The organism is Anaerostipes amylophilus (assembly GCF_025567365.1).
GTDB lineage: Bacteria > Bacillota > Clostridia > Lachnospirales > Lachnospiraceae > Anaerostipes > Anaerostipes amylophilus.
Window position 1 is genome coordinate 346,030 of record NZ_JAOQJG010000001.1, and the last position, 115,343, is coordinate 461,372.

Genomic DNA, 115,343 nt, shown 5'->3' on the forward strand with positions numbered 1-115,343 from the left:
CAGTCGCTCATTGTATACAGAGATATATGCTCGCTCTTCTGCCTGAAGCAGCATATCGATGATCTTATCGCAAATATGTTCTTCGCCTTTGATCGTCAGATAACCGCCTTCGTTCTTTCGTTTGCCTGGAAGTTCTTCCTTCAGCTCTGTCTTCTTCTGTTCCAGATGTCTAATCTTATTGCTGCAGAATTCTTCGATCGCAACCGGTGTATAACGAACTGTATCTTCTTCTTGTATATAGGCTGCACCTTTGTCTACCAGACCTGCCAGTGCATTGTATGCGTTAGATCTTGAAATCCCGCTTTGCTTGGCTGCCTCATATCCATTAAGGCTTCCTTCCAGTGTCAGTAAAATGTAAAGACTGGCTTCATGTCTTGTGAGTCCAAACTCCATCAGACGCTCTACATTATCCATCACTTTCACCTCGTGTTCCTATCTAGGACTACTATAGTTGAATTAAAAAAGAATGTCAAGCTTTCCTTGACATTCTGAGAATTTTTCTTACCACTCTTCTTCTTTTCCCACATACTCTTTTCCACCAACTGTCATGATGTCAAAATCAACATAGGCTACTTTGTCTTTGCTGTCTCCACTAATGTTATATTTCTGTTTTACATTTTTTGCTTCTTTTTTGATCTGCTGCAATTTTGCATATCTCATTGCTTCTTTTGAAGAGATTTTTCTCTCTTTATTTGTTTTAGAATCTGTAAGTGTAAAATCATAATTATTAAAATCTGTATAATATTTGGTAATCTTTATTCTGTCTTTGACCTTCCAGAATACGATCTGCATCATATCATGATCCGGATCGATAAATACCATTTTGCAGCCGCTTTTTATCCCATTGATAATATCCGATTTCTTCTTTGCTTTTTGGTCCTTGTGCAATCTCATTCATATGATTCCACCCAATCAAAAGCGCTGCTATCATTGTACATATCGTTAAAAGATATCCTATCAGCGTTGTTGCTTTTTTATTTTGTTTCATTCGCATCTTCTCCTTATAATTTATTATATTTTATTCTTTATTGTAAAGCCGTACAAAGAACAAACAATATAAGCATCCAGGAACTGCTTTTGTAGATTTTCATGCGATATTCTTCTTTCTCGATCAGTACATATGTCATGATCATTCTCAAAATAAGATTGATAATCTGTAGTATTCCAAAGATGATCTTAACCTTATCAAAGGATAAAGATCCATGATCCATTTGTACAATGACCGCATAAAAAAATGATATTACACACATGACAACACACTGCACATAAAAATAAAATTTGCTTTCCAAATCAATATTGAAAAAGACATTTGTCTCATCTTGTGAAAAGAAAAGTAAAAATATAAGTATCATTTGCCTCATTAAACCACCTGCCGGATTTATGACAATCCAGAAGTCGAAATCTTTAATTCAAATTGCTGACGAACTGGAAGAAGAACCTACCGACATTCAATCACTTTACGAATGTGTTACACAAAATATCAATCTAACTGTCGAAGAAATTTATAAAATCTACATTTCAACTAATAAAACTAACAACTAACAAAGAACTCCACAGCCTACGCTGTGGAGTTCTTACTTTATCGATATTTACATCATCAATATTCAATTTCGTCAAAAAATGGAAAATCTTATTCGTCAGCTTTTCCTTCAGATCCGAATAATTTAATCTTTGTAATTACCATATCTTTAATAGCTTCAGCACCTGGTGCTAATAATTTACGAGGGTCGAAACCTTTTCCTTCAAGGTCTTTTCCATCTTCGATATATTTACGTGTAGCTTCAGCAAATGCAATCTGGCATTCTGTGTTAACGTTGATCTTAGCTACTCCAAGAGAGATTGCTTTTTTGATCATATCATCAGGGATTCCTGTACCACCATGTAATACTAATGGCATATCTCCTGTTAACTGCTGAATTGCATCTAATGTTTCGAAGCTTAATCCTTCCCAGTTTTCTGGGTATTTTCCGTGGATGTTTCCGATTCCTGCTGCAAGCATTGTTACTCCAAGATCTGCAACTGATTTACATTCTTTAGGATCTGCGCATTCACCTCTACCGATAACTCCATCTTCTTCTCCACCGATAGATCCAACTTCAGCTTCGATAGACATTCCTTTTCCTTTTGCAACTTTTACTAGTTCTTTTGTTTTTTCAATGTTTTCTTCGATTGGATAGTGAGATCCATCAAACATGATAGAAGAGAATCCAGCTTCGATACATTTGTAGCATCCTTCATAAGAACCGTGGTCTAAGTGAAGAGCTACTGGTACGGAAATGTTTAATTCTTCTAACATTCCGTTAACCATTCCTACAACAGTTTTGTATCCTGTCATATATTTTCCTGCTCCTTCAGAAACACCAAGGATCACTGGAGATCTTGTCTCTTCTGCTGCTAATAAAATAGATTTTGTCCATTCTAAGTTGTTGATGTTGAACTGTCCAACTGCGTAATGTCCGGCTTTCGCCTTGTTTAACATTTCTTTTGCTGATACTAACATAGTTTGTCCTCCATATAATTCGTTAACTTTTTCACATCTAGTTCATTATACTCTATTTATACGTGGGTTGCAAGTTCTGAGTTGCAACCCACGCATATATTATTTCTGATTTTTCTGCACAATCTCTTCATATAAATCATCGATGTTCTGATCTTTTAAAAAGTTTTGAATTGTTACAATACGAATTCCCAGATTTGCTCCCTGTGCTCTTTCTAACAGATTCTCATATGTGACGATGACATCTGCATCTTCTGGCACTTTTTCAATCACATAATTTTTTACATCCATTTTTTTCTCCAACTTTCACTATATATCCGCCAAATTCATGTCCTGTGATAACTGGATGTTCTTTGCTTACATCATCCGGAACTCGTTTATGATCTCCTCCTCGGATCGCTGGAAGATCTACTTCTTTTATGTAAACTTGATTTTTCCTGATAGTACTGCTGCTGTTGCTTTCATGATCAATCATACCTCCTACATTTTGATATAATCATTATCTTCTTCTACTTTTAATAACAGATCTCCTTGTAAGGAATCTCTTAAAACTCTTGTTACATTTTTACTGTCACTATTGTGATACCATGCTTCGGCTTCTTCTCTTGAAGAACCACCTTTTTCTTTTCTTGAAACTAAACGTTCTTTTAACATCTCTTCTTCTGCAAGAATCAAAATCTTATAATCTGCATATTGCTGCATAGATCTCCAAGGTTCCTGTTTTAACAATAACCAGTTTCCTTCGATTAAAATGATATCTTTTGTGACTTTAATTTGATCTTCTACTACATCATGAAGATTCCTGTCATAAATCGGCCATAAAATATCTTCTGTTTTGATCTTTTCCAGTTTCTTCCTTACCTTTGCCGTGTCATATGTTTCTGGACATCCTTTAACCTGTTTCATTGGTACTGTCTCTCCGAATACTACCACGTCGTGTGAATTAATATAATCAGAATGATAATGGAATCCATCAAGTCCCAATGCCTGAATCTCTGTCAGTTCTTGTTCTTCTTTGGATAAATATTCTAAGAACTGGCTTAATGTCGTCTTCCCAACCGCTGGTGGTGCTGCCATAAATACTATAAGTCTTTCATTTTTTTGTTTCTGCAGTTCATGTAAATGTTTTAATAATGGAAGAAACACTTCTCGAATCGTTTCTTCATTGTAAACTGCTTTCATTTCAAAACCATTGACTTTAATTAAATATTCTTTCCATTCTTTCATATGCCACCTCTTTCTTTATACTTATTATACGATATGTTCTTTTGCAGATACAAGGAATAGACTTTTTAGTTTGGCAGCATTAAAAAGTGCCATCTTTTTATGTTATAAAAAAGATGGCACTTCTGATCCCTGACAAATATTTAGTTAAATTTTGTGTAATCAATGAGATCTCCCAGATAATCATATCCGAACTGATATACCATGATATTTCTGATCACTGCAAATCCAAAGAAGATACATATTCCTAAGATCAACATCCAAAGTCTTGGCTTCATGATCCCAATCTCTCTGCCTGTCAGCTTCTTTATCATCCATCCTATCATGCACCATAGAAACATAATCCCGGTATATACAACCGTTGGATTACAGAAAAATGCTCTCTCAATATCCAAATGAAGTAGCGCGATCACACTTCTTGTTCCGCCACATGCCGGACAGTAAAAATGTGTAACTTCTTTGAAAAAGCAGGGCATACTTCTTATGATCTTATATAGAATCATCATTTTCATCGATATATGTATCATAATGTGTATTAAACTCTTTCATTTCATTTTGGAAATCTGCACTGAGCAGAATATTCACAACAAAAACTGTGATCAAGATGATAGAACCTATGATCCCTATGATTCCACAGATCAGTCCTGCTTTCGCTTTCTTTCCTCTTGTCTCATTGACTTTTGGAGTCACTGCAAAACAAATGATCGCTGCGATTCCAGTGATGATCGCAATCGGTGTGCAACAACAGCTGACCATACATACAACAGAAATGATTCCTAAGATCATTGCTGCAAGGGCAATTCCACTTGTTTGTGCCTGTTGATCAACATTTGCTTCCTGTTGTGTGTTGTAATGATTGTATCTCATGTTTTCGTTTTCATATCTTGACTGATCTTCTTGTCTCTGATCCTCATCTTTGATCTCGTATCCAGTATATGGATCGTATCTTTTATCTTCCATTCTTTTCTCCTCTACTTTCTAATGTAGCGAATCATTCCTGGTCCTAATTTATCTGTCGGACGCGAAATAAATTCATGCTTATGATAAAACGGCTCTCGTCCAACTGCACACATCAGATCAAGCATGATCTCTGTTCCCTCTTCACAAAGATCCTCTACATACTTGATCAGATCTTCAATGATCGCACTTCCAATTCCATAATGCTGGTAGTCTGGATGGATCATCAGATCCTGAATATAGCAAATGACAGCCCCGTCACCGACGAGTCGTCCCATTCCTACAATCTTTGCATCAATGTATGCACAGACAATATACAAACTGTTATCTAATGCTTTCTTCGCCTGTGTTCTTGATAATGGTTTGAAGTTGACTGCTTTTCTTAATTCAAGATATGTATCAACTCCTACATTATTTGATACTAGTGTTACTAATTTCATTCTTTCTTTTTCTTCTTTCTTCCATAATAATAGTGGTTTCCTTATAAAATAAAATATTTCTTTAATTGGCTATCATCTTATCACGAATTTTATCAGAATACAAGAAATGAGTATCTTGTGCTAAAATTTATGATCTTATACACAAAAAAACAGATGATTTTTATTTTTTCCCACAAAAATCACCTGTTTCTTCTATATGATAGTAGATATTTTAAGACCTAATCCTGTAGTGCATCTACATCACGTTCCCCAGTACGGATCTTCACTACATTTCTTACTTCGTAACTAAAGATCTTTCCGTCACCGACTTCTCCTGTAAATGCAGCTTTCTGAATGGCTTCAATTGTTTTTCTCTCCCATTCTTCAGAGGATACCACAATCTCAAATTTAATTTTTGGTCTCATCAACATATCAACTTTGGTACCACGGACAACTTCCGTAAACCCTTTCTGAGCTCCACATCCCATGACCTGTGATACTGTGATTCCGTTAACTCCGATTTTATTCAAAGCTTCTTTGACGTCTTCGAATTTTTCTTCGCGGACGATCGCATTAATTTTGATCAGCATATATTTTCACCTCTTTTTAATCTAAACCGTTAAAGCTTGGATAAGCATTTTCTCCATGTTCTGATACATCCAATCCGATTTTCTCGGCTCTTTCTTCCACTCGAAGTGGAGTAAAGATACGAACGATCGCAATGCAGATCAAACTTCCTACAACTGCAACTGCGATAGATACAAAAATTCCTATGATCTGTGCCACAAATAATCTTGTCTCTCCAAAGACAAGTCCATTCCATTTGGCAACTCCGTTGATGGATGTCATTCCGAATAATCCTGTTGCGATACCTCCCCAGATACCACCGATTCCATGGCAGCCAAAGGCATCTAATGCATCATCGATCTTTAATTTTCCTTTGATCAGTTTAACTCCAAAGTAGCAGATTGGACTGACTAATAATCCGCAGATGACTGCTGCCCACATTGGGACAAATCCAGCTCCTGGTGTGATCGCTACTAATCCGATCACTAATCCTGTGGAAGCTCCAACTAAAGTTGTTTTTCCTTCTGAAAATACTTCGATCAGCATCCATGATACAAGTCCTGCGGCTGCTGAAACTGAAGTTGTCATAAATGCATGTGCTGCAAGTCCATTTGCTGCAAGAGCACTTCCTGCATTAAATCCATACCATCCAAACCATAACAGTGCAGCTCCTAAAAATACAAACGGTGTATTATGTACGTGGTAAACTCCCTGGTCATATCCACGACGTTTTCCAAGTGTTAAAGCTAATACCAGTCCACTCACACCTGATGTGATATGAACAACATTTCCTCCTGCGAAATCAACTGATCCGATCTTGGCTAAGAATCCTCCTTCACCCCATACCATATGTGCCATTGGATAGTAAACGATCAATGACCATAAGATAATAAAAAGAACTAATGCCTTAAATTTCATTCTTCCTGCGACAGATCCTGTGATCAACGCTGGTGTGATCATTGCAAACATCATCTGAAATGCTGCAAATGCAAGGTTTGGAATCGTAGATGCGTAAGGTCCCGGTTTCATTCCGACTCCGTTAAAACCAAACCATTTTGCTCCTCCAATGATCCCTGCGTGGTTTCCTCCGAAAGATAATGCATATCCAACAAGTACCCACATGATCACGGAAACTCCCATGATGAATACACACTGCATCATCGTGTTTCCAACGTTTTTCCTTCGTACCATTCCTCCATAGAAAAATGCAAGGCCTGGTGTCATAATAAATACAAATGCTGCACATAGCAGTATAAATGCTGTATCTCCTGCGTTCATAATATATTCCTCCATTCTCATTTTCAAATATGCTTCTATGCTCGTCAGAGTAGCTAGTTCTGACATCTTTGAAAATCTCTCGAGAGAATGTTTTCTTTTATAGTCTTTTCTATAAAAGAAAAAGGAGCCAAAGCACACTTTAACTTATGCTTTGACTCCTTTGTCACGTTTATAGTAACAAAAGGTGTTTTAAAATGCAAGATTTATTTATGTATTTTTATCAAGACAATTGTGATTTGAATGACGGAAATTATTGGTGGAATATTATAAAAAGAGATCATGTGTCTGCAACCCACTTGCGTTCGGACTCCCACGTAGCTGTACTAAGCTCCTGAATGGTCTAACGACCATCCACTCGCTAAGTGCAGACGTGTCCGTACGGTTGCCGACACATGATCTCTTTTTATAATATTCAAATAATTTACGTGATTCAAACCACTATACAGTGTGTATGTTGTATGGTATTGATTGATAATTTTTGTATTCGTTAACAGAAGTTTAGCTAAAATCTACAAGCACCTTCTGTCTGAAAATTTCCTATTTTACAATCAATGCTGTTCTCCATACACCCCCACTTGAATTTTTCAATCTTGTAATTGTCCACACTTTAGACTTCTGGTATATGATAAAAAATAAATAAACGATCGGAAGCGCAGCATTAGAATTTTGCCATGTTTTTTACGGATTCGCAGCCGGCTTGGTGCGTTGTTTGAGCCTCAAAGAGTTCTGTTTTCAATACTTTTGAAGGCGAGTTACGCAAGGAAAGCCGGCGGATGAGCGATCTGTAAAAAACGTGAGTAAAATTCTCTAGCTACGCTTCCAATCGTTTATTTATTTTTTATCATATACTCGAAATCTACAGTTGACCAACTTACAAAAATTTAAATTTATTTCTTATTCAACATCTGCTAATGCTGCAAGATTTTCTTCTCCTGTACGGATTTTGATAACTTTGTCTACGTTGTATACAAAGATCTTACCATCTCCGATATGTCCTGTGTAAAGGGCTTTCTTCGCAGCTTCGATGATGTTGTCAACTGGGATATTTCCGACGATGACTTCAACTTTAACTTTTGGAAGTAATGTTGCATCGACTTCAGCACCTCTGTATCGTTCTCCAGCACCTTTCTGGATACCACAACCCATGACCTGAGTAACCGTCATACCAGTAACTCCAACATCGTTCATTGCTTTTCTTAACTTGTCATATCTTGTTAATTTTGCAATAATAACAACTTTATACATTCCTGTTACAAGATCTGGAGCTTTGCTAACCTGTACAGCTGCTGCTTTCTGAACTTCAGAAGCTTTGTCGTAATCTTCCTGTCCAAGAACAGTGTTTGCATTTTCTTCCATGATCATTGTGTTAGAAATATCCATCATACTGAATCCAGCATATGCTGATGTTAAGCCATGTTCTGGTCCATCCAGACCGATGATTTCTTCTTCTTCTGTTACACGAAGACCAATCGTTGCTTTGATGATCGTAAATGTCAAACTGATCGTTACGGCTGTCCAAGCACAGACACATACGATACCGATGATCTGAATCTTTAATAATCCAAATCCACCACCATAGAAGAGTCCGTTTAATTCACTTCCTGGTGCAGTTTTTGTTGCAAATAATCCTGTTGCTAATGTTCCCCATAAACCATTCATGAAATGTACTGCTACAGCTCCAACTGGGTCATCAATTCTTAATTTATAGTCTAAAAACCATACTCCAAAACAAACAAGTAATCCAGAAACAGCTCCAATAACGATCGCTCCAAATGCATCTGTAACATCACATGGTGCTGTGATTGCTACAAGTCCTGCAAGAGATGCGTTTAATGACATTGATACATCAGGTTTTCCATATTTTACCCATGTAAAGATCATACATACAACAGTTGCAACTGCTGGTGAGATTGTTGTTGTTACGAAAATAGATCCTAACTGTTCAATAGATGTTGCTGCTGCACCATTGAATCCATACCATCCAAGCCAAAGGATAAATACTCCTAATGCTCCAAGTGGAATATTATGTCCTGGAAATGCATTTACTTTTGTAATATTTCCATCTTTGTCTTTTGTGAATTTACCAATACGTGGTCCTAAGAATTTTGCTCCGATCAGTGCGGATAATCCACCAACCATATGAATTGCACAAGATCCAGCGAAATCATGGAATCCCATCTGAGATAACCATCCTCCACCCCAGATCCAATGTGCTTCGATCGGATAGATCAATGCGGAGATAACTGCGGAATAAATACAGTATGATAAGAATTTTGTTCTTTCTGCCATGGCTCCGGATACGATCGTTGCTGTTGTTGCACAGAATACTAAGTTAAATACGAAACTAGACCAGTCAAAATTTGCATAAGATGTAAAAATATCAAATCCAGGTTTTCCGATCAATCCGATCATATCTTCCCCGAGTAATAAACTGAAACCGATCAGAATAAATACACAAGTACCAATACAGAAGTCCATCAGGTTTTTCATGATAATATTTCCGGCATTCTTAGCTCTTGTAAATCCGGCTTCAACCATAGCGAATCCGGCCTGCATCCAGAATACCAATGCGGCTCCGATAAGGAACCAGACCCCAAAAATCTGGGTGTTCATTGCGTTCATAATTTCTTTTGTCATATCTTTGTCCTCCCATTTCGAAAGTTTCATCTTTTCATTCAGGAAGAAACGCGCGTGTCTGTACTCAATGAATTGATTGAAGGATTTTAGAAATCCTTCTTGATAAAAAGAAAAGGCGTTATGAAGAATGATCTGTGTCATTTCATAACGCCTTTGTTATGGTTGGAATTATAAACGTCTCATTTTTATTTGTCAATAAGTTTTTTAACATTTTTTGTGCAGAAAATGTATCTTTTTTAGTACAATTTTAACTGTTTAATTCGTTCTCAAGCATGCGGTATCCGACTCCGACTTCTGTAAAAACATACTTTGGAACCGCTGGATTTTCCTCAATCTTTCGGCGGATATTTGCCATATTTACACGAAGAATTCTATTATTTGTATCTGCATGAGGTCCCCATATATCCTTGATGATAGATTCATATGTAATAACCTTTCCTGCATTCTCTGCAAGAAGAGATACCAGCTTATATTCAATCTGTGTAAGTCTGACTTCTTCCTCTCCAAGGAATACCCTTCTCTTGTCAAAATCAATTTTTAGCTGATCTGCATGATACATCGGTGTTTTCGTCTCTGTTTCCATTGGCTGCCTTCTATGTCTTAATGCAGTACGGATCCTTGCGAGCAGTTCCTGATTGCCAAATGGCTTGGTTATATAATCATCTGCCCCTGCATCCAGGGCTTTTACTTTCTCAGATTCACTGTTTCTTGCTGAGATTACGATGATCGGAGTAACAGCCCATTTTCTGATCTCAGAAATCACATCAATTCCATCCATATCTGGTAGTCCAAGGTCTAATAAAATAATATCTGGGCAGTATGATTCTGCGCACTGAATTGCCTGAGTTCCTGTGGTTGCTATAATTGGTTTGTAGCCATTTGTCTTTAAGATCGTTGATATGAAATTGCCGATGTTTTCTTCATCTTCGACGATCAAAACAGTAAATTTAATCTCTGTCATAGTTTTTCTTCCTCCGTCAATTCTTCCTCATCCATTGGCAGACTAAAACTAAACTCTGCTCCATCCTCATAGTTTCTTGCATAGACATCACCTTGATGTGCCATAACAATGGATTTGCAGATACTTAATCCAATACCCATTCCCTTGCGGCTTTCATGATCAATTGCTCCTGCACATCCATCAAAAATCTGAGCAATACGTTCAGGTTCAATTCCAACTCCATGATCCCTAACATAAAATACAACATTCTTTTCTTCTTCTTTGATGTCCAGTTCAATCGGTCCACGAGTTCCTGCATGTACCCATGCATTTTCAAGAAGGTTCATAATGACCTGCTCAATCAACGTTGGATCCATTGGTACCATAAGAAAATCTTCTGGAATCTTCACCTTTAATTCGCTGTCTGGATAACGCTTATGGTAACGCTGAATTGCTTCTGACACCACTTCTTCGAGAGGCTCTGGCACCTTTTTTACATGCGGTTGTGTATCACTTCCATTGCTCTGAATCCTTGTAATACTAAGAAGATTTTCCACCATGTTTAACAGCCAGTTTGCATCTTCTTTAATTCCCACGACAAGCTGGTCTTTTGCCTCTTCATCAAGCTGATCTTTTGCCTCCAGATAGGTTGAACTTGCCCCGATCATTCCGGTCAGCGGTGTTCTTAGATCATGGGAGATCGCTCTTAATAAATTCGAGCGCATCTTCTCCTTCTCTTTCTCGATCTGAAGCTCATTGATCTGCTTGTTATATTCATTTAATTTCGCAAGTTCTTTCTCTCTCTTAACAGCCGCTTCTTTCTCTCGGTTTAAGCTTGTTGTCGTCATATTGGTTATGATCGCGATCACTAAAATTCCAAGGAATGTCATTGGATATCCATCGATCATAAAATTAATCTTAAAGTATGGAAATGTAAATCTCCAGTTAATAAAAATAACGCTTAAAAGTGAGGAAACAATCCCCCATCCATACCCTTTTGTATATCTTGAGATAAAAAAAGTTGCCAATGTATAAATCATTGGCACATTAATATTGTGAGCTGTCTGATAGAAAAAAATATGCGCAATGATAGTCGCAATGATCAGGATCGTAACCGAAATCAAAAAATCCTTCTCCCACTGCATCAGCCCTTTTTCATTCTGCTTCATGTTTATTCTCCATTTGGTCGAATGTTCACATCAATCTTACATTTTGAAACGTGGTCAGAATTGACACTTAGGTCATAATCTACCTGCAAACGCATCTGTTCCTCTTCTTCCATCCAGTCAATATTGCTTGTATTGACTCCCATCAAAAGACTTCCAAATGGTGTATCATAGTAAGAGAGATTTTCTTTTCCCTCCTCAAAGATCATATGAGATCCCTGTGGACCTTTTCTTGTAAGTTCTACACTGTTTGGCCCGATCTTTAAGACATTCTTTGTAATTTCATTATCTTCTGAAAGCTCATCATATAAAATATAATGCTTGCCATTTTTTAAATAATAAGCTCCTGTTGTTACCATCTCGATCGGATTTTCTGGATCAACATCCATCTGAAGCCCTGAAATGTTAATTAATACTTCTTTCGTCATTTATCTTTCACTTCCTAATAATTCTCAATATCTACCGGCTGTACATAATCCACATGGCATGGCAGTACTTTGTCGGCAAATGATAAAAACTGGTCTGCCATATCACTGACATAGTACTCATACTGTGCTACATGATCCTCGGAAGCTGCCATATCTCTCTGTGCAAGCATCTGTTTTAAAGTCTTTGCAACTTCGTAAGCAGGGTTCACTAAAGTAACCTTGTCACCCACAAATCTCTGGATTGGATTAATAAGCAATGGATAATGCGTACATCCAAGGATCAGAGAATCGATGTCATACTGCTTAAATTCTCTTAAATATCGTGATACCATATCCTCTGTGATACGGTCATCAATCAGTCCTTCTTCTACCAATGGTACAAATAATGGACATGCTTTTGTGACTACCGTCACAGACGGATCTAATTTTCTTAAATACTGTCCATACTGTCCACTCTTGATCGTAGCATTCGTCCCAATGATTCCAATATTCTTATTCTTTGTCGCATTCATCGCTGCAACAGCACCTGGCTGTACCATACCGATGATCGGCACATTATATAAATCCTGTAAATCAGCTAAAGCGAGGGCACTCGCCGTATTACAGGCGATGACCACTGCTTTGACACCTTTACTTAACAGAAAATTGACGATCTGTCTGGAATAACGCACGATCGTATCTTTGGATTTGGTTCCATAAGGCACACGTGCAGTATCTCCAAAATATATCATACTTTCTTCCGGAAGCTGACGCATGATCTCTCTTGCGACAGTCAATCCACCAACTCCGGAATCAAACACCCCAATTGGTGCATTCATAGCTATTTCCTCCTAACGATATCTTGTCATTGCCTGATCAATTAATATATCAATTAATTCAGGAATATCAAGTCCGCATGCTTTCCATAACATTGGATACATACTGATACTTGTGAATCCTGGCAATGTATTGATCTCGTTAAATACAACTCTTCCTGATTCTTCTAAGAAGAAATCAACTCTTGATAATCCAAATCCGTCAACGGCTTTAAAGATTGCTTCAGCATCTTCTCTGATCTTCTGCTTAGATTCTTCTGGCATGTCTGGATCTACAACCGTCTTAGATTCTGCGTTGTTATATTTTGCATCGAAATCATAGAATGCTGCTTCTTGGGCTGCGAGGATTTCTCCAACACAGGTACTCTTTACTTGTGTTCTATCACCTAACACGGCACATTCTACTTCTCTTCCGACAATTGTCTCCTCACAAAGAATATTGCGGTCGTGTTTCACCGCTTCGTATAATGCTGCTTCTAATTCTTTTCTGTTCTCTGCTTTGGAAACTCCCTTGGAAGATCCTGCACAAGAAGGTTTTACGAAGATTGGATATGGGATTTCTTTTTCCACACGATCCATTGCTTCATCTAAATGTTCAAAATCACTTTCTCTAACATGAACAAACTTCGCCTGATCGATACCAATATGGTCTACAATGATCTTCGTGTATACTTTATCCATAGAAACTGCAGATGCTAAAACTCCACATCCAACATATGGGATCTTGGACAGTTCAAATAATCCCTGAACTGTTCCGTCTTCACCATTCATACCATGAAGAACTGGGAAGATCACATCCACTTTCTGAAGTTTGTATGTACCTTCTGCAAGGATGACTAAAGAACGAGTTGTTGTATCTGGAGAAATAAATGCTTTGACTTCTCCTTCTCTCCAGCTTCCGTCTTCAATATCCTTTACACTGTCTACTAATAACCATTTTCCTTCTTTTGTGATTCCAACTAAAATCACGTTATATTTTTCAGTGTCCATGTTCTTGATGACTGTCGTTGCTGACAGACATGAAACATCATGTTCAGAGGAATCTCCTCCAAAGATCACTACTACATTCTTCTTCATTGATCTAAACTCCTTTATCATAATAAAAGTATAAAAATTTAAAATAAATTATTTTATTATCACTTGATTATATCACAAATTTCTCAAAAATAAATCCTTCAAAGTAAGGTTCATTCTCTTTATATGCTTTTTGATCACGAAATGTCCATCCATAGATTGGAATCTTATAAAATTTCCTGCAGATTTTTAATGGAAGGCAGTCTTTATATTTATAACGATAAGCTATAAAATCTGGTTTTGTAATAAAATTTGTTAATAGATTCTTCATAATGAAATAAGCAATCTTACGTGAAAATGATCCTGCTTCTTTCTCTTTGAAGAACTGCTCACTTAACTGCCCGCGGATCACTTCTGGACGATTCTTCTTAAACCAATATAAAGCATAAGGATGAAAACATTCGATACAATATAATCCCCTGTATCTGTCCAATGTCTTTGCTACTTTCTTACACAACTTGCGGTTACATGTTTCCATTTTAAGTTCTATAAGTAATGGGACTTTTCCATCAATCTCTCTCAAGACTTCTATAAACCTTGGAATTCTCTCTTTTGTTCCCATCAGCCGGTATCTGCACAGCTCACGGTAAGTAAGATCCTGAATCTTCTTATTCACACCACATGTTCTCTTAAGATCGTAATCATGATGGATTACCATAACACCATCTTTTGTAAGCTGCACATCCAGTTCCATACCATAACCTAATTCCTTGGCTTTCTTAAAAGCAGCCATGGAATTTTCTGGAATGCCTTCTTCCCCATGAAATCCACGATGTGCATAGTATTTCACATTCAGCACTGGATGTTCACGCTTTTTTCCCGGATCAATCATCTTGATGTATACAAAAATTAAAATTGGAATCCATAATAAGATCATTGCTCATCCCTCTTTTCCTTGACCATCGCAGTTAATGTTTCACGTTCATTTAATACAGGCTGTTCTAATACCTGATCTAGCAGCCATGACAAAATTTCTCCTATTTCTTTTCCCTGTGGAACTCCCATATCCATCAGGTCTTTTCCATTGATCTTTAATTCTTTGATAGAAAGGCAATTTTTCTCTTCAATGATTTCTTCAAACAGTCTCTTGGTTTCATTTAAAACCTGTTCTTTTTGTTCTTTGTGATAATCGCTCTGTGCATTAATATCTGCCCTCTGGACCACCATTAATCTTGCAAATAATTCTGGTGTAAGTTTGCTGACCCATCGTCTTATCGTTTTTTTATTTACTTCTTCAAACGATGCAAATCTGCGATCATGCCATCTAACAAGAGTTGTGACCTGTTTGATCGTCTGATTATCAAATTTTAATCTGCGAAGGATCTTTCTTGCTATTTCTTCTCCGATCACTGGATGCATTTTAAAATGATCTTTATCCGGTCCTTCCACTCTTGCTTCTGGTTTTCCAATATCATGCAGCAACATTGTCCAGCGGTAAATATGTTCTGCCTCGATATTTTTCATAGCTTCAATCGTATGAATTCCGACACTATATTTATGATGTGGATTATTCTGTGGTGTCTCCATCATAATATCAAATTCAGGAAAAATAATCTTTGTAACACCTAATTTATATGCATTTACCAAAACCTCTGGATATGCGGATGTGATCAGTTTTTCTAATTCTACCTGAATTCGTTCTGCACTGATGTCTTTTAGGAATCTTGCCTGATTCCTGATCGCTTCTTCGGTTTTTTCTTCAATCTCAAATCCTAACTGTGCCTGAAATCTTAAGGCTCTTAGAATTCTTAAAGCATCTTCATCAAATCGCTTCGTTGCCTCTCCAACGCAACGGATCATTTTGTTCTTAAGATCTGTCATTCCATCGTACATATCAATGATGCCTTCTCTGTCATTGTATGCCATGGCATTGATCGTAAAATCTCTTCTTAATAAATCCTCTTTTAAGGATTTTGTGAAATGTACTTCATTCGGTCTTCTATGGTCTTCGTATTTTCCATCGACACGATAGGTCGTCACCTCATATGGCTCATGATTCATCAATACTGTAACTGTTCCATGTTCGATTCCTGTATCTACTGTATGTTCAAATATTTCTTTGACTTCCTGAGGTGAAGCTGATGTTGTAATATCCCAGTCACCCGGAGTTCTTCCTAATATCGAATCTCTGACACACCCACCTACTATATAGGCTTCAAATCCATGTTCTTCTAATGTCTTAATTACTTTTGCTGCCTGTGCTGGCATGTTGATCTTCATCTTCTCACCTCATCTTTTCTGTTTATCATAAACGGAAGAATTGCCGGAAATGTATCTTCATAATTCCCGGCAATTGTATTCATTATACTCTTAGTAAGCTTTTCCAAAGTAAACCATCTTCTTCGCAGGTTTTCCACAGTGAACGCATACGTCACTTAAATGTTCCTGTTCAAATGGCATACATCTTGTTGTAGCTGTTGTCTCGTCTTTGATCGCTTCTTCACATTCTGTTTCTCCACACCACATTGCTTTTACGAAACCATCCTGTTTCTCAATGTGAGCTTTGAATTCATCCCAATTCCTAGCTTCTACGGTATGTTCAGCTAAATGTTTCTTCGCTCTCTCAAGCATATCGCTCTGCATCTGTTCTAATACTTCACCAAGTTTTGTCTCGATCTCATCTAAAGATACGATGATCTTCTCTCTTGTATCACGGCGAACGATCACTGCCTGATTCTTCTCAATATCTTTTGGTCCGATCTCAATTCTTGTAGGAATTCCGCGTACTTCCTGTTCACTGAATTTCCATCCTGGGCTCTTATCAGAATCATCGACTTTCACTTTGTAAGAAGAAGCAAGTTTCTTTCTGATCTCTTCTGCTTTCTCAAGCACTCCTTCTTTCTTCTGCATGATCGGTACGATCATTGTCTGTACTGGTGCGATTCTTGGTGGTAATACAAGACCTGAATCATCTCCATGAACCATGATGATCGCTCCGATGATACGTGTAGACATTCCCCATGATGTCTGGTGTACATACTGGAGTTTATTGTCTTTATCTGTATATTGGATACCAAATGCTTTCGCAAATCCATCACCGAAATTATGGCTTGTTCCAGACTGTAATGCTTTTCCATCGTGCATTAATGCTTCAATTGTATATGTGGCATGTGCCCCTGCGAATTTTTCTTTCTCTGTCTTCTGTCCCTTAACAACTGGAATTGCAAGGTACTGTTCGCAGAAATCTGCATACATATTTAACATCTGTACAGTTCTTGCTTCCGCTTCTTCTGCTGTTGCATGTGCTGTATGTCCTTCCTGCCAGAAAAACTCAGAAGTTCTTAAAAATGGTCTTGTTGTCTTTTCCCAACGTACGACAGAAACCCACTGATTATATAATTTAGGCAGATCTCTGTGAGACTGGATGATCTTTGAATAGAAATCACAGAATAATGTCTCTGATGTAGGTCTTACGCAAAGACGTTCTTGCAATTCTTTCTGTCCACCATGAGTTACCCATGCAACTTCTGGTGCAAATCCCTCTACATGATCTTTTTCTTTGTTTAAAAGGCTTTCTGGGATGAACATTGGCATTGCAACATTTTCCACACCTGTTTCTTTAAATTTGGCATCTAAAACTTTCTGGATATTCTCCCAGATCGCATATCCGTTTGGACGTAAGATCATACATCCACGAACGCTTGAATAATCTGCTAATTCTGCTTTCTTAACAACATCTGTATACCACTGTGCAAAATCGTCTTCCATCGCAGTGATCGCTTCTACTAATTTCTTATCTTTTGCCATTGCAAAATGTCTCCTTTTCTGTGGTTGTGTACATATTTTTCATGTACAACTATACTAAGAATAATATTACTGTAAAATGGCGGATTTTTCAAGGGTTTTCCTATGGGTTGCGTTTTTATTTACTAAATGCCAGACATGCAGCTCCAATCAGCCCACAGTCCTCTCCTAATGCTGCTGGCACGATCTTCACATTACCTTTTAATGCATCATACACTTTTCCTTTAGCACGTTTTTCGATTTCTTCGATAAATCCCGGAATCTTTAGTGCCACACTTCCGCTTAGGACAAATAATTCTGGATCAAGTATGCCATAAAGTGTTGCAATAAAACTTGACAGATATTCATAAGCATCTTCCATGATCGCTGCTGCCGTTTCATTTCCTTCCTGTGCAAGCTGATAGACTTCACCTGCATGTGCTGCATTTAATCCTGCATCATTGGCACGTTTTGTGATCGCTGTTCCGCTGGCAATAGATTCTATCGAACCTTTCTTTAAATCTCCCTGTGATGGTCCATTTTTCCATAAAATACAGTTTGCTACTTCCTGTGCAAATCCTTTTGCACCACGATAGATTTTTCCATCGATGCATAGTCCTGCTCCGACTCCTGTTGAAATGGTCAGAAATTCAATGATCTTCTTTCCTTTTCCTGCACCGATCACAGCTTCTGCAAGTCCCGCAAGATTTGCATCATTTTCAAGTTGGACAGAAACTCCTGTGATCTTTTCTAATTCTTTTGTCAGTTCAAAATTATGCCATCCTGGAAGATTTGGCGGTGTTAAAATGACTCCATTGATCAAATCTAATGGTCCAGGGCATGAGATTCCGATTCCTTCAATTTCCTGTCCAAATTCTTTGATCACATCATTGATCTGGTTTAATGTTTTCATTGGATCTTTTGGATCTGATCCAAACTGAACTCTTTCTTTGATCTCATATTGTTCATTGATCAGGGCAACTCTTGTATTTGTTCCTCCAACATCAATTCCTACTGCATATTTCATAATTTCTTTCCCTCCTGTATAAACGAAAAGGGGGACAACCGAAGCTGTCCCCTCTTTATGTTGCTATTATTTGCGAATATCTTATTCGTAGTAGTATTTAACTTTGTCTGCAGAATCAAATAAGTTAACTTTGTGAGCGATAACTTCTCTACAAGCTTTGATTGGTTCTGGGTAGATTTCAAGTGGCTCTCTGTATTCTGGATGAGCATTTAATACTTCTCTGCATTTTTCATAGAATGCAACTTTGATATCACTTGAAATGTTGATCTTAGAAATACCGATTTTAACTGCTTTTGCGATTTCTTCATCTTTGTTGCTTGATCCACCATGTAATACTAATGGAATATCAAGAGTATCTTTTAATGTCTGTAAGATATCAAGACGAAGTTCTGGTTTCATATCGCTTGGATAGATTCCGTGAGCTGTTCCGATTGCTACTGCTAATGTGTCAATTCCTGTTTTTTCAACAAAGTCTTTTGCCTGATCTGGATCTGTATAGATAACTCCTGTTGTTCCACCTTCGATAGAGTTTCCTGTTGTTCCGATTGTTCCAAGTTCACTTTCTACAGATACATTTGCAAGATGTGCAACTTCACATACTTTCTGAGTGATCGCAATGTTTTCTTCATATGGAAGTTTAGATGCATCGATCATAACAGATGTGAATCCTGCCTGAATTGCTCTTACAACTGTTTCATATTTGTCACCATGGTCTAAATGAATAACAACTGGTACATCTGTTTTAGATGCTTCATAGATCATGCTCTGTACTAAACTGTTTTCAACGAAGTTGAATTCATCTGGAGACATTTCTAAGATAACTGGGCTTTTCATTTCTTTTACCTGCTGCATAACAGCTTTTAATAACTGATCACTACCAATATTGAATGCTGGTACTGCGAATCCTTTTTCGTCTGCTACTTTTAAAAGTTCTTTCATGTTCATTAACATAGTTCTATTTCTCCTTTTTAATGTTGATATCTTATTCTGTCTGCCGCAAAATCTGCGGCAGACGTTTGTTATGCTGATTAAATTAAACTTATAATGATTTTCCTTCTGATCCAGACAGGTGGATATATTTTTTCACTAATTCCTGGCTATCGATCTCCACCTGATGCATCATTACCCAATAATTGATGTCTGGATCTTTTTTAAGATGTTTTTTAATGCTGTCTACATTGGCATTCATAAAGTCACATCCTACATTGATCTTATTGATTCCAAATTCAACACATTTTTTAATATTTTCATCACCAGAACCGCTTCCCCCATGCAGCACCAGTGGCATCTTTGTTTTTTCTTTGATTTCTTTCAATCTTTCAAAATCAAATTCTGGCACATATCCTTCTGGATAGTTTCCATGAGAACTTCCAAAAGAAATTGCTAATGCATCAATTCCGGTTTCTTTTGCAAATCGTAAGGCTTCGTCTGGATTGGTTTTCATATCATCGTCCGTATAATTATCACCTTCACTGGCTCCCATACATCCGATCTCTCCTTCGACACTTGCATCGAACTGTTGCGCAAATTCTACGATCTCTCTTGTCATTCGGATATTACCTTCCAAGTTATATCTGGAAGCATCTACCATAACACTGGAATATCCATCAACTAACGCTTTCTTTAACAATCCGATTTCTTCCCCATGGTCGAAATTCAAAGCTACTTCAACACTTGCTCTTTGTGCCAGTTTTTTAACGATCGGTGCGATCAGATTGCTGTCACAATGATTTACCATATGTTCCTGTACGATATTGATGATGATCGGTGCTCTTAAAGACTGTGCTGCATTGATCACCGCTCTCGCTGTCTCAATGTTAAAACAGTTGATTGCCATGACTGCGTAGTTACCTTCATTGGCACGTTTTAACATTCCCTTCATTGATACATACATAACTTATCTATCCTTTCTGATCCTATGAAATAGTGAATCCTGATAAATCAAGATCTTCTTCTTTTTCGTCAACCATTGGCTCATCTTCTTCTGTTTTCTTTTTCTTGATCAGTACAAGTAATACACCTGTAACTGCTGTTCCTGCTAACAGTGCGATAAGTGCTGCGATTGGATTTGACATTGCTGGGATTACAAATACACCACCTGATGGTACTTTGCTTCCTACATCAAGGCTGAAACTGATTGCTCCTGTAACACCACATCCTGTTGCTGTACAGATAACTGTACGGATGATATCATTCATTGCGATTGGGATAACACCTTCTGAGATCATGCAAAGACCCATTGGGAATGCAACTTTGATATTTTCTTTTTCCTGTGCTGTATAAATGTTTTTATTTAGTAATTTAGATAATACTAATGAGAATGTAATTCCAAGTGGTGGAACCATAGCTGCTAATACTTTGATCGCTTCTGGTCCTGTGATTCCCTCTAACAGTAATCCATCACAGATTAAGTTAGGTACTTTACTGATTGGTCCACCGAAGTCGATACATCCAAGAGCTCCGATGATGAATCCATAAACTGCTTTTGAAGACTGGTCAAGTCCTGTAATAAAGTTTGTTAAGGCTTTTGTTGCCATTGTGATTGGTGTTCCTACTACGAAGAACATGATAAGTCCAGCGATGATTGCTGATAATGTTGGTACGATCATCATTGGCATTAATGCTTCTGCCCATTTAGGTACTTTCAGGTTATTCTTAATGAATAATGCGATATAACCTACTAAATAACCACCAACCATTCCACCTAAGAATCCAGCTCCTAAGAACGATGCGATCTGACCCATTAAGAAACCAGGTGCAATACCAGGTCTGTCAGCGATTGAGTAAGCGATATATCCTGAGATGAAGGATGGCAATAATCCCATTCCTAATACACCAAGTGTTGTCATTGCACTAGGAATTGTCATTTTAGATAATTCAGTTACGTTTTCTCCTCCCATTAAGTTACCGATCGCGATCAGTAATCCTGATGCTACGACTAAAGGTAACATGTAGGAAATGGCCGTCAATGCGTGACGTTTTAATTCCGCTCCAAGTTTTTTCATTGTTCTCTTCTCCTTTAAGTATAGTTTTTTGTTTCTCTTTTATTTACCTAATTCATTTTCGATCTTTTCGATCAGTTTCTTAGGTGCTTTTACACAAACATTTGTAGGAACTTTGATCGTAGGTTTTCCTTCAAATCTTTCTGTTCCTGTAATAGCAATATCGACTGCAAGGATTACAACATCTGCTTCTTTGATTTCTTCTGCTGTTAATTCATCCTCTGTTCCGATTGTTCCCTGTGTTTCCACTTTGATTGTGTGTCCCATGCTTTCAGCTGCACGGATTAATTTTTCCTTTGCGATGTAAGTGTGCGCGATTCCTGATGTACATGCACATACAGATACGATTTTCATAACTTACAACTCCTTTCTTATTTTTCTTTTGGTTGTTTATTACCTCTTTCTTTATGTTCTAATCATATACCAGCTTTCCTTACTGTGTTCATTAAGAGAGGGCTTTTTAATGTGGCATTTTTTCCATTTAATTATGACATTTTTTCAATACGGGCATTTTAATTAGGGTAGTTTTTTGTTTCACATTCCACAACGGAAGTATTTAAATGTGGTAATTTTTTATTTATTTTTAACATATAGAAATGCAAAAGATCCCTGCTCCTATTGGAACAGGGATCCTAAGAATTATATAGAGTGTTAGGAAACTTATTTATGCAAATACAGCTTTTAGATCTTCTACTGTGCTAGCATTCAGCAGAGCTTCTACTGCATCGTCATTACCTAAGGTTCTTGCTACTTCAGCCAATAATCTTAAATGAGTTTTTGCATTCTCATTATCATTTCCAACTGCGAATAAAAAGATCAGTTTTACACCATTTCCATCCAGTGTCTCCCATTCGATCTCATCCTGAACTTTACCAATCGCAATTCCTACCTGTGTTACAGAATCACTTTTCCCATGAGGAATTGCCACATAGTGTCCAATTCCTGTCTGTCCCTGTGATTCTCTCAAATATATATCTTCTATATAAGAATCAACATCCGCAATATATCCGGCATCTTTTAATTTTCCTGCAAGATGCTCGATCGCTTCTTTCTTATTCTTTGCTGTCATATTTAAGTCGATAACTCTTTCATCTAATACACTTTTAATATCCATTTTTAATTCTCCTTTTAATTTTTCTTTTTACTTATTGAATCAGATACTTATATAACTCAATGTTTGATTTCATACTCTTTAATTTCTCTAATTTTTCCTCTGAATCGATCAGTGTTACATATTCTTTATAAAACATCTGAATCCTGCTGATCTCATCTCTGGTACTTAAACGGAACGCCAGTAAAAATACGACCTGAACCTGTTCATTGTCCCACATGATCGGATTTTTTAAGATTGCTATCCCAACTTTTGATTCATTAACCGCTGTCGGTGAACCATGCGGAAGACTGACCCCATTTCCAATCGTTGTTGTTGTTTTACTCTCACGATCCATAACTGAATCATAAAAATTTTCTGTAACAACATGCTTTTCTTCCATTGCCTGGCTCATTATTTTTAAACATTCTTCTTTTGTTTTGACTTCCAGATCAGTAAATATAAATTCCGGTGAAAATAAAATAAAACATTCTGGTGAAAATGGTGTTGCATTTTCTATCATCATAGAATTCATATTGTCTAAATGTGCCCTCAAAGTGGAAATTCCTGTTTCATTTAAGATATTTGGAATGACTACAATTCTCTTATCTTTTTCTTTTCTCTCTTCTGTCGAAATGATAATGTCATAATCTTCATAATCCGCAATCTTAAAGTCATGAATACTTACAAATTTAATTTCATCAATTTCTGGCACAGATTTCTTAATCTTTTCTTTTACTAATTGTGTATGACCCATGTTAAAATTAGAAACCATTACCGTGCGGTACTGATGTTTTTTTCTTTCGATCGCTGCCTGAATATATAACACGATATATCCAATTTCATCTTCTGTAATCTGAAGTCCATAATATTCTTCAAACAAAATACTGATCGCCCAGCTTGCACGAAATACATTCTTATATTCTTTTTTTATAAAATCAATCAATGCATTTTTTTGTGGCGTTCCATAACGAAGTCTGAAAATTGTTGGTCTTAAATGAATGATCAGGCTTTCTTTTACCTTCTCATCTGAAGTGAGATCAACATCTAAAATATCTCTGATTACCTTTAACATGCGATCTACAAAATCAACCAATTTATTGTCATATTTCTTTACCTGACTTAATGTCACATCTACATCTGATATTCCAATAAACTTTGAACACAAAATCTGAATTGATAAAAACAAAACATCTTCTGTCAAAAAATGTACATGAAATACTTCTTCTAATTTTTCAAAGATTGCTACCGTAAATGCATATTCATTATATTTCTTAAGAATTTTTAATTCCTCTGGAAAATAATCGCTGACTAATGGTAATGCAAGCTCTTTTCTCTTATACGCGATGCAACAATAAATTAAGATCTCATAAAATGATTCATCTGTGAAATGGTAATCCCATTCGTTTTCTGTTTGAATAATACATTTTCTGATCGCAGAAACATCAATGTTAGAAAAGAAATAATCTATATTCTCTTTGATCTCTTCTCCTGGTTTCTTCATCATAATCAGATTCTTTAATGCAACTCTGTATTCATTTTCTTCACTTTTGAGCCGATATCCCTTTCCTCTTTCATTCACAAGGGAAATGTGATATACTTCCAGCCATTCTTCGCATTCCTTTAATACTTTCAGCATTGTTGGAACACTTAAGAATAACTTCTCAGCCAATTTCTGTGTTGTCATTGTCTGCCATGGCCGCAGATTAAAAAATATCTTTAATGTCTCATTTACTCTATCTCTTGGATCATAATTTCCTACTTGCAGATCTTCATCTGATAATGCTTTTTGTATTTCTTCTTTTTGATTTTCATTTGCTTCCAGCCAGATTCCAACTCGTGGTTTCCGCTGAATTTCTCCAAGATTATTTTCTAATAAGAAGTCACTCAATTCATTTAACCGATTCCTGACAGACTTTTCAGATAATCCGATCTCTTTGGCAATCTTTCCAGTTGCAATGATCTCTCCATCTGAAATACAGTCAAAAATCTGTTTCATATAAAATTTATCTTTTGAACGTTTCATGTTATTGGTCCTTTCAAATTTAATGACTTTCTTTTTTGCACCTCCTGTTGTTTAACTTGGATTTAGTATAGCATGGAATGCTAAACTCAACTTATCAACAACGGACTTTTTAATGCGGTACATTTTATATGATGCAAAAAGAAATACGGTAAAAAATCTTTTTTAAAATGTGGTAATTTTTTAGCCAAAAAAAGAAGAACTCCCGTTTATTTCATAGTTCTCCTTTTACATAAATTTATAAGAGGGCAGAATCTAAGTTCTGCCCCCATATATTTTTATATTATTATTTTATCGCACATGCTGCCCCGACATATTCCATTCGGTTTTCTTTTACGCTCATAATATCCGCATGTTCCCCGCAAACACGGCAGTTCTTATTCTTTGATGGGAATTTTACTACCCTTGTATTCATCGTTAATCCATCCATCACAAGCATTTTACCCGTCAGCAATTCCCCGATTCCTAACAGATATTTGATCGCTTCTAGGGCCTGAATACATCCAATGATCCCTGCAACTGCGCCTATGATTCCTGCCTGACTGCAGTTTGGCACAGTTCCACTCTCTGGAATCTCCTCAAAGATGCATCTGTAACATGGCTGATCATTTTCTGGAACATAAGTCATAACCTGTCCCTGAAACTGTAAGATTCCTGCATGACAAAATGGTTTCTTCAACAACACACAGGTATCATTGATCAAAAACTTTGTCTCAAAGTTATCCACAGCATCAATGATAAAATCGTATTCTTTGAACAATTCTTCTGCGTTATCCGCATACAAATACTCTGGATATGTGTTTACCTTGATATGCTCGTTTAATTCAAGCATTGATTTCTTGGCAGACTCTGCCTTATTCGTTCCTTTTCTTTTCGTTGTGTGAATGATCTGTCTCTGCAGATTAGACACACTGACATCATCTGCATCCACAATTCCGATCGTTCCAACTCCTGCTCCTGCAAGATATAAAGCCGCTGGTGCTCCAAGGCCTCCGGCTCCGATGATCAGAACTTTTGATTTCTTTAACTTCTTTTGTCCGTCACTTCCTACCTGTGGCAGGATGATCTGACGATCATATCGTTTGACCTCGTCTGGTGTTAATTCTTCTGTAGACGAAAACAGATGCCATCCGTCCTTTGAAACGTCCTGCATCTGTTCTTTTTGGGATGTCACATGTAATAACCATTCTCGGTAACCGCCGGATAAGTTAAAAGCTTCATACCCTTCCTGTCTTAATTGCTCAGCAATCGGGGCACTTTTCTCTCCATAGTTGCAATATACGATCAGTCTCTTATCCTTTGGAAGTTCCTCAATACGGGAGAAATCACCAGCCCATTTGTAAGCCTTAGGTATATGTCCATGCTGGTATGCGATCTCACCTCGTACATCAAGATAGATATAATCATCCTCGGACAGTAATTCTACTTGCTGTACCGTGATTTCCATATTCTTTCCTCTTTATTCTTAGTCTTCAGCGAATAATGCTGTAGATAAGTATCTGTCTCCTGAATCTGGAAGTAATGCTACAATTGTCTTTCCTTTGTTTTCTTGTCTTTCTGCAAGGATTGTAGCTGCTTTTAGCGCTGCTCCTGAAGAAATACCAACTAAGATTCCTTCGCTGTGTGCGAATGCTCTTCCTTCTGTAAATGCATCTTCATTCTCGATTGTGATGATCTCATCATAAATCTTTGTATTCAGTGTGTCAGGTACGAATCCTGCACCGATTCCCTGAATCTTATGTGCTCCAGCTTTTCCTGTTGATAATACTGGAGATGTTGCAGGTTCAACTGCCACTATTTTAACATCTGGGTTCTGTTCTTTCAAGTATTCACCCACACCTGTTAATGTTCCACCTGTACCAACACCTGCTACGAAGATGTCTACTTTACCATCTGTCTGATCCCAGATCTCTGGTCCTGTTGTTGCTTTATGTGCAGCTGGGTTTGCTGGGTTCACGAACTGTCCTAAGATAACTGCTCCATCAATCTCTTTTGCAAGTTCATCGGCTTTCGCGATGGCACCTTTCATTCCTTTGGCACCTTCTGTTAATACTAATTCAGCACCATAAGCTTTTAATAAGTTTCTTCTTTCAACACTCATTGTATCAGGAAGTGTAAGGATTGCTCTGTATCCTTTTGCTGTTGCAACTGCTGCAAGACCGATTCCTGTGTTACCACTTGTTGGCTCGATGATCGTTGATCCTGGTTTTAACTGACCTTTCTTCTCTGCATCTTCGATCATTGCTAATGCGATACGGTCTTTTACTGATCCTGCTGGATTTAAATACTCAAGTTTTGCAAGGATCGTTGCATCCTTAACTCCTGCTTTATCTGCATATCTATCTGCTTTAAGAAGTGGTGTTCCTCCGATTAATTCTAATGCGCTTTCTGTGATCTTACTCATAATTTTAAACCTCCATAATGTTTGCTGTTTTAACTTCTATTCTATAATATTTCTTTGTTCTATATCTTAAATCGTAGCTTTACTCATATGAAAATGAACCCATATTCATATATGTCTCCTGACAGCAACAACAACATTTGCCATCTTTCTTCTGTGTCACTACGGTTATTCTCATATGTTTTCGCTCCTTTCTGATTTCCTATATTTCTACTAGGTTTTCTATGTTTTAGATTATACAACCATGTATAGTCGTTGTCAACATTTTTTATGTCTTTTTTATTATAGGTTTTTCCTTGCAGGATTCTCCTATAAATATTTTATGAAATTTCCAGCAATGCTGCCCTGATTCGATCTAAAGCTTCTTTGACTGTACTTCTTGGACATGCCACATTGATTCTCTGGAATCCTTCTCCGCTCTTTCCAAAGATCTTTCCACTGTCTAACCATAGTTTTGCCTTATGAATGATCAAATCTTCTAACTCATCCACATTAAGTCCTGTGTCTCTGAAGTCAAGCCACACAAGGTAAGTACCTTCATAATCGATCATTTTCACACCCGGTAGTTTTTCCTGGACATATTGTTTTGTAAATTCAATATTGGCCTTCACATAGGATTTCATGGCACAATACCATTCTTCTCCTTTTTCATAAGCCGTCTGGCAGGCAACTAATCCCATAACTCCCAGCAGATTTGTTCCTGCTGCGCTTAGTTCAGCTTTAAATCTATGTTTTAATTTCCTATTTGGAATAAAGATATTTGATAGAGCCAGTCCTGCAAGATTAAATGTCTTGCTTGGTGCGGTGCATGTCATCGTGATATCTTCATATTCTTTTTTGATTGCTGCAAAGACTTGATATTTTCCTTTAAACACAAAATCCGCATGAATCTCATCACTGACAACAAGTACGTTATGTTTTAAACAGATATCTCCAACCTTCTCTAATTCTTCTTTTGTCCAGACACGCCCGACTGGATTATGCGGATTACATAATAAGAATAGTTTGGCATCATTTTCAATGATCTTTTTCTCAAAATCTTCGTAATCCATATGATAGCGGTTATCATCCCCAAAATAAAGATCACTGCTTACCACATTTCTTTCATTATTTGTGATCACTTCAGAAAATGGATAATAAACCGGAGACTGAATGATCACGTGATCTCCCTGCTTTGTAAATGCTTTGACTTCCCAGTTGTGGTGTGTCTTCATCCAATTGCTGACTGCATTAAAATATGGAGTCTGCACCTCACTGTATCCAAAGATTGCTTGTTTTGCACGTTCTACCAAGGCATCTTCTATATAAGAAGAAGTTTTAAAATCCATATCCGCAACCCATAATGGAAGCACATCTTTTGGCAGTCCTTTGCGTTTGGCAAAATCATATTTTAGACAATCTGTATTTCTTCGATCTACATGCTCATCAAAATTTAAGTTTCTCTCTGGCATCTTATTCACCTCGTACTTTTGCAAATACCTGTTCCAGCTCGTTTAATAAGTCTTTGATATTCTCAATTCCAACAGACATTCTTAACACACAGTCTGTGATTCCATTTTTTACTCGGATCTCTTCTGGAACATCTGCATGTGTCTGTGTTGCTGGATATGTGATCAATGTTTCAACTCCTCCTAAGCTCTCTGCATATTTGATCATTTTAACATTTTCAAGAATTTCAAATGCATACTCTTTTTTCGTAAGTTCAAAGGTAAGCATTGCTCCAAATCCTCTTGCCTGTTTCTTCATGATCTCATATCCTGGATGTTCTTCAAATCCTGGATAAATAACTTTCCCTACAATATCCTGTTTCTTTAACCATTTAGCGATCTCTATCGCATTTTCCTGTGCACGGTCCATACGGACTCCTAATGTCTTGATTCCTCTTTGGATCAGAAAACAATCAAATGGTGCTAATCCGGCTCCTGTTGTCTTGATCAGGAATCGGAATCTTTCACTGATATCTTCTCTATTTGTCACTAAGAAACCAGCCAGTGTATCATTGTGGCCCCCAAGATATTTTGTTCCGCTATGTACAACGATATCAGCTCCAAGATCTAATGGATTCTGGAAATATGGGGATAAAAATGTATTGTCAACGATCAGAAGAAGGTTATGTTCCTTTGTGATTTCTGCTAATGCCTTGATATCTGTAACATTCATCATTGGATTTGTCGGTGTTTCGATGTAAACTGCCTTTGTATTTTCTCTGATATATCCTGCGACATTTTCTTTGTAACAATCTACGCTGCTGAATTCAATTCCATTTTTCTCTGAAACGTGATTAAATAAACGGATACTTCCACCATATAAATCCGCATCAACGATCAGATGATCTCCTGGTTTAAATAATTCCATCATCAGTGTGATCGCTGCCATTCCAGATGAAAATGCTAATGCATCGATTCCATTTTCTAAAGAAGCAACTGTTTTCTCTAAATGTTCTTTTGTTGGATTCTGTAAGCGGCTGTAATCATAACCTGTACTTTGTCCAACACCTGGATGTGCATAAGTTGCTGTCTGATAGATTGGGTATGTCATCGCACCATAATGGTGGATCGAGTCTTCTTTTTCTTCTAAATGAATACATTTTGTTTCTATTTCTCTTGCCATATATCTCTCCTGTATTTATGTCCTATCTTATTTTATCCAAAGAAATATAAGAACAGCATGTAACTCACTGTTCCAAGTAAAATGCTGATCAAAGTATTATGTTTCCACTTATAACTAACTGCTGTGATCAGTGCTGCAATTAATTTCCATAATCCGTCTGCCACAAAATCATCTTCGACATCTTTTAGGCAATATACGATCAGCACTGCCATGATCGAAGATGGTAACACCATTCCTAATCGTTTGATCTTATCTGGAAGTTCTTTTCCTTCCTGAAATACAAGAAAAGGGAGGGCTCGAAGTCCAAATGTGATCACGGCTGAAACTAAGATTGCGATCACTGTCATTTTTGCATTCATTTTTCTTCCCCTTTCTGTCTAACTTTCCTGCTGTTTACTGTTCCAGAAGATCAAAACTCCAGAAACGATCACTAAGGCTGGCAGCATAAATGCGGTCTGCCCAAAGATCAGTAATGCGATGATCGCGATCAAGATTCCTGCAATCGCTGGAAAATGCTTGTCCGCTTTTTCCCATTGATCGATAAAAATGATGATAAATAATGCAGTCATACAAAAATCAATCCCTGTTAATTCAAATGGAATCAATTGCCCGATCAAACCTCCCATCACAGCTCCAAACATCCAGTAACATCTGCTGAAGAATGCGACAAGAAACATCTCTTTTCTGCTGTTTTCATCTTTGTCTTCGATCGTACAGTTTACTGCATACGTTTCGTCTGTCATCGTATGGATCATATAAAGTTTCTTTCTTCCCATCTTTCGGAATATCTCCAAAAATGAAAGACTGTAAAAACTCTGCCTGCTGTTCATCAAGAGTGCCGTCACTGCGATCGTCACAATGGATGCCCCACTGCTTAAAAATGTGATCAGGACAAACTGGAATGCTCCTGTATACACAGTAAGACTTGTAAAAAGCGAATAATACCACGCAAATCCAGCATTCTCCATCATCATTCCATATGCCATACTGACAAATACATAGCTGCACATGATCGGTATGGATTTGATAAAAGCTTGTTTTGTTACATCTTTTACGCCTTGCATAAATCCTTCACTACTTCCCCTGCAATGATCAGTCCTGCGACAGATGGTACAAATGCTGTACTACCTGGGATTGCTCTTCTTTCTGTACATTTATGTTTTTCTCCTGGAGGACAGATACAGTTTGTTCTGCAGCTGTTTGCCATATCGTCTTTAGGTTTGATCGGCATTTCTTCAGAGTATACAACTTTTAATTTCTTAACTCTTCTCTTCTTTAACTCTCTTCGCATAACCTTTGCAAGAGGACATACTTTTGTCTTATAGATATCTGCCACTTTAAACTGGCTTGGATCTAATTTATTTCCAGCTCCCATACTGCTGATGATCGGTACATTCTTTTCCTTTGCTGCCATAACTAATGAGATTTTTGCTGTTACTGTGTCAACAGCATCAACGATGTAGTCATATTCCTCAAATGGAAATTCCTCTGCATTTTCAGGTAAGAAGAAGCATTTGTGGACGTTGACTTTCGCATCTGGATTGATCTCTAAGATACGGTCTCTCATCACTTCTACTTTGTATTTTCCGATTGTTTTTCTTGTTGCAATAATCTGGCGGTTTAGGTTTGTTAAGCAGACTTTATCATCATCAATAAGGTCGAACTCACCGATACCGCTTCGTACTAAGGCTTCGCATACATATCCACCAACACCACCGATTCCAAAGACAGCAACTCTGCTGCCAGCTAATTTATCGAGTGCTTCTTTTCCAAGTAATAGTTCTGTTCTTGAAAACTGATTTAACATTTCTTTCTCCTTATAATTAGAATAAACTAGCGGAGCCTGGCATTTATCTGACCATGCTAAGCTTCCGCTAGTTTGTATTTCCTACTATTTCTATTGGTTTTAATTATATGTGAACGATGATTGGATGTCAAGACTGTTTTCTCTCATTGATTATATCAATTACAATACTCAAAACCAAATACAATAATAATTCCTAAAAATATTAACAATTGAATTATATTTTTACGAAATGTTTTTAATCGCAATTTTTTTCATCGTTTTGCTCCTTGTACCTTGATTGTCTCTACTCTTCTGTCACTAAATTATCAAATTCACATTTCTCAAATTCCTGAATGGAAATATTTTTCTTATTTGGATTTGCATATACAAAAGTTTTATCTACATTTTCCAGATAATTTTGAATTTTATCGTTTGTCGCACTGATGATCGCCTGGAATCCAAGACTCCTTATCAGGTCGATACAGCTTGCAACTTTCTCTGCATCCATCTTAGAAAACGCTTCATCTAAGACCACCAGTCGGATACTTGGATTTCTGCGTACTTTTGGTGAAAGATGAATTCCATAGGTCTGTGCAAAACTTGCAAGAAGAGCAACGTATAATGGGTTCTGTCCTTCTCCACCGGAGTTTTTCTTGATCATCTTGCTTAATCCGATCGTTAATTTTTCATCCCCATCGACGATCTGTTCCATATCAAAAGATAAATATGTACGATAGTCAGAATATTTCTTCATATCATGTTTTGCATTTTCTAATTCTTCGGCACTTGCACCTTCTGGCGGAATAAAGATTTCGATCAGTTCATTCATCAACTCTCCATATTTATTTTCATGTTCCATAGAGAAAAGATTCATCTGGTCATCCATTGTTGTATTTAAAACAGATGGGTCGATATTCAGGGAATCATCCATAAACATTGGATAATATTTTCCGTCAGCGCCTGTATTTCTTGTGATCTTAAACTGATATTTATCTTTACCAAAATCAAGGCCGCTGATCATACGGTTTAATTCATCTCTTCGCTGATAAGCTTCACGGATTGCACTTCGGATCTTATAGACAAAGTCATCTTTAAAATGTTCCATCGCTGTCTTTGCCTGTTTTGCAGCTTTTTCACGATAGATTTCCATATGATCAGAAGACAATTCATTGTAAAGTTTATCATATGCATCATTGTTCTCATCAATAGCTGAAAATGTACGGTTTGGATACTCTCTTAAATATGCCGTTCTGACTTCCACAAGTTTTCGATATTCTTCTTCCTTCTTCGTTCCAGCATCATAATATTTTCTTGCTGCACGTTTTTTGAGACGTTCATAGTCGTCTGTATCTGTCTTCTCGATTTCCTGTGTAAACTGCTGGTCATACTCTCCATTTGCTGGTAATTCATTCTGTGCACGGATCAATGCTTCATTCTGATCAATAATCTGCTGTCTGCATTCTTTTAACGCATTCTGTGTTGCCCAGATCGTTTCTTTCATCTCATTGATCTCTCGTTTGCAATCTTCCTGTGTTGCCCTGTTCAGGTCTCTTTCCTCTTCCAGACCTTTTAAGGCACCTTCTCTTAATTTCGTCAGCTGATTTTCTAAATCTTCATATTCTTCCTGACGTTTTTTCGCACGTTCCAGTGTTTCCTGTTGTTTTAGATACTCTTCGGCTGGCTGTGGAAGATATTCATACTTTAAGATAACGTCTGCACTTAAAACTTCTTTTTCCAATGGATCTATCTTGTCAAAGATCTTATCTTTTTCTTTTTCTAATTCTTTGATCCTGTGGCGTAAACTATTATCTCCAATGTAAGAGTTTCTTGTATACTGCTTTGGATCTAATCGTTTTAACTGGAAGTTCTTATATAACATTCCATCTGGTGTGATACCTGTATGACATTTTCTTAACTCATCGATCGTTTCACATTTGATCACTCTTCCCATTAATGATTCTATCAACTTTTTCACATAAGATTCTTCTGCAAGAACTTCTTCTGATAACGCATTTTCCTCAACTTTGATATCCTGCTTGTTAATCTTCTGCGTATCTGCGATCGAAATCCTCCAGTATTTCTTCTGATCCATATCACGATAGATTTCCATGGCATCTTTAACGTATTTCGGTTCCACGATCAATGTCAGTTTATTGGATCCTAAATAACCTTCGACTGCTTTATGCCATGTCTCATCTTTCATATCAAGAAGGTCAGCAAGTACATTTACTTTTACAAAATTCCCTCGTTTTTCACTTAATTTCGTCTGTAATTCATATCTTGCATCGAGAACTTCTTTTGGATATGCTTTGTTACCCTTTTTCAGTTCTTTCAACTCATCTGAAATGGATTTCTCCTGTTTCTTTAAAGCTCTTAATGTGGATGTATTATCCTGTCGTTCTTCTTCGGTTTCTTTTCTCAAGATATCCAATGTATGTTTCAAGCGATTCAAATCATCTTCTGTGATATTTCCCTGTTCAAATTTCTCAATATCCCAGATTGCCTGATTTGGTGTGATATCAAGCTCGCACCATTTTTTTAAGCTTTTTGATGTCTGTTCCCAGCGCTGTACGGAATGATTTAACTGTCCTAATAATTCCTGAACGTCTTTCTTTCTCGTTGTGATCTGATCATATCCACTTCCTGCGATCTGTGCTACCAATGCATCGTATTCTTTGGAAAGTTGTTCCAATTTCTTCTCGAGGACCGTCTCATTTTCTTCCTCTGTCTTTAATTTCTTTTCCCCATCTTCAATCTTTTTCTGTAATAAATGAATGTCTGATTTTAATTTTAAAACATCCAGTTTATTCATGCGGTACTGGCAGTAATCCTGTTCTTCTTTTTTGATCTTAAATTTATCAAAACTGTCTTTGATTTCTTCTAAACTCTTTGCTTCTTTTAATGTATCTTCGATCCTCTGGCGCATTCTTCCATACTGCATGACACTTTCCTGCATGTCTTCAATATGAATGTCCTGCTCCATGCAAATATATTCTTTCACAAAATCTTCGAGTTTGATATTCATTTTAAATGGGATCGCACGTTTAAACAATCTTGGGAATTTCTCCATATCAAGACCGCCAAGATAAATATCATACATCTGTTTTCGGAATCTCTCGTTACTTGTTCCAAAATAGAAATCTTCTTTTTTGAAATTCTTCTGCATATATTTGCGAAGTTCAGAAATCGTCATTGCATGTTCTTCAGTACGATAATGATTTTCTAAAATACCACCTTTATGCCAGAAAAATAATCGGGATGTATCATTTCTTGCTGTATCTACGTCAAATACGACTCCTAAACATTCTTTTTCCTCTGATTCTGTCTGAATAAACTCAAGCACAATCGTTGTGGAGAAGTTTTTATTTCTTAAATAAGTAACTTCGTCTTTCTCCCCAACCGCAACCATTCCTCTTAAATACTCGATCAGATTTCGGTCGGAATCATCTGCTGCCGCTTTGTTAAAGAATCCACGGCCATCTGTATTTGCATATAACACGATCTGCATCGCATCGATCACAGTTGATTTTCCACTTCCAGAATGTCCGGTAAAAAAGTTGATTCCGTTATTAAATGTTAATACTTTCTGATCTATATAATGCCAGTTATTCAGGCATATCTTCGATAGTGCCAAAAACGGCTGATTCGTCTTCACTGAACTCACTGTCTATTCCCTCCTTACTGAAACTTTCGATCAATCTGCGGATATCATCGCCTAGTAACACAACATTCACGCATGGATAGATCATCATTCTTGTTTCTTCGTTTAATTCTTCTAACACATCGAGAGGTTCGATGATCTGATATCTCTTTAATAATGCAATGGAACGTCGCATCTCTGTAATCGATGGAAGTGTGTTCATTAAATGAAAATCGTTGATCTTCTCATGGATTTCTCCTAAGGATGTATACACACTTGTATTTGATGATGCCTCTGCCATATGTTCATCGTACAATAATTTTAAGATCAAAAGATAAATGGTTGATAATCTGGAAATCTTTTCTCCGATCACGGTTTCACCTTCAATATAAAAGACTCCAAGATGCAGATTTTCTCTTAATGTAATTCCTGAAATCTTAAAGTATTCTCTTAAAAACTCCTGATGCAGATCGACTGTCCTAAATTCTTTGTTGTATGTAAGTCTTCCACTTTTTTTATCGTATTTTCTTTCTAATATAAATGTCTGTCTCAAAAGAGTACGGATGACTTTGGTCACCGCATCTTTTTCTTCATCATTTAATTCATCATAGTATGGAATCATGATTTTGGTTTCCTCCTTACAAATGTTAATGCCGGGTAACGATAACTTCCATTATCGATCAACTCATCTTCTCTCTCGATCACTTTATATTTGCTGTTTCTTCTTGTGCTGTAATCATAAGCAAGAATCAGTTTCTCAAATGCTTCTTCATCGGTAATATCGATGTCTTTCACTTCCATATGGTCATCTTCCATATAAGATTCCACAAAATCTTCGATCTCTTCCTGACTGAATCTCGTATGAATCTTGTTAAGTCTTAGCACATCTTCTCTTGATAATTCTTCCTGCTGCTGTTCTTCCTCTACCTGACTTGCAAAGTCTCTTCGTTTTCTCTTCTTATATAAAGACTTCTCTGAAAGCACTTCGAAATGAGATAAGTTCATGCTCTGACCGACTTTCTCAATCTTTTCCTCGCTGTCCTTCGAATCACCGATCGTCTTTAATAACTGGATCATCAGACCTCTTGTGTCGGATTCTCCATTTAACATGTAATTCATACGGGTTACCGTTGCCCTGATATATTTGGAATGTTCTTTATCCATGTTGGAAATTCGATGTTCAATATCATCAAATCCACGCTCGATCGCATTGATGATGCTTAGGACATCTTCACCTTTTTCTTTGTCTGCTTTCTTCTGTACCTGCTCCATCCATAGAATGTCTTCTCGCATTTCTCTTAAACATTTCTTGATGTCGTTTTTATATAGATAGAAGTTATCATTTGTCTTTAAAATATGGTATTTCTTCTCGACAATCTCTTCGACATATCCTTCCAAATGTTCTGCTAAAACTTCTTCGTATGATTTCTGTTTTAACAGTCGGCCAAAGAAATGATCCATGTTGTGAAGCATATCCTGCAGGGCTTTATTTAATTTCTTTGTGTTAACTAATGCTGTTTTTAACATGGCTAAGTTCATCTTCTTATCATGCCAGAATGAAAACAATGTCGCGTATACATTCTGGATGTAGATTTCTGTGTCATCTGTTGATGGATTGACCAGTTCCTCAAATGCTGTTAAAAATACCGCTGCATAATCTGGAATAATGATATTGGTCGTTAATGTTGAGAAATCCTCAATCCTCTTTAACCAGCCAGTTTTGATCAGCCAGTTTAAGATCCTGTTTGGCGGTGTCTGGCTTGCATCAGTTTCTGATTCAAATTCTTCAGGCGATAACCAGATCCGCTGGCTTTCGTTCCAGTCTTCTAGTACCTGAAGGCATACTTCTTTACTTAAATAATAATTGTTATATTCATATTCTTCGTTGATCTTTAGCAGAGCTTCCATGTAAAGTTCCCTGTTCATCGAACGAAATAAACTCCAGAATGAATCTGGAATATCGTAGGCAAATTTCATATGTAACTTCCTTCTTTGATCTAACTTCCTTCTTAGGTTATATATTATTCTCTGACTCTTTATTTTAACCGATTCAATTGACCTCGTAAAGTGATTTTCCGTGAAATAGCAATTGACACAAGTCTGATTTCGGACTATAATTATTATAATTTTCTAGTCTGATTTCGGACTATAATTATTACTATATTTCAAGAAAGGAAATTACTATGAAATCAAAACAAAATCGTACCTTAAAAGAATTTGATTCTCTCTATAAGATGATCGATGATGTCTACCATGAAATTGCTCTTTCCATGCATCTTACAGATTCCGCATTTCTCATTTTATATTGTCTGTTAGAACTTGGAGATGGTTGCTCTCAGAAAGATATCTGCAAACTTTACTCCATCTCAAAACAAACGGTGAATTCTTCCGTAAAATCATTAGAAGATAAAGGAGTTTTGATCCGTAAAGCCGGCGTCGGAAGGGATATCCACTTATTTTTTACAGAGTTTGGGCGAGAATTTTCTGAAAAACATATCGGTCCTGTCTTTGATATGGAAAATGCTACATTTGAATCTATGGAGCCTTCGGAGTGTGAACAGCTGCTTTCTCTTACGAGAAAATATGTTCAGATTTTAAAGAAAAATATGAAACAATATGTCTTAGAGGAAAAGGAGATTTAGTTTATCATGAAGATTCAGTTATCGGATCATTTTACTTACAAACGTCTGATTCATTTTGTATTTCCATCGATCATTATGATGATCTGTACTTCAATGTATAGTATCATTGATGGATTATTTATTTCCAATTTCGCTGGGAAAACTGCTTTCGCCGCAGTCAATCTGATCTTGCCTGTTGCAATGGGTGTCGGGGCGATCGGATTTATGATCGGTTCTGGTGGAAGTGCGATCGTTGCAAAAACGCTTGGTGAAGGTAAAAAAGAAAAAGCAAATGAATATTTTTCTATGCTGATCTTTACTGCTTTGATCGGAGCTACGATCCTGTCTATCTTTGGATTTATTTTTATAAGGCAGATCTGTATGGCACTTGGGGCGCGTGGACAGCTGCTTGAATATGCGTCTACTTATGGACGTATTATGTTTGTATCACAGCCAATGTTTATGATGCAGACGATCTTTTATAACTTCTTTATTACAGCTGAGAAACCTTCTTATAGTCTTCGTATGTCTTTGATCTCTGGCGTGATCAATATTGTGTTTGACTATCTCTTTATCGGAGTTATGCATTATGGTGTTGCCGGGGCTGCGGTTGCAACTGCCATGGGTGAGTATGTTGGCGGGCTTGTACCGTTGATCTATTTTGCACGAAAGAATAACAGCAGCCGTCTTCGTCTTGTGAAACCTGTCTGGAGAAAAGATATTTTATTAAAAACCTGTTTAAATGGTTCTTCGGAATTTATGACAAATGCTTCTTCTTCCATTGTAAATATGCTTTATAATACACAGTTAATGCGCCTTGCTGGTGCGGATGGTGTTGCGGCTTATGGAGTTATTATGTATGCAAACTTTATCTTTGCTGCAATCTTCCTTGGATATTCCATGGGAAGCGCACCGATCACCAGTTATAATTATGGAGCTGGAAATCATTCGGAATTGAAAAATATGTTGAAGAAAAGTTTATCATTAATTGCCGGAACTGGAGTTTTCCTGACTTTGATCTCTGAGTTTTTTGCTCATCCGTTAATTAATATCTTTGTTGGATATGATGCGGATCTATTTGCTATGACATTACATGGATTTAGATTGTATGCTCTCGTATTCTTGATCAATGGATTTAATATCTGGGCTTCTTCTTTCTTTACGGCTTTAAATAATGGAATTGTTTCTGGGATCATTGCTTTTCTTCGAACTTTGTTGTTTCAGATTGGATGTATTCTGCTGCTGCCACTTATACTTGGATTGAATGGAATTTGGATGGGAGTTGTTATAGCGGAGATGTTGACTTTAATTGTTACGGTTTATTTTTTGCGGAGCCGAAGGAAAGTTTATCATTATTAATTTTTGGCGGTTATTTTTCTGTCTTGGCATCATGATTCTTTTGATACTCGTGTGATTCCCGTCATGATAGCTCGTTCAAGATATGGATTTGTTTTAAATGTTGCATTAAATAAACCTCTCATAAATCCGGTAAATTCATCCCAATATCCATTGATCATCTACAATGATATTCTTTAAAAGCAGTTTAACATATTCATATTTAATATTTTTTGCTCTTTATTTGACATTTATATTTATTTTTGTTAATATATTCCATGTAAATATTTTACAGACATATGAATCTCCTATTTTTCTATGATCACATCTCAATCTGTTCTCTATAAATATTTCATTTCTTAGATTTTACATCAAGTTTTCTATATTAATACTTGATGTAAACCGCATTTCAATATACAATGAAAGGAGAAACTCATGAATCAAACAAAATCAAAAAATTTGATTCAAATTGCAGATGAACTTGAGGAAACCCCTGAAAGCATTCAAATACTATATGACTGCGTAAAGGAACATTTACAGCAAGATAACGAAGATATTTATGACATTTATAAAAATATGAAATAATCAATCTTTTCATCAAGGTAACTAATCTCTGTGTTTAGTTACCTTGATCTTTATTTTACGTATAAATCAAGTCGTATTATACTAAAATCATAACGAAATAGAAAGAGATGATCAAAAAAATGAAACGAATTGATTTTGAAAATGGATCAGTCACTAAGAATATCTTTGCGGCAGCACTCCCTATGCTTGTTGCTCAGATTTTAAACTTATTATATAACATCGTCGATCGTATCTATATCGCACGAATCCCACATGTCGGAACTGCTGCCCTTGGTGCTGTTGGACTTTGTTTTCCGGTGGTTGTAATTATCACTGCTTTCGCCAACCTGTTTGGAAGCGGTGGTGCTCCGTTATTTTCTATCAGTAGAGGTCAAAAGAAAAATAAGCAGGCTGTTCATATCATGAATACTTCATTTACCATGGTTTGTTTTAGTGCTGTCGTATTGATGATGATCGGGCTTTTCTTTGCACGCCCACTTTTAATATTATTCGGAGCTTCCCGTGATGCTCTCGTGTATGCTTTTCCTTATATGATGATCTATCTGATCGGTACATTGCCATCGATGATCGCGATTGGAATGAATCCGTTTATTAATGCTCAGGGTTATTCAACAACTGGTATGCTTTCCGTTGCGATCGGTGCCGTTGCCAATCTGCTGCTCGATCCATTGTTTATTTTTGTATTTGGACTGGGTGTACGAGGTGCTGCGATCGCTACTGTGATCTCTCAATGTCTGTCTGCTTCTTTTGTGTTATTCTTTCTTACAAAAAAAGCAGAATTAAAAGTACGTTTTCTTAAGAAACATGAATTTTCAGAGAGTATCGGTTACGCCAAAAATATCATCAGTCTTGGAACTGCTGGTTTCATCATGCAGTTAACAAACAGTCTGGTAAGTATTGTCTGCAACAATGTACTTTCTGTCACTGGAGGAGATATTTATATTTCTGTTATGACAATCATCTCCAGTGTAAGACAGTTGGTAGAAACACCGATCTACGCTATGAACGAGGGTGGATCGCCAATTCTAAGCTACAACTATGGTGCCAGACGCCCAGCCAGAGTACGGAAAGCAATGATCGTTATAGGCTCTATGATTTTATGCTATACAGCCGTTATGTGGAGTGTCATCATTTTAGCTCCTGGTGCATTGATCCGTGTATTCAGCTCCGATGCTACACTTGTGAAAGATTCCATTCCTGCATTGAATCAGTATTTTGCTGCATTTATCTTTATGGATCTGCAGTATATTGGACAGACGGTGTTTAAATCATTAAATAAGAAGAAACATGCCATCTTTTTCTCATTGCTTCGTAAGGTGGTTATTGTTGTTCCTTTGACTTATTTTATGCCTTATGTGTTACATATGGGAACTTCTGGAGTGTTTTTGGCAGAGCCTGTTTCTAATGTGATCGGTGGAGGGCTTTGCTTTGTTACGATGCTTTGTACTGTGTTGCCGGAATTGAAGCAGATGGAGAAATTTTAATTTGTGGTTGATGACGGAAATTATTGGTGGAATGTGTCTCAAACATTTCATCAAATCGGTGTTCATAAGTTCCTTTAATCTTATGTCCGTCACATATACGAAATCCTACAATCGCAAAACAGATTTTTTACTTCTTAACTCCCATATCGTCTTCCCTAAACTGATCAAATGTTCTCATCTGATATGTAGAATTCGTAAATGAGCATCCACGATACATACAATCCACTACATAATTGATCTCTTTATATTCATCTTTATAATCTGAATCAAAGAAATTGATCTGCATCATGTAGTCTTTTTTTCCATCGCTTGTGAGCAGTACATATTCACATTTTGTTTTGTCGCTGTCTAAATATCCCATGACGATCATGCTTGATTTACCTTGATATAGTTTTGGTGTTTTGCCGCCTTGTGGGTATGCGTATGTGACGTTCTTTATGGATTTTTTCTTTTGTTTGTATAATTTCTGAACGCTTTTTACTGCATTTCCTGATCCTGCTTTTTGTGATGAAATAACTGCTTTGATCTCGTAATCATCGGCTTTATCACTGTTTGCGTATTCTAATGTGTATTGATTTCCTGTTTTATTTACATAACTGCGGTTAAACAGGTATTTTGGATAGGCGAATTCAAATGAGTTGTCCTCGCTGCTTACATACTGATAATCATCGCTGTCTGTGCATGCGGATAAATCCATGTCTTCGTTGTCTGTGTAGGATAATACTTGTGATTTCTCTGTGCTATCCTTGGCATCGGCTACATCTTCTCCTGCGTTATTTTCTGTTGCTTTCTTTTCCGTTGTTTTTGCTGATGTTTTGTTCTCGGTTGTTGCTGTAGCTTCTTTTTTGTCTTCTGATTTTAAATATTGGAATCCAAATATTCCAACAACGACAACGATCACGCATGCTAAAGCAATGATCCAGCTTTTTGATGATCGTTTTGGTTCATTTTGAGGTTCTGTGTAGATCTGCTGTTTGGGTTGTGCTGGCTGCTGTTTTGCCTGTTGCTGTGGCGGTATTACCAGTTTCTCTCCACAGTTTGCACAGAATCTTGCATCATCTTTATTTTTGGTTCCACACTTCTTGCAATACATCTCTGTCCTCCTTAATTATTTTTCGTTCCACAGTAAATACAGAATATCGCATCTTCTTCTAAAAGTGCTCCGCAGTTTTTGCAATGTCTTGGTTCTGGTTGTGCTGGCTGTATTTCCTGTTCTTCTACTACTACTTTAGCACCGCAGCTTCTACAGAATCTATCTCCTTCTCTTAACGTACCACCGCAATTTGGACAGATATTCTCTTCTTGTTCTTCCTTTTCTTCTGGTAATTTACATCCACATTCTCCACAAAACAGACTGTCTTTTGCGTTCTTTGTTCCGCACTGTGGACAGATTTTTGGGTCTTCTAATGTCAGATCAAGAATCTGTTGTTCCATCTGATTAATCTCCTGATACTGGTTTTCAATTTCCTGACATAGTTCAGAAAAATCTCCATCTGGATTTTTTGCGTATTTTACATAATATACTTCTCCAAGTTTTGTAAAATTCTCCTGTATTTCTTTTTCTTTGTCTGCGATCTGACCTTTTATTGTATTAACTAATTCCTCTGTATTCTCAATGTTCTCTGGCATTGACATCTAGTTTGTCCCCCTTATATATTTTTAATTCTTTTAAAATCAGTATAGCATTTCTTTTTTTGCCTTTCAATTATTGGAAATGCATAATATGAAAATATTAAACATATATCAACAAGAAGGAAAAGGACTGCTGATCACATTGATCGCTGTCCTTTTCCTAATAACCTAATAACTTATTTATTTTTGATTATTTAATCTTGATCGTGATAGTTCTTGCAGATTCCTTATCGCTATTGTAAATAAATACTTTCGTTGTTCCTACTGCTTTACCTGTGATAATTGGGGTAATATTCTGTGTCTTGCTTTCTCCTTCTGTCATTGTCACATCACTAAGACTTAATAACGCTAACTGCTCACTTTTTTTAATGTTGTGGTGCTCCATTAGGTTCTAATGTTCCTCCAACCTGTTTCTTCATTCTGAAACGGTAGAAGATGATTGTTGCTAATGTAGACACAACTAAGATTCCAACGAATACTGCGACATCCTGTCCGATCTGTCCATCCATGGATAGTGTATGACGAAATGCGTGTACTGTGTAGCTGAATGGCATATATTTGTGTAATACTGTGTAGAAGTGTGGTGCCATATCCAGTGGATATGTTCCTCCTGCTGCACCTAACTGTACGACCATGAATACTAACATGACGAAACTTCCAACACGGTTTAATAACATCTCACCAAAGCAGATCAATGACATAAATGCCATAGATGCCAGGATTGCCATTCCAAATGTCTTTCCAACATAGTGTGGTTCCATTCCATTGATTCCAATTAAAACGGCTACCATGATCACTGCCTGAACAATTGATACTGCTGCCATGACTGTGACTTTGCTCAGCCACCACTGAAGTCCACTCTTGACTTCTTCGTTTTTCTCCATTAAAGGATACATTAATGTAAATGCCATACATGCTACAAATAATCCAACGGACATCATATAAGGTGCCATTGCGTGACCATTGTTATCAACATGTGAGTATTCTACATTCTTTGCTTTTACTGGTGCTGCAAACATCTTGTTTGTTTTGTTTGTAGCTTTGATATCATTTACCTGATCTGCTCCTTTTTGTAAGGAATCTTTTAATATCTTGCTTCCATCCTGAAGTGTTGCGATTCCATTTCCAAGAGTTGTAGATCCTGCTGCAAGCTGGCTTGATCCATCTGCGATCTGTCCGGCTCCAGATGCTAACTGTCCGGCTCCGCTGTTTAATGTATTGTTGTTTGCAACTAAAGTTGCTGTTCCTTTTTTCAATGTTTTTGTTCCATTATAAAGCTGTGTTGTTCCTGACATAAATGTTGGAAGATTTGAGCTTACTTGGTTGATTCCATTGTTGAGCTGTTTTGCTCCGCTGTTTAATGCTTTGGAATTATTCTTTAATGTTGTAAGTCCTGTATTTAAGCTGCTTACGCCTGCTGTGTAATTTGCAATTCCAATCTTTAATTGTCCTGTACCTGTACTAAGTCCAGATTCTAATGTTGAAATTCCTGTATCTACCTGTGAAGAACCACTCTTTAACGCTGTCAATGCCTGTATCATTCCCATTGTTTCTGGAGTTTTTCCATGCTTGTCTAATCCTGTTTTCACAGTTTCTAATCCTGAATACATTGAAGTTACTGCCTGTGAACCTTTTGGCAATACTTTTTCAGAACTTGATGCTAACGCTGATACCTGTTGTTTTACTGCGGCTAATGTTTCATCTGAAGAAGCAGACTGTGTACTTACTTTTGTTGTTGTAGTTGCTTTTTCCTGAGATGCTTTCTGTGCATTTGTATATGTTTCATCTACATCTTCTTCTACATCAGATGCTGCACTTTCAACTTCACCAATCTCTGATAAAAGCTGTTCCTTTTCTTCATCGGATAACTTGCTTAATGCAGAAGAATTTTTTAATTTACTTACTTTACTCTGTAATGTGTTAACTTTTTCTTTTACAGCTGCTGCACTTTCTGCCGCTTTTTTACTGTCTGTATTGTCTACTGTTGTTGTTGTAGTTTTTGTTGACTGTGTTGTTGCTGCACTTCCATTCAATGATTGATTTAATTTCTGAATACCCGCATTTAACTGAGTCATTCCAGCACTTAACTGATGAATATCGGTTGATTCTGGAAGTTGTTCTCCAATCAGGTCTGAAGACTGTTTCGCTGCCTTTAATACTCCATCAATTCCAGTTGTTAAAGATCCTGTTCCTTCTTTTAACTGTGCAGTTCCACTTTTAATTCCCTCTGATAACTGGTCTACTCCTGATGTTAATGCTGTATTTTTAGCAACAAGCTGTTTGCTTCCAGCCTGTGCTGTGCTGACACCGTTTGTATACTGTGCGATTCCAATCTTTAATGATTTAGAACCCGTTGATAACTGTGTTGCCCCGCTTGAAAGCTGTGCAACTCCGTCTTTTAATGTCTTTGTTCCAGATTTTAATGATTTTGCTCCGCTGTCAACTTTGGCCACACCATCTGTATATGCTTTTAATCCTACAGAAAGTGATTTAGCTCCATTCTGGAATGTTAATGTGCTGGATGCGAGTTTGTTTAAATTCTGCTCAATTGTGTCATTTCCAGCTTTCAGTTTCTTCGCTCCACTTTCAATCTTTCCTGATCCATCGGCTGCTTTCTGGAACCCAGAGCCTGCAGTTTTGATCTGAGCAAATACTGTTTTTACATAAGTTTCTGTTACTTTTTCTCTGACTGACTTTTCAATCTTCGCCATAGCACTATCATCCATCTTGGATGCTACATAGTTTGTACCTGGATTTGTCTTGTATATCAGTTTCATCTGTTTTGGATTCTTATCCATTAATGTTGTTGCATTCTTTGAGAAGTCTTCTGGAATGGAAATGATCATATAATATTCTCCACTCTCTAATCCTTCTTTTGCTTTCTTATCACTTACAAAACGAAAATCAAGTGATCCTGAATCTTTCAGATTCTTCACCAGATCATCACCAACTTGTAATGTCTTACCCTCGTATTTTACCTTCTTATCGTGATTTACCACTGCTACTGGTAATTCGTCTGCATCTCCGTATGGATCCCACATAGATCCAAGGAATACAGATGTATAAATTGCAGGAATCGTAATGATCGCGATCAAAATGATAATCATCCAGGGGTTCTTTAAAATTTTCTGCCATTCTCTTTTTAACATGATCACAGCTGCTCCTTCCTTGCATTATTGTTACTATCAAAGAGGTTTCTTCTCCTTAAATCATTCGTTATTATATGCACTTTCTTGATAAAAGTCAACTATTTATTGAACGTTGGTCATTTTTATTTTTTGTACAATTGGTCATTTTTTGCTAAAAAGAGAAAAAAAATATTCTTCCTTTATATATATCTCATAAAAGAAGAATATTTCGTATCTTATTTACTTTCTTTTTTAATGTAGATCGGACGTTTCTTTGTCTCTAAATATGTCTTAGACAAATACATTCCTACAACTCCGATTCCAAGTAACTGAATTCCACTTAAGAAACTGATAACACAGATCAATGACGGCCATCCTGCGACCGGATCTCCAAATATTGCTGCTCTTATGACAACAAACAACAGGAATAAAAATGCGATGATACAAACGATCACTCCGATCAGTGATACGATCGTAAGCGGCACTGTGGAGAATGCAATAATTCCTTCTAATGCATATCGGAATAATTTCCAGAATGACCACTTTGTCTCTCCTGCTGCACGTTCTACATTCTCAAATTCAATCCATTTTGTTTTAAATCCTACCCATCCAAAGATACCTTTTGTAAATCGGTTATATTCTGGCATGGAAAGGATTGCGTTAACCATATCTCTCTTCATCATACGAAAATCTCTGGCTCCATCTACGATATCAGCATCAGAGATCTTATTGATCAATCCATAAAAACGTCTTGCGAAAAATGAGCGGATCAGTGGTTCTCCCTTTCTTGTAACACGTCTTGTTGCCACACTATCATATCCTTCTTCCTCGATGCTTCGGATCATCTCTGGAATTAAATGTGGCGGATCTTGAAGATCAACATCCATTGTCACAACATATTCACCATTGGCATGTTCAAATCCTGCATACATCGCAGCTTCTTTTCCGAAGTTCCTGGAAAATGATACATAATGAATACATTCATCCTGTTCGCTTAATTTCTTTATAACTTCTAATGTCTTATCTTTACTTCCATCATCGATAAAGATAATCTCAAAGTCAATTTTCCCTTCTTCTTGTTTCCTTACTTTCTGCATCTCCTCATAATAAAGCGGAATTACTTCCTCTTCATTAAAACATGGAACAATGCAACTACATAACTTACTCATATGTGATCCTACCTTTAATTGTATATATCTTTCACTTACTTAGATAGTATATCACTTCTGTTTCGTTTTGTCTTTACTTAGTTTTTATCTAGGATTTTTTACATGATTCTGATATGATAATATTGTTTTTTATTTACTATATATAGAAAGGAATGGAACAACCAACTATGATTCAAGATATTTACCCTCATAAATTAGACAATCACTACGATCCAGCCAAAAAACCTGATGCTGACAGTATCATTTTATATTTCACAAAGGATGGCCTTCTTCATCGTTTATTAAAGAAATCTGATCTGGAAGAAATGGGGCAGGAGAATCTCTTTTTGCCTGATGAAATGATCCATACTGGAGATGGCAGAAAACTTGCAAGGCCTACTCTTTTAAATGAAGAGGATTTATTTTTATCTTTTCCCCGCCTAAGTGATTTTGTAAATGATGCTCATGTTACAGAAGATACTCTTACTTATCTTTTTTCTGTTGACGATGATGATTACTTCTTATTAAATAAAGATCCTGAAGAGATTCCTGAAGGTTATAACTTCTGTACGGTACGTGATCTCCGCAATCAGCAGATCGGTCCAAAATACCGTACTTTTGCTGCGATCACAGGTCTGCATCTTTATAACTGGTACCGTACCAATCGTTTCTGTGGCTGCTGTGGTCATGAAACTGTCCATTCTTCTACAGAACGTGCCTTAAAATGTCCTTCCTGTGGCCATCTGATCTATCCAAGAATCGTACCTGCAGTCATTGTCGGAGTTAAAAATGGTGATAAACTTCTTCTTACCAAATACCGCAAGGGATTTACTCCATTCGCCCTGATCGCCGGATTTACAGAGATCGGGGAAACTCTGGAAGAGACAGTCTCACGTGAAGTTATGGAAGAAGCTGGACTTCGTGTAAAAAATATTCAGTATTACAAATCCCAGCCTTGGGGTGTTGTTGATGATCTGCTTGCTGGATTCTACTGTGAAGTTGATGGTGATACCGGCATTCATATGGATGCTTCTGAATTGAAACTTGCAGAATGGAAAACACGAGATGAGATCGAATTACAACCAAATGATTTTAGTCTGACAAATGAGATGATGCGTGAGTTTAAGGAAGGAAGAATTTAAATCACAATTTGACAAATTCTGTATCTATGCTATAATCACTCCTTAGTGCTCTCCTTTCCAAAGATACCATTTTCTGGTATTATTAAGAGTAACAGGGAGATGCCATATAAACCACAAGGCATACGAAAGGAGTTTCTTATGAGAGATGCTTTACGGGATGAAATGATCAAGAAGATCTGTATCAGAGATGCAGACAATATATTAGATGTCGGTTGCGGTGATGGTACTTTTTTACATGAACTGACTCGTTGGAAAGATGTTGAAGGATATGGAATTGATGAATCTGAAGATAAGATTCTTGAGGCAAGGTCAAACTGGCCAGACCTTCATTTTGAGACAAGCTACAGTGATTTCCTTTCTTTCGATGACAATAGTTTCCGTGTGATCACCGTTTGTGATGATTTCCATACATTCAAAGATCCACAGAAGTTTGTTAATGAAGCTTTTCGTGTTTTAATTCCTGGTGGAAGACTTTATATTGGTGAGTCTGCTCTGCCTGATGCTCTGCGAATTGTTTCTAATATTCCATCCTATTTAACTGCCGGCGACAACCGCAGACATTCTACATATGAGACTTTAGGATATTTTAAGAATGCAGGACTTACAAAATTCAGAGTATATAAGAAGAAACGTTTACTTCTTGTCTCTGCAAAGAAACCATTAGCATAGAATACGTAACTTTAAGATGGAGCGGTACAATTTGACCGCTCCATTTTTCTTATGCTTTAAACAACCATCCAAGATATTTATCTTTTGTAATTTTCTCAACTGCTTTTTTTCCTAAAAGTTTCTCCATCTTTTTTCTTGCCGTATTGTTAATTCTTACTTTGTCATCTTTTGTTACGCATAGATCTGGAAACATGACACACCACCAGTTATGTCCTTTTGCCTCTCCAAGATCAATTCTTAATGCATCGTAGATTCCTTCTGGAAATGTATATTGTCCGTAAGTTTTCTCTGGGAATTTTTCCTGTACAAAATGTACTTTTACCTTTTGTATAACTCCCTCTTTCTTTAATATTTCCTGTGCCGTATTTTTTATACTATCTTTTTGTTTTTTTAGGATGTCAAATGCTTCCTCTTTTGTATCTGCCTTATCCATCATCTGACTGACTTTGCTGATCACAGCATCTCTTACTTTTAATTTACACGCCTGATCAAAGCTGCTGCCACTGTTTGCTCTGACATGGAAACGGATCAGATTATTTTTTAAATTTTGCTGTATTTTGTTTTGTTGTATTTTATGAAAAGTATATCTTTGCCATATCATGATGCTTCCAGCAATTATGATAAAGAAAAGACATCCTCTGATCATGTTTTTTTTGTTCATGCTCAAAGGATGCCCTACTTACTTGTTTTTATTCATCATCATTTTATAATTGTCTGAAATTTCATACAAAAATATTTGTATTTTCTTAAAATTCTGGCTTGACGAATCTTATCAGTTATAGTAACCTAATACCCATGAGGTCATATGACTGACGGAGCACGTGGAATCAACCACATGGGAGTATGATCATTAATCGCCGGCCGTCTGGGCAATCTTGTCTGGACGTGCGGCGTTTTTTAGTTTGTTACTACATTTTAGACAGAATGAAACATCTGTCAGCCCTAAAAAATCACTCAATTTTTCTCTTTTTTAAATTTTTCACTTAACACGCTCCACCGTCCAGATTTATATTTGTAATAAAAAAAGAATCCTGTTATTTTCAGGATTCTTTTTTATACTATTTAAATCTTACAGATCTTCTACGATCTGCTCAACTGTCAATCGATTCTTCTTAAGCAATTCCTTCACATCATAGCGATCTAGCAATTCTTTCTTAACTCCATAATTCAATACTTTCATATCAGAATTACCATAAAATCTTGTAATCTTCTCGCCAAATCCACCTTCTAAGAATCCATCTTCTAATGTGATCACTACATCATGATCTTTCTTAAGACCTTCTAATAATGCTTCATCAATTCCTGTAATATAATATGGATTGATCACAGTTGCTTTTGTTCCTGTCTTTTCTTCTACTGCTTTCGCAACTTCACATCCCATGTTGTAGAATGTTCCAAGTCCGATGATCGCAACTTTGCTTCCTTTTTGTGTTACTTCATATTTATTTAACTGGCTGAAATCTTTTGTTACTTCTTTGCCATCTGAGATCATTTTCCCTCCTGGCAGTTTGATCGCTACTGGATACTGGTCCTGATCGATACTCCAGTCTAACATTGCCAGATATTCTTCTTTGGTTGTTGGGGCAAGATATACCAGATTCGGAATATTGCTCATCATTGGAATATCCTGTAATCCAAGATGTGTTATATCATTCATTCCATATACGGATCCCCAGAATGTAACGATCGTTGCTGGATTGCTGTCAATGCAGAGATCCTGTGTGATCTGGTCATATGTTCTCTGTACGAATGTTGAATATACTCCATAAACTGGTTTTCCACCACCTGCTGCGATTCCGGCTGCCATTGCCATTGCTGTTTCTTCTGCGATTCCAACATCAATAAACTGTTTTCCAGCTTCCTTACGTTTGTCTTCTGTGAATCCCATAACGGTTGGTGTTGCTGATGTGATAGCTACTACCTTTTTGTCTTCTCTCATTTTCTTTAAGAGATAATCTGCTGTTACACTTGAGAAATCTTCTCCTTCAAATGAATATAAAGGTTTTCCTGTTTTCACATCAAATGGAGCACAGTAATGCCAGTCTTCTTTATGTTCTTCGGCTAATTTATATCCTTTTCCTTTTTGCGTATTAATATGAACGACAACTGCTTTTTTTGTATCTTTGACCTGTTTGAATGCTTTGATCAGATCAGCAATTTTATTTCCTTCTTTGACATAAATATAATCTAATCCCATGGCTTTGAAAAGATTGCATTCTGCTTCCCCATTTGTTTCACGAAGTTCTTTTAAATTTTCATATAATCCACCATGGTTTTCTGCGATCGACATATCATTGTCATTGACTATGATAATTAGATTTCCACCTAATTCTGCTGCGTAATCAAGTCCTTCTAAAGCTTCCCCTCCACTTAAAGATCCATCACCGATCACTGCAATCACATTTTCATCTTCTTCTTTTAAATCTCTTGCTTTGGCAAGTCCTAATGCAAGACTTACAGAAGTTGATGTATGGCCGATCGTAAAATGATCATGTTCACTTTCTCCTGGATTACTGTATCCTGATACATCATCATAATGTTCTTCGTATAAGAATGCATCTTTACGACCAGTTAACATCTTGTGTGGGTAAGACTGATGAGAAACGTCATATACGATCTTATCTTTTGGTGATTCAAATACATAATGCATAGCGATCGTTGCTTCTACCATACCAAAGTTTGGCCCAAAGTGGCCTCCATGCTTACTTAATTTTTCTAATAATGCCTTACGAATCTCTTCGGCAAGGACATTTAACTGCTCATCGGATAATTTTTTGACATCTTCTGGTCCATTGATATTTTCAATATACATGCTCTTTCTCCTTATCTGATTTTTATTCGTTTTTTTATTATATAAGTTGGAGTACACTCTAAGTCAAGATTTTTTATCTTTTCGAAATAGTAATTTAATGTTAAAATAATAACATACACTGAGCAAATAAATAATAAGAGGTGATACTTTGAAGAAAAAACTTACAATCCTTTGTGCTGTTGCAGTCATGATCTGCACATGCCTGACTGGATGTGGGGTTAATGCCGGGAAGATCCGTTTTGGGTCTGCTGGTATTGGTGGTACTTATCAGGTTTTTGGTGATACTTTTGCAAACCTTGTCACATCCAAAAGCAAAAACTATAATATCGAAGTAAAAACAACTGCTGGTTCCGCGGCGAACCTTCGTCTGTTGTCAAAAGATTATATCCAGATGGCAGTTGCCCAAATGGATTTGATCAATGATGCATATGAGCGCACTGGTATTTTTGAAAATGATAAAAAATATCAAGGATATAGTGCCATTGCTTCGCTTTATACTGAAGCGTGTCAGATTGTCGTACCTGCTGATTCATCAATCCATTCTATTGAAGATCTGGAAGGAAAGAAAGTCAGTATTGGTGAGGAAGAATCTGGAACAGAACAGAATGCTATACAGATCTTAAGTGCTTACGGATTAAATGAAAAGCTTGTTGATGAAGTAAATCTTGATTACACAAACGCCGCAAAGAAATTGAATTCTGGTGATATTGATGCTCTTTTCTGTACCGCTGGAGTACAGACAACTGTGATCAACGAATTAGCAAAGCAACGTAAGATCCGTCTTATCAGCCTTGACCAGAAAGGTATTGATCGTCTGAAGAAGTCTTATAAGTTTTACACAGAATACTCAATTCCTGCAAATACTTATACTGATCAGACTCAGCCTGTAAAAACTGTCGGTGTTAAAGCGGTACTTCTTGCAAGTGACAAGTTGTCTGAAGATACGGTTAAACAAATCACAAAGATTCTGTTTGCAAATGAACAGAAGATTCAGTATGCACTCCCTGTAGATATTTCTCTTGATGAGAAAACTGCTGTAGAGGGAATCACGATTCCATTCCATGATGGTGCAGCTGCTTACTACAAACAATATGGAATCACGGTAAATACAGAGAAAGGAAGCAATTAATCCGCTGCGGTATAAATAAATGACAATACAACTAGATATGTATCAGACGATCGCGGTCGCCGTAGTCGTTTTGATGTTAGGAAACTTTTTAAAACACAGAATTGCAATCTTAGAACGATTTTGCATTCCTGCACCTGTTATCGGTGGTGTTATCTTTGCAGTTTTTACATGTATCTGCTTTGTAACAGGAATCGCCGAATTTTCATTTGATGATATTTTGAAAGAAGTATGTATGGTATTCTTCTTTACTTCTGTTGGATTTCAGGCAAACTTAAAGGTATTAAAAAGCGGTGGAAAATCTTTGATCATTTTCCTTATGCTTGTGATCGCTCTGATCGTAAGTCAGAACTTCCTTGCAGTCGGCCTTGCCAAAGTACTTCATATCAGTCCTTTGGTTGGTCTGTGTACTGGTTCTATTCCTATGATCGGTGGTCATGGAACTGCCGGTGCTTTCGGCCCTGTTCTTGAAGACTTTGGTGTAAAAGGAGCAAGCACACTATGTACTGCTGCCGCAACCTTCGGTCTGATCGCAGGAAGTATCATGGGTGGACCTGTCGGCAAACGACTGATCGAGAAAAAAGATCTATTAAAAACTGCTATTCCTGAAGATGACAGCCTTTTGGTAGAAGAAGAAAAGAAACATGAACGTCACACCAGCATGTATCCAGCTGCTGTATTTCAGCTGATCATTGCTATTGGTATTGGAACGATCATTTCCAAGTTCCTATCCATGACAGGAATGACATTCCCAATTTATATTGGTGCTATGATCGCTGCTGCATGTATGCGTAACATCGGTGAGTATTCTGGAAAATTTACAATTTATATGGGTGAAATCAACGACATCGGTGGTATCAGCTTATCCCTGTTTTTGGGAATCGCCATGATCACATTAAAATTATGGCAGCTTGCAGACCTTGCACTTCCACTGATCACATTACTTGCAGGTCAGACAATCTTAATGTTCTTCTTTACATATTTCGTAATATTTAATATCATGGGAAGAGACTATGATGCTGCTGTATTATCTTCTGGTGTCTGTGGTTTCGGAATGGGAGCCACTCCAAACGCCATGGCGAATATGCAGGCCATCTGTGAACGTTATGTTCCATCTGTCAAAGCTTACCTTCTGGTGCCTTTGATCGGTAGTTTATTTGCAGACTTCTTAAACAGTCTGGTAATTACATTTTTTATCAATTTTCTATAATCTTAAAGGGAGTCAATGAAAATGTTTGGAAAGAGAAAAAAGAAACGTGATGAGATCAAAAAAAACCTCAGAGAAAAACTAGACTATAAAATGAAAAGCGAGAATGTTGCTATCCCAGAGATCCACACAAAGGATTTTGATGAGATAGAAGAACAAATTGATGAACAGGAAGTTGAAAAAGAAGAAGAACATTCTATTCTTTATGATAATGTAGCAATTCCTGAAGTTCATCTCCACAAAAAGAAAAAATGATCAAGTCTTAGATTTTATTTAAATCAACTATGAATCAAAAATGTCGTATGTCAAAATAATTTACTGACATACGACATTTTTATATATTATTTGATATTTATGCTTGTGCAATCTTTTTTCCGTACAATTGTTTTCTCACAAAGTAATAGCAGATAACCTGTAAGATGATCGTTATAATCCATGATACCGGATATGAAATAAATAAAATATCTAACGACCTGTGACTTGGGAAGATCCAGAAGATCCATACGATTCTTGTTCCAACCGTTCCAATGATCGAAAGGATCATCGGCACACCAGAACGCCCCATTCCACGCAACGCACCTGGAAACAGATCCATGAATCCACATAGGAAATAGGTTACTGTTGTATATAATAAGATTTCCATTCCACACTGAATAACCTTTGGATTGCTTGTATAGATCGTCAAAAGTTTTGGTCCAAAGAAATATGCACTATTTCCAAGAATCATCATTGCTATAAATGATAAAATCAAACAATCAATCAATACTCTGTCCATTCGTTTCCATTTTCCAACGCCATAATTCTGGCTTGTAAAGCTCATACATGCCTGAGTTACCGCATTGACTGTCACATATAAGAAGCCAAAAATATTATTCGCCGCGGTATATCCAGCCATTGCGATCGAACCAAATGAGTTTACAGATGACTGAAGCAGTACATTTGAAAAGTTAATGACTGTGCTCTGGATTCCTGCTGGAATTCCTACTTGGAAGATTTGTTCTAAATACTCTACGTTAATCTTTAATTTTGAAAATCGCAACTGATAACTTGTCTGTGACTGATACAGGCAGCGTAATACAAGAACACTTGAAATAAACTGCGAGATCACAGTTCCGATCGCTACTCCAGCTACTCCAAGATGAAAAATGATCACCAGACACATATTAAGTCCTGCATTCGCGATTCCTGCTATGATCAGGAAAAATAACGGACGTTTTGTATCTCCAACGGCTCTTAAGATTGATGCACCATAATTATAAAGCATAAAAAATGGCATTCCCATAAAATAAATTCTCATATAAAGTGTTGAAAGATTGATTACATCATCTGGTGTATCCATCAGTTCTAACACTGGTTTTGCAAAGATCAAACCTACAAATACCATTATAATCCCGCTGATCAATGCAAGTGTGATCGCCGTATGTACAGTCTCTGACATCTCTTTGTCCTTACCCGCTGCATAAAATCTCGCTGATAATACATTCGCTCCCAATGAGATTCCAATAAACAAATTGGTAAACATATTGATCAGGGCTGTCGTAGAACCAACTGCTGCCAATGACTGGCTTCCACTAAATCTTCCAATTACGATAATATCGACTGCATTAAACATCAATTGCAGGATTCCTGATAACATCAACGGTAACGAAAATGATATTAGTTTGTCCATGATCGTCCCATTGCACATATCAATTTCATATTTACTGCGTTTTGTTATTGAACTCATAATTCATCCTCTTCTTATTATTTATAATGAATCTTTTCCAGAATATCATCTTGTATACCCGTTCGCTGACAAGTACATCATACACATCTGATTGCTTTTTTCTTTTTCATGAATCTGATCTGAAACTATGGAGATTAATCTTCTTTGTTTGGCATATAATTTAATCGTATTAAACACTCTCTGATAAACAACTTTGCCATCAAATGGACTTATCTTGCATCTTTTTCGTCGATTCTTTCCATTTATTCAAATACTTTTTTTATGCTGTCGTAATGTAAGAAAATGCCTTCTTCTGCAAAATCTTTGATCTCATCCGTTGTTGCAAACATATACCCATCAATCTCGGCTTCCTGAAAGTTTACATCACTGTCATCAATATCCAATGTAAAGCGGTAAACATCTACAAAATAGTTATCTCCCTCTCCTGGATTCTCTCTCTTATAGGTAAACATGTATCCGCCTTCTGCGCCTTTGACATCAAGTCCTGTTTCTTCTTTTACTTCACGAAGCACTGCATCATAAGAAGCCTCTCCAGCCTGTGCAGCTCCTCCAGACACTTCCCACCATCCTGGTGCCCATGCCTTGGTCATGACTCTCTTTGTGATCAGGAACTTTCCATCTGGTCTTCTAATAACTCCAAGAACCGTTAAATGATATTCGTCGTCTTTTAATGTCCAGTCATTTCTCTTCATTATACGACCGGTTGGTTGTTTGTTTTTATCGTAGATGTCCCATCTTTCTTCCATTATTTTGTATTCTCCTTGGATGTGTTTTTGATGATTCTAAATCTTATTATTTTCTAATAATATCAGTTGCACTAAAGACTTTATCGCCTTTTTGAACTTTCACACCTTTTGCCTCTAACAGTTCAGAAACTGTACAAACTTCATATCCTTTCTTCTTAAGGATTGGTAATACTTTCTCTACTGCCGCAACTGTTGGCTTATGAATGTCATGCATTAACACGATATCTCCGTCTTTTGCATGTTTTAAGATTGTCTTTACTGTTGCGTCTGTGTTCTTTGTCTTCCAGTCTAATGTGTCAACACTCCAAAGAATCAAGGCCGTGTCAATTCCCTGTTTCACATTCTCGTTAATTGCTCCGTATGGAGGTCTTACACTGACTGGTTTGCTTCCACATGCTTTGTAGATCACATTAGCTGTTTTGTCTTCCTGTGCTCTTACCTGTGCTGCACTTAATTTTGGAAGGTATGTATGATTCCATGTATGACTTGATACTTCATTACCAGATTCTAAGACTTTCTTAACTGTCTCTGGATAGTAATTTGCATTCTGCCCTAACATGAAAAATGTTGCTCTTGCATCGTTCTTCTCTAATGCTGCAATAACTCGTTCTGTATTTCCCTTTAATGGACCGTCATCAAATGTAAATGCGATCAGTTTCTTCGTTTTATCAATCTTTCTTGGAACATAGAGTGATTTCTTAAATTCTTTATCTGTTCCTTTGCCGAGCAGGTTATCATTTGCCTTTACCATGTATTCTCCCATGGATTTATTAACAGATGCATAACTTGTTCGTCCTAATCTTGTTGTTATAAAGAATGCTCCGACTACGATCACTGCAATGATCACTACTAGTCCCACAATTCTTCCTACATTCAACCGTCTTCTTTTTCTTCTTCTGGCCATTGTACCCTTCTTCTTTCCTTATAATAATTTAAATGTATCTACATCCACTAAACCAAGATCTGTAAGTCTTAATGATGGAATCACTGGAAGAGCCATAAATGATAATGTGATAAATGGATCAATATCTCTGGATATTCCAAGTTTCCATGCTTTCTGTAACAGATCATCAATTCCTTTCTGGATGTCTTTTGCCGGTTCCTGACTTAAAAGTCCCGCAACCGTAAGCGGTAGTGTACCTAAAACTTTGCCTTCAGATACCAATGCGTATCCGCCCTGTATCTCTTCTATCGTCTGTACTGCTTTGATGATATCTTCATCGTTATCTCCTGCTGCAATGATATTATGAGAATCATGTGCCACAGATGTTGCGATCGCACCATTTGTAATACCATATCCTTTGATCGGTGCTGCAGATACATTCCCTGTTCCACGATGGCGTTCAAATACACATAGTTTGGAGTATTCACTATCTGGTGTGAACCATCCATGATCATTCGGAACTTCCTCATGCAAAAATGTTGTAACGATCTGTCCCGGAATCATTCCGATCACTGGAATCTCTCCATCTGCTTTCACCTGAATCTTATCTTTGGAAATGTCTTTTAAGACCACTGTGTGAAGCATAGATTCTTCCACTGGTTTTGCTTCCTTTGAGAAGAATTCACTGTTCACTGGCTGTCCTTGTTTATATACAGAAGATACCTTTACATCTTCTAAGGCATCAAGAATCACAATATCTGCATCCTTACCTTCTTCCAATGTTCCAATATCATCTAAACCATAAGTCTTAGCTGCATTGTAAGTTGCCATCTTTACTGCCTGTACAGGTTCCATTCCAAGCTCGATACTCTTCTTTATATTGTAACTAATATGACCTTCATTTTCAATAGTATCAAGGTGTTTATCGTCAGTACAAAACATAAATTTTTCAATATATTCTGGCTCTTTAACAAGACCTGGAACAATATTTTCTACATTTCTTGCTGCACTTCCTTCTCTGACAAGGATTTTCATTCCAGCAAGGCATTTTTCTTTCGCTTCTTCAAACGATGTACATTCATGTTCTGTCATAACTCCGGCTTCTACATAAGCCTTGAGATCGTCACCAGTAAGCCCTGGTGCATGGCCGTCAATGATCATTCCTTTGCATAATTCAAGCTTCTTCATGATCTGTTCTTCTTTGCTTAAAACTGCTGGGTAACACATAACCTCCCCAAGCCCAAGTACAAGCGGATGATCTTTCCACTGTTTCATATCTTCTGCTGTGAAATCAGCTCCATTTGTCTCAAATGGAGTTGCCGGAATAGAAGATGGCATCATAACATATATGCCAAGCGGAGCATCACCTGCTGCATCAAGAATATATTCCATCGCTTCATTTCCTTTAACATTCACCAGCTCATGTGGGTCTGCGATCACTGTTGTCGTTCCATGCGGCATAACCGCCTTTGAAAATTCCATTGGCGTTGCCATACTTGATTCAATATGCACATGTGCATCAATAAATCCTGGTGCAATGTATTTTCCTGTACAATCTATTTCATTTTCCCCTGAAAAATGACCAACTCCTGTGATTTTTCCATCTTTCACTGCAATATCAGCCTGGTCAATCTTTTCATTCTTTACATCAATGACATTTCCATTCTTTAAGATAAAATCATACATATTCTTCCCTCCTGTTTCATTGAAACTTAACCATTCCAACATAATATTTCTTATCTGTATCAAATAACATATTCCAGTCGATTTCTTCGCGTTCTCCACAGTTTGACCAGATCAGTAGTTCTTTTTCTTCATCAAACCCTGTGATCGTTACCCAATGCCAGTTATCTTCTCGAAGCTCATATGCCGGATGCCTTAAGATCAAAAATGCAACTGGATTTTCCTCTTTCAATGAAGGCAAAATGAAATCCAGTGCCTGCTCTTTACTCTTTGGCAAAAATAATTGTTCAGATTTAAATTCTATTCCTCTATCTGCCGCATATCTTTTAAAATCTTTTGCAAATCTTCCGATCAATGGATATCCCATAAATCCTGGCTTCATATATTGATACATTGTCTGCATCAGTTTCAGATATTGTTCCTGTTCTTTCGCATCTTGTCCTTCTTCTGGCTGATATAATGATTTGAATTCATCCTTATTCATGGCATAAATCACTGCAATATTACTTCCTGTCACGCTTCCACATCCTGCTAACCGCTGGAAATCTCCCGGGAACCATTCCTGATCTCCTCCATATCCAATGATCCTGCCATCTTTTATGATCTGCGGACAGCAAAGTTCCTTCCTCATAATCTATTCCTTTCTTATTATATCTCTACGCTTTTTCACTTATTTTTAAATTTATTGAATTTATTCTTTTCTTTATGTTAATATTGTTATCATTAACCGATATTATTATTTTGCAGAAAGGATGACAACACTTATGAAAAATATCATGACTTCCTTATGTCTTGCACTTTTTATCATCAGTGCATCTGTTACGATAACATTAAACTTCCGACCTTTATATTATCATGATATTTCCGCTTTGAAAATAGAAGAAACTTCTGGATTTTCCAAAAATATCATTAAAAAAAATTATGACGAATTGATCGATTATAATCAGTTTTTTCATTCTGGAAAGCTAAAACTTACTATGCCGATGTCCAGAGAAGGACGAATTCATTTTGAAGATGTAAAACGTATCTTTGATACAATTGAGATTGCCTGTATCATTACATTAATCTTATCCTGTTATCTCGTTACCACACAAATCCGAAAACGTGATCTCAGGTTTTTAAAAATATCTTCGATCATTACGATATTACTTCCAACGATCGCTGGCATCATGACTGCTGTTAACTGGGAAGCTGTATTTATTATGTTTCATAAGATCATGTTTCGTAATGACTACTGGCTCTTTGATGAAGCTCTCGATCCTGTAATCACAATCCTTCCTGATACATTTTTTCTTCAATGTGCAGTCATGATCATTTTGCTGATCCTGTCAGGAAGTTTGCTTTGTATCTTATTTCGTTCTTTTTTTCACCACAAGTTTATGATATAATTGTTGAGTTATTAATTATTTGTGTCAATTATTACATTTATATTAAGATAGGAGCTTGAATCATGAAACTTTCACAAATAAAAACAAAAGAAGTCAGAGATCGTGTTCGAAAGTCTCGTTACAAAAAATTTATATTTGCTTTTATTGTACTATTTCTGATCCTGATCGTTTCTGTGTGCTTTCATTCATACTACGCTCAGCAAAAGGCGAAAAAAAATGCCACTGCAAAGGCACAGCAGAAAATGGAAAATGAATATAAAAAAGCAAAAAAAGAAGCCGAAAAAGAAAAGACTTCCTTAAAACCATGGTATACCTATCATGGCATTGCACACGCCTTAGGTGGTCTTAATGGAAAACAGTATTTAAATTCCATTGATGGTTTTTATTCAAACTATCAAAAAGGATACCGCATTTTTGAAATGGATCTTCAGCTTACATCAGATAATGTGCTTGTCGGAAGACATACCTGGGGAGATAATCTTTCAGATCCTTTAAGTAAACATGGTGATCCTGCTAGCTATCGTGAATTTAAGAATACCAAATTATACGGCCGTTACAAGCCTACTTCTTTTCTTGATATGCTGAATGCAATGGAACGTTATAAAGATTTTTATCTGATGACTGATTCGAAATCTACAGACACACCAACTGTCCAAAAGGAATTCTCTACTCTGGTCCAGACTGCAAAAAAGGCTGGAAAGACTGAATATCTGGATCGTTTGATCGTACAGATTTATAACGAAAATATGTATTACACAATAAAGAAAATCTACCCATTCAAACATTTTGTGTATACCACATACAAGCAGCGTGATGTCGCATTCTATAAGATGGTAAAATTCTGTAAAAAGAATGGGTTTGAGGGTGTCACAAGCCCACAGAATGATATCAACGACTATCGTATGGATATTTTAGCCAAAGAAGGAATCTATGGATTCACTCATACAGTAAATAACTCTTATTTTACAAAAGAATATATGAAATTAGGTGTTTACGGTATCTATTCTGATTTTATGATTCCTTCAGAAATCAACAAAAATTATCTTGAAGTTTATTGTCCAAAGTTTGCTTCCAGATATATGAAAACTGTCATTCCTGCACTTGGAAAATAATTTTAATATCATGAGCTTAAAAATCCCGGAGAGTTATTTCCGGGATTTTTATAGCTTATTTTATTATATGTTCTTTGATCATAGGATTGATTCCTCCGCTGTGTCCACAAGCATTTTCATTGCTTCCACAGGATATTTACCGTGTGCAGTTTCCCCTGTCAGCATCAATGCACTGGCTCCTTGTGTAACTGCATGATAGATATCATTTACCTCTGCCCTTGTTGGATATGGATTCTTTATCATGGAATCTAACATCTGGGTTACAATCATGAAATCCTTGTTGTGCTTTCTGCACACTCTTGCAATATGTGCCTGAATTCTTGGAAGTTGTGATAATGGCATTGCATTCCCAAGATCTCCTCTTGCGATCACGATGTAATCACAATATGGAATCAGTTCTTCCAAATGCTCGACACCTGTCATATTTTCTATCTTTGCAAAAATTCTGATGTCTTCGCAGCCATATTCTCTTAATGCTTCTCTTAGTATGATCAAGTCTGCTTTATTCCGTACAAATGGAAGCATGACATCCGTTACTTTATACTGCTTTGCCACTGCAAGATTCCTTAAATCCGCCTCTGTTAACGTTGGATTGTTAATACTGCATCCTGGCATTGCAATACTTTTATGTGCTGTCAATACTCCTCCACAAATAATCTTACATCTCCATGAGGATTCTGATATTTTCTGTTCTGCTGTCAGCTTGATCTTTCCGTCATCAAGTAAGATTTCCTGATTCTTTTTAATGTACGGGAAAATCTCCTTCGGTGCCGGAATACCTCCATGTCCAAGAATCACATGGGCACCATTGGAAAGTCCCATGTTTCCTTCCAGATTTCCTATTCTTAATTCTGGACCGATCAGATCGATCATAAGCTTCTTTTCTTTTCCTGTTTGACTGGCCGCATCAAAATAATGCTGAATCCATGACTGGCTTGTTTCTAATGAACTATGTGATAAGTTTAACCGGATACCTGTCATTCCTGCATCAAACATCTTCTTTAATATTATTGGTTCGCAACATGTTGGACCTAGAGTTCCGTAGTATTCCATTGTGCATCACTTCCTTTGGCTTTATTGTAACATTTTCCACAAGGAATATCCAACACAAAAACTTCTTCACTGCTTACGCAATTAATATTCTTATAACCGCTTAATTTATATAATATAATTTAAACTTTTTACTTGAATACTTATTATTCTTCCCCTTAGAATCCCTGATAAGTGTCACTTTTTGTTTCTCCTCTTTTTCCGCTTTCACAGTCCCAAGACAATAATCTCTGATCGCCTTTGCATCTGCCTGGGCTAATTTCTTAATCTTAGAATCATCTTTTAAAAACTGCTTCACATCATTATCGTTATCCACAAAACTATGTTCCACAATGACGCCTGGAATTCCTTTTTCTATGCTGTTATGAATAACCCTATAGTAATCTCTTATTTTTCCATTTGGATATTTCTCATTTTTCTCTGATGTTCGCATCAATAATCCTTGATTCTCAACACCTGTCTGCTCTAAATACTTCAAAAAATAACATCCAAGAAGCTGTGCCTGTTGGGACACTTCTTTGTTATAATTCCCTGTTGGCACAAGTACTGTACAGCCATGGTCATAGTCTACGATCTCACCTTTTGCATTATTGTGCAGGCTGACGAACAAATCTGCCTTATCCTGAACTGCTTTCGGTACTCTCTCTCCTAATTCAGGTTTTGTGTCTCCTGTTCTTGTTAGATAAACTTTGATGTTTGAATTTTTTGAAAGTTCCTGTTTGATATATTTCGCTATTTTTAAGTTGATATCTTTTTCTTGCGGCTGATCATTTGTTTCTCCTACAGCACCACTGTCATTACCACCATGTCCTGGATCTAATTCTATGATCCAATTTGATTTTTTTAATTTTCTTGTTTCCTGTTTCTTGCTCGATGTTATTGTCATAACTTCCTTCGCTGCTGTTTTTTGTGATGTTGTTTTCTCTTGCGTCGTTTGTTTCTTAGTTCCACAGCCAGAAATACTTGCACATAATACTAACATTAGTGCTAATACTTTTCTTATATTCTTTTTCATTTGCTCCCCCGCTCATTTCATGATCATTTTTTTATTTTATCACTTTAATTTGTATTTTACAAAAAAATCAGTGGCAGAATCATCTTCTACCACTGATTTTTTTACACCCGATCACAAGTAAGATTCCTAATGAAATAATGCTCATCCATAGATACATTTCCACTTTTTTATCATCCCCAGTTCTACTTTTTGCCTTGCTGCTTTCGCTGGTTTTTGTTTTCGTCCCTGAATCGGATCTGTTCTTATTTTTTTCATTTAGATATTCATCACATCGTTCATTTTTGTTATGCTCGCTGTTGCTATCATGATCTTTATCATATAAATTTTCATCATCGACGAGGTCCATAAAACGAATTTCTGTTACTTTTGCTCCTGCCTGTGTATTTTTGTGGATTGCCGTTGTAACAAACAATTCTCCATTTCCATGATTTAATACTTGTATATGTAAATAGTATTTCTTCAATACTTTATTTCTTCCACGAATAAGTTCTAATTCATATTTATAATCTCCGGGGCTTGTATAGGTGATGGATGGAAACATTTCTTTCGTTTCACCTTCTTTGACCCTTTCTATATATTCTTCTTTCTGACTTTTTCCTGGCATTGGCGTGTTTTTCTGTAATGCTTTTAATTTTATTTTATATTTTTGTCCTCGAACGAGTCCTCCATGTCCCCATTTAAATTTCAAAGGAAAAGAAAAATTAACAGAATGTTGTGCCGCATATGTATATTCAAGATTCCCTGCATTGATCGCAAATAAAAATGCTGTGATCACAACCACAAATATTTTTTTCACCTTTCATCTCTCCCTTCTTATTTTTTGTACATTGCAAGAACCACGGTTCGATCATCTACCTGATCTGTAGAACAGGTTCCGAGTGCCAAAACACTATAGTTCCCACTTTGTGAATTCAATATTTCTATTTTATCATTTTGCATCCAGTTGGCTTTCATTTTTACATAATTTAAAAACTGCTGTCTGTTATTCTTATATTTCGATGGATCAAAAATATAGGAATCTGTCGATCTTACGACCAGAACTGCAAAGATCTTTAATGGATATTTCTTCCCTTTCGGCTTTAAATCTTTTAATTTTACTTTATATGTCAGCGTCCTTATTTCCTTCGCTTTCATATCTCCGATCTCCCAGATCAAAGTTCCTGGTTTGGTGCTATCTTGCAAATATACTTTGCTTTCAAACTGCTCTCCGTTTCCTTCATATGGGAGGTTTTTATCATTTGGCTGATGTGCTGCTGTTTTCTTTGTTGTATCAACTCCTATGTAAGAATCAATATAGGTTTGATTCTTTGTAAACTGATCTTTGACCACCACATCTGGCATTAGATCGTCTCCTGTTTTTGCGATCAATGTGTATGTCAGGTAGCCATTTCCATTTTCTTCACTATAACTTGGTTCTGTTTTTGTAAGTTCCAGATTTCCTAATCTTGCATCACTGTCTTCTTCGAAGTTTAATTTTTTTGTGACCTCTCCGAATTTAATCGTTTGCTGTGGCTGACCTTTGATCAGTTGTCTGTCCGTAGTTACATATACAGAAAAATTACCATTTATTTTTTTATTTTCTTCCTCATCCTGCTGAAGAAATGATTCCTCAAAACTCAACAAAACATCTTGTGTATCATCCTCAACTTTAATCGTTCCGATCTTATTTCCGTTTGCATCTTGTATAGAATTAAGCACTACAAAACTATCCTGAAACAATTCCGGCAGATGGTATCTTAATGTCTTATTATGGTTGAGGAGTTCTTTTGCATCTATATTTTTGTAGTTTACTGTGATCTTAATTCTTGCATCTGCCGGAATATTTTTCGTGTCATCTGTAATCTTGATCCAATCTTCCCCTGATTGATACTCTATTGTCACTGCTTGAATATAATTGTATTTCTATAATTTCAAGATTGTGTTTTATTTTTAGCCTTACCTTGACATTCTCTTAACATCTTGAATGGCAGCACCAACTTTGTTAAACTTATTTATAGCAATTATCCTACACATTAATTAAAGGAATCTTAACTATATGACACTAGAAGAACAATACCATCTATCCTGTTACGAGGAACTGACAACACTTGGTGATCACAATCATATATATCTTGTAAAACACAAACTATCTGGAGAGATTTTTGTTAAGAAAGTTTTAACCAGATTTTCTTTTAATGTTTATAAACAGTTGATGGACTTACAGCTTTCTGGTATTCCAACAATCTATGATATGATCTTGGATGATGATTCTTTGATCTTGATCGAAGAATATATCCATGGTCAAACTTTAGAACAGCTGCTTAATGATCAGAACACCCTGATCTATTCAGATGCTTTATCAATTATGAAAAAGCTTTGCCATATCTTAAAGCCTCTTCATGATTTAAAGCCACCGATCATTCATCGTGATCTGAAATTGTCTAATATTATTTTAACTAGTGAGAATCTGATCTATATCGTAGACTTTGATACTGCCAGATATTATGAATCTGGGAGAGAACAGGATACAGAATTGCTTGGCACCAAAGAATATGCTCCTCCAGAACAGTATGGTTTTGGACAGTCAGATGCCCGGTCTGATATCTATGCGTTAGGAATTATTTTTAACCGATTATTAACTGGTGAATATCCTAAACATCAACTAGCTGATAACCGGTACCGCCCGGTCATTTCAAAATGTATCCGACTGGATCCTGATGAGCGTTTTCAGACAATTTCTGAACTCGAGAATGCCTTGCATAGTAGTCTTTCTTCCGATATTGGGAAACCTGGTTTTACCTTTGTTTCGATCAAATCAGATATTCCTGGATTTCGTTCTGGAAATCTCTGGAAAATGATCGTTGCTTTTCTTGGTTATTTATTTTTTATTTATTGTAGTTTCTCAATGGATTTTTCTGATACACAAACTCAGCTAGTCCTTACTGGTACGAGACTTTGGTATGAACGTTTTTTCATGTTATTGATCTTTATAAGTCTTACTTTTTATAATTTTAACTATAAAAACATCCGCACAAGATCATTTTTGGGGCGTTCCTTTCCTCTATTATTTCAGATTCTATTGCAATGTCTGATCTCATTCGGAATCATTGTTTTCCTAATAATGGTCATGATGTTAATCGAAAGTATTATATGGTAATTTCTTATATCGCTGGCAGAAAAATTTACGCTGTCAGCGAAACATTTCTATAACAATATTTGCTAATCTTAATATTGTGAAATATAGAAGGGAGGAATTATTTATGAAAACTTGGAAATTAGTCTCTGGAATCATCTCCATTGTACTTTTTGCATTTGTAATGTTTCAGTCTTGTGCTGCTGGGATTTCGAATTCTTTAGCAGAAAATGGAGAAAGCGGTGGTTCTGCCGGACTGATCGTTGCGATTATTTTATTAGCTGGTGGAATCGTTTCTATCGCTACAAGAAATGGTTCAAAAGGTGGTAATATCGCATTGATCGTCTTATTTGTACTTGGTGCACTATGTGGATTTACCATGGCTGGAAGTTATGCAGATTTAAATATCTGGGCTGCCTGGTGTCTGATCTGTGCTGTATTTGCAGCAGTTTCTTTAAAGAAAGGGCAATGATCATTTATTATAAATACAAGAAGAGAAAGGATGTTTACATATGCAGGATCAATTAACCGATCATTTAGATCAACAATTAAAATCAACTTCTTTGGAGAATTTTTCAGATTATCTCAAGAATCTTCAACAGTTACCAAGCCTGCAGGATTTTTTCTCTGTTTACATTGCAAAGCATGATATGAAAATTTCGCAGATTATTAAAAATAGCGGAATATCACAAAGCTATGCTCATGAGATCTTAAATGGTAAGAAACCTCATCCTTCCAGAGATTATCTACTTGCTTTGTGTCTTGGGGCGCATATGGATCTGAAAACAACACAGCATGCTCTTCGCATTGCTCAACTTGGAGAACTTTATGCAAAAGTTCCAAGGGATGCAGCAATCATGATGCATATCAATAATGAAAAATGGAATTTGATCGATATTAATATTTTTCTGGAAGAACATGGACTTGATGTAATTTCACTTTCTAAGAAGAATTCATAATAATAACAACAAAAAGATCAGCTGTAAGATATTGTCTTCAGCTGATCTTTTGTTATATTTCTTATGAAATTTTATCTTTTCTCAACACCTAAAGTAACTTTCTCACCATTGATGTTCCATTCTTTTTCGTATCCGACAACTTCAGAGGCTTTCACTTCATCTGCTAAAACGTCACTAGCAATTGCTGCTTCATTTCTTCCGATGATGTCTGCTGCTTTGTCTGATCCTTTGTATGAGAATGTGATATGGTCTGTTACTTCAAATCCAGCTTCTTTTCTCATAGACTGGATCTTGCTGACTACTTCACGGACGAATCCTTCTTCTAACAGTTCTTCGGATAAGTTTGTATCAAGGACAACTGTTACTCCGTTGTCTGCTTCTGTTACGAATCCTTCCTGTTTTACCATCTCGATCAACAGATCTTCTTTGGCTAATTCTACAGGTGTTCCATCAACTTCAAATGTTAATGCTCCCTTAGAGTCTAATTCAGCTTTCGCTTCATTTCCATCAACTCCGGCTAAATAGTTTCTGATTCCTCCAACTAATTTACCGTATTTTGGTCCTACAGTCTTTAATTGTGGTTTGAAGTTGTATGTTGTGAAGTTTGATACATCATCTGTAAATGTGATATTCTTCACATTTAACTCATCTAAGATGATCGCTTCGTCATAATCTGGCAGTGTTGCATCTGCTTTCACATACATCTGTCCGATTGGCTGACGGTTCTTGATGGCTGCACTGTTACGGCATGCACGTCCTAATACAACGATCTTTAAGACGAGATCCATATCTGCTTCTAATTTCTCATCAACCTGTTCTGCATTGTATACAGGGAAGTCGCATAAATGAATGCTTTCTTTTACAGATGGATCAACACTTCTTACGATGTTCTGGTAGATCTCTTCTGTCATGAATGGGATCATTGGTGCTGCTGCTTTACATACAGTTACTAATGCTGTGTATAAAGTCATATATGCATTTACCTTATCCTGTTCCATTCCTTTTGCCCAGAAACGGTCACGACAACGTCTTACATACCAGTTACTCATATCATCTACAAATTCCTGTAATGCTCTTGCAGCTTCAGGGATTCTGTAATTTCCTAAGTTGTCATCTACAGATTTAACCATTGTGTTCATCTTAGATAACAGCCATTTGTCCATAACAGATAATTTATCATATTCTAACGCATGTTTTGTTGGATCAAACTGATCGATCTCTGCATATAATGTGTAGAATGCGTAAGTATTCCATAATGTTCCCATGAATTTACGCTGTCCTTCTGTAACGGCTTTTGCATGGAAACGGTTTGGAAGCCATGGGGCACTGTTTGTATAGAAATACCAACGGATCGCATCTGCTCCATGTTCTTCTAATGCCTCAAATGGATCAACTGCATTTCCTTTGGACTTACTCATCTTCTGTCCATTTTCATCCTGAACGTGTCCTAATACGACAACGTTTTTATATGGTGCTTTATTAAATAATAAAGTAGAAATTGCCATTAAGGAGTAGAACCATCCACGAGTCTGGTCTACAGCTTCTGAGATAAAGTTTGCTGGGAAGTTATCTTCGAAGATCTCTTTATTCTCAAATGGGTAATGCCACTGTGCGAAAGGCATTGATCCTGAATCAAACCAGCAGTCAATAACTTCTTCTACACGGTGCATCTGTTTTCCACAGTGTGGGCACTTAATTGTTACCTGATCGATATATGGGCGGTGAAGCTCGATATCGTCTGGGCAATTATCAGACATGCTCTTTAATTCTTCGATAGATCCGATAGAATGCTGATGTCCACATTCACATTCCCAGATATTTAATGGAGTTCCCCAATAACGGTTTCTTGAGATTCCCCAATCCTGTACGTTCTCTAACCAGTCACCGAAACGTCCTTTACCGATGCTCTTTGGTACCCAGTTAACTGTGTTGTTGTTTGCGATCAGCTGATCTTTTACTTCTGTCATCTTGATGAACCAAGATTCTCTTGCATAATAGATCAGTGGTGTATCACAACGCCAGCAGTGTGGATAGCTATGCTCAAATTTAGGAGCATCGAATAATAATCCACGTTTATCCAGATTCTTTAATACTTCTGGATCTGCTTTCTTAACGAATAATCCGGCAAATGGTGTTTCTTCTGACATGTTACCGCGTTCGTCTACTAACTGTACAAATGGCATGTCATATTTACGTCCGACTTTGGCATCATCTTCACCAAATGCTGGTGCGATATGAACAATACCTGTACCATCTGTTAATGTTACATATCCGTCGCATGTTACATAGAATGCTTTCTTATGCTGTTTTTCAGCAACTTTTGCTGCACAGTCATATAATGGTTCGTATTCTTTGTATTCTAATTCTTTTCCTTTAAACGTCTCTAAAACTTTGTATGCAGGTTTTCCTGATTCTTCGTCTGCTAATTTACCAAGAACTGTATCAAGCAGTGCTTCTGCCATGTAGTATACATATCCATCTGCAGCTTCTACTTTTGCGTATGTCTCTTCTGGATTTACACAAAGACCGATGTTGGATGGAAGTGTCCATGGTGTTGTTGTCCATGCAAGGAAATATGCTTCTTCACCTACGGCTTTGAAACGTACGATCGCAGAGCGTTCTTTGACATCTTTATATCCCTGTGCTACTTCCTGTGCGGATAATGGTGTTCCACAACGAGGGCAATAAGGTACGATCTTAAATCCTTTATAAAGTAATTTCTTATCCCAGATCTGCTTTAATGCCCACCATACAGATTCGATAAAGTTGTTATCATATGTGATGTATGGATGTTCCATGTCAGCCCAGAAACCTACTGTATCTGAGAAATCTTCCCACATACCTTTGTATTTCCAAACGCTTTCTTTACATTTCTTGATGAATGGTTCCATACCATATTCTTCAATCTGTTCTTTTCCATCAAGACCTAACATCTTCTCAACTTCAAGTTCAACTGGAAGTCCGTGTGTATCCCATCCAGCTTTACGAATGATCTTGTGACCTTTCATTGTCTGATAACGAGGAATCATATCTTTGATGACACGAGTTAAAACGTGTCCGATATGTGGTTTACCATTGGCTGTTGGTGGTCCGTCATAGAATGTGTATGTCGGATCGTCTTTTCTTTCTTCGATACTTTTTTCAAAAATTTCGTTTTCTTTCCAGAACTTTACGGTCTCTTTCTCGCGATCGACAAAGTTCATGTCAGATGATACTTTTTTGTACATCTTTATCTCTCCTTTTTACTAATTAGAAAATCTAATGAAATAGGAACTTTTACAGGATTTCCCTATAAAGCAGGCCGTCCTATAAAATAAAAAAGGTGCAGTCCTAAAAATAGGACAACACCGTTGCTTCTAAACCACCTATTTCACATACTATCATATGTTATCCCGTTAACGGAGGATACCGGCACAGCTTACTTTGTTCAGCCTGCAGCTTGGGAGTGATCTTCCTTCCTATCTTACTAACATCCGGCTTCCACCGCCCCGGACTCGCTCATGCGTTCATGATAGAAGTACTGTCTCCTTCTTCGCTTTTATCATACTAAGTTATCTTAACACTTGAAATGGCGGTTCGTCAATATTGAATTGTATGTTTTCGCATTTCTTTTTGTTTATTTTGTATGGAATACTTCGTAATAATGTTTCAGGCAATCTTTAAATCCATCTTTTGCAAGTGTTACACTATCATAGTAACTTCTTTCGGCATATCCATCTTTTGTATTATCTCTTGCTGCATTTAATAAGTCTGTACAGATATTTACTTTCGCAATTCCAAGTTCTACTGCTTTGGATAAATTTTCATCTCCAGAACCAGATCCTCCATGAAGTACTAGTGGAATAGAAACCTCGGTTGCAATTTCTTGTAATCTTTCAAAATTCAGATGTGGAATTCCTTTGTATTCTCCATGAGCTGTTCCAATAGATACTGCAAGGGAATCAACTCCTGTCTGTTCTACAAATTTCTTTGCTTCTTCTGGTGTTGTTAACATTGTATTTCCTTCAACATGATAGCTGTCTCCTTCTCCTACGTGTCCGATTTCAGCTTCTACCGTAACATTTCTTTCATGTGCATATGCTACAATTTCTTTTGTCTTTGCCACATTTTCTTCAAATGGAAGGCTTGATCCATCAATCATAACAGAGGTAAATCCGACATCAATAGCTTTCTTAACCAACTCGATCGTAAATCCATGATCATAATGAAGCGCGATATCTTGGTTACTTTTTTCTGCGTAATATTTTACGATCGCTGCTGCTTCTTCAATACCTAATGTCGGTGTATGTACCTCCGCCAGACACACCATCAATGGGTGTTTTGTTTCTTCTGCCGCCTCGATCACTCCTTTGATATTCTCAAGGTTTACAATGTTGGCTGCTGGGACTGCGTAATGTCCTATTTTGGCTTCTTCTAACATCTTTTTACTGTTTACTAACATCTGTTTCATCCTCCCGAAAATTCATTCTAAAATTTTACTTTATAAGTTTCACTTGTATCATTTTTAAAAATTAGCTAACAGATAATCTTCTGCTTCTTTGGACCATAATCCATTATGTTCTTTTGTAATCTTAGCTAATTCTTTAAATCTATCATCTGTTTTTCCTTTTTCTTCAAAATCTTCAATTGCTGTTAGTTCAAGATTCTTTCCAAGATACATCAGTTTCTTTCCTCCTGGAATCTTTGGAAGATTCAATATCGTATCGATCTGTGCATCAATTCCCCCGATATGCGTGATCATAACAGCTGGATCTAATCTTCCTTCTCCTGCAAGTTTTAAACATTCTTTCATATCATCGGTATTCCCACCGCTTGATCCTACCAGATGGTGCATCTTATAATGTACGTCAAAGAAATTAAACATCGCAGATAATTTTGGATCCACTGGTCCTGCGAAGAAGTTTAAGCATCCGTCAAATCCTAAAATCTCATCTGCCATCTCGATCACTGGTCTGACTGGTGCATATACAGATACATCATCAAATCCTGTTCCACCAGTTAAATCTCTTAATGTCTTCACTGGGTCATCGACTTTCGCAGTATTGACAAAATGGATTTCAACACCTCGTTCTTTGGCATATTCTTCTGTAAATAATTCACTAGCTCTTTTTAATCTTACTTCATCAATGTCTGTGATCACCAGTAAAGAAGGTTTACGATCACAATTTAACATATAACTGATCGCTCCTAATCCCATTGGACCGCAGCTTGCAAGAAGTGCACTCTTTCCACCTTCTACAATTCCCATCTTATGTTCATAAACACCACGTTCACTGTGGTACATAGAATGGAATGCTCCAATGATACAGCTCATAGGCTCCGCCAGTGATGCCTCAAAAAATGCACTGTTTTCATCAAAAGGTAATAAGCAGTCTTTTTCCATTACAATTGGCGGAACTTTGATAAAGGTTGCTGCTCCTCCGCAGTATTCATAAGAATATCCGATGGCTGCCATAGAACCTTTGATATTGATCGCTGGCTGCATGGTATATTTTGTTCCAACTTGATATTTATCTTTCCACTTCGCCCCAACTTCACGAATGATTCCTGCAAATTCATGTCCTACGATGATCGGATGTTCGCTGATATCATCGTTGACTCTCTGATGTTTTGCTCCCTGAATAGATTCTTTGTAAGTAGACATGCAGACACTGTCAGTGATCAGTTCCATTAAGATCTCATCGTCTTTCAGTTCTCCCATATCAAATTCTTCTAATCTTAAATCTGATTCCCCATAAAGTCTGACTGCTCTTGTCTTCATAGCTTATCCCTTTTCCTTTCTGTTTGTGTTGTGTGGTCATATGACCAAGTACATTGTCATTTGATATTTTTTATTATAGATTCAACGTTTTTATTTGTCAATACAATTTTTTATTTTTCCATCACACAAAAAGTGCTGATTTACAAGATTTTTACAATAAAAAAGAAGCTGATATGCTTACTTTTATTTGCATATCAGCTTCATATGTGCGCCTAGCGGCGCACGTTTCTAACGGGTTAAAGTCCCGAATCCACCCGGTAGTGGGAAGGATATAGCCGAAGGCAAGGGTGTCCATCGTGAGGTGGAATCTGAAGGAAGCTGGATGTGAGGAACATACTAACTCACGGGCAAATCTCTGGTCTGACGGACAGAAATCTCATACGAGGTTATGCATGAGGGTAAGGTTGCATATCAAATCAAAGCCCAATAACTACACGGAATCATGCATGATAGATGAGGCAGATGGATGGAGAGGAAGAAACGTGTGGTACCTAGGGAGGTCTGTGCGGTACGCCTTGAAAGAGGTAACCATTGCATAAAGCAATGCTGAACGCACAGAAGTCAGCAAAGGCCATAGTAGCCGAGAGGTGAAGGACCGAATCAGTAGGAGTCTTGAGTATGACCGAGAAAGGAGGAATGACCGTATATGGCAGAAAACATTGAGAATAATGGCTGTTTGCAAAGAGATAATGCGGAACATGAAGGGTATGCGAAAGCGCTTAGGTCATTCAATCGGATATGGAAAGAAAGAGACAGTGCACAGCCGAGACTTTTGGAAGCGATACTGTATAAAGACAACTTTAACAGAGCATATAAGAGAGTTAAGGCAAACAAGGGAGCGCCAGGAATTGATGGCATGACCATAGAGGAGGCTCTTCCATATCTAAAGGAACATCAACGAGAGTTAACTGACCGTATTTATCGTGGAAAGTATACTCCGTCTCCAGTAAGACGAGTTGAAATTCCAAAGCCAGATGGTGGTGTGCGAAAGCTTGGCATACCAACAGTGGTAGACCGTACACTTCAACAGGCAATAACCCAACAGTTAGTGCCAATCTATGAACCGCTGTTTGCAGAGGGTAGCTATGGCTATCGTCCGAACAGAAGTGCAAAAGATACAATACTTAAGGTTAAGGAGTATGCAGAACAAGGCTATACATTTGCTGTAGTCCTTGACTTGTCAAAGTACTTCGATACTCTTAATCACGAAATTCTTATCAATCTTCTCCGAAAGAATGTAAAAGATGAACGTGTAGTACAGTTGATAAAGCGCTATCTGAAAAGCGGTGTAATGGAAAACGGAGTGGTCATTGACACAGAGGAAGGCTCACCACAAGGTGGAAATCTATCACCATTGCTGGCAAATGTCTACCTCAATGAGTTCGACCAAGAATTCTTGAGGAGAGGCTGAAACTTACAGTCAACCGAGAAAAGAGCTGTACTGTCAGCGTGTTTGCAATCCGAAATTTTAAATTCCTTGGCTTTGCATTGGGAAGGAACGGAAAAGGCATTTATGTCCGAGTTCATCCGAAGTCATGGAAGAAGTTTAAGTTTAGACTGAAGGAGTTATCTTCCCGTAAGCGATGTCAGTCAATCAAGCCAAGCCTTGAGAAAATCAAGGTGTATACGAGGGGATGGCTTAACTACTACGGAATTGCAAGTATGAAGAACAACATAGATGACATCAACGGATGGCTCTATCACAGAATACGTATGTGTATATGGAAACAGTGGAAGAAACCGAGGACAAAGGCACGTAACCTCATCAAGATGGGAGTGCCCGAAGACTTGGCAATGCAAGCGGGTAATACCCGACGTGGACATTGGTTCGCAACGCATACAGTTGCAATAAACATGGCAATGACAAAAGAAAGACTGATAAACAGTGGCTTTTATGATTTAGCCACAGCCTATCAGTCTGTGCACGTCAACTATTGAAACCGCCGTGTACCGAACGGTACGCACGGTGGTGTGAGAGGACGGCGGTTAGTCACCGCCTCCTACTCGATTCTTATCTCTATATTATTTTAATAATAACTCTGCCGTCGGCACATCTGTTACCAACACATTCACTAATCCACCTGCGATCGCACCTTTGATTGCTTCGATCTTATCTTTTCCATAAGACATTCCGACTCTGACTGGTATCTTTGCGATCTTATCCAATGAAATTCCAACCATTTTTCTTTTCAGATCCTCATCAACCGTCTGGCCATTCTTGTCATAAATCCTTCCAACGATTTCTCCAACGGCACCTTTTCTCACTAGTTCCTTGTATTCTTCCCTTGTCCGTATTTCTGCCTTGATAATCGAAGAATCGTCCTGCATCGATCCGATTCCGATCAATGCAATGTCCGCTGTTTCTGCCATATGAAGAACTTTGGCGATTTCATCAATACTTTCGATCAACTCTTTTTCTTTTGTACCTTCCACATACATTGGTGCAGACAAGTTATAACTTGCACAGTGTAATAAATTTCCGACTTTCGTTGCAAGTGTATTGGAATATGTTGTTGTATTCCATGAATCTGACTGTATCGCTCCCGGTGTTCCAAGAAATGGAACAACTTTTACATTCTGAAATGAAAGAGATCTAAGACGTTCATCTTTCGCCAACTGCTCCACAAATTCATGCATGGCTCTTCCCCATGTCATTCCAAATACCATGTTTTTTTTCAAAACTCTTAGAATATAGTCTACCGCTTGAAACGCTACTTCTTGATCCGATGACTGTTCATATGCCGGAACAGCGATCAATGCTTCTGTCAATCCATATTTTTCTTCTAATTTCCGTTCCAATGCAAGATCACTTTGTTCAGGATATTGAATCCTGATCTGAACATACCCTTCATTTCTCGCCTGGATCAATGCTCTGGAAATACTGGTTCTTGATGTATGTAATTTTTTCGCAATCTCTTGTTGCGATAATCCATCACGGTAATAAAGTTCTGCTGCTTTTATTAAAAAACGATCACTTTTCATCTGGCTTCCTCCGTCGTGAATATGCCACATTTCATATGTGACTTTCTATATTTATATTATCTGGTTTTTTATTTATTTTCAATGCACATTTTTATATTTTCTTAATCTGTTTTATCGGATATTTTGATTGTACGAAAACAAAGATTATGATCTTATCTTTTTATCAGATTTTACGCTTTCTTAACGTTTTATTTACTAAATTTTATAATTTTTGTATATAATTATATGTTAAAATAGTAGTTAACTAATGTTAGATGGTTTAAATACAAATATAAAACCAGAAGGGAGATAATTTCATGTTAAGAATTGGAATTTTAACCAGCGGTGGCGACTGTCAGGCATTGAATGCTGCCATGCGTGGTGTAATAAAAGGTTTAAGTGTAAAGAGAAATGATCTGGAGATCTATGGTTTCCGCGATGGATATAAAGGTCTGATCTACGATATTGCTGACCGTATGACACCAGATGATTTTTCTGGAATCTTAAACCGTGGAGGTACAATTCTTGGAACTTCCAGACAACCATTTAAGAAAATGCGTATTCCTGATGAAAATGGTCTTGATAAAGTGGAAGCCATGAAAAAGAATTATCGTAAATATAAGCTTGACTGCCTTGTGGTTCTTGGTGGAAATGGAACTCACAAAACTGCAAATATGCTTCGCGAAGAAGGCTTAAATGTTGTGACACTTCCAAAAACAATCGACAACGATCTCTGGGGAACAGAAATGACTTTTGGATTTCAGAGTGCTGTTGATATTGCAACGGATACAATTGATCGCATTCATACAACTGCTTCTTCACACAGTCGTGTTTTCATTATTGAAGTTATGGGGCATAAAGTTGGACACGTTACTTTACACGCCGGAATTGCTGGTGGAGCCGATGTGATTTTGCTGCCGGAGATCCCTTATGATATTAATAAAGTAGCAGAAGTCGTTGAAAATCGTTTCGCAGCTGGAAAAAGATTTTCTATTATCGCTGTTGCAGAAGGTGCAATTTCTAAAGAAGATGCGAAGTTAAAGAAGAAACAGTATAAAGCAAAACTTGCTGAACGGAGATATCCTTCTGTTGCTTATGAGATTGCAGCTCAATTAGAAGAAAAAACAGGACGTGAGATCCGAGTCACAGTTCCAGGTCATACACAACGTGGCGGATCTCCTTGTGCTTACGATCGTGTACTTGCTACTAGAGTTGGTGCATATGCTGCTGAACTGATCCTTAATAAAGAGTATGGTTATATGGTTGGAATTGTTGATGGAGATACAAAGAAAGTTCCTTTGTCTGATGTCGCCGGAAAATTGAAATATGTTGATCCGAAGTGTCAGATGATCAAGGATGCTAAAACCATTGGGATAAGTTTTGGGGAGTAAATTGTGATTTGCGACCGTAGGAACACGCCTGCACTAAGCTCCTGGATGGTCGTTAGACCATTCAGGAGCTTAGTACAGCTGCGTGTGAGTCGAGCGAGAGCGCGTCGCAGACAGATAACCCTTTTTATAATATTCCACCAATAATTTCCGTCATCAACCACAAATTAAAATTTACTTTTTCTCAACCTAACCACAGTTTCAACATGTGAACTATGGCTAAACTGATCCACTGCACAAACCTTCTCAACTTCATATCCTTCCCCTGACAATACCTTCAGATCTCTTGCCAAAGTTGCCGGATCGCAGCTTACATATACAATGCGTTTTGGTGCCATTTTCACCATTGTCTCTAACAGCTTCCCATCGCATCCTTTTCTTGGAGGATCGACAACAATCGTGTCTGCATAAACTCCATTTTTCTCGTATTCTCTTGGTAGTACTTCTTCTGCTTTTCCTACGAAAAATTCTGCATTGTCAAAGCCATTCATCTTGGCATTTAATTTTGCATCGTCGATGGCTTCTTTGACGATTTCTACTCCGTAGACTTTCTTTGCTCTCTGAGCTAGGAATAATGAGATTGTTCCGATTCCGCAGTAAAGATCCCATACCGTTTCTTCGCCTTTTAAGTCTGCATATTCCATTGCTTTTTCATATAGCACTTTTGTCTGTGTTGGATTAACCTGGAAGAAGGATAATGGTCCGATCTGATATTTTACATTACCGATGTAATCGTAAATATATGGTTTACCATAGACTTCTTCAATCCTGCTTCCCAGAATTCTGTTTGTCTTTTCTTTATTGATATTTACACAGATGCTTGTCATTCCTTTGATTTCAGTCAAGGAATCGACGAGCTTATCTAAATTTTTTAAATTCTTTTTACTTCCATTTACAACAAGACAGACCATGATCTGGCCTGTTTTGAATCCGACTCTTGTTACGATATGGCGAACAAGGCCTTTATGAGTCTTTTCATCATAGGCTGTAATGTTATTCTTCTTCATGTAGTCTAAGACCTTTAGTAAAATCTGTTCGTTAACTGGATGCTGGATCATACAATGTGTACAGTCAATAATATGATGTGTTCTTCCTGCATAAAATCCTGTGATCAGATTTCCTTCTTTGTCATATCCGACTGGAAACTGGGCTTTATTTCGATAGTAAAATGGTTCTTCCATTCCAAGGATCGGTTCCATTTTTTCTTCGATGTTTTCTAAACCTCCGATTCTTTCTAAACAGTTTTTTACTTTGTTAAATTTATATTCTAACTGCTTTTCATAAGCTAAATGCTGTAATGTGCAGCCTCCGCATTGTCTTGCCTTTGGGCATCGTGGAGTTACTCTGTCTTTGGATGCTTCTAAGACTTCTTCCACTCTTGCGAAGCCGTAATTTTTCTTTGTTTTGATGATCTTTGCTCGAACTTTGTCTCCGATGACCGCATCTTTTAAAAAGAGGGCATAACCATCTATATGGCCGATGCCCTCTCCTTCGTTTCCAATGTCATCGATATAGAGTTCTACGATCTGATTTTTCTTAAATTCCATACGCACCTCTGTATCTTTGTGATCGGTTAACTGATGTCTGTTTATTAGATTGATGTTTTACGGATTCTTGTGTCTAGGAGACGCTGGAATCCTGACCATTCCTGATCTTCTTTCTGTTTCTCCATGATTTCTGCAAATGTTTCCATCTTGGCATCTAAGTTATCTGCCTGGCTCAAAGCGATTGCTTCTAATAATGCAGGTTTCTTTGGAGATCCGAATTCTAATTCTCCGTGATGTGCCAACATGCAATGTTTTACTTCATTCGCAAGTTTTGGTGGGAAACCTGGAATCTCGCGGATCAGACGATCTAATTTGATCGCTCCCATTACGATATGTCCAACTAACTGTCCTTCATCTGTATAATCGTTCTCTGGGAAACTTGATAATTCTTCGACTTTTCCCATATCATGCCATAATGCACACATCACGATCAGATCTCTGTTTAACTGTGGATACAGACTTGCATAGCTTTCACAGATCTTTGCTACGGATAAACTGTGCTCTAACAGTCCTCCGATATATCCATGATGTACGCTTTTTGCTGCTGAATGTACTTTGAATTCTCTTGCAAAATTTTTGTCTTCAATAAAAATCTTTTCTGCTAACTGTTTTAAATACTGGTTCTTTGTCTTATTGATCATTGCAAGAAGTTCTTTAAACATCCCATCAATATCTTTCTTCGTACTTGGCATATAATCTGCCATGTCAAATTCACCTTCCTGAGCTTTTCTGATCTGCTGGATGTTTAACTGGTTAGAACCCTGATAGCTTGTTACCTGTCCTCTGACTAAAATGTAATCCATCGCTTCAAAATGTCCGATCGCATTGGTAAGTTCCCATACCTTTCCATCGATCATTCCTGTCTTGTCCTGTAATGTCAGGGAATAATATGATTTTCCAAATTTGGATGTTCCCGGGGATTTTGTCTTGCATAAATAAATCTCGGAAACCTGATCTCCTTCATGTAAATCACTAATATATCTCATGTTATTGTGCCTTTCTAATTCGTTTCCGCCAACTTCTTTTCTGGCGTTTTTAAATCCTCTATTTTTTTACCTATGTTATTATGCCATAGTTTGCTTGTAAAATCTAGGGGAATTTCATTTAGATTCTAGGCAGTCTTTCAATATTTTAAAGATTTACATTCCCAGCACTTCTATATGCCTGTTCATAAAAGAACTCCTGTGAATTTAATGGTGTATCCTGATTTTTCGGAATTTTATAATTCCCTTTGTTGTCTTCTTCCCTTGCTTTTTGATTATCAGAAAGCATTGTTATGAACATTTCGATCAACTGCATTTTAATATCTGGATCATAAATCGGAGTTGCCACTTCCACTCTTCTCAGTGTATTTCTCGTCATAAAATCGGCGGACGCAATATATACTTTTTCTCTTCCTCGTGTTCCAAAAATATAGATTCTTGAATGCTCTAAATATCTTCCAACAATACTTCTTACATGGATGTTCTCTGTCTCTCCTTTGATTTCAGGAATCAGACAACAGATTCCTCTGATCACCATATCAATTTTAACTCCCGCTTTTGAAGCTTCCACTAATTTTTGCATGATCTTTTTATCTGTCAGAGAATTCATTTTTAATCCAATGTAGGCTGACTCTCCGATCTTCGCATGTTCAATTTCCCGATCGATCATATGAATCACTTTATTTTGCAGACAATGTGGTGCAACAAGCAAGTGATCCACGGATTCCACAGTCTCTCCCATAGATAGCGCCTGAAATACTTCTGCTGCCTCCATCGCAATATCAACATTCGCTGTCATCAGAGATAAATCTGTATACAGACGGCTTGTTTTTTCATTATAGTTTCCAGTTCCGATCTGTGTTATGTATCCAACTTTTCCCTGTTTCTTTCTTGTGATCAGACAAAGTTTTGAATGTACCTTATAACCGTCCAATCCATAAATAACCCTACACCCTGCATCTTCTAACTGTCTGGACCATTCGATATTATTTTCCTCATCAAATCTTGCTTTTAACTCCACAAGAATTGTGACATCTTTTCCATTTTCAGCCGCTTCGATCAAAGATGCGATGATCTTACTTTGTTTTGCTACACGATATAATGTCATTTTAATTGATACTACATCTTTATCTTCTGCAGCTTCCTGAAGTAATTTTAAAAACGGACGCATACTTTCATATGGATAAGACAATAGTTTGTCTTTCTTCGCAATCTGATCCATGATCGATTCATCTTCATTAAATTGAGGAGATCTCTGCGGAACTCTTTTGTCAAAGAAAAGATCTGTCTCTCTTCTTAAAATATCCTGAATCGTAAATATGAAAGAAAGATCTAATGGTGTGTAATTATAAAATACATATTCTGGATCAAGGTCTAGATACCCGCATAAAAGATCAATGATCTCTCCATCCATTTCTTTTGAAAGTTCCATTCTTACAGGTGCTAATTTTTTTCGTTTCTTAATCAATTCTACCATAAAGTCACGATAATCAAGATCTTCATCATACATAGCATCTGCATCAATATCTGCATTTCTTGTAATGCGGATCAATGTTTTTGCTTTGACATGATATCCTTTAAAGATTCTTGGCACATAGTGAAGGATCATTTCTTCAGATAACATATAGGCATCTTTTCCTGGAATATTGATCAGACGCTCAAACACTTCATTTCCACATGGAATAATTCCTAATTTTTCTTTTCCATTTTTAGTTTCTAATACAGCTACTGCGTAAATTTCTTTATTTTTTAAAAATGGAAATGGCTGTCTCTTTCCGATGATCGTTGGAGAAATCAATGGTGCGATTTCTGCCTGAAAATAAGCTCTTAAATATTCACTTTCTTTTTTGGATATTTTCTGAAAATTGACAAAATGAATATTATGTTCTTTGAGAGAATCCATCATCTCCTCATATACATTATCTTTTCTTCTATTAAGCTTTCGAACCTGCGGCATGATCGCATCCAGCTGCTCTTTTGGTGTCATTTTTGTCTTGTTTTCTTTCATATTTTTATCTAGCAGGATCTGATCGATCAGTGATCCAACCCTTACCATGAAAAATTCGTCTAAATTGCTCTGGTAAATAGATGCGAATGTCAGTCTCTCACACAGTGGTACTTCTTTATTCTCAGCTTCTTCTAATACTCTTTCATTAAATTTGAGCCAGGATAGTTCCCGGCTCATAAAAATCTTTTGCTGTGTTTTCATCTTTTCCTCCAATTATTTTATATACATTTTCATTGTACTGGTTCAATGTAAAATCAAATATCTTGATATGTTAAGTTCTTGTAAATTAACCATATCTTTCCCATTTTCCTTATGTTTACAGCAAAAACAATCTATGATAAACTTATTTTATATATGTAAAATGAGTTGCAATAATTTAATGTAAATGAGGAATTTTTCATGAATCAAAAAGTATTACAAACACTTGAATTTGATAAGATCATAAATATTTTAACCGGATACGCGACAACCGAGCTTGGGAAGTCGATGTGTGCCAACTTAAAACCGATGACTGAGGAAGCTGATATCTTAAATGCTCAGGATCAGACACAGGATGCATTGACACGTATCTACAAACGTGGAAATGTATCTTTTTTTGGGGTAAGTGATCTTTCCCCTTCTCTTGCACGATTAAAGATGAGAGGTACTCTTGGAACCGGAGAACTTCTTGATATCGCCCGTGTTCTGGAATCTGTAAAGAACGCTGATTCTTACGGGGTCCGCACGGAGGATGATATTGAGGCTGATTCTCTCGATGAACTTTTTGAAAGTCTAGTGCCTTTAGATGATCTATTACACGAAATCCGCCGCTGTATCATTTCCGAGGAAGAGATCAGTGACGATGCTTCTTCTACTTTAAAGCACATCCGCCGTGCTATGAAACAGACAAATCAGAAGATTCATACACAGTTAACTGCTTTGGTAAGTTCTGCTTCCAATCAGGATAAACTGCAGGATGCGATCGTTACGATGAGAAATGGTCGTTATTGTATCCCTGTCAAACAGGAATACAGAAGTTCTTTCCAAGGAATGATCCATGATCAGTCTGCTTCTGGAAATACATTATTTATCGAACCGATGTCTGTTGTAACATTAAATAATGAATTAAAAGAATTAGAAGGAAAAGAACAGTCTGAAATTGAGCATATCCTTTCTATGCTAAGTGAACAGGCTTCTTATGTTGTTGACGATCTTGCACATGATCAGAAAACACTTGTCCTGTTAGATTTTATTTTCGCGAAAGCCAAATATGCCAAGGATCTTGATGCATCCAAACCTATTTTCCGTGAAGATGGAATCATCAATATCAAACAGGGATGTCATCCTTTATTAGATCGTAAAAAAGTTGTTCCGATCAACGTTTCTCTTGGAAAAGATTTTTCCATGCTGATCGTTACCGGACCAAACACTGGTGGTAAAACGGTATCTTTAAAAACCGTTGGATTATTATCTTTAATGGGACAGGCTGGGCTTCATATTCCTGCATTCCAGGGTTCTTCTCTTGGTATCTTCCGTGAGATTTTTGCAGATATCGGGGATGAACAGAGTATTGAACAAAATTTAAGTACGTTCTCCTCTCATATGACAAATATCGTATCCATCGTTCAGCAGGCTCACAGAGATTCTTTAGTCTTACTTGATGAGTTATGTGGTGGTACAGACCCAATCGAAGGTGCCGCACTTGCGATTTCTATTTTAAGTGATCTGCACGATCGAGGAATCAAGACAATGGCAACAACCCATTACAGTGAACTTAAGATGTTTGCACTTTCTACCGATGATATTGAAAATGCTTCCTGTGAATTTGATGTGGAAACTCTTTCTCCAACCTACCGTCTGATGATCGGTATTCCTGGAAAGAGTAATGCGTTTGCAATTTCTAGAAAATTAGGATTAGATGAACATATCATTGAAGGAGCGGCAGAACAGATTGATGAATCTGTCAAAGACTTTGAAACGATCTTAGCTGATCTTGAGAAGAGTAAGCAGACGATTGAGAAAGAACAAGAAGAGATTCTTGAATACCGCAAGGAAATTGAAACACTTCGTAAGAGTCTCAAATCCCGTCAGGACAATATCAAAGAAAAACGTGATAAGATGCTTCGTGAAGCTCGTGAGGAAGCTCACAACATCATTTCCGAGGCGAAAGAGGTTGCAGACTCTACGATCCGCGAATATAACAAGTTAAAGAAACAAAATAAGAATCCAAATGCTAATAAGAAAATGGAACATATGCGAAGCGATCTTCGTGGCCGCATGACAAAACTAGAAGGCCAGATGGCTTATAAATCCAAGAAGCAGAGCAAGAAACGCCATGAAGCAAGCGATTTCCATGTAGGAGATGAAGTTTATGTAACAAGTCTTTCCCTTGCAGGAACTGTCTCCACCCTTCCAAATGCAAAAGGGGATTTATATGTTCAGATGGGTATGATGCGTTCTCTTGTTAATATCAAAGATCTTGAGATCACAAAGACTGCAAAAGATGTCAAACGTGAAAACCAAAGAAATGAAAGCCGCAACCGTGGACGTACTGCGATCAACAAATCCGCTTCCATCCGTCCTGAAATTAATGTAATGGGTATGACAGTTGATGAAGCGATCGCACAGCTTGATAAATATATTGATGATGCCTGTCTTGCTAACCTGGCACAGATTACTGTTGTTCATGGAAAAGGTACTGGTGCACTGCGTAAGGGATTGCATAATTACTTTAAGCAGTTAAAGAAACAGAAACGTATCTCTGGTTATCGTGATGGTGAATATGGTGAAGGCGATCTTGGTGTAACAGTTGTTATGCTGTAATCTCTAACAATATGATAGAAAGGTTTTTAAGTGATGAAAAAACAGATTTTATTATATAATATCAAAGACAAAAAACGTGCACTGGATATCCGCAGGGTTTTAATGCCTTTAAAGATTCGTATCAAACAGATTAATGAATCTGACTTTGGACAGCCCATTGGATACCTGGCAGATATTGATGGATTCGAATTCTGCGAAGATCTCTCTGGTGATTTTTCTTTTGATGATGAGATGATGATCATAGTTGGATTGACCAGTTTTGAGATCGATCAGATAATTAAAGGATTTCATAAGAAGCGCATTGCTGGAATTCCTTTGAAAGCGATTTTAACAGAAGAGAATCAGAAGTGGGATTCTCGGAAATTGTATGAGAATCTTCGGGATGAACATGCGAAGATGCATTCTTAAATTTCTGATTTGATAGGCTTTCGTATATGTGACGGAAATAAGATAACAAGAAATATTTATAAGAAACTGGTGGCAACACGCAGATTTTCAATCTTGTGAATTGTCCACACTATAGACTTCTGGTATATGATAAAAAATAAATAAGCAACTGAACGCAATGCATTGCGTTCAGTTGCTTATTTATTTTTTATCATATACTCGAATTCTACAGTTGGCCAACTACAAATTAAAATTTCTATTCCATATTCGCAAATGTCTTTAAAATATAATCAACATCTGTTGTCGTCTTTAATTTTTCCAAAATCTCATCTTCTGTCACTGCTTCTGTGATCTGTGCAAGAATCTCTAAATGTTCATCTCCAACTCCAGCGATTCCGATGACAAGCTGGGCTGTTCCGCCATTAAATTCTACTCCTTCTGGATACTGCATGACGATGATCCCGCTCTTCTTGACGTTTTTCTTCGCATCTTCTGTCCCATGTGGAATTGCAAGTCCTAATCCCATATACACAGATGCTTCTTCATTTCTTCGAATCATTGCGGGAATATAATCATCATCTACATATCCAAGATCTCTTAATAGTTCTCCTGCTGCTATAATCGCTTCTTCCATGCTGACACTTGGAAGCCCTAGCTTGATTCCTTCTCTTGACAGAATCATTCCATCTGCTGTAGTCGTCTCCGTTGTTACCTCTGATGCCTGTGCCATCGCCTCTTCTGTTTTGTTTTTTTTCTTGTTTTTGAAAAAGAATCCCATGATCATTTCCTCCTGATATATTATTCATTTTATTCCTGTTTTTGTACGTTTTTTCGTACTTTCTTTATATTTATTATATCAGCATCTTTGACCCTCGTCTATTTATCATAATACTAATTTTTTCACAAAAGGAACTGTCATTGTTTTGTTTTCTTTTATAATCTGTCTTTTACATACAGAAATCCTTCATATGTATTTTTTGATTTTTTCTTTTTCCTCCTTGTATATTTATTTTGACCATGACACTCTGTCATTTCCCCCTTGATATTGGAATACTCCGTCATTCTTTTCTTCCAGTGCTTTGATCATATGATACGTGTATTCGTTATATGGGGTTGCAATTCCAAGTTCTTTTCCCATTCTCATCATTGCCCCAGAGAACATATCAATCTCTGTGTGGCGACCAGCGTCAATATCTTGTAATGTAGAATATCTTGCGGAAGCTTTAACCGCACTTCCTCTGCCGGATTTTGCGTTGATCTTGCTTAGATCAATTCCTTTTGCTTTGGCAACTGCTTCTACTTCTCGTCTTAAGCCTTCGCGGATCGCTGACATATGTTCACTGTCTTCATAGCATCCAACACCGGCTCCCAAGATTGCCTGTGGCAGATTATTGCAGACATTAAGTCTAAATTTGCCCCAGATTTCTGCCTGTATGTCATCTGTAATAATCCAATGGAGTCCTGTGTTTTCAAAAATATCATTGACCGCTTTGACACGTTCGCTTTCGTATGGTTCTTCTAATTCTCCAAAGTAGATTCCTACTGTTGTTTCCGGATCAAAATGGTATCCGTCTTCTTTTCCTTGAGATGCTACTTTGATAAAGGAATATAAAATGTGTGATCTGTCGATTTTCTCTGAGATAATCTCTTCGCTGTCAACTCCATTCATCAAGCTCATAACAGTTGTGTTTTCTCCTACGATCGTCTGGATATCATCTAATGCGCCTCTTAGACTTCCGTACTTTAGCGATACGATCAGAAGATCCACATTCTTTGCTTCTTCTGGTGTCCAAACTTCTGGAGTGTATTGGGTTCCATTGATCATTATGCCTCGTTTTTTGAGGCGTTCGTTTCTCTCTCCGCTGGCTATAACTCCCAGTGTGATATCTTTATTATTTGAAAGTCCCCAGATGACGTAGGAACCTACGGCACCTGCTCCTAGAACTGCTACTCTTTTGATGTTCATTCTTGTGTCTTTCCTCCTGATCGTTTCATGATAATAATGTTATTTTCATTATATCAGTATCTGTGAATTAATTAAATTCCGCTTCATTATATTTTATCGCACTTTTAAATAAATGTTTGAATTCTTTGCATTCTCCTGGAAGAAATCTTACAGATGCGATATGATATTCATATTTTTCTTCCCCATTGATCATAATATCGTTCTTTAGATTTTCAGAATATTCTTTTGGATCAAATTCTGGATTACCTGTACTTAGGTTTCGATTTACTTTACCTTCATCTAACAATTTCAGATATTCAGCAAACATCCTCTCTACATCTCTAAGTCTGAATCGAAATTCTTCTATCTTTCTAGCCTCTCCTTTATCTGCGATTGCCAGAGTCAGGATACAGGTTCCACCATTTTTAAGGACTGGCTTTATTTCTTTATCTGTTTTAAATCTTGCTTTGACTGATTTGAAGTCTCTCTCATCATTTGCCTCTTGATCATTTCCTAAATCTAATCGGTAAATGTATTTATGGGCGGCACATTCAAATAAATCTACATACCATTCCTGAATTCCTTGAAAGTCTGATCTATAATTTTTGTATTTTGCATCACATGCGAAAAAGTTTTCTTTATTGCTCAGCAGAAAAATATCTGGTCTTAGCTCATGTGTTGTGTAATCATCTCCCGCTTTTTTTGCACTTTTCCCTTTGAATGCACAGTTATATCCAAGATATTCTGTTTTCGGGAATCTTTATGAAATCTTCAAAATTGCCCGGTATGCTATCCGTAAAATCAAAGAAAGGACTTGATTATATGGATATGATTTTGAAAACGACTGACCTCTGCAAAAATTTCAAGGGGCAAATGGCGGTAAACAATGTGTCACTGAACATCCGGCGCAACTCGGTTTATGGTATGCTGGGGCCGAATGGGGCTGGCAAATCCACGATCTTAAAAATGCTCACCGGCATTTTGCGCCCCACATCGGGAAGCATCGAGTTTGACGGCCACCCGTGGAAGCGGAATGATCTGGAGCATATCGGTGCTTTGATTGAGATGCCCCCGCTTTACGAAAATCTGACTGCATACGAAAATCTCAAAGTCAGAACTACATTGCTCGGCCTGGACGATGCACGAATTAACGAGGTATTGCAAATTGTCCAGCTCACGAATACCGGCAAGAAACGGGCCGGGCAATTTTCTCTTGGTATGAAGCAGCGGCTTGGTATTGCTATTGCATTGCTGAACAGTCCCCAGCTTTTGATTCTGGATGAACCGACTAACGGCCTTGACCCTTTAGGGATTGAGGAACTTCGAGAGTTAATTCGCTCTTTTCCCTGCAAAGGGATTACAGTTATTTTGTCCAGCCATATTCTGTCAGAAGTCCAGCAGATTGCAGATCATGTGGGTATCATTGCTGGCGGCGTCCTTGGATATGAGGGAGAGCTTCGCGCCGGTGAAGATTTGGAACAACTCTTTATGGATGTTATTCGCAGAAATGGTAAGGAGGGATATTAAATGGAGATGGCATATATTCAGGCAGAGAACCTAAAGCATAAGAGAACTTTCACAAAAACACTGATCGTTCTGGCCCCGTTTGTAACTGCGCTTATGAACTTTTTTGCCCCTCTTTGGTTCCAGCTCAATTCTTATAATTGGTGGTATATCCTGCTTTATCCTGGATTCCTTACGCTCACCTGTGCCTTGATTGAACAGCGGGATAATGGCAAACTAAAATATCGTGCCGTTGCTTCATTGCCTGTTTCGCAGAACAAAGTCTGGAAAGCAAAAATTGGAGTGGCCGGTATTTACTCCTGTGTGGGGAATTTCATTTTCCTGGCGCTAAATCTGTTGGGCGGTTTTGCAATATTAGTTATCAACGAAATTCCCCTGACAATCGGAATTTGGCAGGCTGCGGCCGGAACAGCTTGTATTGTCATTGCAAGCCTATGGGAAGTTCCGCTGTGCTTATGGTTATCAAAAAAAGTTGGTATCTTTGTCACGGTTATTCTTAATGCCGGACTTGGAAGCGTTTTAGGGATTTTCACGGCTACAACCTCTTTGTGGATGATCTGCCCGTATAGCTGGGTGCCGCATCTTATGATTTCCGTGTTAGGTATTTTGCCTAATGGTGAGCCGGTTGCAGATCAGAGTACGGCAATGGCATTTTGGATGATTATACTTGTATTGGTCATTTCGCTGGCCTGGTTTGCGGCGCTGTCATTTTTAACTGCAAGATGGTTTGAGAAAAAGGAGGTGGGGTAACTATGGTATCTGTGGTTCGCTGCTGGAAAGCAGAATATCAGAAGTGTAAACATAGCATTTTGCTCTATATGCACATCATGATTCCGATTATATGTGCGGCGATTTTTGCGGGTTACTATCATATATCCAGATGGGAACTGGCAACCAAAATCAGTGCCTATCTGGAAGTGCTGGCCGTTGCGTTCCCGTTTCTGATCGGCATTATTGTGGGCCTGGTTGTTCAGATCGAAAATCAGGCCGGGCATTATCAGCTTTTGTTGGGTACAATCCCATCTCGCATGGCAACGTATATTGGTAAACTTGGTTTTCTGATGATCTGTGCTTTTGGCGCAACATTTTTAGCGTTAGGAACATTCGCTGCACTATATAGGGATGCTCCGGCAAGCCTTTACCTGAAAGCAGGGATTCTATTGTTGATTACCATGCTTCCCATTTACCTGATTCATTTGTTTGTGGGAATGAGCTTCGGAAAAGGTGCATCTATGGGATTGGGAATTGCAGGGAGTTTAATAGCTGCCCTTATGATAACAGGGCTTGGTGACGCTACATGGAAATATATTCCCTGGGCCTGGGGCGTTCGTGCTATGGATTACACTGTGCTTGCATGGGATAGCCCCCAACTGTATGCACAGGTAAAAACCGATTTTTTCAGCGGTATGATTATTTCTGTATGCTGCACTGTTTGTCTGCTGATTGCCAGTTTGGTTTGGTTTCATGGTTGGGAGGGAGGTAAAAACAGTGAATAAAAAGTGCCTGTTTGCCATGGTAATTGTGCTTGTAAGTCTTATATGCTTATCGGCCTGCGGTGCGCTCCGCGATACCGCCGATAAAAATAAGGCGTTAAATGAATCTCTGCCGTATTATGAGCTGAACGCCGCAAACTATGATGAAATTTCATATAACGGCCTGACATATACCATAACGGATGAATGTCTTGAAATATCAGAACTGCAAGAAGAAATCGGGCAGGTATCGAAACGCTTCAAAAATGTGGCGGGGGAAGATTTCAGTTTCGGCTACGTTTACAGTATTGTGGATGTGGATATAAGCAATGCCGTAGCTGTAAATATCAACAATGAATATCGGAAAGCTGACATTAAAAATAATGATGAGTAACCTCGACAATGTGGTATAATTGGGCGGGAGGTGATTTTTTGACCCACTTACTTGTAGTTGACGATGAAGTTTCTATCTTGGAATTGATTAAGAACAGTTTGGGGAAAGATGGATATTTGATAACAGTCTGTCAAAATGCGGATGATGTAGACATCAAAAAGCTGCATTTCTATGACCTCATTCTTTTGGATGTGATGATGCCTGGCACAGACGGGTTTGAGTTTTGCAAACAGATCAGGAATATGGTAGACTGCCCGATTCTCTTTCTGACCGCAAAGACATTAGAGGAAGATATATTGTTTGGATTGGGCATCGGTGCGGATGATTATATTACGAAACCTTTTCGTATTCAGGAGCTTCGCGCCCGTGTCGCGGCACATTTACGCAGAGAAAAAAGGGAGCATCACAGCACACTTTCATTTGAGCCTGATATAAGATTTGACCTTTCCGCAAAGGTACTGTATGTTTCAGAACAGCCGGTTCCCCTTACCAAAAGCGAGTATTCAATCTGTGAATACCTTGCGAAAAACCGGGGACAGGTTTTTACAAAAGAACAAATCTATGAAGCCGTTTTCGGGTTTGATGGAATAGGCGATAACTCTACAATCTCAACGCATATAAAAAATATTCGTGCGAAATTGGAGCATTTCAAAATAAGTCCGATCAGCACCGTATGGGGGATAGGATATAAATGGGAGTGAAAAAGAAACCTACATTGAAAATATTGTTTCGCCAGTTTGCTATCTCCCTCATTGTCATGCTGGTAGCGGCAATTATTGTCCCTTTTGGTTTAGAGGGACTTGCTGTAAATGCTGGATTAGCTACAAGAGCAAATCTAAGTGAATTGCAGGTAAAAGAGATCATTCCAACGCTGACGATTGCCCCGGATATTACAAAAGTTGTGATTCCACAGGGATGCGGCTACTTAATTCTGGACAAGAACTTTAATGAGCTTTACAGCAATATGGACGATGATGAAAAAGAAATTGCCCTGCTGTACGCAAAGGGAGAATATATTGAATATGCTACGGGGAGGCAGTTTGCACTTGTTGTCCGGGAAAACGAATTTTGCGTTTTAAGGTATTATATTGGTTCTCAATTTACAGTGTCATGGCTACCGGAATATTTTCCATCTCCTGACAAGCTTGCGTTTATCCTGATGGCTGTAAATTCGCTGCTGGTCATTATCATACTGACCGCCAGATTTGCTAAGAACCTGCGTACACAACTGACCCCGCTTTTTGAAGCAACTGCGGAGGTTTCAAAGCAAAACCTTGATTTTGAAGTAGGACACGCCAAAATCAAAGAGTTTGAAGATGTCCTTGCATCTTTTTCAGATATGAAAGATAATCTGAAAATTTCGTTAGAACGGCAATGGAAAACCGAACAGACACAGAAAGAGCAAATCGCCGCGCTTGCCCATGATTTGAAAACGCCTCTGACGGTTATTCAAGGAAATGCTGATTTACTCACAGAAACAAATCTTGATGATGAGCAACGATTATACGCTGGTTACGTCGTGGAAAGCTCCGGCCAGATGCAGTCATATATTCAAACCCTGATTGATATATCACGGGCGGCGGTTGGTTATCAGCTCCATATTGAAAGTATAGACTTGCCAGCGTTCATGCAGCACTTGTTCGGTTATATGGAATCACTATGCCGGACAAAAGAAATCCGGCTGCAAATGAATACTGTTTCACTCCCTCAAATGCTGAAATTTGATAGGGTGCTGATAGAACGTGCTATTATGAATGTTATCAGTAATGGGCTGGACTACTCCCCGCAAGGCGGAACGCTTTATGTGGATGTTCAGAGTAACAACGGTTTCGTGGAAATTTCAGTCACAGACGAGGGAACGGGGTTTTCTAAAGAGGCATTATGCCACGCACAGGAACGGTTCTATATGGGCGATCAAAGCCGCAATTCAAAGTTACACTTTGGTATGGGTCTATATATTACAAATTCGATTATGGAACAACATAATGGTCAGCTTATTTTAGAAAATTCAAAAGAAACCGGCGGCGCAAAGGTTACTATGAAACTTCCTTGCTGATTTTCCGATAGTGTAATGGACGTCTTTTATGTCCGTCCATTTTTCAAATCTTTATGAAATCTTCAAAAATTCCTCTTATCATGTATCTAAAAAAAAAACATCTGCCCAGCGGCAGAAAAGAAAAAAACGCTTCAAATCGTCGCCCGGTAGGTTTACGACCTGCCGGGCGATTTTTGTCGATTTTCGTAGATTGTACTGGCAGATGTAAAATCGGACATCATTTTCCGAAATTTGGCAAATTATTTTAATTTTACAGTTTCCATATGTGTTATCGCTGAACCATGGAGTTAATATCATTGAAAAAGGGTATAAAAAAACAGTCTGCCCTGACGGAAAATATTTCCATCAAAACAAACTGTTCTTCATATTCACACTAATTATATTTTCTGAGCATAGTTACTTTTGCGAAAATCTCAGATAACTCCGGAAAGAAAACAAAGAAAAAAAGATTTTTTAACTCCATTTGCACTCCACCGGAACATCCAGACAGCCCGCAAAACCTTTATTTATGGGCTTTTTCGCAATTTAGTCCGCTACTCAAATTCAATAGTTCCAGGTGGTTTAGAAGTTAAATCGTACATTACTCTATTAACTCCCTTAACCTCATTAATAATCCTGTTCATTACCTTATTCAATACTTCATAAGGAATCTCTGATGCTTCTGCTGTCATGAAGTCGATTGTTTTTACTGCTCTTAATGCTACTGCATAGTCATATGTTCTGAAGTCTCCCATTACTCCAACGCTTCGCATATTTGTCAGTGCTGCGAAGTACTGGTTGATTTCTTTATCTAATCCTGCTTTGGCAATTTCTTCTCTGTAGATTGCGTCTGCGTCCTGGACGATTTTTACTTTTTCTTCTGTGACTTCTCCGATAATTCTAATTCCTAGTCCTGGTCCTGGGAATGGTTGGCGGAATACAAGTTTTTCTGGGATTCCTAACTGTAATCCTGCCTGTCTTACTTCGTCTTTGAACAGGTCTCGTAATGGTTCGATGATTTCTTTGAAATCTACGAAGTCTGGCAGTCCTCCTACGTTGTGGTGGGATTTGATGACTGCTGATTCTCCACCTAATCCACTTTCTACTACGTCTGGGTAGATTGTCCCCTGTGCTAAGAAGTCTACTGCACCAATCTTCTTCGCTTCTTCTTCGAAGATTCGGATGAATTCTTCTCCGATGATCTTACGTTTTGCTTCTGGTTCTGTGACTCCTTTTAATTTGTCATAGTATCTCTGCTGTGCATTGACACGGATGAAGTTTAAGTTGAACTGTCCATTTTCTCCAAATACACCTTCGACTTCGTCACCTTCGTCTTTTCTTAATAATCCGTGGTCAACAAATACACATGTTAATTGTTTTCCGATGGCTCTTGATAATAACCCGGCTGCTACGGATGAGTCTACTCCTCCTGATAAGGCAAGTAATACTTTTCCATCTCCAACTTTCTCACGGATCTCTTTGATCGTGCTTTCTACGAAAGCATCCATCTTCCAGTCACCCGCACATCCGCAGACTCCTAATACGAAGTTAGAAAGCATTGTCTTTCCTTCGACTGTGTGAAGTACTTCTGGATGGAACTGGATTGCATATAAGGATTTGTCTGCATTCTCAGCTGTTGCAACTGGGCAGTCTGCTGTGTGGGCAGAAATCTCAAATCCTGGAGCAACCTGTGAAATATAATCTGTATGGCTCATCCAACAGATTGTTTTTTCTGATACATTTTCAAATAATTTGGAATCTTTCTTGTCGATCAGGACTTCTGTTTTACCATATTCGCTTACTTCAGCTTTCTCTACTTTTCCTCCAAGGACGTGCTGCATCAGCTGTGCTCCGTAGCATAATCCTAACACTGGAATTCCAAGTTCAAATAATTCCTTGCTGTACGTTGGAGAATCTGGTTCGTAACAGCTGTTTGGTCCACCTGTTAAGATGATTCCCTTTGGATTCATTTCTTTGATTTTGTCGATACCGATCTTGTAAGAATAAATCTCGCAGTATACATTGCACTCACGTACGCGGCGTGCAACTAACTGATTATACTGACCACCAAAATCGATGACGATCACTAATTCATTTTTCACTCGTTTTCCTCCTGAGTTGCCTAAATGATGTGCTTCGTTTTATTCACCTTTTAACAGATCAACTTTGTCTAATCTCTCCCATGGAAGATCAAGGTCATTTCTTCCGAAATGTCCATAAGCTGCTGTCTGTTTGTAGATTGGCCTTCTTAAATCTAACATCTTGATGATTCCAGCTGGACGAAGATCGAAATATTTACGGATCAGGTCTACTAATTCCTGATTAGATTTCTTTCCTGTTCCAAATGTATCAACCATAATGGATGTTGGCTCTGCTACACCGATCGCATAAGATAACTGAATCTCACATTTATCAGCTAAGCCTGCTGCTACGATGTTCTTCGCTACATAACGTGCTGCGTAAGCTGCAGAACGGTCTACCTTTGTGCAGTCCTTTCCAGAGAAAGCCCCGCCACCATGGCGTGCATATCCACCATATGTATCTACGATGATCTTTCTTCCTGTTAATCCTGCATCTCCGTGTGGTCCACCGATTACAAATCTTCCTGTTGGGTTAATGAAAAATTTTGTTTCATCATCCACCATGTCTGCTGGAAGAATCTTATCGAAGACTTCACGTTTGATATCTTCATGAATCTGTTCCTGTGTGATATCAGGATCATGCTGTGTAGATAATACAACTGCATCAAGACGGCTTGGTTTACCATCATCATACTCTACAGTTACCTGTGTTTTACCATCTGGTCTTAAATAAGACAGTGTTCCATCTTTTCTTACTTTTGTTAACTGTCTTGCAAGTTTATGTGCAAGAGAGATTGGGTATGGCATATATTCTTCTGTTTCATTTGTAGCAAATCCAAACATCATTCCCTGATCTCCGGCTCCAATTGCGTCGATCTCTTCATCTGTCATGTTGTTTTCTTTTGCTTCTAATGCCTTGTCTACACCCATAGCAATATCACTTGACTGTTCATCGATTGTTGTGATAACACCACATGTATCAGCGTCGAATCCGTATTTTCCTCTTGTATATCCGATCTCACGGACTGTATCACGGACGATTTTCTGGATATCTACATATGCTTTTGTAGAAATCTCTCCCATGACCATAACAATTCCCGTTGTTGTACAAGTTTCACATGCAACACGGCTCATTGGATCCTGCTCTAACAGCGCATCTAAGATCGCATCGGAAATCTGGTCACAGACTTTGTCTGGATGTCCTTCTGTCACGGACTCTGATGTGAATAATACTTTATCCATTCTTTTATCCTTTCTTATAATAAATCGCTTATATCTATAAAATGCTATGAAAAGACCCGAAGGACTCCGGGCCTTTTTTACCTTTTTAATACAACCGGTGCGTTCTTACTCCGGATGACTTCGATCTGTGTTACCTTACCATTCTTTGTCTTAGCTACGCGAAGCGCACCACCTTCAAAGAAATAACACTGACCTACCTGAAAAGTTCCACTCTCAGTTCCAATTTGTTTCTCAAGAAGCTCTCCCAATGTCTGATCCTGCGATTCTTTAGGTATCTCCACATGAACCAGCTCATTGATACTTGAAATCTTCTGACTTGGCGGAAATACAGTCTTATCTATATCATCATATTTTCCAAAAAGGAATTTCTTGATCGCAAATAAGATTGCAATTGCTAAAACTACAAGAAGATTCTGCTGTGGACTCGTATGTTCCACGATCATCTGCCTTGCGATCGCAAACATCATAACTTCTACTAATGTATCTGGTGTATGTTTACAAAGCATCTTTACAAACTCAATACAAATGACGAGGTTAAATGCAACACCGACAAATTTGTAAATATCTCTGGATGTTGGGTAATTCATCATCAGTTGTACCACATCTTTTACCAGATAAATCGTTCCACCAATGACCGCGATCATAATAATAGCTGATATAAATAATTCTACCCACTTGGATACTTTGAACACTTCGTTTTTCAGGTATTGTCTCATTCAGGCAATTCTCCTTTTATCCTATCTTTAACTTAAATTTTGCTACTTCTTTTTCACTATTGACCAGCTGGATTTCTCCTCCAAGCTGTGTTAGCTTCTGTTCAAACTGTTCGTATCCACGATAAATATATCCAATATCGCTGACTGTTGTAAATCCTTTTGCAGATAATCCTGCAATAACAAGAGCAGCTCCTGCTCTTAAGTCTGGAGCGTGTACGTCAGCTCCTGTAAATCCTTCAACTCCGCTGATAATAGCAGTTCTTCCATCAACCTGAATGGTTGCTCCCATCTTTGTCAACTCATCCACATAACGGAAACGGTTCTCAAAAATACTTTCTGAAATCACACTTGTTCCATTAGATAAGGCAAGTGTTACCGCCATTTGTGGCTGCATATCTGTTGGAAATCCAGGATATGGTAATGTCTTAATATTTGTAGATTCCAGACGTTTTGTTGCTGATACACGGACAGCATCGTCGAATTCTACTACTTCAGCTCCAATCTCAATTAATTTTGCAGAAATTGCTTCTAAATGCTTTGGAATGACATTCTTGATCATAATATCACCCTTAGTTGCAACTGCTGCTGTCATAAATGTTCCTGCTTCGATCTGGTCTGGAATGATGGAATACTGGCAATCTCCGAATCTTTCCACACCTTTGATACGGATCACATCTGTTCCTGCTCCACGGATCTTCGCTCCCATACTGTTTAAGAAGTTCGCTACATCAACGACATGCGGTTCTTTTGCCGCATTCTCGATAATCGTATTTCCTTTTGCAAGAGAAGCAGCCATCATAACATTGATTGTCGCTCCTACAGAGACAACGTCCATATAAATATGGGCTCCTCTTAATTCTTTTGCGGTTGCACTGATCATACCATTCTCAATCTCAATCTCTGCTCCAAGCATCTTAAATCCTTTAATATGCTGGTCGATCGGACGGCTTCCGATCTCACATCCACCTGGAAGTGCAACTCTTGCTCTCTTGTATTTACCAAGTAAAGCACCAATTAAATAGTAAGAAGCTCTGATCTTACGGATAAATTCATTGTCTACATCACACTCTGGATGAATTCCTTTTCCGCTGATCGTTACTTCGTGTTTTCCTGTTCTATCTATATCTGCTCCAATTTCCTGCATTGCCTGAAGTAATACGTTAATATCTCTTACATCTGGCATATTATCTATCATACATTTTCCATCTGTCATTACTGCCGCAGCTAAAACAGGCAGTGCTGCATTCTTCGCACCGCCAATTACTACTTCTCCTACTAACGGGTTACCACCTTTAATGATATACTGTTCCATGATACACCTCAATTATCTCTATCTATATTATTAAACCTAATTTCTATCTTTCGGTAATTATTTAAAATCATACAGATTATATTATATCATACTATTAGAGGTTTTCCAACACTTTTTCTAAAGAGTCTCCGATGGATAATTTATCCAGTTCCACTGTGATGTCTGCATACTTCTCATAATAAGGGATTCTTTCGCAGTATAAATCATGCAAGGTCTGCCCTTCTTCCAACACAACACCTCTTGCTTTGAGATTTCCAAGACGACGTTTTACTGTCTGATAATCCAATTTTAAATAGATCACAGTTCCGATTTCTTTAAAATGTTTCATGGCCTTATCGCTGTAAACAGCACTTCCTCCTGGTGCAATTACTGATTTATCGACATCAATTGAAGCATTTACGTCTTCTTCTAACTGTTTAAATCCGTCATTTCCAATTCTTGCAATGATTTCTTTTAATAAACCTCCGCCTTTTTGCTGAATCACGAGGTCTGTATCCACAAAATCATAACCAAGGGCTTTGGCTAAAAGTACTCCGATCGTACTCTTTCCAGAACCCGGCATTCCAATCAATATGTAGTTATTATTTTTTTCTGCCATTTGGTTTTTTCCTTTTCTTTTTCTTTCTTACTGAGTAGCCAAAGGTTCCTAATTTCTTTCCTGTTTCATAATATCCACCATGAGAATAGATCAATGGATTCGTTTTTTCTAATGCAAAACGTCCATTATCTTCCATATAGTCATCATCTACCATGATATTTACAACTTTCGCCATAAACATATGATGTGAACCGAGCGGTACGATCTTCTCTACTTTGCATTCAATATTTACTGGGCTTTCTGCAATAACTGGTGCATCAACAACTTGTGCTTCTTCTTTTGTCAGTCTTGCTTCTTTAAATTTATCAATATCTCTTCCTGAACGTACTCCACAAAAGTCTGTTGCTCTTGTCAGCTGTTTTGTTGTCAGGTTAATGACAAATTCGCCGCTATTTTTGATCATTTCATAAGAATGTCTCTCTGGACGAACAGAAATGTATGTCATCGGCGGATTCGTGCAGATCGTTCCTGTCCATGCGATCGTAATGATATTATCCTGCCCTTTATCTCTGCAAGTTACCATAACTGCTGGAAGCGGATAGATCATATTTCCAGGTTTCCATGAAGTTTTTGCCATACTTTTTCTCCTAAAGTGCCTTTTTAATATCCTGTCTTAACTGCTCCATATCAATATCTTCTGTGGAATGTTCTTTCCATCCGATCGTTACATCATCATCTTCGTATCTTGGAATTAAGTGCATATGGAAATGATATACTGTCTGGCCTGCGATCAGTCCATTGTTCTGTAATACATTTAATCCATCGCAGTGAAGTACTTCTTTTAATGCTCTTGCAACAACTGTTGCTAACTGAAATAATTTTCCTGCTGTGATTGCATCGATCTCATAAATATCTTTGAAATGTTCTTTTGGAATGATCAATACATGCCCTTTAGATGCTGGCGCAATATCCATGATCACTTTAAATTCTGAGTTTTCATAAATTGTGTTAGATGGAATCTCTCCACTTGCGATCTTACAAAAAATACAATCTTCTTTCTTCATATTATATATCTTCCTTTCTGTGTGTTCTTATCCTGAGAGTTTACATTTTACTCTGTTTAGATGTATTTTATCCCATTTACTATGCTTTTTCAAGAAAAGACCTATAGTCATATTATTCCATTTTTACAAAAAATGTGTGATTTGTTCACAATTTAGACACATTTTTATGTGATAATGAAAACCGTAAAGTAGTTAATACTTTCAAATCCTACCCCTCTTGAGGATGAAAATCCTCTCCTTATTGTTTTAAAAGAAAGAACCGACCTAGCTAGTCGGTTCTTTCTTTTTGTTTTATTTTTTATATCTCAGTACGTCCCTCTAATGCTCGAAGTAACGTTACTTCATCAATATATTCCAGATCGCCTCCAACCGGAACTCCACTTGCGATCTTACTAACTTTGATTCCTGTCGGTTTAACAAGCTTACTGATATACATTGCTGTTGTCTCACCTTCCAGACTGGAGTTTGTCGCAATGATCAATTCCTTGACATCTCCCTGTAATCTTGCCATCAGTTCTTTCAGGCGGATATCGTCCGGACCGATTCCAAGCATTGGCGAAATTGCTCCGTGAAGCACATGGTAAACACCTTCGTATTTTCCTGTCTTCTCATATGCCATCAGGTCTCTCGTATTCTCAACGACCATGATCGTGCTGTGATCGCGCTTGTCACTGGCACAGATCGGACAGATCTCATTGTCCGTCAATGTACAACACTCTTTACAATAATGTACATTCGTCTTTGCGGAAATGATCGTGTCCGATAATTTCTTTACCTGATCTTGTGGCATATTGATAATATGAAACGCCAGTCTACCTGCGGATTTTGGTCCGATTCCTGGGAGTTTCCCGAGTTCTTCGATTAGCTGTGTGATCTGATTACTGTAATAATCCATAGTCTCTCACTCTATCTAGAATGGAAATCCTCCACCCATTCCTCCTAATCCACCAGTGACTTTCCCCATCTTCTCCTGGGAATCTTCTTCCATCTTACGAAGTGCTTCATTTGTAGCAGCTACGATCAGATCTTCTAACATTTCAATGTCATCTGGATCTACAACTTCTTCTTCTAAATGTACAGAAACTACTTCTTTTTTACCGGATACAACAACTTTTACAACTCCACCACCTGCTGTTGCTTCATATGTGGATTCTTCTAACGCTTTTGTTGTTTCCTCCATCTGTTTCTGCATCTTCTGTGCCTGTTTCATCAGCTGATTCATATTTCCACCCATACCTGGAAATCCACCGCTTCTTTTTGCCATTATTCTTTCCTCCTAAAAATTTGTTTTTATGAATTTAGTTTTAGTCTTCTATTTTTACATCCATATGGATGCAGTCTAAGTTGATCATATCGCTGTCGTCATTCTCTTTGTTCATCACACTGACTTCCAATTCTACGTCTCTACCAGATTGTCTGGATAATTCCTGTTTCAATCGTTCGATACGCTCTGGTTCTTCTAAGAAATAACCGCTTTCCACGTTCATTTCTTTTGGAAATAGCACTCTTAATGCAGTCCCTTCATCGTTAACTGATAATGTTGCTCTCTGTAAGCAATATTTCATCTGTGGTGACAGATTGCGTTTAACATCTCTCCAGTGATCAACAAGCTCCATAAGTTCTTCCACTTTTGCTGGTGGAAACTTCTCATTTAACTGTTCGACTGGGTCTTGTTCAGGTTTTACTTCTGCTGATTGCATTGCTGCTTGATTTTGTCCTGTTAGTGCTGCTTGCTGAACTGGAATTCCTGACTGCAACAGTTTCTCTAACTGTTGTTCCAACTGTCTCACCCTGTCCGCCAGACTATTCGTATCTGCTTCCATCTGAGGTCTGCACATCTTCATCATCTCAACTTCCACAAGAACTCTCTTAGATGTCGCATAACGGATCCGTTCTAACAATTCAGATAAGATTCTGATATATCGGATCAAAGTATTTTCCTCTACCTGCTGTGCTTTCTCTTGCAGTAATTTTAGCTGGTCTGTTGATACTTCCAAGGCTTCTTCTGCCGCATTTCCCTGTCCAACTAATAGAAGATTTCTTAAATACCACAGAAAATCTGTGATAAACTGTGACCATTCTCTTCCCTGTCTTGCTACATCTTCCAGAAGATCCATCACTCTGTTAATATCCTGTGAAAGTATCATATCTAACAAATCACTGTAGACCTGTATGTCCACAGTACCAAGTACTTCCAGAACATTATCATATGTCAGTTTCTCACCCAGATAAAATGCAATACACTGATCTAGAAGACTCAATGCATCACGCATGGAACCATCTGCCATTCTTGCCACATATTCCAATGCTTTATCTTCAGTGTCTACTTGTTCCTGCTCCATAAGATCTTTCAACTGTTTCTTGATCGTTGCTGCTGTGATACGATGAAAATCATATCTCTGACATCTGGATAAGATCGTGATCGGTATTTTGTGAACTTCGGTTGTCGCAAGAATAAAAATGACATATTCTGGCGGTTCTTCTAATGTCTTTAGCAGTGCATTAAAAGCCCCTATAGACAACATATGCACCTCGTCGATGATATAAACTTTGTACTTTCCTGTTGCCGGTGAATACTGTACCTGTTCCTTGATTTCTCGGATATTATCGACACCATTGTTTGATGCCGCATCAATCTCGATCACATTCATGGAACTTCCCTCTGCAATTGCTTTGCACACTTCACATTCTCCGCATGGTTCCCCATCGACTGGATGTTCACAGTTTACTGCTTTCGCAAGAATCTTGGCTACCGTTGTCTTACCAGTACCTCTCGTCCCACAAAACAGATACGCATGACCAATGCGCCCGGTCCTCATCTGATTCTCAAGCGTCTTTACAATATGATCCTGGCCTTTGACTTCACTGAAGCGTGTCGGCCGGAACTTTCTATATAAAGCCATGTAAGACATATCGTATGCCCCTTTCTATTTTGAAATATGACATATAGTCATACTTCATTATATTTTACCATGAGTATCTATTGTTTTTCAATGATTGTTTTTTAGCAGAAACCATCGAACTTTTTCCTACGTTTTTTCTTGCTCTGTTTCTTGTTTTTTCCGATAATAAAAGAGGAAATTTTAATTACAAAAGGAGCCAAAAATGAACAATTCACAGGAACTTTCTACGTTTTCACATGAGATAAACAATTCACTGACTCTTATCTATGGACAGATTCAGTATATTGAAAAAACAAATGATATACTTACCCAAAATGAGCACTGGAATCGTATGAAAGATGATTTTTCTTCTTTATTTGACTTCATTCATCAGTTCCTTGCCCCTGAAGATACGACTTCTGCCACAATCGAACCTTTGGATCTGATCAATCTGATCAGTGAACTCCGTTCTTCCTGGTCTTACTATCTTCATAAAGAACGAATCCGTTTTTTTATCCAGGCTGATCCTGGAACTGCATTTTATGTGTATGGCGCAAAAAGTAAGCTATTCCAGCTGTTTCATAATTTAATCTCCAATGCTGTTAAGGCAATTCAGCAAAAAGAGGAGATCAACCGATCTCCTCATATTACTGTACACCTGAGTAAAGAGCAGGGACATATCGTATTAAATTTGTCTGATACTGGAATCGGAATGACTCCCGAACAACAGTCTCGTGCATTTTACCGAGGTGTTTCCTTCCAGCCTGGTGGAAATGGAATTGGACTTTCTATTGTTCGTAAGATCGCGCATGAACTTCATATCAAGATTCATATTGATTCTGCTCCTAATCAGGGAACAACTTTTACTCTTATCTTCCCTGCCTATGAGCAGAAATTAAACTACTTGACACATACAGAAGCATTGACAAAATAAATCCGGCAATACATCCTCCAATATGGGCCGCATTATCGGTTGTTCCACTTTCAAATCCATGGTACAGACTTCCTGCGATCATAAGAAATATTCCAAATCCATCAAATCTTTTTCTCTGATCTTTGCAGAACAAAAGTATTGCAGCTAATGCACCGATCAATCCAAAAATTGCTCCAGATGCTCCTGCTGACAAAACATCCTGTCCCATTACACTATAATATATTGTGGAAACAATACTTCCGATAATGCCAGACCCCGTATATAAAACTGCATACCGAATACTTCCTGTCACTTTCTCCAAAGATGTTCCAAGAATCAAAAACACAACCATGTTATTAAAAAAATGTTCCCATCCAAAATGCAGATAATTTGATGTCAATAACCTATAATATTCATGTAGATTTCTTACACAATATGCATTACAGGCATATAAGTTGTAAATCTTATTTCCATAAATCTCAGTTAAAACAAATCCTGCAAGATTCAGCAGAAATATTACGAGTGTTGCTTTATAATTCCATACAAATCTTTTTATCTCATTGATATTCTCAAAATCATTTGTCACATCTTCCCTTTGTTCTGCTTGATTTTGCGAAAGAATCATTGTTAATGGTCTAAACAGATCTTTAAACTGGTCATCCGGATCAATAAACATAGGATCATCTTCTTCTGATAGCACCAACAATAATATGGCACAGTCTGCACCAAAATTTTGCTTTGCACAATCTTCCATCTGATATAGATCTTCTTCTAATATCGCACTTCCATCTGGATTTTTATCAAACATCACATAAACACATTTGTTTCTTTTCTTTGTGCTTTTTACATAGCAAGGGCCTTTTTCTGTATCCTGGCTCAGATATCCATGAATTCTTAACAACTCTATGATTTTCTGATACATAATCTCCTCCATATCCGTTTTATGTATCATTTATTATATCATACTGTCATTCTTCTTTAAAAAGGAACTCTTCTAAACCTATTTTAATCCTATCACCTTCATGTAACACACATTTACTGATCTTTCTCCCATTTATTTTAACTCCATTTGTGGAATTAAGATCCTCACAACAGATATTTTTTCCTTCTTTATAAAATCTAAGATGCCTTCTGCTGATTCCTGTACCTTCAATCTGATAGTCTGTACCTTCCATACAACTTCCTATAATAAATCCATTATCATTGATCACTATTTCTGTTAATTCATCATTCTTTGGAATAAGCCTTCCTATCGGCTGCTCCAGCAGTAAAACAGTTTTCTCATCATCTGCTAATAATGTTGTTTGATCATCCAATAATGTCGTATGCTCTTGTGCTTCATCATAAGAATCCACATTTCGAATGTTATTTTGATCATTTTTCCACAATTTATAAAAACCATACACACCAAGGCACATCACACTAATTGAACAAAGAAGTCCTGCCAAAAACAAATAATAAAATCCATATTTAAAAATCTGAATTATGCAGTAGATCATTGTACTAAAACCACCTGCACATATCACTCCATAAAAAGTTTTCCATAATCTTTTTCTTACGATTTTTTCTTTGCTCTCATAATTATAATTCTTTTCATGATCTTCATTAATTTCCAATTCTCTATTCTGTTCTTTTTCTGTTATTTCTAACATATTTTCTTTCTTCGACTGTTTTTCTCCCACTTTTTCTTTCGGCCGAATTTCCAAATAAGATTTCATCTGTTCTATATTTGGTTTCTCTTTCACAAGAAAACTATGAAACTCATAATAAAATCTCACTTTCCTCTTATCTTGTGTGGAAATGATTTCTATGCATTCCTCCAGAAAATTTCGAAGCTGTTCTAAAATATTTTTTTCATATTCTGGAAGATAGCAAAGAACTGGATGATCTTCTTTATCAAGAAACAACAGTTCCAATTCCAATTTCAAATGATCCAGATTCAAAAGATATGATTCTGTTTCTTCAAATGATTCTATCAGATAAGCAAAGAATAACTTTGGATCAAGCATATTGATTCTTTCTCTTAAAGTTGTGTAAATTCCCGTCTCGTAATAATAATATTCCTTACCATCCTGCATCCTAAATTCACATGGTAGAAGACATCTAAGTGTATGGCAGCGCAGAATATTTTTCTCATATGTAAGTTTTTGTCCTTTATCCACAACATAATAACTTGAAAAACCTTCCCTAATCCATTGCTCCTTCAATTGTATTCCACCCCCTGATCTGCTCCATCTCAAAATCTCCCAATGCGGCCAAACTTCCTTCATATTCAAATAATTGAATTCCAAACCCACTTAGAAATTGAAATGATATCACATTTGACTGCATCTTTACTTTCACTGATGTTTTTAATGATGTTGTAGAAACATTCACTGAGCCAGCTTTAGCCATAAACAAATGTTGCCTAATCTTTTCCTTGATTTCTTTTTGTGCCATTGTATCGCCATTTTTATTAGAAGAAATGATATTACCTATGATCAGGTTCTGATTTAACTTGGCATAAGATATTTTCCCTGTATCATAATCAGCCCCTGTAATTCTTATATCCGCTGCCTTCTGCAATGCTTCTTCCATAATTCCCTGTGTAATTCCACAGTTCATAAAATAAAACAGATAACTAAAAAACAACCATAACACCATAAGAACAATGGGAATCAATGCACTTACTTCCACTGTCATGTATCCCCCCGTTTTCCGCATCTTTGACATGGCTTCATCCCCTTTAAAGTACTTAAATCCACTTGTTTCACGGTTCGTTTTAAACCACTGCATGACAAGTCTGTATGATATGATTCACCTTCTTTTGCAATATATACACACGAGACATTACTGCTTTGATGACGAGTACATTTGCTGCATGCCTTATAATGTGTCTGCCCATTCTGATACTTTAAAACATCTTCATCTACTGAAATATCAAGTGCCAGATGCGTACAGGACAGATCTTTGTGATAAACAGCTTCGTGTGGCGTAATATAAACAAACCCTTCTTTTAATTCATCTCCCTTCGGTACATAACCCGTCATAGCTTTCTGCCTGATTTTTTGTTCAAATGTTACTGAATATGTTGATAAAAATGGCAGTTTTTTTCGAATATGATATTTGACTGCCACAATATATTCACCCTTTGATGTCAATGTCAACTTACAAGCTGCTGCCGCTGCAGCACTTCCACCAATCAATGCTGAACGATCTAAAAATCTACGATTCACCGATGTCAGAAATGTCTCTTTTGCACTTAAAACAGTTAAATTTCCCCCAGTATTTCTTTTCTGCCGAATCTGGTATTCATTAACCGCAGCTCTTTTTGCAGCTTCACAGACTCCATGTGCAATCTGCTGATGGATCATAAAAATCTCACCTGCACTTGCCAGCATAATAAGTACGATCAAAAAAATTGGTACGATCAAAGTCGCCTCCAATGTCATTGCTCCTTCTTCTGACCTAAATAATTTCAACATGAAAAACTTTGAGGCAGAGAAAGATGCTCTCTTGGATTTTTTTGTATCTGTTATATTATTAATTTTTTTATCATTTTGAACCAACTTATTTTTTGAGAAATGTTTTTGACAAGAGAACATCTTTCTCTGCCCCCTTTCTTTTTATTTTAATAGGTTGTAAAACGTGATAACTTTAAATCTGTATAAGGTGCAAATGGCAAAGTCATGCCTCCAAAGCCCAATTTTTTAAGCTTTAGATTCTGTGTTATTTTATAAGATGAAATACACTGATCCATCTTAAAATCTGGAACTTTTCTTTTTATATTTTGTTCCATCATATCCATCATACGAAAATATTTTTGTCGTTTATCTTTCTGCATGATCAACAGCAATAAAAGATAATCTTCATATTTCATTCCCTGCTTTGCTGGTTTCTGTTTGCAATTTAATGTTGCCAGTCCTGAAAATGACAATTGCCAGTCTGAAACAGTTTTTACGATCGGCACCTTTTTACCTTCTGCAAGATTCCTCACATCAATTACAGATTCTCCATAAGCTAATGCAATAAGCAGAAGATTCTTGGCAACTGCAACAACTGGGGGAAATCCAGTAATGCCAAGAACAGAAGCTGCAAGCAGTGTAGCTTCTTTCTCCTTTACAGGATCTTGATACACACAAGCTGCATTCGTTAAAAATCTAAGTGCGATCATCTTCCAGAACACTGCCCCAAGATTTTCTTTTTCTGAATCTTTTCCAGCGATCAGATATTCTATCTCATATTTTGTCCCTTCTTTTTTTGATGTATCTGTTAGACAATGAAAATATTTTTGTGCATAAAATATAACCGGTAATTCGCTTGTAAATGAATCCGCTGACGATGTTTCTTTTAACTTGTCCATCTCTTTTTCCATCGTTTTTCGGTTCATAAAATCCCATATTTTCTGCTTTGTTGTATCCTTTTTGCCATAAACAATATCAATTGGAAGATCTGATACTTTTTTCTTTCCCATAACTAATGAGACGGATCCTTCTTTTAATAATTTCATAAAACCTTTTCTTGGATCTTTTTTTGCAGATGGCTTTATTTGTTCATTGTCTTTTTTATCTGATTTCTTGGTATTTTCTCTGTCCTCCTGCTGCTTTTGTGCTTCTTTTTCATCCTTACTGATCTGTCCTTTGATATCTGTGATTTGCTTTTGAAGATCCGTGCTTGTCCTTATATTATTTGTCCACGTCTTCAAAAGATCACTTCCTATCTCATACTTCATCTGCTGCCTGATCTGGTACTTTAAAACTTCTCCCTTTTGTGCTGTCAGATTCACTTCATCGGATAATTTTGTATTTCCTGTCTGAAACAAAAATGAATCTTCGGAATTATCAAGACTTTCTTTCATCCGATCAGCAAAATCAGTTTCTAATTTCTTTTTGTATCTTGGATCCATAGCATAAATATGATACATATCTGCAAGTTCCTTCTGGTAATTTCCCTTTGTATGAGAAAATCCAGACATATAAACAGCCATTGCTTTTCCCTTCGCTGTATATATATAAATACCCTCTGCACACACACTGATCAAAAGCAGAAATATAAGAAACAACATTGCCAAAAATGCACTCATACTGCCACGTTCATCCCTGATCATTTTATTTTTCCTGTTTTGGAGGTGATCGTCTTGAAAATATTATTTACTACCTTTGTGATCTGTGTCTGAAAGATGATAACCAAACCGATCAAAACTACAATGATCAAAATCACTTCCACAACACCCATTCCTGATTCATCTTTTGCAAAATGCCTAAAAAAATTTCTCATATGTACCGCCTCCCTCATATTTTATGAAAATTGTGACAACGCTGGAAACATCAGTAATATTAATATGACCACCAACATGATCATCATCGGAGCAAGAAGTTTTGTACTCGCTTCTTCGCCTTTTCTTTTTGCCTGTTCCTTTCTTTGAAAAAATGCTTCTTCTTCCTCTTCTTTTAATCTGAAAAACAGATCTGTGGATCCTCTTGTAATACTTTGTACAAGAAGAACAGAAAGCTTCTGATAAGAAGGGACCCCAATCTTTTGTCCCATATCGGCAAACGCTTTCGTCTGAGGAACTCCAAATGAAATCTCCCTGCATGTTTTTTTCATCTGTTCATATACAAAAATCTTTCCTTTATTCCCTCTCATTTGTTCTTTCTCATACTCCGCAGTCACAGCTTCAAGTGCAGATGTCACACTCATTCCTGTTCCAAGAAACAACATCAATTGTGTAATGATCTGAGGATACTCCTGTACAGACTGATCTCTGGTCTGAAGCTTTTGTTCCTTATACTTTTCATTCTCGTGGTACCAAAGAAACACAATTACTGCAATTCCAAGAAATAATATTGCAGGAATCTGACTTTCATTATCCGCAGGCAAAAGCCTTCCCTGCCGGATCACATCTGGAAGATAAAACTGCTCCTTTGTAATATATTTTTCTTCCAATTTCTTAAGATCTGCAATAATCTTTTGTTTCTCTGATACTCTCTTTCCTGAATTTCCAGGAACCACACACACTGGTATCTTCAAGATTCGTACCTCTCCCTGACATTCCATTCTGGCATTAAGATTTACAATATAATCTTTTTTTACATTTTTCGAAAATACATTACCTTCTTCATCGATAACTGCCGGATCATCACTCTGCCATTGCACCGTGATGTTTTCACCCTGTATCTTCGATGGCATTTCCAGATGTTTTGATACTTCATTAATTGATTTATTTTTTGCCACAAGGTGTTCTTTTAAGTATTTTTCACCTCTGTCTAATGCATCTGTGATCTGGCTTTTTGTATAACCTTTCGGCCGGATTGTCAATGAGTAAATATCATCGTCCTTTTTTGTTTTGATACGAATCTGTTTCTCTGTAGTTTTCCCTCCCGTCTCATCTCTTGTGATCAGAATTCTCCTATCCTGACTCAAATACATTACTATTGTCAGAAGGAGTATCATAAGAAAAATTGCTGTCGCTACCACAACGATCTTTACCTGTTCATACAGACTTTCCATTACTTTTTCTTCTAATTGTTTCTTTGTCCCTGTAAAACACGCTTCAATCTCTGTTTTTCTTCTTTCTCTTATTTCTTTTGGAAGTCTTTCCGCTATATATCTGATCCATCTAAACTTCAATTTCAATCACCCTCTCTGCCCATGAATCTGCAATCCACAGACAAATCAAAGAAATCGTTACAACGATCATTCCTGCAAAGCTTTTATACAGTATGTCAAAATATCCAGGATTTGCTGTCCTTACATAGAAGAGAATAAAGTAAGGCATCATCGTCATGATCCTTTTTTCCATTTGCTTTGCCGCTGTCATTGTTTCAATTTCTTCTTTTATCTGAATTGTCTGGCTTAAATGTTCTATCGTATTCGTTGTAATCTCAATCAGGTTTCCACCACTTCTTTTGGCAATCGATACAATCTGTGCAAACTGATATAATTCTTCTAAATCTACTCGTTCTGCCATATCAAGAAACAACTTGTCCACAGGTTCATTTATTTTTAAATGATTTATCAACAAATGAAGTTCTTTTGCCAACATACTGTTCTCCTGATACATTAAAAGATCATTCTTTGCTGTCTTTAATGAATTCTCAATCGAATACCCTGCAGATAAACTGTTTCCGATCGACAACATCATTTCTCGAAATTCTTTCCGCAAAATTTCTTTCTTTTTATATTCTCGCCTTGTTCTCTGCCGCCTCATCCATAAAAACAGAAATGGACTTAAGAAGATCATACATACGATACGGTTATAAAACAGCCATGTGATCATTCCAATATAAAGGATTCCTGTGATCAGATCTTTTTTTTCATTCTTCCATAGGCTGATCTCTTGCTTTAAAATACTCCATAAGTTTCTGATATGTTTCATATTGGCCATACTCCTTTAATTTTCTTCTATTGACCAGTTCTCCCTTCATCTGCATCTGATCTTCATCATCAAGTTCAAACAATTGATGAACCGCTATCTGTCCTGTTGTCATTCCCGTAATTTCTGAAATCTCCAGTAATCTTCGACTTCCATCATAGCTTCTTCCAAGATGAATGATCACATCAATTGCTGAGGCCATCTGCCCCCTGATCGCTTCAACTGGCATATCAACTCCCATTAAAACCATCGTTTCGATTCGCTTCAACATATCTTTACTGCTGTTTGCATGCCCTGTTGAAATACTTCCATCATGTCCTGTATTCAGTGCCTTTATATGGACTCCCTATGTTCCCATCATGCAGAAATACAATATCTGTACTTAATATACACTGTATATAACGTTATTATCTTGCCATTTCACAGTTGCAAAAAGAAAAGAGAGCCTTTCACAGCCCTCTTTCATATTGACTTTATCATTCATTTGTCATACTCAACAGTTTGGCAACCAATGTCTCTAAACTTTTTCCCAAAAATGGGACAAAGTCTGGTATTGCACCAAATGCCATCCCAATTATTATCATTCGACCACATTCTCTTGCAGATTCCAAAGCAAATCCATAACTCAAAATACCTGTCAGAATAAATATAATTGATAAAAAGTAAAGCAAAATATTTCCCAATATCATCGGAATTTTTAATAACCAGTGAATCAATGTCATTACTGCAAGAATTAAATATAAAAACACTTTTATTATGCACTTAACCAACATTTTTAATCCCTCCCTTTTTTATCTTTCCGGACAGCAAGAATCTTGCCATCCGGACTTCCATTTTTTTGCTATCCAGACTTCCACTTTTTTGCTATCCGGGCTGCAAAATTCTTGCTATCCAATACAGTTCATTATCCTTTCGTGTATATCATTTCCGTCAAAATCATCTCTTCTGCATCATGACAAAGGGTATTCATCCTCCTTGTCCATTCCATGTTGTCCTGCCTTTTTAATTTCTCTGTAATTCCTTGTTTCTCCATCATCAGTTTTACTAATTGTTCTTCTCTATCCCTTGCTTCTGCATCAATCTGATTCAAATGCTCGACAAGTTTTCCTTGTAACAACAATATTTGATATTTTGCCTTTCTGTGTTCCTGTAAATAGCTTTTACGAAGCATCCCATATTTCCCATAAGTTGGTTCGATATCTGTAAGTGCCAATTCTGGCAAATAATAATCACCACATAACATATAAGTAAGTCCATTTTTCTCATCATAAATTTCGTTCTGCATAAAATATTCTCCTTTTCTTCCTATAATTGGTCGTACATCTTCAACAGTGTTCCCTTTTTCATTTGACTATATTTCACCTGTAATTCTTCATATTTTTTCTGAAGACTTTCATATTCGTTTTTCGGAACACTATCGGATAATTTCTGTTCTAAACTCTTAATCCGTGCTTCCTGTGCTTTTGCAATAGCATCACTTTTAGGATTTCGCAATATCATTCCCTGTTGTTTTTCCTTCAATTCCATCATGACCTGTTTCACATTCGGATTATTATAGAAAAAACCTCTGGAAAGTCCTGTTAGTTTTGTAAGTTCAGCAACTGAAATTTTTATATTTTTTCTATACATTGTTTCAATAGCTGTTATTGCTGTTTCCGTCATTTCCGCACTTTTTTCTTTTGCCAGTGCTACCATTTTATCGTGTTTCTGCATTTTCCTTTTCCCTCCTGTATTGTGCTAATAATTCATTCATTTCATCTCGTACAGCCTTTGTGTCCTCCGCTAATGCTTCGTTTCTTAACCGCCGATAATGTGGTATGGTTCGTGTATCCTTATGCCCCAACAGCCTTGCAATGCTATCATCATCTAATTTCATTTCTGTAAGTTTTACTCCAAAAGTATGTCTAAAACGATGTGTACGAAACTCAAAATAATTTCCATTATCATCCCTGATATCATTTTCATAAATCATGATATTTACATGATATTTCAGCATTGAATCTGTATACAATTTTCCATTATCTTGAAGAAAAATATATTCTGAATCTGGATGCTCCTTTTCTGAAACTTCTATTGCTTTTCTAATCAATTCTGCCAGCTGATCGCTAACTGGTCTTTTGTATTTCCTTGTTTTCTGCTGGATAATAGTTATAAAATAATGTCCAGATTTCTCAGATAAGCAATCCCTTCGCAAAGTCAACGTATCCTCTATTCTTGTACCGAGCATCTGATGTATTATTAAACATCTGCCTAACTGGGGCTTTAATTTTGTTAATGCACAATTAAATCTTCTGATTTCTGCATCTGAATACGCTTCTGGTAAAGCGTTGTCATATGCTCTGCAATCACTGGATAGAAAAAGGTTGCATATATTTCCTATTTCCAGTTCACGCCCTATTTCATCCAACAGATTATCCAAAACCGACAGCTCTGTCGTGTAACTGACTGATGTAAGACCGGTATCCGTTTTTATATAAACCAGATAATCTTCTATCATATCCCTGCTAATTTCTGTAAAGTGCTTTACTTCTGGAAATCGATCATACATGAAACTAGCAAACCGACGGAATCCACGCAATTCACCTTTTATACTACCCATTGCTTTTGTCTGGCAGTGGCTATACAATATTTTCTTTATTATCTCTTTAAATTCTTTCTGCCTGATCTCACGAAAATCTAATCTATATCTTCCACGAATCGGATTACTCCTTGGCACAATATCCAACTTTCTCATATCCCATACATCTTTTTCGTTTTCTGGAATACCTGCTGTTTTACACTTCACAACATACTCATAATACATTTTCAGAAAAGAAACCTGAGCGCTACTTTGTTGCTCAACATTCCGCCTATCTGGTCTATTTCTTCTAACATACAGCGCCAATCCTTTTTTATATAAAAATGCTTTATAACTTCTCTCCAGTTCTTCCCATTTTTTATCAGTGATGCTGCTACAACTTGTACACTTCTCATTCAGAAATTCTTTCAACAGATCAAATCTGTAAATATCATTTACTACTGTTGATAATGACAAACGTCTACATCTATCATCGATATACCCATAAATCTCATCCTGCATCTTTTCATTATGAATCTCTGATATGTAGTACACCCTGTTTTCCTTCCATTTCAGTCCTGCCAACTGTTTTTCTGTAGCTTGTTGATAACAGTCATACGAAATCAAATTAATATTACCTTTCATCATCTTCTGCTCCTTTCAATTTAAATGACTGATTTTTAGAGAAATATTTATCTTCAGCCGATACAATACGTTCCGGCATGAAATCAATGTACTGTTTTGTCATATTCTCACTTGAATGTCCTAGATAATCTCGTACCCCTTGTATAGAAACCCCATTTCCGTACATTGAAGTTGCAAGGTTATGTCTGTAATCGTGTGCTCTAAAGATATAATCTCCGCAGGCAATCCCACGAGCCTTACACTCCCGAATCATCTGATTTGAAAATGTCTGTCCATTAAATGCACCACCCTTTTTATTTTTGAATAAATACTCCCCATTTTTTATTCCGTACTTTTTTTCATAATCATTCACCAGTCCAACCAATAAACTGGGAACAGGAATGACTTTTTCTCTCCGCATTTTGCTTTGATATATGCGCATCCAATTCTCATTGCCTTGTGAATAAAAGGCTCCCGATTTTATTGTACAAACCTCGCTTTTCCTAATTCCTGTGCAAAACAAAATCAAATACATCAACTGTAAATGCTCTGGGAATGCCGGCAGCTCCTTAATTAGATGAGCAATTGTTTTTTCTGGAACACTTCTTTCATTGTGTTCCGAAAAACCTTTTTTTAAAAATCGTTCCGGATAAAACTTCAACACTTCAATATTTTTCATTTTCAAAAACTGTAGAAATGTATGCATATGTGTGATATATCGGTTAAAAGTGGAATACTTAATATCGGACTCATCCAAAACAGACACATAATCCGCTATATCTTGCATCTCCAGTTCAGTTACTTTCTTACTCTGTCCATCCAGATATTTTAAAAATTGTGAAATAAAACTTATTGTATTTCGGATATTTGATAAAGACAGATCAGATATCCCGACCAAATATTTTGCGTATAATTGTAAATACCAACGATTTTCTTTTTCGTAAATATTAATAAACGAAAGGCTTTTAACAGGTGAACTGGCATTG

112 protein-coding genes, 3 pseudogenes and 1 riboswitch (2 of these 116 only partly in view) are annotated in these 115,343 nt (G+C 37.3%); of the genes and pseudogenes, 25 read left to right on the forward strand and 90 right to left on the reverse strand.

All coding sequences use genetic code 11. The features are described 5' to 3' along the window. The 39 genes from OCV53_RS01705 to OCV53_RS01900 all read right to left on the reverse strand — a co-directional run. Nucleotides 1–414, reverse strand: the 5' portion of a protein-coding gene (locus OCV53_RS01705) for a TrmB family transcriptional regulator (protein ID WP_055196369.1). 273 nt of this gene lie to the left of the window's left edge; the window shows 414 of its 687 coding nt (coding positions 1–414); it begins with the start codon at nucleotides 412–414; its stop codon lies beyond the left edge, outside the window. Nucleotides 415–501: 87 nt separating this feature from the next. Continuing rightward, on the reverse strand, nucleotides 502–822 hold the full coding sequence (locus tag OCV53_RS01710) for a hypothetical protein (RefSeq protein ID WP_055196370.1): 321 nt from the start codon (nucleotides 820–822) through the stop codon (nucleotides 502–504). Continuing rightward, nucleotides 797–988 (reverse strand): hypothetical protein, encoded by a 192-nt coding sequence (locus OCV53_RS01715; protein ID WP_055196371.1) that lies wholly within the window; start codon nucleotides 986–988, stop codon nucleotides 797–799. Before OCV53_RS01715 ends, OCV53_RS01710 begins: the two co-directional genes overlap by 26 nt. A 37-nt stretch (nucleotides 989–1,025) precedes the next feature. Beyond that, on the reverse strand, nucleotides 1,026–1,250 hold the full coding sequence (locus OCV53_RS01720) for a hypothetical protein (protein WP_148368897.1): 225 nt from the start codon (nucleotides 1,248–1,250) through the stop codon (nucleotides 1,026–1,028). A 380-nt stretch (nucleotides 1,251–1,630) separates the two neighbouring features. Then, nucleotides 1,631–2,500, reverse strand: a complete 870-nt coding sequence (gene fba / locus OCV53_RS01725) for a class II fructose-1,6-bisphosphate aldolase (protein WP_055196373.1) — start codon at nucleotides 2,498–2,500, stop codon at nucleotides 1,631–1,633. Nucleotides 2,501–2,599: 99 nt separating this feature from the next. Then, a complete protein-coding gene (locus tag OCV53_RS01730) occupies nucleotides 2,600–2,788 on the reverse strand; it encodes a PTS sugar transporter subunit IIB (RefSeq protein WP_055196374.1) in 189 nt (62 codons plus the stop codon). Further along, on the reverse strand, nucleotides 2,763–2,972 hold the full coding sequence (locus OCV53_RS01735; RefSeq protein WP_055196375.1) for an alcohol dehydrogenase catalytic domain-containing protein: 210 nt from the start codon (nucleotides 2,970–2,972) through the stop codon (nucleotides 2,763–2,765). The genes OCV53_RS01730 and OCV53_RS01735 overlap by 26 nt, the downstream gene beginning before the upstream one ends. 5 nt (nucleotides 2,973–2,977) lie before the next feature. Next, entirely contained in the window at nucleotides 2,978–3,724 is a 747-nt protein-coding gene (locus OCV53_RS01740) for a nucleoside/nucleotide kinase family protein (protein ID WP_055196376.1), read from the reverse strand. Nucleotides 3,725–3,864: 140 nt separating this feature from the next. Next, a complete protein-coding gene (locus tag OCV53_RS01745; RefSeq protein ID WP_055196377.1) occupies nucleotides 3,865–4,233 on the reverse strand; it encodes a DUF2752 domain-containing protein in 369 nt (122 codons plus the stop codon). Next, nucleotides 4,211–4,681, reverse strand: a complete 471-nt coding sequence (locus OCV53_RS01750; protein ID WP_055196378.1) for a hypothetical protein — start codon at nucleotides 4,679–4,681, stop codon at nucleotides 4,211–4,213. Before OCV53_RS01750 ends, OCV53_RS01745 begins: the two co-directional genes overlap by 23 nt. Nucleotides 4,682–4,692: 11 nt before the next feature. Next, nucleotides 4,693–5,118 carry a GNAT family N-acetyltransferase gene (locus OCV53_RS01755; RefSeq protein WP_022375229.1) on the reverse strand — a complete coding sequence of 142 codons (426 nt, stop codon included), beginning with the start codon at nucleotides 5,116–5,118 and terminating at the stop codon, nucleotides 4,693–4,695. Between the two features lie 218 nt (nucleotides 5,119–5,336). Beyond that, nucleotides 5,337–5,687: a P-II family nitrogen regulator gene (locus OCV53_RS01760; protein WP_022375228.1), complete on the reverse strand. Its 351-nt coding sequence runs from the start codon at nucleotides 5,685–5,687 to the stop codon at nucleotides 5,337–5,339. A gap of 16 nt (nucleotides 5,688–5,703) precedes the next feature. Beyond that, on the reverse strand, nucleotides 5,704–6,942 hold the full coding sequence (locus OCV53_RS01765; RefSeq protein ID WP_172674537.1) for an ammonium transporter: 1,239 nt from the start codon (nucleotides 6,940–6,942) through the stop codon (nucleotides 5,704–5,706). Nucleotides 6,943–7,836: 894 nt separating this feature from the next. Beyond that, complete coding sequence (locus tag OCV53_RS01770; RefSeq protein WP_055196467.1) at nucleotides 7,837–9,579, reverse strand: ammonium transporter; 1,743 nt, start codon at nucleotides 9,577–9,579, stop codon at nucleotides 7,837–7,839. A 247-nt stretch (nucleotides 9,580–9,826) separates the two neighbouring features. Then, nucleotides 9,827–10,540 (reverse strand): response regulator, encoded by a 714-nt coding sequence (locus OCV53_RS01775; protein ID WP_055196380.1) that lies wholly within the window; start codon nucleotides 10,538–10,540, stop codon nucleotides 9,827–9,829. Beyond that, nucleotides 10,537–11,688 carry a sensor histidine kinase gene (locus OCV53_RS01780; protein ID WP_055196381.1) on the reverse strand — a complete coding sequence of 384 codons (1,152 nt, stop codon included), beginning with the start codon at nucleotides 11,686–11,688 and terminating at the stop codon, nucleotides 10,537–10,539. The genes OCV53_RS01775 and OCV53_RS01780 overlap by 4 nt, the downstream gene beginning before the upstream one ends. 2 nt (nucleotides 11,689–11,690) lie before the next feature. Further along, complete coding sequence (locus tag OCV53_RS01785; protein ID WP_055196382.1) at nucleotides 11,691–12,113, reverse strand: YwiB family protein; 423 nt, start codon at nucleotides 12,111–12,113, stop codon at nucleotides 11,691–11,693. Between the two features lie 14 nt (nucleotides 12,114–12,127). Beyond that, nucleotides 12,128–12,931, reverse strand: coding sequence for a glutamate racemase (gene murI, locus OCV53_RS01790; RefSeq protein ID WP_022374708.1), 804 nt, complete (start codon nucleotides 12,929–12,931; stop codon nucleotides 12,128–12,130). 12 nt (nucleotides 12,932–12,943) lie between these two features. Then, nucleotides 12,944–14,005, reverse strand: a complete 1,062-nt coding sequence (locus tag OCV53_RS01795; RefSeq protein ID WP_022374709.1) for a D-alanine--D-alanine ligase family protein — start codon at nucleotides 14,003–14,005, stop codon at nucleotides 12,944–12,946. A 67-nt stretch (nucleotides 14,006–14,072) separates the two neighbouring features. Then, nucleotides 14,073–14,879: a glycerophosphodiester phosphodiesterase family protein gene (locus tag OCV53_RS01800; protein WP_055196383.1), complete on the reverse strand. Its 807-nt coding sequence runs from the start codon at nucleotides 14,877–14,879 to the stop codon at nucleotides 14,073–14,075. After that, complete coding sequence (locus OCV53_RS01805; protein ID WP_055196384.1) at nucleotides 14,876–16,222, reverse strand: CCA tRNA nucleotidyltransferase; 1,347 nt, start codon at nucleotides 16,220–16,222, stop codon at nucleotides 14,876–14,878. Before OCV53_RS01805 ends, OCV53_RS01800 begins: the two co-directional genes overlap by 4 nt. 90 nt (nucleotides 16,223–16,312) lie before the next feature. Then, nucleotides 16,313–17,749, reverse strand: coding sequence for a proline--tRNA ligase (gene proS / locus OCV53_RS01810; protein WP_055196385.1), 1,437 nt, complete (start codon nucleotides 17,747–17,749; stop codon nucleotides 16,313–16,315). Nucleotides 17,750–17,864: 115 nt separating this feature from the next. Continuing rightward, nucleotides 17,865–18,752: an ROK family protein gene (locus tag OCV53_RS01815; RefSeq protein WP_055196386.1), complete on the reverse strand. Its 888-nt coding sequence runs from the start codon at nucleotides 18,750–18,752 to the stop codon at nucleotides 17,865–17,867. Between the two features lie 81 nt (nucleotides 18,753–18,833). Continuing rightward, nucleotides 18,834–19,703 (reverse strand): ketose-bisphosphate aldolase, encoded by an 870-nt coding sequence (locus OCV53_RS01820; protein WP_055196387.1) that lies wholly within the window; start codon nucleotides 19,701–19,703, stop codon nucleotides 18,834–18,836. 88 nt (nucleotides 19,704–19,791) lie between these two features. Then, nucleotides 19,792–20,646 (reverse strand): class II fructose-bisphosphate aldolase, encoded by an 855-nt coding sequence (locus OCV53_RS01825; protein ID WP_055196388.1) that lies wholly within the window; start codon nucleotides 20,644–20,646, stop codon nucleotides 19,792–19,794. 22 nt (nucleotides 20,647–20,668) lie between these two features. Next, a complete protein-coding gene (locus tag OCV53_RS01830) occupies nucleotides 20,669–21,757 on the reverse strand; it encodes a PTS fructose transporter subunit IIC (protein WP_055196389.1) in 1,089 nt (362 codons plus the stop codon). Nucleotides 21,758–21,796: 39 nt separating this feature from the next. Beyond that, entirely contained in the window at nucleotides 21,797–22,108 is a 312-nt protein-coding gene (locus tag OCV53_RS01835; protein ID WP_008392341.1) for a PTS fructose transporter subunit IIB, read from the reverse strand. 310 nt (nucleotides 22,109–22,418) lie between these two features. Beyond that, entirely contained in the window at nucleotides 22,419–22,868 is a 450-nt protein-coding gene (locus tag OCV53_RS01840) for a PTS sugar transporter subunit IIA (protein WP_008392340.1), read from the reverse strand. 31 nt (nucleotides 22,869–22,899) lie between these two features. Continuing rightward, a complete protein-coding gene (locus OCV53_RS01845; protein WP_055196390.1) occupies nucleotides 22,900–24,870 on the reverse strand; it encodes a BglG family transcription antiterminator in 1,971 nt (656 codons plus the stop codon). 283 nt (nucleotides 24,871–25,153) lie between these two features. Then, nucleotides 25,154–26,314: a molybdopterin-synthase adenylyltransferase MoeB gene (gene moeB, locus OCV53_RS01850; protein WP_055196391.1), complete on the reverse strand. Its 1,161-nt coding sequence runs from the start codon at nucleotides 26,312–26,314 to the stop codon at nucleotides 25,154–25,156. 18 nt (nucleotides 26,315–26,332) lie between these two features. Then, nucleotides 26,333–27,271 carry a cysteine synthase A gene (gene cysK / locus OCV53_RS01860; RefSeq protein ID WP_055196392.1) on the reverse strand — a complete coding sequence of 313 codons (939 nt, stop codon included), beginning with the start codon at nucleotides 27,269–27,271 and terminating at the stop codon, nucleotides 26,333–26,335. Nucleotides 27,272–27,588: 317 nt separating this feature from the next. Then, on the reverse strand, nucleotides 27,589–28,719 hold the full coding sequence (locus tag OCV53_RS01865; protein WP_055196393.1) for a MalY/PatB family protein: 1,131 nt from the start codon (nucleotides 28,717–28,719) through the stop codon (nucleotides 27,589–27,591). Between the two features lies 1 nt (nucleotide 28,720). After that, the gene (locus OCV53_RS01870) at nucleotides 28,721–29,878 is read right to left on the reverse strand and encodes a trans-sulfuration enzyme family protein (protein WP_022374686.1); all 1,158 of its coding nucleotides are present in this window, start codon (nucleotides 29,876–29,878) and stop codon (nucleotides 28,721–28,723) included. 32 nt (nucleotides 29,879–29,910) lie between these two features. After that, nucleotides 29,911–30,237, reverse strand: a complete 327-nt coding sequence (locus tag OCV53_RS01875) for a branched-chain amino acid transporter permease (protein ID WP_055196394.1) — start codon at nucleotides 30,235–30,237, stop codon at nucleotides 29,911–29,913. An 18-nt stretch (nucleotides 30,238–30,255) separates the two neighbouring features. After that, nucleotides 30,256–30,942, reverse strand: coding sequence for an AzlC family ABC transporter permease (locus OCV53_RS01880; RefSeq protein WP_055196395.1), 687 nt, complete (start codon nucleotides 30,940–30,942; stop codon nucleotides 30,256–30,258). Continuing rightward, nucleotides 30,930–31,685 (reverse strand): tRNA threonylcarbamoyladenosine dehydratase, encoded by a 756-nt coding sequence (locus OCV53_RS01885; protein ID WP_055196396.1) that lies wholly within the window; start codon nucleotides 31,683–31,685, stop codon nucleotides 30,930–30,932. Before OCV53_RS01885 ends, OCV53_RS01880 begins: the two co-directional genes overlap by 13 nt. A 283-nt stretch (nucleotides 31,686–31,968) precedes the next feature. Beyond that, nucleotides 31,969–35,328, reverse strand: a complete 3,360-nt coding sequence (locus OCV53_RS01890) for an ATP-binding protein (RefSeq protein ID WP_331485858.1) — start codon at nucleotides 35,326–35,328, stop codon at nucleotides 31,969–31,971. Further along, the gene (locus tag OCV53_RS01895) at nucleotides 35,270–35,926 is read right to left on the reverse strand and encodes a DUF4194 domain-containing protein (protein ID WP_022375517.1); all 657 of its coding nucleotides are present in this window, start codon (nucleotides 35,924–35,926) and stop codon (nucleotides 35,270–35,272) included. The genes OCV53_RS01890 and OCV53_RS01895 overlap by 59 nt, the downstream gene beginning before the upstream one ends. Beyond that, nucleotides 35,923–37,281, reverse strand: a complete 1,359-nt coding sequence (locus OCV53_RS01900) for a Wadjet anti-phage system protein JetA family protein (RefSeq protein WP_055196397.1) — start codon at nucleotides 37,279–37,281, stop codon at nucleotides 35,923–35,925. The genes OCV53_RS01895 and OCV53_RS01900 overlap by 4 nt, the downstream gene beginning before the upstream one ends. Before the next feature lie 206 nt (nucleotides 37,282–37,487). On the opposite strand from OCV53_RS01900, the gene OCV53_RS01905 reads away from it, so the two are divergent. Beyond that, nucleotides 37,488–37,946, forward strand: coding sequence for a MarR family winged helix-turn-helix transcriptional regulator (locus tag OCV53_RS01905; RefSeq protein ID WP_055196398.1), 459 nt, complete (start codon nucleotides 37,488–37,490; stop codon nucleotides 37,944–37,946). Between the two features lie 6 nt (nucleotides 37,947–37,952). Next, a complete protein-coding gene (locus tag OCV53_RS01910; protein ID WP_055196399.1) occupies nucleotides 37,953–39,284 on the forward strand; it encodes an MATE family efflux transporter in 1,332 nt (443 codons plus the stop codon). 32 nt (nucleotides 39,285–39,316) lie between these two features. On the opposite strand, the pseudogene OCV53_RS01915 reads toward OCV53_RS01910, so the two are convergent. Further along, nucleotides 39,317–39,439 (reverse strand): annotated as a pseudogene (locus OCV53_RS01915) (AAA family ATPase); the annotation flags it as partial. Between the two features lie 256 nt (nucleotides 39,440–39,695). Between OCV53_RS01915 and OCV53_RS01920 the strand changes: the two are divergent. Then, the gene (locus OCV53_RS01920; protein ID WP_155492453.1) at nucleotides 39,696–39,845 is read left to right on the forward strand and encodes a hypothetical protein; all 150 of its coding nucleotides are present in this window, start codon (nucleotides 39,696–39,698) and stop codon (nucleotides 39,843–39,845) included. A gap of 119 nt (nucleotides 39,846–39,964) precedes the next feature. Further along, complete coding sequence (locus OCV53_RS01925; RefSeq protein ID WP_055196400.1) at nucleotides 39,965–41,329, forward strand: MATE family efflux transporter; 1,365 nt, start codon at nucleotides 39,965–39,967, stop codon at nucleotides 41,327–41,329. Between the two features lie 127 nt (nucleotides 41,330–41,456). Here the strand turns inward: OCV53_RS01925 and OCV53_RS01930 are convergent, their stop codons facing one another. From OCV53_RS01930 to OCV53_RS01950, 5 genes are all read right to left on the reverse strand, one after another. Beyond that, a complete protein-coding gene (locus OCV53_RS01930; RefSeq protein WP_022375523.1) occupies nucleotides 41,457–42,422 on the reverse strand; it encodes a zinc ribbon domain-containing protein in 966 nt (321 codons plus the stop codon). Nucleotides 42,423–42,433: 11 nt separating this feature from the next. Beyond that, on the reverse strand, nucleotides 42,434–42,964 hold the full coding sequence (locus OCV53_RS01935) for a zinc ribbon domain-containing protein (RefSeq protein WP_022375524.1): 531 nt from the start codon (nucleotides 42,962–42,964) through the stop codon (nucleotides 42,434–42,436). Nucleotides 42,965–43,151: 187 nt separating this feature from the next. Then, a complete protein-coding gene (locus OCV53_RS01940) occupies nucleotides 43,152–43,346 on the reverse strand; it encodes a hypothetical protein (protein WP_022375525.1) in 195 nt (64 codons plus the stop codon). Next, nucleotides 43,327–46,110 carry a YhgE/Pip domain-containing protein gene (locus OCV53_RS01945; RefSeq protein WP_022375526.1) on the reverse strand — a complete coding sequence of 928 codons (2,784 nt, stop codon included), beginning with the start codon at nucleotides 46,108–46,110 and terminating at the stop codon, nucleotides 43,327–43,329. Before OCV53_RS01945 ends, OCV53_RS01940 begins: the two co-directional genes overlap by 20 nt. A gap of 215 nt (nucleotides 46,111–46,325) precedes the next feature. Continuing rightward, a complete protein-coding gene (locus OCV53_RS01950) occupies nucleotides 46,326–47,258 on the reverse strand; it encodes a glycosyltransferase family 2 protein (protein WP_055196401.1) in 933 nt (310 codons plus the stop codon). 167 nt (nucleotides 47,259–47,425) lie between these two features. On the opposite strand from OCV53_RS01950, the gene nudC reads away from it, so the two are divergent. Continuing rightward, nucleotides 47,426–48,379 (forward strand): NAD(+) diphosphatase, encoded by a 954-nt coding sequence (nudC, locus tag OCV53_RS01955; RefSeq protein WP_022375528.1) that lies wholly within the window; start codon nucleotides 47,426–47,428, stop codon nucleotides 48,377–48,379. Nucleotides 48,380–48,517: 138 nt separating this feature from the next. Beyond that, nucleotides 48,518–49,048 (forward strand): class I SAM-dependent methyltransferase, encoded by a 531-nt coding sequence (locus tag OCV53_RS01960; protein ID WP_022375529.1) that lies wholly within the window; start codon nucleotides 48,518–48,520, stop codon nucleotides 49,046–49,048. A 49-nt stretch (nucleotides 49,049–49,097) separates the two neighbouring features. Here OCV53_RS01960 and spoIIR read toward each other — a convergent pair whose 3' ends face one another. Further along, nucleotides 49,098–49,649 carry a stage II sporulation protein R gene (spoIIR, locus tag OCV53_RS01965; protein ID WP_242852083.1) on the reverse strand — a complete coding sequence of 184 codons (552 nt, stop codon included), beginning with the start codon at nucleotides 49,647–49,649 and terminating at the stop codon, nucleotides 49,098–49,100. Nucleotides 49,650–49,843: 194 nt separating this feature from the next. Further along, nucleotides 49,844–49,926, forward strand: a riboswitch (ZMP/ZTP riboswitch). A 191-nt stretch (nucleotides 49,927–50,117) separates the two neighbouring features. Next, a complete protein-coding gene (locus OCV53_RS01970; RefSeq protein WP_055196402.1) occupies nucleotides 50,118–51,860 on the reverse strand; it encodes a 1-deoxy-D-xylulose-5-phosphate synthase in 1,743 nt (580 codons plus the stop codon). Between the two features lie 133 nt (nucleotides 51,861–51,993). Here OCV53_RS01970 and OCV53_RS01975 point away from each other — a divergent pair, with 133 nt between their 5' ends. Genes OCV53_RS01975 through OCV53_RS01985 form a run of 3 tightly spaced genes read left to right on the forward strand, consistent with a single transcriptional unit; the run spans nucleotide 51,994 to nucleotide 54,448 of the window. Beyond that, the gene (locus OCV53_RS01975) at nucleotides 51,994–52,989 is read left to right on the forward strand and encodes a TAXI family TRAP transporter solute-binding subunit (protein ID WP_081019880.1); all 996 of its coding nucleotides are present in this window, start codon (nucleotides 51,994–51,996) and stop codon (nucleotides 52,987–52,989) included. Between the two features lie 19 nt (nucleotides 52,990–53,008). Beyond that, nucleotides 53,009–54,196, forward strand: coding sequence for a sodium/glutamate symporter (gene gltS, locus OCV53_RS01980; RefSeq protein WP_022375533.1), 1,188 nt, complete (start codon nucleotides 53,009–53,011; stop codon nucleotides 54,194–54,196). A gap of 21 nt (nucleotides 54,197–54,217) precedes the next feature. Continuing rightward, a complete protein-coding gene (locus OCV53_RS01985; RefSeq protein ID WP_055196403.1) occupies nucleotides 54,218–54,448 on the forward strand; it encodes a hypothetical protein in 231 nt (76 codons plus the stop codon). 97 nt (nucleotides 54,449–54,545) lie between these two features. On the opposite strand, the gene OCV53_RS01990 is transcribed toward OCV53_RS01985, so the two are convergent. The 5 genes from OCV53_RS01990 to OCV53_RS02015 all read right to left on the reverse strand — a co-directional run bounded on the left by OCV53_RS01990 (nucleotide 54,546) and on the right by OCV53_RS02015 (nucleotide 59,862). Further along, on the reverse strand, nucleotides 54,546–55,919 hold the full coding sequence (locus tag OCV53_RS01990; protein WP_055196404.1) for an MATE family efflux transporter: 1,374 nt from the start codon (nucleotides 55,917–55,919) through the stop codon (nucleotides 54,546–54,548). Between the two features lie 242 nt (nucleotides 55,920–56,161). Beyond that, nucleotides 56,162–56,665 carry an NUDIX hydrolase gene (locus OCV53_RS02000; protein WP_055196405.1) on the reverse strand — a complete coding sequence of 168 codons (504 nt, stop codon included), beginning with the start codon at nucleotides 56,663–56,665 and terminating at the stop codon, nucleotides 56,162–56,164. 46 nt (nucleotides 56,666–56,711) lie between these two features. Then, the gene (locus OCV53_RS02005; RefSeq protein WP_055196406.1) at nucleotides 56,712–57,569 is read right to left on the reverse strand and encodes a polysaccharide deacetylase family protein; all 858 of its coding nucleotides are present in this window, start codon (nucleotides 57,567–57,569) and stop codon (nucleotides 56,712–56,714) included. An 18-nt stretch (nucleotides 57,570–57,587) separates the two neighbouring features. Continuing rightward, on the reverse strand, nucleotides 57,588–59,234 hold the full coding sequence (gene ade, locus OCV53_RS02010) for an adenine deaminase (RefSeq protein ID WP_081019882.1): 1,647 nt from the start codon (nucleotides 59,232–59,234) through the stop codon (nucleotides 57,588–57,590). A 16-nt stretch (nucleotides 59,235–59,250) separates the two neighbouring features. Further along, entirely contained in the window at nucleotides 59,251–59,862 is a 612-nt protein-coding gene (locus OCV53_RS02015) for a hypothetical protein (protein ID WP_055196408.1), read from the reverse strand. A 133-nt stretch (nucleotides 59,863–59,995) separates the two neighbouring features. On the opposite strand from OCV53_RS02015, the gene OCV53_RS02020 reads away from it, so the two are divergent. Both OCV53_RS02020 and OCV53_RS02025 read left to right on the forward strand, forming a co-directional pair. Then, nucleotides 59,996–60,619 carry a TIGR01906 family membrane protein gene (locus OCV53_RS02020; RefSeq protein WP_022375540.1) on the forward strand — a complete coding sequence of 208 codons (624 nt, stop codon included), beginning with the start codon at nucleotides 59,996–59,998 and terminating at the stop codon, nucleotides 60,617–60,619. Between the two features lie 62 nt (nucleotides 60,620–60,681). Beyond that, nucleotides 60,682–61,731 carry a phosphatidylinositol-specific phospholipase C/glycerophosphodiester phosphodiesterase family protein gene (locus OCV53_RS02025; RefSeq protein WP_022375541.1) on the forward strand — a complete coding sequence of 350 codons (1,050 nt, stop codon included), beginning with the start codon at nucleotides 60,682–60,684 and terminating at the stop codon, nucleotides 61,729–61,731. A 78-nt stretch (nucleotides 61,732–61,809) separates the two neighbouring features. Here the strand turns inward: OCV53_RS02025 and pyk are convergent, their stop codons facing one another. The 4 genes from pyk to OCV53_RS02045 form a co-directional block, all read right to left on the reverse strand. Continuing rightward, entirely contained in the window at nucleotides 61,810–62,784 is a 975-nt protein-coding gene (gene pyk, locus OCV53_RS02030) for a pyruvate kinase (RefSeq protein WP_022375542.1), read from the reverse strand. A gap of 100 nt (nucleotides 62,785–62,884) precedes the next feature. Continuing rightward, nucleotides 62,885–63,796, reverse strand: coding sequence for an N-acetylmuramoyl-L-alanine amidase family protein (locus tag OCV53_RS02035; RefSeq protein WP_022375543.1), 912 nt, complete (start codon nucleotides 63,794–63,796; stop codon nucleotides 62,885–62,887). A gap of 79 nt (nucleotides 63,797–63,875) precedes the next feature. Beyond that, nucleotides 63,876–64,592, reverse strand: coding sequence for a Spy0128 family protein (locus tag OCV53_RS02040; RefSeq protein WP_055196409.1), 717 nt, complete (start codon nucleotides 64,590–64,592; stop codon nucleotides 63,876–63,878). A gap of 17 nt (nucleotides 64,593–64,609) precedes the next feature. Beyond that, on the reverse strand, nucleotides 64,610–65,677 hold the full coding sequence (locus OCV53_RS02045; protein ID WP_055196410.1) for a sortase family protein: 1,068 nt from the start codon (nucleotides 65,675–65,677) through the stop codon (nucleotides 64,610–64,612). 154 nt (nucleotides 65,678–65,831) lie between these two features. On the opposite strand from OCV53_RS02045, the gene OCV53_RS02050 reads away from it, so the two are divergent. The 3 genes from OCV53_RS02050 (at nucleotide 65,832) to OCV53_RS02060 (ending at nucleotide 67,867) form a co-directional block, all read left to right on the forward strand. Further along, nucleotides 65,832–66,932: a serine/threonine-protein kinase gene (locus OCV53_RS02050; RefSeq protein WP_055196411.1), complete on the forward strand. Its 1,101-nt coding sequence runs from the start codon at nucleotides 65,832–65,834 to the stop codon at nucleotides 66,930–66,932. A gap of 103 nt (nucleotides 66,933–67,035) precedes the next feature. Next, complete coding sequence (locus tag OCV53_RS02055) at nucleotides 67,036–67,380, forward strand: hypothetical protein (protein WP_055196412.1); 345 nt, start codon at nucleotides 67,036–67,038, stop codon at nucleotides 67,378–67,380. 40 nt (nucleotides 67,381–67,420) lie between these two features. Next, the gene (locus OCV53_RS02060) at nucleotides 67,421–67,867 is read left to right on the forward strand and encodes a helix-turn-helix domain-containing protein (RefSeq protein WP_055196413.1); all 447 of its coding nucleotides are present in this window, start codon (nucleotides 67,421–67,423) and stop codon (nucleotides 67,865–67,867) included. A 71-nt stretch (nucleotides 67,868–67,938) separates the two neighbouring features. Here the strand turns inward: OCV53_RS02060 and ileS are convergent, their stop codons facing one another. The 3 genes from ileS to OCV53_RS02075 form a co-directional block, all read right to left on the reverse strand. Continuing rightward, complete coding sequence (gene ileS, locus OCV53_RS02065; protein WP_055196414.1) at nucleotides 67,939–71,094, reverse strand: isoleucine--tRNA ligase; 3,156 nt, start codon at nucleotides 71,092–71,094, stop codon at nucleotides 67,939–67,941. A 389-nt stretch (nucleotides 71,095–71,483) separates the two neighbouring features. Continuing rightward, nucleotides 71,484–72,317 carry a class II fructose-bisphosphate aldolase gene (locus tag OCV53_RS02070; RefSeq protein WP_008392286.1) on the reverse strand — a complete coding sequence of 278 codons (834 nt, stop codon included), beginning with the start codon at nucleotides 72,315–72,317 and terminating at the stop codon, nucleotides 71,484–71,486. A 54-nt stretch (nucleotides 72,318–72,371) separates the two neighbouring features. Beyond that, nucleotides 72,372–73,628, reverse strand: a complete 1,257-nt coding sequence (locus OCV53_RS02075; protein WP_055196415.1) for a zinc-binding dehydrogenase — start codon at nucleotides 73,626–73,628, stop codon at nucleotides 72,372–72,374. Nucleotides 73,629–74,274: 646 nt separating this feature from the next. Here OCV53_RS02075 and OCV53_RS12395 point away from each other — a divergent pair. Beyond that, nucleotides 74,275–75,566 (forward strand): annotated as a pseudogene (locus tag OCV53_RS12395) (group II intron reverse transcriptase/maturase). An 84-nt stretch (nucleotides 75,567–75,650) separates the two neighbouring features. Here the strand turns inward: OCV53_RS12395 and OCV53_RS02085 are convergent. Beyond that, on the reverse strand, nucleotides 75,651–76,610 hold the full coding sequence (locus OCV53_RS02085; protein ID WP_242852084.1) for a sugar-binding transcriptional regulator: 960 nt from the start codon (nucleotides 76,608–76,610) through the stop codon (nucleotides 75,651–75,653). 296 nt (nucleotides 76,611–76,906) lie between these two features. On the opposite strand from OCV53_RS02085, the gene OCV53_RS02090 reads away from it, so the two are divergent. Continuing rightward, nucleotides 76,907–77,980, forward strand: a complete 1,074-nt coding sequence (locus tag OCV53_RS02090; protein WP_055196418.1) for a 6-phosphofructokinase — start codon at nucleotides 76,907–76,909, stop codon at nucleotides 77,978–77,980. 164 nt (nucleotides 77,981–78,144) lie between these two features. Here OCV53_RS02090 and rlmD read toward each other — a convergent pair whose 3' ends face one another. The 3 genes from rlmD to ppk1 form a co-directional block, all read right to left on the reverse strand. After that, the gene (gene rlmD / locus OCV53_RS02095; RefSeq protein WP_055196419.1) at nucleotides 78,145–79,524 is read right to left on the reverse strand and encodes a 23S rRNA (uracil(1939)-C(5))-methyltransferase RlmD; all 1,380 of its coding nucleotides are present in this window, start codon (nucleotides 79,522–79,524) and stop codon (nucleotides 78,145–78,147) included. Between the two features lie 44 nt (nucleotides 79,525–79,568). Continuing rightward, complete coding sequence (locus OCV53_RS02100) at nucleotides 79,569–80,510, reverse strand: 3'-5' exoribonuclease YhaM family protein (RefSeq protein ID WP_022374925.1); 942 nt, start codon at nucleotides 80,508–80,510, stop codon at nucleotides 79,569–79,571. A gap of 145 nt (nucleotides 80,511–80,655) precedes the next feature. Beyond that, entirely contained in the window at nucleotides 80,656–82,716 is a 2,061-nt protein-coding gene (gene ppk1, locus OCV53_RS02105; RefSeq protein WP_055196420.1) for a polyphosphate kinase 1, read from the reverse strand. Nucleotides 82,717–82,914: 198 nt separating this feature from the next. On the opposite strand from ppk1, the gene OCV53_RS02110 reads away from it, so the two are divergent. Both OCV53_RS02110 and OCV53_RS02115 read left to right on the forward strand, forming a co-directional pair. Continuing rightward, nucleotides 82,915–85,317 carry an endonuclease MutS2 gene (locus OCV53_RS02110; RefSeq protein ID WP_055196421.1) on the forward strand — a complete coding sequence of 801 codons (2,403 nt, stop codon included), beginning with the start codon at nucleotides 82,915–82,917 and terminating at the stop codon, nucleotides 85,315–85,317. Nucleotides 85,318–85,350: 33 nt separating this feature from the next. Beyond that, a complete protein-coding gene (locus OCV53_RS02115; RefSeq protein WP_055196422.1) occupies nucleotides 85,351–85,725 on the forward strand; it encodes a DUF3783 domain-containing protein in 375 nt (124 codons plus the stop codon). Nucleotides 85,726–85,960: 235 nt separating this feature from the next. Here OCV53_RS02115 and OCV53_RS02120 read toward each other — a convergent pair whose 3' ends face one another. The 3 genes from OCV53_RS02120 to OCV53_RS02130 form a co-directional block, all read right to left on the reverse strand. Then, nucleotides 85,961–86,482 carry a PTS mannitol transporter subunit IIA gene (locus OCV53_RS02120; protein ID WP_022374929.1) on the reverse strand — a complete coding sequence of 174 codons (522 nt, stop codon included), beginning with the start codon at nucleotides 86,480–86,482 and terminating at the stop codon, nucleotides 85,961–85,963. A gap of 228 nt (nucleotides 86,483–86,710) precedes the next feature. After that, nucleotides 86,711–87,670, reverse strand: a complete 960-nt coding sequence (locus OCV53_RS02125) for a ketopantoate reductase family protein (protein ID WP_022374931.1) — start codon at nucleotides 87,668–87,670, stop codon at nucleotides 86,711–86,713. A 67-nt stretch (nucleotides 87,671–87,737) separates the two neighbouring features. Beyond that, nucleotides 87,738–87,977 carry a hypothetical protein gene (locus OCV53_RS02130; protein ID WP_022374932.1) on the reverse strand — a complete coding sequence of 80 codons (240 nt, stop codon included), beginning with the start codon at nucleotides 87,975–87,977 and terminating at the stop codon, nucleotides 87,738–87,740. 494 nt (nucleotides 87,978–88,471) lie between these two features. On the opposite strand from OCV53_RS02130, the gene OCV53_RS02135 reads away from it, so the two are divergent. From OCV53_RS02135 to OCV53_RS02160, 6 genes are read left to right on the forward strand one after another with little or no spacing between them, the layout of a single operon-like run. Continuing rightward, nucleotides 88,472–89,176: a lantibiotic protection ABC transporter ATP-binding protein gene (locus OCV53_RS02135; protein ID WP_172674538.1), complete on the forward strand. Its 705-nt coding sequence runs from the start codon at nucleotides 88,472–88,474 to the stop codon at nucleotides 89,174–89,176. Next, a complete protein-coding gene (locus tag OCV53_RS02140) occupies nucleotides 89,177–89,923 on the forward strand; it encodes a lantibiotic immunity ABC transporter MutE/EpiE family permease subunit (protein ID WP_008705323.1) in 747 nt (248 codons plus the stop codon). Between the two features lie 2 nt (nucleotides 89,924–89,925). Then, the gene (locus OCV53_RS02145; protein WP_055196424.1) at nucleotides 89,926–90,669 is read left to right on the forward strand and encodes a lantibiotic immunity ABC transporter MutG family permease subunit; all 744 of its coding nucleotides are present in this window, start codon (nucleotides 89,926–89,928) and stop codon (nucleotides 90,667–90,669) included. Continuing rightward, nucleotides 90,662–91,039, forward strand: a complete 378-nt coding sequence (locus tag OCV53_RS02150; protein WP_055196425.1) for a NisI/SpaI family lantibiotic immunity lipoprotein — start codon at nucleotides 90,662–90,664, stop codon at nucleotides 91,037–91,039. Before OCV53_RS02145 ends, OCV53_RS02150 begins: the two co-directional genes overlap by 8 nt. Before the next feature lie 38 nt (nucleotides 91,040–91,077). Then, entirely contained in the window at nucleotides 91,078–91,740 is a 663-nt protein-coding gene (locus OCV53_RS02155) for a response regulator transcription factor (protein ID WP_055056575.1), read from the forward strand. After that, a complete protein-coding gene (locus OCV53_RS02160; protein ID WP_055196427.1) occupies nucleotides 91,731–93,095 on the forward strand; it encodes a sensor histidine kinase in 1,365 nt (454 codons plus the stop codon). Before OCV53_RS02155 ends, OCV53_RS02160 begins: the two co-directional genes overlap by 10 nt. Nucleotides 93,096–93,628: 533 nt before the next feature. Here the strand turns inward: OCV53_RS02160 and guaA are convergent. The 10 genes from guaA to dnaX form a co-directional block, all read right to left on the reverse strand. Further along, a complete protein-coding gene (guaA, locus tag OCV53_RS02165) occupies nucleotides 93,629–95,176 on the reverse strand; it encodes a glutamine-hydrolyzing GMP synthase (protein WP_055196428.1) in 1,548 nt (515 codons plus the stop codon). Nucleotides 95,177–95,215: 39 nt separating this feature from the next. Continuing rightward, complete coding sequence (gene metK, locus OCV53_RS02170) at nucleotides 95,216–96,397, reverse strand: methionine adenosyltransferase (protein WP_055196429.1); 1,182 nt, start codon at nucleotides 96,395–96,397, stop codon at nucleotides 95,216–95,218. Between the two features lie 77 nt (nucleotides 96,398–96,474). Next, complete coding sequence (locus tag OCV53_RS02175) at nucleotides 96,475–97,113, reverse strand: phosphate-starvation-inducible PsiE family protein (protein WP_022374368.1); 639 nt, start codon at nucleotides 97,111–97,113, stop codon at nucleotides 96,475–96,477. Nucleotides 97,114–97,129: 16 nt separating this feature from the next. Further along, on the reverse strand, nucleotides 97,130–98,425 hold the full coding sequence (locus tag OCV53_RS02180) for a UDP-N-acetylglucosamine 1-carboxyvinyltransferase (protein WP_022374367.1): 1,296 nt from the start codon (nucleotides 98,423–98,425) through the stop codon (nucleotides 97,130–97,132). Between the two features lie 94 nt (nucleotides 98,426–98,519). After that, the gene (locus tag OCV53_RS02185) at nucleotides 98,520–99,023 is read right to left on the reverse strand and encodes a shikimate kinase (RefSeq protein WP_022374366.1); all 504 of its coding nucleotides are present in this window, start codon (nucleotides 99,021–99,023) and stop codon (nucleotides 98,520–98,522) included. Then, nucleotides 99,007–99,600, reverse strand: coding sequence for a flavin reductase family protein (locus tag OCV53_RS02190; RefSeq protein WP_022374365.1), 594 nt, complete (start codon nucleotides 99,598–99,600; stop codon nucleotides 99,007–99,009). The genes OCV53_RS02185 and OCV53_RS02190 overlap by 17 nt, the downstream gene beginning before the upstream one ends. A gap of 10 nt (nucleotides 99,601–99,610) precedes the next feature. Continuing rightward, nucleotides 99,611–100,027 (reverse strand): HIT family protein, encoded by a 417-nt coding sequence (locus tag OCV53_RS02195; protein WP_022374364.1) that lies wholly within the window; start codon nucleotides 100,025–100,027, stop codon nucleotides 99,611–99,613. A 298-nt stretch (nucleotides 100,028–100,325) separates the two neighbouring features. Continuing rightward, nucleotides 100,326–100,922, reverse strand: coding sequence for a recombination mediator RecR (gene recR / locus OCV53_RS02200; protein ID WP_022374363.1), 597 nt, complete (start codon nucleotides 100,920–100,922; stop codon nucleotides 100,326–100,328). Nucleotides 100,923–100,937: 15 nt separating this feature from the next. Then, a complete protein-coding gene (locus tag OCV53_RS02205) occupies nucleotides 100,938–101,291 on the reverse strand; it encodes a YbaB/EbfC family nucleoid-associated protein (RefSeq protein WP_022374362.1) in 354 nt (117 codons plus the stop codon). A gap of 40 nt (nucleotides 101,292–101,331) precedes the next feature. After that, nucleotides 101,332–102,939, reverse strand: coding sequence for a DNA polymerase III subunit gamma/tau (dnaX, locus tag OCV53_RS02210; protein WP_022374361.1), 1,608 nt, complete (start codon nucleotides 102,937–102,939; stop codon nucleotides 101,332–101,334). Between the two features lie 193 nt (nucleotides 102,940–103,132). Here dnaX and OCV53_RS02215 point away from each other — a divergent pair, with 193 nt between their 5' ends. Continuing rightward, the gene (locus OCV53_RS02215) at nucleotides 103,133–103,843 is read left to right on the forward strand and encodes a sensor histidine kinase (RefSeq protein WP_022374360.1); all 711 of its coding nucleotides are present in this window, start codon (nucleotides 103,133–103,135) and stop codon (nucleotides 103,841–103,843) included. Here OCV53_RS02215 and OCV53_RS02220 read toward each other — a convergent pair. From OCV53_RS02220 to OCV53_RS02285, 14 genes and pseudogenes are all read right to left on the reverse strand, one after another. Continuing rightward, complete coding sequence (locus OCV53_RS02220) at nucleotides 103,779–104,744, reverse strand: rhomboid family intramembrane serine protease (RefSeq protein WP_022374359.1); 966 nt, start codon at nucleotides 104,742–104,744, stop codon at nucleotides 103,779–103,781. The genes OCV53_RS02215 and OCV53_RS02220 overlap by 65 nt on opposite strands. 46 nt (nucleotides 104,745–104,790) lie before the next feature. Beyond that, on the reverse strand, nucleotides 104,791–106,029 hold the full coding sequence (locus OCV53_RS02225; RefSeq protein ID WP_022374358.1) for a DUF6382 domain-containing protein: 1,239 nt from the start codon (nucleotides 106,027–106,029) through the stop codon (nucleotides 104,791–104,793). Beyond that, the gene (locus tag OCV53_RS02230) at nucleotides 106,010–106,504 is read right to left on the reverse strand and encodes a hypothetical protein (protein WP_055196430.1); all 495 of its coding nucleotides are present in this window, start codon (nucleotides 106,502–106,504) and stop codon (nucleotides 106,010–106,012) included. Before OCV53_RS02230 ends, OCV53_RS02225 begins: the two co-directional genes overlap by 20 nt. Beyond that, nucleotides 106,501–107,253, reverse strand: a complete 753-nt coding sequence (locus OCV53_RS02235; protein ID WP_242852086.1) for a TadE/TadG family type IV pilus assembly protein — start codon at nucleotides 107,251–107,253, stop codon at nucleotides 106,501–106,503. The genes OCV53_RS02230 and OCV53_RS02235 overlap by 4 nt, the downstream gene beginning before the upstream one ends. A 179-nt stretch (nucleotides 107,254–107,432) precedes the next feature. After that, nucleotides 107,433–108,908, reverse strand: coding sequence for a DUF5702 domain-containing protein (locus OCV53_RS02240; RefSeq protein WP_022374355.1), 1,476 nt, complete (start codon nucleotides 108,906–108,908; stop codon nucleotides 107,433–107,435). Continuing rightward, nucleotides 108,905–109,078: a Flp1 family type IVb pilin gene (locus OCV53_RS02245; RefSeq protein WP_022374354.1), complete on the reverse strand. Its 174-nt coding sequence runs from the start codon at nucleotides 109,076–109,078 to the stop codon at nucleotides 108,905–108,907. The genes OCV53_RS02240 and OCV53_RS02245 overlap by 4 nt, the downstream gene beginning before the upstream one ends. Nucleotides 109,079–109,099: 21 nt before the next feature. Continuing rightward, nucleotides 109,100–110,431 carry a type II secretion system F family protein gene (locus OCV53_RS02250; RefSeq protein ID WP_022374353.1) on the reverse strand — a complete coding sequence of 444 codons (1,332 nt, stop codon included), beginning with the start codon at nucleotides 110,429–110,431 and terminating at the stop codon, nucleotides 109,100–109,102. Beyond that, on the reverse strand, nucleotides 110,421–111,179 hold the full coding sequence (locus OCV53_RS02255) for a type II secretion system F family protein (RefSeq protein WP_022374352.1): 759 nt from the start codon (nucleotides 111,177–111,179) through the stop codon (nucleotides 110,421–110,423). The genes OCV53_RS02250 and OCV53_RS02255 overlap by 11 nt, the downstream gene beginning before the upstream one ends. Then, nucleotides 111,118–111,513: pseudogene (locus tag OCV53_RS02260) on the reverse strand (ATPase, T2SS/T4P/T4SS family); the annotation flags it as partial. The pseudogene OCV53_RS02260 and the gene OCV53_RS02255, both read right to left, overlap by 62 nt. Before the next feature lie 139 nt (nucleotides 111,514–111,652). Continuing rightward, nucleotides 111,653–111,949 (reverse strand): hypothetical protein, encoded by a 297-nt coding sequence (locus OCV53_RS02265; protein ID WP_022171679.1) that lies wholly within the window; start codon nucleotides 111,947–111,949, stop codon nucleotides 111,653–111,655. Between the two features lie 131 nt (nucleotides 111,950–112,080). Further along, nucleotides 112,081–112,461, reverse strand: coding sequence for a TnpV protein (locus OCV53_RS02270; protein WP_055177549.1), 381 nt, complete (start codon nucleotides 112,459–112,461; stop codon nucleotides 112,081–112,083). A gap of 20 nt (nucleotides 112,462–112,481) precedes the next feature. Next, the gene (locus OCV53_RS02275; protein ID WP_008374214.1) at nucleotides 112,482–112,889 is read right to left on the reverse strand and encodes a DUF6262 family protein; all 408 of its coding nucleotides are present in this window, start codon (nucleotides 112,887–112,889) and stop codon (nucleotides 112,482–112,484) included. Continuing rightward, nucleotides 112,873–114,381 carry a tyrosine-type recombinase/integrase gene (locus tag OCV53_RS02280; protein WP_226819361.1) on the reverse strand — a complete coding sequence of 503 codons (1,509 nt, stop codon included), beginning with the start codon at nucleotides 114,379–114,381 and terminating at the stop codon, nucleotides 112,873–112,875. The genes OCV53_RS02275 and OCV53_RS02280 overlap by 17 nt, the downstream gene beginning before the upstream one ends. Next, a protein-coding gene (locus tag OCV53_RS02285; RefSeq protein WP_055196435.1) for a tyrosine-type recombinase/integrase crosses the window boundary here: on the reverse strand, nucleotides 114,368–115,343 show its 3' portion. The gene runs 755 nt beyond the window's last position; the window shows 976 of its 1,731 coding nt (coding positions 756–1,731); its start codon lies beyond the right edge, outside the window; its stop codon occupies nucleotides 114,368–114,370. The genes OCV53_RS02280 and OCV53_RS02285 overlap by 14 nt, the downstream gene beginning before the upstream one ends.

Bases quoted from the DNA above. Each gene is read 5' to 3' on its own strand.
- OCV53_RS02185 (WP_022374366.1), bottom strand. From the start codon at position 99,023: ATGGCAGAAAAAAATAATAACTACATATTGATTGGAATGCCGGGTTCT.
- pyk (WP_022375542.1), bottom strand. From the start codon at position 62,784: ATGGAATACTACGGAACTCTAGGTCCAACATGTTGCGAACCAATAATA.
- moeB (WP_055196391.1), bottom strand. From the start codon at position 26,314: ATGGAAATCACGGTACAGCAAGTAGAATTACTGTCCGAGGATGATTAT.
- OCV53_RS01830 (WP_055196389.1), bottom strand. From the start codon at position 21,757: ATGAAAAAACTTGGAGCGGAATTAAAACGTCACGCATTGACGGCCATT.
- OCV53_RS02110 (WP_055196421.1), top strand. From the start codon at position 82,915: ATGAATCAAAAAGTATTACAAACACTTGAATTTGATAAGATCATAAAT.
- murI (WP_022374708.1), bottom strand. From the start codon at position 12,931: ATGAATGCACCAATTGGGGTGTTTGATTCCGGAGTTGGTGGATTGACT.
- OCV53_RS02050 (WP_055196411.1), top strand. From the start codon at position 65,832: ATGACACTAGAAGAACAATACCATCTATCCTGTTACGAGGAACTGACA.
- OCV53_RS02230 (WP_055196430.1), bottom strand. From the start codon at position 106,504: ATGACAGTGGAAGTAAGTGCATTGATTCCCATTGTTCTTATGGTGTTA.
- OCV53_RS01765 (WP_172674537.1), bottom strand. From the start codon at position 6,942: ATGAACGCAGGAGATACAGCATTTATACTGCTATGTGCAGCATTTGTA.
- OCV53_RS01815 (WP_055196386.1), bottom strand. From the start codon at position 18,752: ATGAAATATGCAGTAGGAATTGATGTTGGAGGAACAAATACAAGAGTT.
- proS (WP_055196385.1), bottom strand. From the start codon at position 17,749: ATGGCAAAAGATAAGAAATTAGTAGAAGCGATCACTGCGATGGAAGAC.
- OCV53_RS01800 (WP_055196383.1), bottom strand. From the start codon at position 14,879: ATGATCTTATTATGGATTCCAATTTTAATTTTTGTATACATCAAGATG.
- OCV53_RS01735 (WP_055196375.1), bottom strand. From the start codon at position 2,972: ATGATTGATCATGAAAGCAACAGCAGCAGTACTATCAGGAAAAATCAA.
- OCV53_RS01895 (WP_022375517.1), bottom strand. From the start codon at position 35,926: ATGATTCCATACTATGATGAATTAAATGATGAAGAAAAAGATGCGGTG.
- OCV53_RS02205 (WP_022374362.1), bottom strand. From the start codon at position 101,291: ATGGCAAAAAGAAGCGGTGGATTTCCAGGTATGGGTGGAAATATGAAT.
- OCV53_RS01820 (WP_055196387.1), bottom strand. From the start codon at position 19,703: ATGTTAATGAACATGAAAGAACTTTTAAAAGTAGCAGACGAAAAAGGA.
- OCV53_RS02085 (WP_242852084.1), bottom strand. From the start codon at position 76,610: ATGAAAAGTGATCGTTTTTTAATAAAAGCAGCAGAACTTTATTACCGT.
- OCV53_RS02190 (WP_022374365.1), bottom strand. From the start codon at position 99,600: ATGGCAAAAACTTCATGGAAACCTGGAAATATGATCTATCCGCTTCCA.
- OCV53_RS02005 (WP_055196406.1), bottom strand. From the start codon at position 57,569: ATGGCCAGAAGAAGAAAAAGAAGACGGTTGAATGTAGGAAGAATTGTG.
- OCV53_RS01970 (WP_055196402.1), bottom strand. From the start codon at position 51,860: ATGTATATTGAAAATATCAATGGACCAGAAGATGTCAAAAAATTATCC.
- OCV53_RS01870 (WP_022374686.1), bottom strand. From the start codon at position 29,878: ATGGCAAGAGAAATAGAAACAAAATGTATTCATTTAGAAGAAAAAGAA.
- ade (WP_081019882.1), bottom strand. From the start codon at position 59,234: ATGTATGATTTTATCTTAAAGAATGGAAATGTCATTGATGTAAAGAAT.
- OCV53_RS01780 (WP_055196381.1), bottom strand. From the start codon at position 11,688: ATGAAGCAGAATGAAAAAGGGCTGATGCAGTGGGAGAAGGATTTTTTG.
- ileS (WP_055196414.1), bottom strand. From the start codon at position 71,094: ATGTACAAAAAAGTATCATCTGACATGAACTTTGTCGATCGCGAGAAA.
- OCV53_RS01960 (WP_022375529.1), top strand. From the start codon at position 48,518: ATGAGAGATGCTTTACGGGATGAAATGATCAAGAAGATCTGTATCAGA.
- OCV53_RS01720 (WP_148368897.1), bottom strand. From the start codon at position 1,250: ATGTGTGTAATATCATTTTTTTATGCGGTCATTGTACAAATGGATCAT.
- OCV53_RS01950 (WP_055196401.1), bottom strand. From the start codon at position 47,258: ATGAGTAAGTTATGTAGTTGCATTGTTCCATGTTTTAATGAAGAGGAA.
- OCV53_RS02075 (WP_055196415.1), bottom strand. From the start codon at position 73,628: ATGAAGACAAGAGCAGTCAGACTTTATGGGGAATCAGATTTAAGATTA.
- nudC (WP_022375528.1), top strand. From the start codon at position 47,426: ATGATTCAAGATATTTACCCTCATAAATTAGACAATCACTACGATCCA.
- OCV53_RS02180 (WP_022374367.1), bottom strand. From the start codon at position 98,425: ATGGAACAGTATATCATTAAAGGTGGTAACCCGTTAGTAGGAGAAGTA.
- OCV53_RS01900 (WP_055196397.1), bottom strand. From the start codon at position 37,281: ATGAAATTTGCCTACGATATTCCAGATTCATTCTGGAGTTTATTTCGT.
- OCV53_RS01715 (WP_055196371.1), bottom strand. From the start codon at position 988: ATGAAACAAAATAAAAAAGCAACAACGCTGATAGGATATCTTTTAACG.
- OCV53_RS01825 (WP_055196388.1), bottom strand. From the start codon at position 20,646: ATGTATGTATCAATGAAGGGAATGTTAAAACGTGCCAATGAAGGTAAC.
- OCV53_RS02195 (WP_022374364.1), bottom strand. From the start codon at position 100,027: ATGAAGAAAGAAGATTGTATTTTTTGTAAGATCGCAAGTGGAGAGATT.
- OCV53_RS01875 (WP_055196394.1), bottom strand. From the start codon at position 30,237: ATGAATGCAAAAATGACAGTGATCGCAATCTTAGTTTCAGCCGTGATC.
- OCV53_RS02270 (WP_055177549.1), bottom strand. From the start codon at position 112,461: ATGCAGAACGAAATTTATGATGAGAAAAATGGACTTACTTATATGTTA.
- metK (WP_055196429.1), bottom strand. From the start codon at position 96,397: ATGGATAAAGTATTATTCACATCAGAGTCCGTGACAGAAGGACATCCA.
- fba (WP_055196373.1), bottom strand. From the start codon at position 2,500: ATGTTAGTATCAGCAAAAGAAATGTTAAACAAGGCGAAAGCCGGACAT.
- OCV53_RS01925 (WP_055196400.1), top strand. From the start codon at position 39,965: ATGAAACGAATTGATTTTGAAAATGGATCAGTCACTAAGAATATCTTT.
- OCV53_RS01865 (WP_055196393.1), bottom strand. From the start codon at position 28,719: ATGCCAGAGAGAAACTTAAATTTTGATGAGCATGTAGATCGAAGAAAT.
- OCV53_RS02025 (WP_022375541.1), top strand. From the start codon at position 60,682: ATGAAACTTTCACAAATAAAAACAAAAGAAGTCAGAGATCGTGTTCGA.
- OCV53_RS02125 (WP_022374931.1), bottom strand. From the start codon at position 87,670: ATGAACATCAAAAGAGTAGCAGTTCTAGGAGCAGGTGCCGTAGGTTCC.
- OCV53_RS01905 (WP_055196398.1), top strand. From the start codon at position 37,488: ATGAAATCAAAACAAAATCGTACCTTAAAAGAATTTGATTCTCTCTAT.
- OCV53_RS02055 (WP_055196412.1), top strand. From the start codon at position 67,036: ATGAAAACTTGGAAATTAGTCTCTGGAATCATCTCCATTGTACTTTTT.
- OCV53_RS01910 (WP_055196399.1), top strand. From the start codon at position 37,953: ATGAAGATTCAGTTATCGGATCATTTTACTTACAAACGTCTGATTCAT.
- OCV53_RS02255 (WP_022374352.1), bottom strand. From the start codon at position 111,179: ATGAAACATATCAGAAACTTATGGAGTATTTTAAAGCAAGAGATCAGC.
- OCV53_RS01760 (WP_022375228.1), bottom strand. From the start codon at position 5,687: ATGCTGATCAAAATTAATGCGATCGTCCGCGAAGAAAAATTCGAAGAC.
- OCV53_RS02240 (WP_022374355.1), bottom strand. From the start codon at position 108,908: ATGATCAGGGATGAACGTGGCAGTATGAGTGCATTTTTGGCAATGTTG.
- OCV53_RS02220 (WP_022374359.1), bottom strand. From the start codon at position 104,744: ATGTATCAGAAAATCATAGAGTTGTTAAGAATTCATGGATATCTGAGC.
- OCV53_RS01755 (WP_022375229.1), bottom strand. From the start codon at position 5,118: ATGAAATTAGTAACACTAGTATCAAATAATGTAGGAGTTGATACATAT.
- OCV53_RS02100 (WP_022374925.1), bottom strand. From the start codon at position 80,510: ATGAGATATATTAGTGATTTACATGAAGGAGATCAGGTTTCCGAGATT.
- OCV53_RS01840 (WP_008392340.1), bottom strand. From the start codon at position 22,868: ATGGATATTAAAAGTGTATTAGATGAAAGAGTTATCGACTTAAATATG.
- dnaX (WP_022374361.1), bottom strand. From the start codon at position 102,939: ATGTCTTACATGGCTTTATATAGAAAGTTCCGGCCGACACGCTTCAGT.
- OCV53_RS02175 (WP_022374368.1), bottom strand. From the start codon at position 97,113: ATGAGACAATACCTGAAAAACGAAGTGTTCAAAGTATCCAAGTGGGTA.
- OCV53_RS02000 (WP_055196405.1), bottom strand. From the start codon at position 56,665: ATGGAAGAAAGATGGGACATCTACGATAAAAACAAACAACCAACCGGT.
- OCV53_RS02235 (WP_242852086.1), bottom strand. From the start codon at position 107,253: ATGACATTGGAGGCGACTTTGATCGTACCAATTTTTTTGATCGTACTT.
- cysK (WP_055196392.1), bottom strand. From the start codon at position 27,271: ATGAGTAAGATCACAGAAAGCGCATTAGAATTAATCGGAGGAACACCA.
- OCV53_RS02245 (WP_022374354.1), bottom strand. From the start codon at position 109,078: ATGAGAAATTTTTTTAGGCATTTTGCAAAAGATGAATCAGGAATGGGT.
- OCV53_RS02140 (WP_008705323.1), top strand. From the start codon at position 89,177: ATGGAGATGGCATATATTCAGGCAGAGAACCTAAAGCATAAGAGAACT.
- OCV53_RS01785 (WP_055196382.1), bottom strand. From the start codon at position 12,113: ATGACGAAAGAAGTATTAATTAACATTTCAGGGCTTCAGATGGATGTT.
- OCV53_RS02265 (WP_022171679.1), bottom strand. From the start codon at position 111,949: ATGTTGGTTAAGTGCATAATAAAAGTGTTTTTATATTTAATTCTTGCA.
- OCV53_RS01935 (WP_022375524.1), bottom strand. From the start codon at position 42,964: ATGTCAATGCCAGAGAACATTGAGAATACAGAGGAATTAGTTAATACA.
- OCV53_RS02070 (WP_008392286.1), bottom strand. From the start codon at position 72,317: ATGAAACAGATGTTAGTAAACAGTAAAAAGATGTTAGAAGAAGCCAAA.
- OCV53_RS01940 (WP_022375525.1), bottom strand. From the start codon at position 43,346: ATGGAGCACCACAACATTAAAAAAAGTGAGCAGTTAGCGTTATTAAGT.
- OCV53_RS01945 (WP_022375526.1), bottom strand. From the start codon at position 46,110: ATGTTAAAAAGAGAATGGCAGAAAATTTTAAAGAACCCCTGGATGATT.
- OCV53_RS02215 (WP_022374360.1), top strand. From the start codon at position 103,133: ATGAACAATTCACAGGAACTTTCTACGTTTTCACATGAGATAAACAAT.
- OCV53_RS01920 (WP_155492453.1), top strand. From the start codon at position 39,696: ATGAATCAAACAAAATCAAAAAATTTGATTCAAATTGCAGATGAACTT.
- OCV53_RS02145 (WP_055196424.1), top strand. From the start codon at position 89,926: ATGGTATCTGTGGTTCGCTGCTGGAAAGCAGAATATCAGAAGTGTAAA.
- OCV53_RS01730 (WP_055196374.1), bottom strand. From the start codon at position 2,788: ATGGATGTAAAAAATTATGTGATTGAAAAAGTGCCAGAAGATGCAGAT.
- OCV53_RS01985 (WP_055196403.1), top strand. From the start codon at position 54,218: ATGTTTGGAAAGAGAAAAAAGAAACGTGATGAGATCAAAAAAAACCTC.
- gltS (WP_022375533.1), top strand. From the start codon at position 53,009: ATGACAATACAACTAGATATGTATCAGACGATCGCGGTCGCCGTAGTC.
- OCV53_RS01885 (WP_055196396.1), bottom strand. From the start codon at position 31,685: ATGTTAAATCAGTTTTCAAGAACAGAACTATTACTTGGAAAAGAAGCA.
- OCV53_RS02115 (WP_055196422.1), top strand. From the start codon at position 85,351: ATGAAAAAACAGATTTTATTATATAATATCAAAGACAAAAAACGTGCA.
- OCV53_RS02160 (WP_055196427.1), top strand. From the start codon at position 91,731: ATGGGAGTGAAAAAGAAACCTACATTGAAAATATTGTTTCGCCAGTTT.
- OCV53_RS01805 (WP_055196384.1), bottom strand. From the start codon at position 16,222: ATGAAGATCAACATGCCAGCACAGGCAGCAAAAGTAATTAAGACATTA.
- OCV53_RS02120 (WP_022374929.1), bottom strand. From the start codon at position 86,482: ATGGGATTCTTTTTCAAAAACAAGAAAAAAAACAAAACAGAAGAGGCG.
- OCV53_RS02275 (WP_008374214.1), bottom strand. From the start codon at position 112,889: ATGCAGAAACACGATAAAATGGTAGCACTGGCAAAAGAAAAAAGTGCG.
- OCV53_RS01745 (WP_055196377.1), bottom strand. From the start codon at position 4,233: ATGAAAATGATGATTCTATATAAGATCATAAGAAGTATGCCCTGCTTT.
- OCV53_RS01775 (WP_055196380.1), bottom strand. From the start codon at position 10,540: ATGACAGAGATTAAATTTACTGTTTTGATCGTCGAAGATGAAGAAAAC.
- OCV53_RS02020 (WP_022375540.1), top strand. From the start codon at position 59,996: ATGAAAAATATCATGACTTCCTTATGTCTTGCACTTTTTATCATCAGT.
- OCV53_RS01880 (WP_055196395.1), bottom strand. From the start codon at position 30,942: ATGCAAGGCGTAAAAGATGTAACAAAACAAGCTTTTATCAAATCCATA.
- OCV53_RS01795 (WP_022374709.1), bottom strand. From the start codon at position 14,005: ATGAAGAAGAATGTAGTAGTGATCTTTGGAGGAGATTCCTCTGAACAT.
- OCV53_RS01845 (WP_055196390.1), bottom strand. From the start codon at position 24,870: ATGAAACGTTCAAAAGATAAATTTTATATGAAACAGATTTTTGACTGT.
- OCV53_RS01750 (WP_055196378.1), bottom strand. From the start codon at position 4,681: ATGGAAGATAAAAGATACGATCCATATACTGGATACGAGATCAAAGAT.
- ppk1 (WP_055196420.1), bottom strand. From the start codon at position 82,716: ATGAAAACACAGCAAAAGATTTTTATGAGCCGGGAACTATCCTGGCTC.
- rlmD (WP_055196419.1), bottom strand. From the start codon at position 79,524: ATGGAATTTAAGAAAAATCAGATCGTAGAACTCTATATCGATGACATT.
- OCV53_RS02015 (WP_055196408.1), bottom strand. From the start codon at position 59,862: ATGAGGAAGGAACTTTGCTGTCCGCAGATCATAAAAGATGGCAGGATC.
- OCV53_RS01740 (WP_055196376.1), bottom strand. From the start codon at position 3,724: ATGAAAGAATGGAAAGAATATTTAATTAAAGTCAATGGTTTTGAAATG.
- OCV53_RS02090 (WP_055196418.1), top strand. From the start codon at position 76,907: ATGTTAAGAATTGGAATTTTAACCAGCGGTGGCGACTGTCAGGCATTG.
- OCV53_RS02060 (WP_055196413.1), top strand. From the start codon at position 67,421: ATGCAGGATCAATTAACCGATCATTTAGATCAACAATTAAAATCAACT.
- OCV53_RS01930 (WP_022375523.1), bottom strand. From the start codon at position 42,422: ATGTATTGCAAGAAGTGTGGAACCAAAAATAAAGATGATGCAAGATTC.
- OCV53_RS02135 (WP_172674538.1), top strand. From the start codon at position 88,472: ATGGATATGATTTTGAAAACGACTGACCTCTGCAAAAATTTCAAGGGG.
- spoIIR (WP_242852083.1), bottom strand. From the start codon at position 49,649: ATGATATGGCAAAGATATACTTTTCATAAAATACAACAAAACAAAATA.
- OCV53_RS02130 (WP_022374932.1), bottom strand. From the start codon at position 87,977: ATGTTTGCTGAATATCTGAAATTGTTAGATGAAGGTAAAGTAAATCGA.
- OCV53_RS02280 (WP_226819361.1), bottom strand. From the start codon at position 114,381: ATGATGAAAGGTAATATTAATTTGATTTCGTATGACTGTTATCAACAA.
- OCV53_RS01770 (WP_055196467.1), bottom strand. From the start codon at position 9,579: ATGACAAAAGAAATTATGAACGCAATGAACACCCAGATTTTTGGGGTC.
- OCV53_RS01710 (WP_055196370.1), bottom strand. From the start codon at position 822: ATGGTATTTATCGATCCGGATCATGATATGATGCAGATCGTATTCTGG.
- recR (WP_022374363.1), bottom strand. From the start codon at position 100,922: ATGGATTATTACAGTAATCAGATCACACAGCTAATCGAAGAACTCGGG.
- OCV53_RS01990 (WP_055196404.1), bottom strand. From the start codon at position 55,919: ATGAGTTCAATAACAAAACGCAGTAAATATGAAATTGATATGTGCAAT.
- OCV53_RS02035 (WP_022375543.1), bottom strand. From the start codon at position 63,796: ATGAAAAAGAATATAAGAAAAGTATTAGCACTAATGTTAGTATTATGT.
- OCV53_RS01835 (WP_008392341.1), bottom strand. From the start codon at position 22,108: ATGAAAATCGTATCTGTATGTGCATGTACATCAGGAATCGCGCACACT.